This is a genomic window from Pseudomonas sp. 8209 (genome assembly GCF_028682105.1).
Lineage (GTDB): Bacteria > Pseudomonadota > Gammaproteobacteria > Pseudomonadales > Pseudomonadaceae > Aquipseudomonas > Aquipseudomonas palmensis.
Genome location: NZ_JANIAH010000009.1, coordinates 1 through 114,557 on the forward strand (window position 1 = coordinate 1; position 114,557 = coordinate 114,557).

General features: G+C 63.4%; 103 protein-coding genes, 13 tRNA genes and 2 pseudogenes (1 of these 118 running past the window's edge). 29 read left to right on the forward strand and 89 right to left on the reverse strand.

Annotated elements, in window-relative coordinates:
- Positions 1–153: type VI secretion system tube protein TssD (gene tssD, locus NP552_RS19435; protein ID WP_274097110.1), on the reverse strand; the 153-nt coding region annotated here is incomplete at its 3' end.
- A gap of 468 nt (positions 154–621) precedes the next feature.
- Here tssD and NP552_RS19440 point away from each other — a divergent pair.
- Positions 622–1,002: a RidA family protein gene (locus tag NP552_RS19440; protein WP_043862834.1), complete on the forward strand. Its 381-nt coding sequence runs from the start codon at positions 622–624 to the stop codon at positions 1,000–1,002.
- Positions 1,003–1,027: 25 nt separating this feature from the next.
- Here the strand turns inward: NP552_RS19440 and NP552_RS19445 are convergent, their stop codons facing one another.
- Both NP552_RS19445 and NP552_RS19450 read right to left on the reverse strand, forming a co-directional pair.
- Entirely contained in the window at positions 1,028–2,080 is a 1,053-nt protein-coding gene (locus NP552_RS19445; protein WP_274097056.1) for a hypothetical protein, read from the reverse strand.
- A gap of 17 nt (positions 2,081–2,097) precedes the next feature.
- Positions 2,098–3,234: a hypothetical protein gene (locus tag NP552_RS19450; protein ID WP_274097057.1), complete on the reverse strand. Its 1,137-nt coding sequence runs from the start codon at positions 3,232–3,234 to the stop codon at positions 2,098–2,100.
- 188 nt (positions 3,235–3,422) lie between these two features.
- On the opposite strand from NP552_RS19450, the gene NP552_RS19455 reads away from it, so the two are divergent.
- Positions 3,423–4,544: a carbon-nitrogen hydrolase family protein gene (locus tag NP552_RS19455; RefSeq protein WP_274097058.1), complete on the forward strand. Its 1,122-nt coding sequence runs from the start codon at positions 3,423–3,425 to the stop codon at positions 4,542–4,544.
- A 3-nt stretch (positions 4,545–4,547) separates the two neighbouring features.
- On the forward strand, positions 4,548–5,588 hold the full coding sequence (locus NP552_RS19460; RefSeq protein ID WP_274097059.1) for an AraC family transcriptional regulator: 1,041 nt from the start codon (positions 4,548–4,550) through the stop codon (positions 5,586–5,588).
- Between the two features lie 287 nt (positions 5,589–5,875).
- On the opposite strand, the gene NP552_RS19465 is transcribed toward NP552_RS19460, so the two are convergent.
- Positions 5,876–6,754 (reverse strand): DUF2242 domain-containing protein, encoded by an 879-nt coding sequence (locus tag NP552_RS19465; protein ID WP_058541085.1) that lies wholly within the window; start codon positions 6,752–6,754, stop codon positions 5,876–5,878.
- A 363-nt stretch (positions 6,755–7,117) separates the two neighbouring features.
- Here NP552_RS19465 and NP552_RS26125 point away from each other — a divergent pair.
- Positions 7,118–8,077, forward strand: a pseudogene (locus NP552_RS26125) (methyl-accepting chemotaxis protein); the annotation flags it as partial.
- A gap of 27 nt (positions 8,078–8,104) precedes the next feature.
- Positions 8,105–8,935: a methyl-accepting chemotaxis protein gene (locus tag NP552_RS26130; RefSeq protein WP_370409650.1), complete on the forward strand. Its 831-nt coding sequence runs from the start codon at positions 8,105–8,107 to the stop codon at positions 8,933–8,935.
- Between the two features lie 158 nt (positions 8,936–9,093).
- On the opposite strand, the gene NP552_RS19475 is transcribed toward NP552_RS26130, so the two are convergent.
- The 19 genes from NP552_RS19475 to leuC all read right to left on the reverse strand — a co-directional run bounded on the left by NP552_RS19475 (position 9,094) and on the right by leuC (position 28,049).
- Positions 9,094–9,170: transfer RNA gene (locus NP552_RS19475), tRNA-Asp, on the reverse strand.
- A 95-nt stretch (positions 9,171–9,265) separates the two neighbouring features.
- Positions 9,266–9,342: transfer RNA gene (locus NP552_RS19480), tRNA-Asp, on the reverse strand.
- Between the two features lie 77 nt (positions 9,343–9,419).
- A tRNA-Val gene (locus NP552_RS19485) sits at positions 9,420–9,495 on the reverse strand.
- 181 nt (positions 9,496–9,676) lie between these two features.
- Complete coding sequence (locus NP552_RS19490) at positions 9,677–10,435, reverse strand: SDR family oxidoreductase (protein ID WP_167400232.1); 759 nt, start codon at positions 10,433–10,435, stop codon at positions 9,677–9,679.
- Positions 10,436–10,446: 11 nt separating this feature from the next.
- Positions 10,447–11,658 (reverse strand): O-succinylhomoserine sulfhydrylase, encoded by a 1,212-nt coding sequence (locus tag NP552_RS19495; protein WP_043862841.1) that lies wholly within the window; start codon positions 11,656–11,658, stop codon positions 10,447–10,449.
- Positions 11,659–11,674: 16 nt separating this feature from the next.
- Complete coding sequence (gene purF, locus NP552_RS19500) at positions 11,675–13,180, reverse strand: amidophosphoribosyltransferase (RefSeq protein ID WP_043862842.1); 1,506 nt, start codon at positions 13,178–13,180, stop codon at positions 11,675–11,677.
- Between the two features lie 41 nt (positions 13,181–13,221).
- Positions 13,222–13,776, reverse strand: coding sequence for a CvpA family protein (locus NP552_RS19505; RefSeq protein ID WP_043862843.1), 555 nt, complete (start codon positions 13,774–13,776; stop codon positions 13,222–13,224).
- Between the two features lie 100 nt (positions 13,777–13,876).
- Positions 13,877–14,521 (reverse strand): SPOR domain-containing protein, encoded by a 645-nt coding sequence (locus tag NP552_RS19510; protein WP_274097061.1) that lies wholly within the window; start codon positions 14,519–14,521, stop codon positions 13,877–13,879.
- Entirely contained in the window at positions 14,505–15,812 is a 1,308-nt protein-coding gene (gene folC / locus NP552_RS19515) for a bifunctional tetrahydrofolate synthase/dihydrofolate synthase (RefSeq protein ID WP_274097062.1), read from the reverse strand. Before folC ends, NP552_RS19510 begins: the two co-directional genes overlap by 17 nt.
- Positions 15,809–16,729, reverse strand: coding sequence for an acetyl-CoA carboxylase, carboxyltransferase subunit beta (accD, locus tag NP552_RS19520; RefSeq protein WP_043862846.1), 921 nt, complete (start codon positions 16,727–16,729; stop codon positions 15,809–15,811). Before accD ends, folC begins: the two co-directional genes overlap by 4 nt.
- A 283-nt stretch (positions 16,730–17,012) precedes the next feature.
- Positions 17,013–17,633 (reverse strand): phosphoribosylanthranilate isomerase, encoded by a 621-nt coding sequence (locus NP552_RS19525; RefSeq protein WP_274097063.1) that lies wholly within the window; start codon positions 17,631–17,633, stop codon positions 17,013–17,015.
- A gap of 38 nt (positions 17,634–17,671) precedes the next feature.
- The gene (gene truA / locus NP552_RS19530) at positions 17,672–18,517 is read right to left on the reverse strand and encodes a tRNA pseudouridine(38-40) synthase TruA (protein WP_054916657.1); all 846 of its coding nucleotides are present in this window, start codon (positions 18,515–18,517) and stop codon (positions 17,672–17,674) included.
- Positions 18,518–18,636: 119 nt separating this feature from the next.
- Complete coding sequence (locus NP552_RS19535; RefSeq protein WP_274097064.1) at positions 18,637–21,513, reverse strand: FimV/HubP family polar landmark protein; 2,877 nt, start codon at positions 21,511–21,513, stop codon at positions 18,637–18,639.
- A 175-nt stretch (positions 21,514–21,688) separates the two neighbouring features.
- On the reverse strand, positions 21,689–22,699 hold the full coding sequence (locus tag NP552_RS19540; RefSeq protein ID WP_043862849.1) for an aspartate-semialdehyde dehydrogenase: 1,011 nt from the start codon (positions 22,697–22,699) through the stop codon (positions 21,689–21,691).
- Positions 22,700–22,847: 148 nt separating this feature from the next.
- Positions 22,848–23,960 carry an aspartate-semialdehyde dehydrogenase gene (gene asd, locus NP552_RS19545; RefSeq protein WP_043862850.1) on the reverse strand — a complete coding sequence of 371 codons (1,113 nt, stop codon included), beginning with the start codon at positions 23,958–23,960 and terminating at the stop codon, positions 22,848–22,850.
- Between the two features lie 64 nt (positions 23,961–24,024).
- Positions 24,025–25,107: a 3-isopropylmalate dehydrogenase gene (gene leuB / locus NP552_RS19550; protein WP_043862851.1), complete on the reverse strand. Its 1,083-nt coding sequence runs from the start codon at positions 25,105–25,107 to the stop codon at positions 24,025–24,027.
- Positions 25,108–25,162: 55 nt separating this feature from the next.
- Complete coding sequence (locus NP552_RS19555; RefSeq protein ID WP_043862852.1) at positions 25,163–25,930, reverse strand: class I SAM-dependent methyltransferase; 768 nt, start codon at positions 25,928–25,930, stop codon at positions 25,163–25,165.
- A 44-nt stretch (positions 25,931–25,974) separates the two neighbouring features.
- Positions 25,975–26,619 (reverse strand): 3-isopropylmalate dehydratase small subunit, encoded by a 645-nt coding sequence (gene leuD, locus NP552_RS19560; RefSeq protein WP_043862853.1) that lies wholly within the window; start codon positions 26,617–26,619, stop codon positions 25,975–25,977.
- On the reverse strand, positions 26,616–28,049 hold the full coding sequence (gene leuC, locus NP552_RS19565) for a 3-isopropylmalate dehydratase large subunit (RefSeq protein ID WP_043862854.1): 1,434 nt from the start codon (positions 28,047–28,049) through the stop codon (positions 26,616–26,618). The genes leuD and leuC overlap by 4 nt, the downstream gene beginning before the upstream one ends.
- A 142-nt stretch (positions 28,050–28,191) precedes the next feature.
- Here leuC and NP552_RS19570 point away from each other — a divergent pair, with 142 nt between their 5' ends.
- Positions 28,192–29,070, forward strand: a complete 879-nt coding sequence (locus NP552_RS19570) for a LysR family transcriptional regulator (RefSeq protein ID WP_043862855.1) — start codon at positions 28,192–28,194, stop codon at positions 29,068–29,070.
- A 62-nt stretch (positions 29,071–29,132) separates the two neighbouring features.
- The gene (locus NP552_RS19575; protein WP_054916654.1) at positions 29,133–32,429 is read left to right on the forward strand and encodes a PAS domain S-box protein; all 3,297 of its coding nucleotides are present in this window, start codon (positions 29,133–29,135) and stop codon (positions 32,427–32,429) included.
- Between the two features lie 109 nt (positions 32,430–32,538).
- Here NP552_RS19575 and NP552_RS19580 read toward each other — a convergent pair whose 3' ends face one another.
- From NP552_RS19580 to gltX, 10 genes are all read right to left on the reverse strand, one after another.
- Positions 32,539–32,982: an Hsp20 family protein gene (locus NP552_RS19580; protein ID WP_043862857.1), complete on the reverse strand. Its 444-nt coding sequence runs from the start codon at positions 32,980–32,982 to the stop codon at positions 32,539–32,541.
- A 115-nt stretch (positions 32,983–33,097) separates the two neighbouring features.
- Positions 33,098–34,057 (reverse strand): tRNA dihydrouridine synthase, encoded by a 960-nt coding sequence (locus tag NP552_RS19585; RefSeq protein WP_054916655.1) that lies wholly within the window; start codon positions 34,055–34,057, stop codon positions 33,098–33,100.
- Between the two features lie 49 nt (positions 34,058–34,106).
- Positions 34,107–34,544, reverse strand: coding sequence for an acyl-CoA thioesterase (locus NP552_RS19590; RefSeq protein WP_043862859.1), 438 nt, complete (start codon positions 34,542–34,544; stop codon positions 34,107–34,109).
- Between the two features lie 44 nt (positions 34,545–34,588).
- Positions 34,589–35,422: an alpha/beta fold hydrolase gene (locus NP552_RS19595; protein WP_043862860.1), complete on the reverse strand. Its 834-nt coding sequence runs from the start codon at positions 35,420–35,422 to the stop codon at positions 34,589–34,591.
- Between the two features lie 14 nt (positions 35,423–35,436).
- Positions 35,437–35,976 (reverse strand): TetR/AcrR family transcriptional regulator, encoded by a 540-nt coding sequence (locus tag NP552_RS19600; protein WP_078479730.1) that lies wholly within the window; start codon positions 35,974–35,976, stop codon positions 35,437–35,439.
- 161 nt (positions 35,977–36,137) lie between these two features.
- Positions 36,138–36,213: transfer RNA gene (locus NP552_RS19605), tRNA-Glu, on the reverse strand.
- A 44-nt stretch (positions 36,214–36,257) separates the two neighbouring features.
- Positions 36,258–36,333: transfer RNA gene (locus tag NP552_RS19610), tRNA-Ala, on the reverse strand.
- Positions 36,334–36,386: 53 nt separating this feature from the next.
- Positions 36,387–36,462, reverse strand: a tRNA-Glu gene (locus tag NP552_RS19615).
- A 78-nt stretch (positions 36,463–36,540) separates the two neighbouring features.
- A tRNA-Ala gene (locus tag NP552_RS19620) sits at positions 36,541–36,616 on the reverse strand.
- Between the two features lie 297 nt (positions 36,617–36,913).
- Positions 36,914–38,395 (reverse strand): glutamate--tRNA ligase, encoded by a 1,482-nt coding sequence (gltX, locus tag NP552_RS19625; protein WP_043862862.1) that lies wholly within the window; start codon positions 38,393–38,395, stop codon positions 36,914–36,916.
- A gap of 143 nt (positions 38,396–38,538) precedes the next feature.
- On the opposite strand from gltX, the gene NP552_RS19630 reads away from it, so the two are divergent.
- Both NP552_RS19630 and NP552_RS19635 read left to right on the forward strand, forming a co-directional pair.
- Positions 38,539–39,579 carry an HlyD family secretion protein gene (locus tag NP552_RS19630; protein WP_043862863.1) on the forward strand — a complete coding sequence of 347 codons (1,041 nt, stop codon included), beginning with the start codon at positions 38,539–38,541 and terminating at the stop codon, positions 39,577–39,579.
- A 49-nt stretch (positions 39,580–39,628) separates the two neighbouring features.
- On the forward strand, positions 39,629–41,119 hold the full coding sequence (locus NP552_RS19635) for an MDR family MFS transporter (protein WP_173925078.1): 1,491 nt from the start codon (positions 39,629–39,631) through the stop codon (positions 41,117–41,119).
- Between the two features lie 103 nt (positions 41,120–41,222).
- Here the strand turns inward: NP552_RS19635 and uvrB are convergent, their stop codons facing one another.
- Positions 41,223–43,238 (reverse strand): excinuclease ABC subunit UvrB, encoded by a 2,016-nt coding sequence (gene uvrB, locus NP552_RS19640; protein ID WP_043862865.1) that lies wholly within the window; start codon positions 43,236–43,238, stop codon positions 41,223–41,225.
- A gap of 294 nt (positions 43,239–43,532) precedes the next feature.
- Here uvrB and NP552_RS19645 point away from each other — a divergent pair, with 294 nt between their 5' ends.
- Both NP552_RS19645 and NP552_RS19650 read left to right on the forward strand, forming a co-directional pair.
- Positions 43,533–44,729, forward strand: a complete 1,197-nt coding sequence (locus NP552_RS19645; RefSeq protein ID WP_043862866.1) for an amino acid aminotransferase — start codon at positions 43,533–43,535, stop codon at positions 44,727–44,729.
- Between the two features lie 61 nt (positions 44,730–44,790).
- A tRNA-Asn gene (locus tag NP552_RS19650) sits at positions 44,791–44,866 on the forward strand.
- A gap of 124 nt (positions 44,867–44,990) precedes the next feature.
- Here the strand turns inward: NP552_RS19650 and NP552_RS19655 are convergent.
- The 16 genes from NP552_RS19655 to NP552_RS19730 form a co-directional block, all read right to left on the reverse strand.
- Positions 44,991–45,551 carry a DUF1285 domain-containing protein gene (locus NP552_RS19655; RefSeq protein WP_043862867.1) on the reverse strand — a complete coding sequence of 187 codons (561 nt, stop codon included), beginning with the start codon at positions 45,549–45,551 and terminating at the stop codon, positions 44,991–44,993.
- A gap of 10 nt (positions 45,552–45,561) precedes the next feature.
- Positions 45,562–46,164: a DUF4823 domain-containing protein gene (locus NP552_RS19660; RefSeq protein ID WP_043862868.1), complete on the reverse strand. Its 603-nt coding sequence runs from the start codon at positions 46,162–46,164 to the stop codon at positions 45,562–45,564.
- Between the two features lie 78 nt (positions 46,165–46,242).
- Positions 46,243–47,211: a GTP 3',8-cyclase MoaA gene (locus NP552_RS19665; protein ID WP_274097065.1), complete on the reverse strand. Its 969-nt coding sequence runs from the start codon at positions 47,209–47,211 to the stop codon at positions 46,243–46,245.
- A 105-nt stretch (positions 47,212–47,316) separates the two neighbouring features.
- On the reverse strand, positions 47,317–47,955 hold the full coding sequence (locus tag NP552_RS19670) for a TetR/AcrR family transcriptional regulator (RefSeq protein ID WP_054915804.1): 639 nt from the start codon (positions 47,953–47,955) through the stop codon (positions 47,317–47,319).
- Between the two features lie 434 nt (positions 47,956–48,389).
- Entirely contained in the window at positions 48,390–49,178 is a 789-nt protein-coding gene (locus NP552_RS19675) for a TatD family hydrolase (RefSeq protein ID WP_054915805.1), read from the reverse strand.
- Positions 49,179–49,221: 43 nt separating this feature from the next.
- A complete protein-coding gene (locus NP552_RS19680; RefSeq protein ID WP_274097066.1) occupies positions 49,222–50,208 on the reverse strand; it encodes a DNA polymerase III subunit delta' in 987 nt (328 codons plus the stop codon).
- Positions 50,201–50,833, reverse strand: a complete 633-nt coding sequence (tmk, locus tag NP552_RS19685; RefSeq protein ID WP_054915807.1) for a dTMP kinase — start codon at positions 50,831–50,833, stop codon at positions 50,201–50,203. The genes NP552_RS19680 and tmk overlap by 8 nt, the downstream gene beginning before the upstream one ends.
- A gap of 19 nt (positions 50,834–50,852) precedes the next feature.
- Positions 50,853–52,004, reverse strand: a complete 1,152-nt coding sequence (gene mltG / locus NP552_RS19690; protein ID WP_078479734.1) for an endolytic transglycosylase MltG — start codon at positions 52,002–52,004, stop codon at positions 50,853–50,855.
- A gap of 3 nt (positions 52,005–52,007) precedes the next feature.
- Positions 52,008–52,823: an aminodeoxychorismate lyase gene (pabC, locus tag NP552_RS19695; RefSeq protein ID WP_058541074.1), complete on the reverse strand. Its 816-nt coding sequence runs from the start codon at positions 52,821–52,823 to the stop codon at positions 52,008–52,010.
- Positions 52,823–54,067: a beta-ketoacyl-ACP synthase II gene (gene fabF / locus NP552_RS19700; RefSeq protein ID WP_274097067.1), complete on the reverse strand. Its 1,245-nt coding sequence runs from the start codon at positions 54,065–54,067 to the stop codon at positions 52,823–52,825. Before fabF ends, pabC begins: the two co-directional genes overlap by 1 nt.
- A gap of 104 nt (positions 54,068–54,171) precedes the next feature.
- Complete coding sequence (gene acpP / locus NP552_RS19705) at positions 54,172–54,408, reverse strand: acyl carrier protein (RefSeq protein WP_003175607.1); 237 nt, start codon at positions 54,406–54,408, stop codon at positions 54,172–54,174.
- A gap of 195 nt (positions 54,409–54,603) precedes the next feature.
- Positions 54,604–55,344 carry a 3-oxoacyl-ACP reductase FabG gene (gene fabG / locus NP552_RS19710; RefSeq protein WP_043862877.1) on the reverse strand — a complete coding sequence of 247 codons (741 nt, stop codon included), beginning with the start codon at positions 55,342–55,344 and terminating at the stop codon, positions 54,604–54,606.
- Positions 55,345–55,360: 16 nt separating this feature from the next.
- Complete coding sequence (fabD, locus tag NP552_RS19715) at positions 55,361–56,299, reverse strand: ACP S-malonyltransferase (protein ID WP_274097068.1); 939 nt, start codon at positions 56,297–56,299, stop codon at positions 55,361–55,363.
- A gap of 126 nt (positions 56,300–56,425) precedes the next feature.
- On the reverse strand, positions 56,426–57,433 hold the full coding sequence (gene plsX, locus NP552_RS19720) for a phosphate acyltransferase PlsX (RefSeq protein WP_078479736.1): 1,008 nt from the start codon (positions 57,431–57,433) through the stop codon (positions 56,426–56,428).
- A gap of 3 nt (positions 57,434–57,436) precedes the next feature.
- A complete protein-coding gene (gene rpmF / locus NP552_RS19725; protein ID WP_010223221.1) occupies positions 57,437–57,619 on the reverse strand; it encodes a 50S ribosomal protein L32 in 183 nt (60 codons plus the stop codon).
- 13 nt (positions 57,620–57,632) lie between these two features.
- Positions 57,633–58,160: a YceD family protein gene (locus tag NP552_RS19730; RefSeq protein ID WP_054915811.1), complete on the reverse strand. Its 528-nt coding sequence runs from the start codon at positions 58,158–58,160 to the stop codon at positions 57,633–57,635.
- A gap of 95 nt (positions 58,161–58,255) precedes the next feature.
- Here NP552_RS19730 and NP552_RS19735 point away from each other — a divergent pair, with 95 nt between their 5' ends.
- Positions 58,256–58,834: a Maf family protein gene (locus NP552_RS19735; RefSeq protein ID WP_043862881.1), complete on the forward strand. Its 579-nt coding sequence runs from the start codon at positions 58,256–58,258 to the stop codon at positions 58,832–58,834.
- A 63-nt stretch (positions 58,835–58,897) separates the two neighbouring features.
- On the opposite strand, the gene sppA is transcribed toward NP552_RS19735, so the two are convergent.
- Genes sppA through rluC form a run of 3 tightly spaced genes read right to left on the reverse strand, consistent with a single transcriptional unit; the run spans position 58,898 to position 61,511 of the window.
- Positions 58,898–59,881, reverse strand: coding sequence for a signal peptide peptidase SppA (sppA, locus tag NP552_RS19740; RefSeq protein WP_274097069.1), 984 nt, complete (start codon positions 59,879–59,881; stop codon positions 58,898–58,900).
- A 6-nt stretch (positions 59,882–59,887) separates the two neighbouring features.
- On the reverse strand, positions 59,888–60,565 hold the full coding sequence (locus NP552_RS19745; protein ID WP_274097070.1) for an HAD-IA family hydrolase: 678 nt from the start codon (positions 60,563–60,565) through the stop codon (positions 59,888–59,890).
- Positions 60,555–61,511 carry a 23S rRNA pseudouridine(955/2504/2580) synthase RluC gene (rluC, locus tag NP552_RS19750; RefSeq protein WP_043862884.1) on the reverse strand — a complete coding sequence of 319 codons (957 nt, stop codon included), beginning with the start codon at positions 61,509–61,511 and terminating at the stop codon, positions 60,555–60,557. The genes NP552_RS19745 and rluC overlap by 11 nt, the downstream gene beginning before the upstream one ends.
- 743 nt (positions 61,512–62,254) lie before the next feature.
- On the opposite strand from rluC, the gene rne reads away from it, so the two are divergent.
- Positions 62,255–65,467: a ribonuclease E gene (gene rne, locus NP552_RS19755; protein ID WP_043862885.1), complete on the forward strand. Its 3,213-nt coding sequence runs from the start codon at positions 62,255–62,257 to the stop codon at positions 65,465–65,467.
- A gap of 127 nt (positions 65,468–65,594) precedes the next feature.
- Here the strand turns inward: rne and murB are convergent, their stop codons facing one another.
- The 8 genes from murB to NP552_RS19795 all read right to left on the reverse strand — a co-directional run bounded on the left by murB (position 65,595) and on the right by NP552_RS19795 (position 72,417).
- Positions 65,595–66,614: a UDP-N-acetylmuramate dehydrogenase gene (murB, locus tag NP552_RS19760; protein WP_043862886.1), complete on the reverse strand. Its 1,020-nt coding sequence runs from the start codon at positions 66,612–66,614 to the stop codon at positions 65,595–65,597.
- Positions 66,611–67,075 carry a low molecular weight protein-tyrosine-phosphatase gene (locus NP552_RS19765; RefSeq protein ID WP_054915815.1) on the reverse strand — a complete coding sequence of 155 codons (465 nt, stop codon included), beginning with the start codon at positions 67,073–67,075 and terminating at the stop codon, positions 66,611–66,613. Before NP552_RS19765 ends, murB begins: the two co-directional genes overlap by 4 nt.
- The gene (gene kdsB / locus NP552_RS19770; protein ID WP_043862888.1) at positions 67,075–67,839 is read right to left on the reverse strand and encodes a 3-deoxy-manno-octulosonate cytidylyltransferase; all 765 of its coding nucleotides are present in this window, start codon (positions 67,837–67,839) and stop codon (positions 67,075–67,077) included. Before kdsB ends, NP552_RS19765 begins: the two co-directional genes overlap by 1 nt.
- Entirely contained in the window at positions 67,836–68,021 is a 186-nt protein-coding gene (locus NP552_RS19775; protein ID WP_003247142.1) for a Trm112 family protein, read from the reverse strand. Before NP552_RS19775 ends, kdsB begins: the two co-directional genes overlap by 4 nt.
- A gap of 37 nt (positions 68,022–68,058) precedes the next feature.
- Complete coding sequence (lpxK, locus tag NP552_RS19780) at positions 68,059–69,069, reverse strand: tetraacyldisaccharide 4'-kinase (protein WP_043862889.1); 1,011 nt, start codon at positions 69,067–69,069, stop codon at positions 68,059–68,061.
- Entirely contained in the window at positions 69,069–69,500 is a 432-nt protein-coding gene (locus NP552_RS19785; RefSeq protein WP_054915817.1) for an ExbD/TolR family protein, read from the reverse strand. The genes lpxK and NP552_RS19785 overlap by 1 nt, the downstream gene beginning before the upstream one ends.
- Positions 69,497–70,132, reverse strand: a complete 636-nt coding sequence (locus tag NP552_RS19790) for a MotA/TolQ/ExbB proton channel family protein (protein WP_162484877.1) — start codon at positions 70,130–70,132, stop codon at positions 69,497–69,499. Before NP552_RS19790 ends, NP552_RS19785 begins: the two co-directional genes overlap by 4 nt.
- A gap of 62 nt (positions 70,133–70,194) precedes the next feature.
- Entirely contained in the window at positions 70,195–72,417 is a 2,223-nt protein-coding gene (locus NP552_RS19795) for a DNA internalization-related competence protein ComEC/Rec2 (RefSeq protein ID WP_185061887.1), read from the reverse strand.
- A 140-nt stretch (positions 72,418–72,557) separates the two neighbouring features.
- Between NP552_RS19795 and NP552_RS19800 the strand changes: the two genes are divergently transcribed.
- Positions 72,558–73,097, forward strand: a complete 540-nt coding sequence (locus NP552_RS19800; protein WP_274097071.1) for a DUF2062 domain-containing protein — start codon at positions 72,558–72,560, stop codon at positions 73,095–73,097.
- On the opposite strand, the gene NP552_RS19805 is transcribed toward NP552_RS19800, so the two are convergent.
- The 3 genes from NP552_RS19805 to NP552_RS19815 all read right to left on the reverse strand — a co-directional run bounded on the left by NP552_RS19805 (position 73,065) and on the right by NP552_RS19815 (position 75,541).
- Positions 73,065–73,844, reverse strand: coding sequence for an ABC transporter permease (locus tag NP552_RS19805; RefSeq protein WP_058541067.1), 780 nt, complete (start codon positions 73,842–73,844; stop codon positions 73,065–73,067). The two genes, NP552_RS19800 and NP552_RS19805, sit on opposite strands and share 33 nt — an antisense overlap.
- Entirely contained in the window at positions 73,841–74,773 is a 933-nt protein-coding gene (locus tag NP552_RS19810; RefSeq protein ID WP_043862894.1) for an ABC transporter ATP-binding protein, read from the reverse strand. Before NP552_RS19810 ends, NP552_RS19805 begins: the two co-directional genes overlap by 4 nt.
- 144 nt (positions 74,774–74,917) lie before the next feature.
- Positions 74,918–75,541, reverse strand: a complete 624-nt coding sequence (locus NP552_RS19815) for a glutathione S-transferase (protein WP_100634415.1) — start codon at positions 75,539–75,541, stop codon at positions 74,918–74,920.
- 187 nt (positions 75,542–75,728) lie between these two features.
- Here NP552_RS19815 and NP552_RS19820 point away from each other — a divergent pair, with 187 nt between their 5' ends.
- Positions 75,729–78,176: an acyl-CoA dehydrogenase gene (locus NP552_RS19820; protein WP_274097072.1), complete on the forward strand. Its 2,448-nt coding sequence runs from the start codon at positions 75,729–75,731 to the stop codon at positions 78,174–78,176.
- A gap of 76 nt (positions 78,177–78,252) precedes the next feature.
- Entirely contained in the window at positions 78,253–78,666 is a 414-nt protein-coding gene (locus NP552_RS19825) for a PA2817 family protein (RefSeq protein ID WP_043862897.1), read from the forward strand.
- A 193-nt stretch (positions 78,667–78,859) separates the two neighbouring features.
- On the opposite strand, the gene NP552_RS19830 is transcribed toward NP552_RS19825, so the two are convergent.
- From NP552_RS19830 to NP552_RS19880, 11 genes are all read right to left on the reverse strand, one after another.
- Positions 78,860–80,857, reverse strand: a complete 1,998-nt coding sequence (locus NP552_RS19830) for a polysaccharide biosynthesis protein (RefSeq protein ID WP_274097111.1) — start codon at positions 80,855–80,857, stop codon at positions 78,860–78,862.
- A gap of 103 nt (positions 80,858–80,960) precedes the next feature.
- On the reverse strand, positions 80,961–82,259 hold the full coding sequence (locus NP552_RS19835) for a hypothetical protein (RefSeq protein WP_274097073.1): 1,299 nt from the start codon (positions 82,257–82,259) through the stop codon (positions 80,961–80,963).
- A 152-nt stretch (positions 82,260–82,411) separates the two neighbouring features.
- Complete coding sequence (locus NP552_RS19840) at positions 82,412–83,407, reverse strand: hypothetical protein (protein ID WP_043862898.1); 996 nt, start codon at positions 83,405–83,407, stop codon at positions 82,412–82,414.
- Between the two features lie 10 nt (positions 83,408–83,417).
- Positions 83,418–85,172, reverse strand: coding sequence for an asparagine synthase (glutamine-hydrolyzing) (asnB, locus tag NP552_RS19845; RefSeq protein ID WP_043862899.1), 1,755 nt, complete (start codon positions 85,170–85,172; stop codon positions 83,418–83,420).
- Between the two features lies 1 nt (position 85,173).
- Positions 85,174–85,728: a sugar transferase gene (locus NP552_RS19850; protein WP_258659480.1), complete on the reverse strand. Its 555-nt coding sequence runs from the start codon at positions 85,726–85,728 to the stop codon at positions 85,174–85,176.
- A gap of 1 nt (position 85,729) precedes the next feature.
- The gene (locus NP552_RS19855; protein ID WP_258659481.1) at positions 85,730–87,253 is read right to left on the reverse strand and encodes a lipid II flippase MurJ; all 1,524 of its coding nucleotides are present in this window, start codon (positions 87,251–87,253) and stop codon (positions 85,730–85,732) included.
- Entirely contained in the window at positions 87,254–88,087 is an 834-nt protein-coding gene (locus NP552_RS19860) for an aldolase/citrate lyase family protein (protein ID WP_274097074.1), read from the reverse strand.
- A 349-nt stretch (positions 88,088–88,436) separates the two neighbouring features.
- Positions 88,437–88,512 (reverse strand) — tRNA-Gly (locus NP552_RS19865).
- Between the two features lie 3 nt (positions 88,513–88,515).
- Positions 88,516–88,591, reverse strand: a tRNA-Glu gene (locus NP552_RS19870).
- A gap of 102 nt (positions 88,592–88,693) precedes the next feature.
- Positions 88,694–88,769 (reverse strand) — tRNA-Gly (locus tag NP552_RS19875).
- Positions 88,770–88,771: 2 nt separating this feature from the next.
- Positions 88,772–88,847 (reverse strand) — tRNA-Glu (locus NP552_RS19880).
- Between the two features lie 333 nt (positions 88,848–89,180).
- Between NP552_RS19880 and NP552_RS19885 the strand changes: the two genes are divergently transcribed.
- Positions 89,181–89,948 carry a hypothetical protein gene (locus tag NP552_RS19885; RefSeq protein WP_043862749.1) on the forward strand — a complete coding sequence of 256 codons (768 nt, stop codon included), beginning with the start codon at positions 89,181–89,183 and terminating at the stop codon, positions 89,946–89,948.
- Positions 89,949–90,023: 75 nt separating this feature from the next.
- Here the strand turns inward: NP552_RS19885 and NP552_RS19890 are convergent, their stop codons facing one another.
- Entirely contained in the window at positions 90,024–90,506 is a 483-nt protein-coding gene (locus tag NP552_RS19890) for a GAF domain-containing protein (protein WP_054915824.1), read from the reverse strand.
- Entirely contained in the window at positions 90,506–91,393 is an 888-nt protein-coding gene (locus NP552_RS19895; protein WP_058541064.1) for an ATP-binding protein, read from the reverse strand. Before NP552_RS19895 ends, NP552_RS19890 begins: the two co-directional genes overlap by 1 nt.
- Before the next feature lie 76 nt (positions 91,394–91,469).
- Between NP552_RS19895 and NP552_RS19900 the strand changes: the two genes are divergently transcribed.
- A complete protein-coding gene (locus tag NP552_RS19900; protein WP_253087189.1) occupies positions 91,470–93,836 on the forward strand; it encodes a response regulator in 2,367 nt (788 codons plus the stop codon).
- On the opposite strand, the gene NP552_RS19905 is transcribed toward NP552_RS19900, so the two are convergent.
- Together NP552_RS19905 and msrB are read right to left on the reverse strand one after the other, a co-directional pair.
- Positions 93,833–94,321: a glutathione peroxidase gene (locus NP552_RS19905; protein WP_043862745.1), complete on the reverse strand. Its 489-nt coding sequence runs from the start codon at positions 94,319–94,321 to the stop codon at positions 93,833–93,835. The two genes, NP552_RS19900 and NP552_RS19905, sit on opposite strands and share 4 nt — an antisense overlap.
- A gap of 26 nt (positions 94,322–94,347) precedes the next feature.
- Positions 94,348–94,743, reverse strand: a complete 396-nt coding sequence (gene msrB, locus NP552_RS19910) for a peptide-methionine (R)-S-oxide reductase MsrB (protein WP_043862744.1) — start codon at positions 94,741–94,743, stop codon at positions 94,348–94,350.
- A gap of 165 nt (positions 94,744–94,908) precedes the next feature.
- On the opposite strand from msrB, the gene NP552_RS19915 reads away from it, so the two are divergent.
- Positions 94,909–96,120: a pyridoxal phosphate-dependent aminotransferase gene (locus tag NP552_RS19915; RefSeq protein WP_043862743.1), complete on the forward strand. Its 1,212-nt coding sequence runs from the start codon at positions 94,909–94,911 to the stop codon at positions 96,118–96,120.
- A 203-nt stretch (positions 96,121–96,323) separates the two neighbouring features.
- On the forward strand, positions 96,324–97,211 hold the full coding sequence (gene htpX / locus NP552_RS19920; protein WP_043862742.1) for a protease HtpX: 888 nt from the start codon (positions 96,324–96,326) through the stop codon (positions 97,209–97,211).
- Between the two features lie 51 nt (positions 97,212–97,262).
- Here htpX and NP552_RS19925 read toward each other — a convergent pair whose 3' ends face one another.
- Entirely contained in the window at positions 97,263–97,916 is a 654-nt protein-coding gene (locus NP552_RS19925) for a thiopurine S-methyltransferase (protein WP_274097075.1), read from the reverse strand.
- A gap of 104 nt (positions 97,917–98,020) precedes the next feature.
- Between NP552_RS19925 and NP552_RS19930 the strand changes: the two genes are divergently transcribed.
- Positions 98,021–98,788, forward strand: coding sequence for a DODA-type extradiol aromatic ring-opening family dioxygenase (locus NP552_RS19930; protein WP_104572091.1), 768 nt, complete (start codon positions 98,021–98,023; stop codon positions 98,786–98,788).
- Positions 98,789–98,893: 105 nt separating this feature from the next.
- Here NP552_RS19930 and NP552_RS19935 read toward each other — a convergent pair.
- Both NP552_RS19935 and NP552_RS19940 read right to left on the reverse strand, forming a co-directional pair.
- Positions 98,894–100,595 (reverse strand): annotated as a pseudogene (locus tag NP552_RS19935) (DEAD/DEAH box helicase).
- A 322-nt stretch (positions 100,596–100,917) separates the two neighbouring features.
- Positions 100,918–101,673, reverse strand: coding sequence for a spermidine synthase (locus tag NP552_RS19940; RefSeq protein WP_043862738.1), 756 nt, complete (start codon positions 101,671–101,673; stop codon positions 100,918–100,920).
- A gap of 128 nt (positions 101,674–101,801) precedes the next feature.
- Between NP552_RS19940 and NP552_RS19945 the strand changes: the two genes are divergently transcribed.
- Positions 101,802–103,148, forward strand: coding sequence for a class II 3-deoxy-7-phosphoheptulonate synthase (locus NP552_RS19945; RefSeq protein WP_054915827.1), 1,347 nt, complete (start codon positions 101,802–101,804; stop codon positions 103,146–103,148).
- A gap of 48 nt (positions 103,149–103,196) precedes the next feature.
- Here the strand turns inward: NP552_RS19945 and NP552_RS19950 are convergent, their stop codons facing one another.
- Positions 103,197–103,946, reverse strand: a complete 750-nt coding sequence (locus tag NP552_RS19950; protein ID WP_043862736.1) for a sulfite exporter TauE/SafE family protein — start codon at positions 103,944–103,946, stop codon at positions 103,197–103,199.
- Positions 103,947–104,051: 105 nt separating this feature from the next.
- Between NP552_RS19950 and NP552_RS19955 the strand changes: the two genes are divergently transcribed.
- Positions 104,052–105,008: a LysR family transcriptional regulator gene (locus NP552_RS19955; protein WP_054915829.1), complete on the forward strand. Its 957-nt coding sequence runs from the start codon at positions 104,052–104,054 to the stop codon at positions 105,006–105,008.
- Positions 105,009–105,059: 51 nt separating this feature from the next.
- Positions 105,060–105,518, forward strand: a complete 459-nt coding sequence (locus NP552_RS19960; protein WP_043862734.1) for a MarR family winged helix-turn-helix transcriptional regulator — start codon at positions 105,060–105,062, stop codon at positions 105,516–105,518.
- A 78-nt stretch (positions 105,519–105,596) separates the two neighbouring features.
- Here the strand turns inward: NP552_RS19960 and NP552_RS19965 are convergent, their stop codons facing one another.
- Together NP552_RS19965 and earP are read right to left on the reverse strand one after the other, a co-directional pair.
- Complete coding sequence (locus tag NP552_RS19965; protein ID WP_043862733.1) at positions 105,597–106,169, reverse strand: elongation factor P; 573 nt, start codon at positions 106,167–106,169, stop codon at positions 105,597–105,599.
- 48 nt (positions 106,170–106,217) lie between these two features.
- Positions 106,218–107,351, reverse strand: coding sequence for an elongation factor P maturation arginine rhamnosyltransferase EarP (earP, locus tag NP552_RS19970; RefSeq protein WP_043862732.1), 1,134 nt, complete (start codon positions 107,349–107,351; stop codon positions 106,218–106,220).
- Positions 107,352–107,488: 137 nt separating this feature from the next.
- On the opposite strand from earP, the gene NP552_RS19975 reads away from it, so the two are divergent.
- On the forward strand, positions 107,489–107,881 hold the full coding sequence (locus NP552_RS19975) for a hypothetical protein (RefSeq protein ID WP_058541059.1): 393 nt from the start codon (positions 107,489–107,491) through the stop codon (positions 107,879–107,881).
- Position 107,882: 1 nt separating this feature from the next.
- Positions 107,883–108,365, forward strand: a complete 483-nt coding sequence (locus NP552_RS19980) for a GreA/GreB family elongation factor (protein ID WP_043862730.1) — start codon at positions 107,883–107,885, stop codon at positions 108,363–108,365.
- A 38-nt stretch (positions 108,366–108,403) separates the two neighbouring features.
- Here the strand turns inward: NP552_RS19980 and NP552_RS19985 are convergent, their stop codons facing one another.
- Entirely contained in the window at positions 108,404–109,291 is an 888-nt protein-coding gene (locus tag NP552_RS19985) for a LysR family transcriptional regulator (protein ID WP_100634507.1), read from the reverse strand.
- A gap of 106 nt (positions 109,292–109,397) precedes the next feature.
- On the opposite strand from NP552_RS19985, the gene NP552_RS19990 reads away from it, so the two are divergent.
- Together NP552_RS19990 and NP552_RS19995 are read left to right on the forward strand one after the other, a co-directional pair.
- Entirely contained in the window at positions 109,398–110,588 is a 1,191-nt protein-coding gene (locus tag NP552_RS19990) for an MFS transporter (protein WP_043862728.1), read from the forward strand.
- A gap of 103 nt (positions 110,589–110,691) precedes the next feature.
- On the forward strand, positions 110,692–112,851 hold the full coding sequence (locus tag NP552_RS19995) for a TonB-dependent siderophore receptor (RefSeq protein ID WP_274097076.1): 2,160 nt from the start codon (positions 110,692–110,694) through the stop codon (positions 112,849–112,851).
- An 88-nt stretch (positions 112,852–112,939) separates the two neighbouring features.
- On the opposite strand, the gene NP552_RS20000 is transcribed toward NP552_RS19995, so the two are convergent.
- The 3 genes from NP552_RS20000 to NP552_RS20010 all read right to left on the reverse strand — a co-directional run bounded on the left by NP552_RS20000 (position 112,940) and on the right by NP552_RS20010 (position 113,816).
- A complete protein-coding gene (locus tag NP552_RS20000) occupies positions 112,940–113,455 on the reverse strand; it encodes a DUF6630 family protein (protein ID WP_043862726.1) in 516 nt (171 codons plus the stop codon).
- Between the two features lie 78 nt (positions 113,456–113,533).
- Positions 113,534–113,623, reverse strand: a tRNA-Ser gene (locus NP552_RS20005).
- On the reverse strand, positions 113,619–113,816 hold the full coding sequence (locus tag NP552_RS20010; protein ID WP_143516616.1) for a hypothetical protein: 198 nt from the start codon (positions 113,814–113,816) through the stop codon (positions 113,619–113,621). The genes NP552_RS20005 and NP552_RS20010 overlap by 5 nt, the downstream gene beginning before the upstream one ends.
- 75 nt (positions 113,817–113,891) lie before the next feature.
- Between NP552_RS20010 and NP552_RS20015 the strand changes: the two genes are divergently transcribed.
- Positions 113,892–114,557, forward strand: the 5' portion of a protein-coding gene (locus NP552_RS20015; RefSeq protein WP_274097077.1) for a crotonase/enoyl-CoA hydratase family protein. It continues 24 nt past the right edge of the window; 666 of the gene's 690 nt are visible here — the first part of the coding sequence; the start codon lies at positions 113,892–113,894; its stop codon lies beyond the right edge, outside the window.

A 114,557-nucleotide genomic window follows, 5' to 3' on the forward strand; every position in this document is an offset into this window, starting at 1 on the left:
TGGGATGATCACTTCGTGGTTGAAGCCCTGGACCATGACCTGGTCTTCGTGGCCTTCCTGGTAGGTGTTGCCGACCGAATCGGCGGTGAAGGCTCCGGCGGTGATCAGGCCTTGTTTGGTGCCGGTGACGGACATGTAGGCAGGTGTTGCCATGGGGGTTTGCTCCTTGCAAAAAGTGAAGCCGAACAGGCGAAAAATGCCGTGCGACTGCAAGGAGACAATTCAAGACGCGTGCCAATTGAAATTTAGTTGTTGTTAATCAGTAGCTTGTGTTTTTACTGTACGTTTTCTGAGCACTTTTACGCGAGAAAACCCGAAAAAGTGCGCAACTTCTTGCGCAGTACTGTGCAAGAAGTTGCGCAGTTGGCTGCAGGCCACGTTGAGTATAGCCTGCAGCAATGTATGCACAGGGTTATCCACATTTGAGTGCGCAAGAAGTTGCGCAGTTGGGGAAATCGGCCGCGAGCATTTCAAGAGGCAAAACGAGCGTCGACTGACCGATCGATCGTCGCCGACAGGCACCCACTCACTGACGACTGAATGCGCTCGTCATCGCACCTCATGTGCCATGACCCTGTAAACTGTCGGCCAACTTGTTCCCCCCTCAAACGAGAGCTGCCCATGGCCAACCACGACCTCACCTTCGTTCCCGATCTCGATGCCGACTCCATCTCCTCCGACGTTGTCGGTTTCGGCGGCGTGCTGGTCTCCACCCAGATCCCGACCCGGGCAGACGGCAGCCTGGAACTGGGCGATATCACCCTGCAGAGCGAATGCACCCTGCAAGCCCTGAAGGTGGCACTGGAGCGCGCCGGCAGCTCGATGGACAGGGTCATGCACCTGACCATCTACCTCACCGACATGGCCGACCGCGCCGCCTTCAATGCAGTGTACCAGCGCTTTTTCGCCAAACCATGGCCAGTGCGGGCCGCAGTTGGCGTGGCCGCCCTTGCGGTCGAAGGCATGCGCGTGGAAGTGACGGCCATGGCGGCCAAGGGCTGAGACCAGCCGTAGGCGGTCACCTGGCTCAGGACCGCGGCAGGCAGGCCAGCATCTGACGAATACGCTGCTGGGTATAGCCGGCTCGCGCAGCCGCCTCATCGATCGACTGCCGAGTCACCGTCTGCTCGATCAACCCGCCTTTGCGGGAAAATCCGGCCTGGCCAAGCACGACGAAATCGACTGGCTCGCTGATACCGTTGTAGGCACGGATATCGCTGGCGCTGCTGGCTGCTCGCCCTTTCCGGCAGCCGTCACCCGGTTTGTCCGGGGAGGACCGAAAAGGGGGCGTCAGGCCTGACTCGACAGCGCTGCAGCGCTGCCCCACAGGGATAGGGCCGGATGCCTGTGCGGTGATTGCATTGGTGTGCAACAACTGGTGCAGCGCGATTGAGCCTTCGCCAAAAGCCGGCCCGCTTTCGCCCACAAGCGCGAACGTGTCGTGCAGGCCCTTGCCTGCGACCCAGACGATCGATCCCAGCATGCTCGCCTTGGCGGCCACCGCTATGGGCAGTGTCTCGGAGTCCAGAGGTTGCACCTGGCCATCCACCTTGTGGCGCAATGAGGTGGTGGAAACATAGCTCTGCACCGTGGCGCCGCTCACGGTGTCAAGCAGCGGCCCCTTGCGCAGGCGACCCTTGCCATTTCCGATGAGGTAGCGCCCATTGCCGCAGGATGTTCTGGCCTGCCCTGGCGCAAAGGGCTCGACTTCCATGGCATACACGCAGAACTCGGGCGTGTGCTCGGCAAACCCTTTGAGTTCCGCCTTCAGAAAAGCGTTTCGGCAATCAAGGTCGCATCGATAGCGGACACCTTTGCGCATGATCGAAAGGCCGTTGGCGATATAGGTGAACCCATGATCGCCAACGGTGTAGGCGCCCTTGCCACCATCCGGATTCACTGCCAGCCGCGCACGCACGGCGATCGAGCCATCCTTGAACACTCGCGTCACCAACACTCGGGAATCACCCTTGCTGCTGGTCAGTGTGCCAGGCGTACCGCAATCCTCGGCGCCTGAAGCCATTGACGCGGCGAGCAGAAAGCCCGCAGCAAGCCCGGACAGTACCGTTGGGCCAGACATTCTCGATCCCCCCCAGCTCAAGGACCAGCCGCAGGAGCGGCGGAGATACTGATATAGAAGTCGATGGTGACTTCGCCCTTCTGGCTATCCGTCAGATAGGCCTTCAGCGGTTTCTGGGTCTGCCTGAGCGCCTTGACCTCCACCCAGTAGCTTCTGTTTTCAGTAATCACCCTGATTTCGGCAGCGCCCTGATCGGCTGAGTCCTGGGTTGCGTAGGTGATGCGCAGGTCGCCGGAGGAGTTCAGGATCAGAAAGCGCTCCTGCCCGCCTGCCACCATGTCCAGTGTGGATCCGGATGGCAGCCCTTTGATCGAGGGCACTTGCCCCTGAAACGGGTTGCAACCGGGAGCATCACTGTCAAAGCCCGGTACAGTGGTGTAGATGCGCGCAATCCATTCATTGGCCTCATCGGCCAGCAAGGCCGCCTGGAGCTGCTGCTGGGCATTGAAACGTCCATTGATGGAAATAGGCGCCAGGCCGGCTGACCACGCGTTCTTCGTGCCGTCCGGCGGGGGAACCGGCCGTGACCCGATCGCGTCGGAGATGATCCGGTACGTCACCTCAGGGGCAGGCTGCAATGCAGCCAGGTAGTTATTGAGCGCCGCGACGATTTCGACCAGTTTCTCCTTGTACACCCTGTCGAATGCCTTCGCCCTGGAAATCGCGCCATACAACGAGTAGGCATTGGTAATCGACACGGCTCCAGAGCCAGCCTTCAGCTGGGCGATGCGCCTTATCAGCTCGTTACCCTCCTCGAGGCTGGCCCGCTCGTATATCGACTCGACACACATCACCGCTTGCACGCCACGGTGATAAAGCTGCTCTCTGGTGGGTTTGTACTGCGCAGCGGAAAAACCATAGAGCGATGCACTGCCAGCCGCAAGCGCTGCCACCTGGTGACCGTTGCCTGCAGTGACGGCCTTGTAGCCCCCAAGACCCAGCGCACCTGCCAGCGCCAATGACGATCCCGACTGCCAGTAGGCCAATCCGTTGGTCTTGCCCTGGAGCTCCATGCGGATCTTGCTGGCCAGTTGCGAGCCAGTGGCAGTCTTTGTTTCAGGCGCGATACTCTGCACATAAGGGTTGAACAGCGCACAGGATGCGAGCAGCGCGGCCCCGCCCATGACCAGCAGTCTGACCAGCCGTATCGTCATGATGCCAATCCTTTGGAAGGCTGTAACAACGACGATAGATCCGCCATGGCAAATAGCAAGTGCGCCAGTATTTAAGACGCCTGCAGCAGTCCTATGCTTCGACTCAGGGCCCAGTGCGAGCAGGATATGTTTCACCAACCCCCTGTTTCCAGTACCCTCGACGCAACTGCGGACATACATCTGATTCCATGCGAAAACTTCTGCTTGGCGCCCTGGCGCTTGTTCTGACTGCCATGCTCCTGGGCTATGGCCTGTGGACCGAACAACGCCCGGCCGGCCACTACCTGTCCGACCTTCGCGTTGAAGTGGCGCTGAACCAGGGCGTGCCCGCCGACAAGGGCAATCTGCTGGGCATCGAGCCACTGCTGTATCCGGGCGACTACCAGAACCTGGCCCTGCTGCACCGCAAGCTCGCCGCCTACCTTGAACACGCTCGCACCCAGGGCCTGGTCGGCCCGCGCACGATCGTGGTCCTGCCCGAGCATATCGGCACCTGGCTGTGGGCCCGCGGCGAAAAGAAAGAGCTGTACCAGGTCACCCGCCTGCAGGAGGCCTGGCAATGGCTGGAGCTGAGCAACCCGCTGCGCTACGGGCTGGCGATGTTCAACGCCGAGGGCGACGACCGCCGCGCCGATGCGCACCTGCGCATGAAGGCCACGCAGATGGCAGCCGACTACCAGCAACTGTTCGGCGGCCTGGCCAGGGAGTTCGGCGTGACCCTGGTGGCCGGTTCCATCGTGCTGCCCACGCCGTATGCAGAGCAAGGCATCCTTCACAGCGGCAGCGGCGCGCTGTACAACAACGGCGTGGTATTCGCCAGCGACGGCAAGGTGATCGGCCAGCCGCAACGCCAGCAATACCCCGACAGTGAAGTGCGCCGCTTCATCCGCAGCGGCGATGCCTATCCGCTGCAAGTATTCGATACACCCGCAGGCCGCCTCGGCGTATTGGTGGGCAGCGACAGCTGGTACCCGGCCAACTACCAGCAACTGGCCGCGCAGTCGGCACAACTGATCGCGGTACCCGCCTTCATCAGCGGCCGAGACAGCTGGACCGCCCCCTGGCGCGGCAACCGCCACCAGCCGATGGCCGTGAGCCTGCCGCTCAAGGCCGGCCAGGTCGAGGAAGGCCAGGCCTGGCAGCGCCTGATCGGCCACGGCCAAAGCGCCGATACCGCCCTGCTGAGCGTGTTCCTGCGCGGCCAGTTCTGGGAAATTGCCGGCGACGGCCTGGGCTTCACCTGCCGCGACGGGCACTACGTCAGTGCCAGCAGTCATCCCGGCGCGCGCCTGCTCAACCTCTGGCTGTAACCGATGAACCGACCACGGGTACGCCTGGGGGATCTGTCGGTGGGATTCATCCAGAGCCTTGCGCAGGCGCTGCAGCAACTGGGGCATGATCCGGCCCCCCTTCTGCAACGCTACGGGCTTGCGCCTGCACGGCTGGCCGAAGCCGGTGCGCGCCTGTCGATTCCGCGCTACATGCACCTGGGGCATGCCGCCATTGCACTCAGCAACGAACCGGCGCTGGGCTTGCACATGGGCCGCCTGAGCCGCCTGAACCAGGCCGGCCTGGCCGGTGTAGCCGCCGCCCAGGCCCCTACCCTGGGCGAGGCCGCGCGTACGCTGGTGCGTTTCGAGCCGCTGTACGCCGCCAACTACCGTGGCCAGTCCAGCCTCCATGAGGACAATCAGGGCGCCTGGCTGCGCTTCTATTCGATCAGCCCGTACAACGACTACAACCGCTTCGTGGTCGACTCGGTACTGGCCGGCTGGCTGGCACAACTGTCGGGGCTGGTGGGGGTGGCAGTGCAGGCGGAGCGCATGGAGATCGAGTTTTGCGCGCCCGCCTATGCCGACCGTTACCAGAGCCTGTGCAGCAGCCCGGTGCAGTTCGGGGCCACACATAATCAGTTGCGCCTGGACCGCGCCAGCCTGGCGCTGCGCAACCCGGCCCATTGCCCCAGCACCTGGCAGCACCTGTTGCAGCTATGCGAGCAGGAACTGGCGGAGCGCACGCGCATGCGCAGCCTGGCTGAGCGTATCGCCCATCTGCTGGGGCCATTGCTCAACGGCGGACGTGAACCGGACCTGGGTGAAGTGGCGGCGCAGTTGCAACTGCCCACGTGGACCTTACGGCGCAAGCTGGCCGAGGAAGGCACGCAGTTTCGGGCGATTCTGAACGACACGCGCCGCGATCTGGCTGTGACCTACATCCGCGACACGGAGCTGGCCTTTGGCGAAATAGCCTACCTGCTGGGGTTTGCGTCGGCAGAGGCCTTCCAGCGCGCATTCAAGCGCTGGAACGGCGTGACGCCGGGGGACTTTCGCCGCAGCCAGCGGCGGGGCGCATGAGCCCGATCAGAGCTCGGTAGCGTCTTCGGCCGGCTCTGGCGGGTCGAGTTCGAATGCGCGGTGTTCCAGCAGTTCTTCTTGATAGTCGTCCATTGCCTGCTCCTTGATTTTCTCGATCATGTCATTGAGTCGTGCTTCACCCTAAAGTGCCCAGGTGAAGAAAAAATGACCGTGACGTGACAGGCTGGCGCAAGGTGGCTCGCCCTTCGCTGGCAAGCCAGCGAAAATTACAAGCGCTCAGCCCATTGAGATAAACGTAGCAGGCAATCGATGATTTATCCGATGCGTCACAGTGGCGCAGGCGCGTCGGGCGTCGGGGCCGCTGGAGGCTGCGCCGGTGCGGCGGCAGGCTCGGTGGGCGGTGCAGTCTGTTCGACCGTGATCGGCGCCGCATCCTGGGGCGGCGCCACAGGCTGCGAGCTCTTGCTGTCGTCGACCAGCGGTGCAGCCGGCGCTTGCGCTGCCGGTACCGCCACCACCGGCGCTGCGACCTCGGCAGGTGCCGCAGGGGCCGGAGCCTGCGCCGGCGCGGCCTCGACGGCCGGAGCGCTTGGCGCAGCAGGCGCAGGTTCGGGCACTCCCAGGTCGAGAGCCGGCTTGGCGGGTTCGGCCTTGGGCTCGACCTTGGCCTTCTTGCTCGGCTTGGGCAGGAAACTCTCGACCAACGCAAAGTAGCGCTCGTAGAACTTGGGCGAGGTCACCGTTTCGCTGGCCACTTTGACCATGGAGTCGTCCGACGAGCCGATCGGCATCGACACCGACCCCAGCACACCCACCCCGAGGCTGGCCGAAGTGTTGGATTTTTTCAGCGCATAACGGTCCTGCAGGGCATTGGCGAACATGGTCGAGCGCTGACCGGAACCGGTGTCGTTGGCACAGACCACGTTGAAGCTGATCTGCAGGTGCGAGTCGCCCGTCTGCTGGAAGCTCTTGTTGCCATTGACCTGGCCCGGTTCGCTGGTGGTGATGATGTAGCCCTGGCTGAGCAGCGCGCGCCGGGCAGCCTCGCAGGTACCTGCTTCGCTGACCGGAAAGCTGCGCGAGAAGGTGCCCGAGTCGTCGAAGTTCTCGTGTTCGTAGATGGCGGCTTTCTTCGAGGAACAGCCGGCAACGCCCGCCAGCACAAGGGCCAGCCCGAGCGCAGTGAAGACGGTTGACTTTGACATTGAAAATCCTGCGAAAAACGGTCGGCGCCTATTGTGCATCACATCCGCAGATGACTGAAACCGCAACCGGGCGATCCGGCACTAAATTTCACCTGCACAGCGGCTGGCCTGCACTACACAGCCGTCCTGAACCATTGGTCGCGATTTTTTTCGCTCACTATTTAACCAGCTTTCCCACGTCATACCGGGAAATGTCTGACTCCCCGCTACACCTTGAGCCCATCGATACTGGCCCGGCATGCGACAGAAAATGGCAATACGCCACTACGTCAGCCACTGACCATCGACCCAGGAGCATTCAAGGTGAAAAACATATCGGTGAAAGTGAAGCTGGCCCTCGGTTTCGCGAGTATCGTGCTGCTGATGGCGCTCCTCGCCGTGATCGGCATTCGCAGCCTCAACACCCTGACCACCCGTGCCGATCGGCTGGTGTCGGTCAATCACGTGCTCGACCACACCAATGACATTCGCGCCGCGCGCCTGTCGTATGAACACCACGGCGATGAAAACCTTGCGGCGCAATTGAACACCTCTTACAGCACCCTGGTGGCGCTGATCGAGGAGAACCTCCAGCGCCTGGACGACGCAGTGTCCAGGCAGCAGTTGCAACACGTGCTGGAAAACATGCAGGGCTACATGCAGCAGTTTCGCCAGCTGCAAACCGCCCAGCAGGACATAGGCCGCATCCAGGCCGATTCCGAGCGCCTGGGCAGCAGCCTGCAGAACGATGTCCGTACACTGACCCAGGCGCTGTACCAGGACGACGCCGGCAACGTCCGTCGCGACCTTGCCACCCTCAACGACGCCCTGAGCGACCTGCGCCAGAACAGCCTGGCCATGATGCGCGAGGGCAGCACCAAACGCCTGGACACGGTGCGTGAGGCCCACACACGCGCCAATGACAGCGTGAAGCGCCTGGGCAGCGGCCACCCGCAACTGGGTAGACTGCCCTCCGACCTGGACCAGTACCTGCAACTGGCCGAGCGCTTTGCCCGCGATGTCGAGCAGCAGGCCCGCAGCCGTACGGTGCTGGTGAGCAATATCGAAACCAGCCTGGAAGCGATCAATACGCTGATCGCACGCCAGAATCAGCTCAGCGTCGACGAGTCCAGCCACAGCCGTGCGCTGATGCTCGGGCTGCTGGTTGGCGCCATGCTGCTGGGCGGTGCGATCGGCTGGGTGATCATCCGCCAGATCACCCAGCCGCTGCAGCAGGCCGTAGTGATCGCGCGTCGTATCGGTGCCGGCGACTTGAGGGATAACAGCAGCGAGCTGCGCCGTGACGAGTTTGGCCAGTTGCTCCTAGCCCTCTCCCAAAGCGGCGACAACCTGCGCGGTGTGCTGGGCCAGGTGGGCACCGTTACCGCTCAGTTGTCAGCGGCGGCCGAGCAGCTCTCGGCCATCACCGAACAGACCCGTGCCGGCGTCGACAGCCAGAAACTGGAGACCGACCAGGTCGCCACGGCCATGAGCGAAATGGTAGCCACGGTGCAGGAAGTGGCGCGCAATGCCGAGCAGGCCAGTACCGCCACCCGCCAGGCCAACAGCCAGGCCAGCCAGGGCAATCTGGTGGTACAGCGCGCACTGACCCAGATCGACCAGTTGGCCGACGACATCGGCACCTCCGCCGACGCCGTCGGCAGGTTGTCCGAAGAGAGCGAACGCATCGGCAGTGTGATGACGGTGATCAATGCCATCGCCGAGCAGACCAACCTGCTGGCGCTCAACGCCGCCATCGAGGCGGCACGTGCCGGCGAGGCCGGGCGTGGCTTCGCCGTGGTGGCCGATGAGGTGCGCGGGCTGGCCCAACGCACCCAGCAGTCCACCGCAGAGATCGAGACATTGATCGGGTCATTGCAGCAGGGTGCGCAGAGGGCTGCAGAACGCATGCACACCAGCCAGGGCATGGTCGGTACGACAGTCGGGCTGGCCAATGAGGCAGGCGTGGAGCTGCAGGCCATCACACACACGGTCACGCACATCCAGGCCATGAACGTGCAGATCGCGACCGCCGCCGAACAGCAGAGCGCGGTAGCCGAAGAGATCGGTCGCAGCGTGATCAGTGTGCGTGATGTGGCCGAACAGACGTCCACCGCCTCGGCGCACACTGCCACCTCGGCGGCAGAGCTGGCGCGCCTGGGCACTGAGCTGCAAGGGCTGCTTTCGCGCTTCAAGGTCTGAGGGGCATATTCTTTCGCCAGCAAGGCCGGCACCTGCAGGCAGTACGTCGCCAGCAGGTGCCAGCCTTGGCGGCCAGGCTTTTCTGCAGGCACAAAAAAAGCGACCCTAAGGTCGCTTTTTTTGTTGCTTCGAGGAGTTCAAGGGCCTCGAGGCGGATATGGCGCAGCGGACGGGACTCGAACCCGCGACCCCCGGCGTGACAGGCCGGTATTCTAACCGACTGAACTACCGCTGCGTATCGCACAGGCTTTCACCTGTTTGAAACTGGGATCTGGCCTGAAGCCTTGGCTTCGGACCTCAAACCGGTTGTTGAACCGATCTGGAGAAAAGTGGCGCAGCGGACGGGACTCGAACCCGCGACCCCCGGCGTGACAGGCCGGTATTCTAACCGACTGAACTACCGCTGCGCATAGTGGACTTGCGTCCTGTTCCTCTCTGGTAACACCGTCTTTCGAAAGTGTCGGGCCAGGAACATCTCAGGAAGTGGTGGGTGATGACGGGATCGAACCGCCGACCCTCTGCTTGTAAGGCAGATGCTCTCCCGGCTGAGCTAATCACCCGTGTGCTTCGCTGAGGTGGTGAAATTTACGCAGGTATCGAACCTAAGTCAATACCAGTGTTGAAGTTTTTTTCACTTTCGTAAAAAAACAGCTGCAGGCTTCAAGCAACAAGCTGCAAGTAAAAGCAGAATCAAAAGCCGATTGCACAGGTTCTTGCAACGTGCCGCGTGAAGCCTGCCGCTTACGTGTAAATCATCTTCTTGGTCATGCCACCGTCCACCACGAACTCCTGGCCGGTGACAAAACCCGCGTTGCGCGACAACAGCCATGCCACCATCGCCGCCACATCTTCTACGGTCCCTACCCTGCCCGCCGGGTGCTGCGCATGGTCGGCCTCGCTCAAGGGCTCAGCACGGCGCAGCGAAGGGTCCCGCGCATCGATCCAGCCAGGGCTGACAGCGTTGACGCGGATCTCCGGGCCCAGGCTCATGGCCAGTGCGTGGGTCAGGGCCAGCAGCCCGCCCTTGCTCGCAGCATAGGCCTCGGTATCGGGTTCGGACTGTGCCGCACGGGTGGACACCAGGTTGACGATGGCGCCGCAATGCGCGCGCAGGTAAGGCGCACAGTGCTTGGCCAGCAGCATCGGGCCACCCAGGTTGACCGCCAGCACGCGGTTCCAGTGGTTCAGGCTGAGGCTTTCGAGGGTGGTATTGTGCGGGTCGGCAATCGCCGCGTTGCACACCAGCGCATCCAGGCGTCCGAACTGCCCCAGCACCTCGGCCACGCCCACCGTCACCTGGGCCTCGTCGGCCACGTCCATGCCGACGAACCAGGCGTTGTCACCGAGCACCTTGGCCACCTTCGCGCCACGGGCCCGATCCAGGTCGGTGAGCACCACTTGCCAGCCCTCGCTGATCAGCCAGGCCGCGATGCCCAGGCCGATCCCGCGTGCAGCGCCGGTTACCAGCGCCACACGCCCGTTGTGGCTGCTCTCGCTCACCGACCAGTCGATCACAGCGCCGCCAGACCGCGCGCCAGGTCGGCCTGCAGGTCGCCCACGTCTTCCAGGCCCACGGCAACCCTGATCAGGCTGTCGCGAATCCCGGCGGCCTCACGCTCCTGCGGCGCCAGACGGCCGTGGGAGGTGGTGGCCGGGTGGGTGATGGTGGTCTTGCTGTCACCCAGGTTGGCGGTGATCGAAATCAGCCGCGTGGCGTCGATGAAGCGCCATGCGCCCTCCTTGCCACCCTTGACCTCGAAGCTCACCACCGCACCGAAGCCGCGCATCTGGCGCTTGGCCAGCTCGTGCTGCGGGTGGCTTGGCAGGCCGGCGTAATGCACCTTCTCGACACCGTCCTGCTGCTCCAGCCACTCGGCCAGGGCCTGGGCATTGGCGCAGTGGGCGCGCATGCGCAGGTTCAGCGTTTCCAGGCCCTTGAGGAACACCCAGGCGTTGAACGGGCTCAGCGTCGGCCCCGCAGTACGCAGAAAGCCCACCACTTCCTTCATGTGCTCATTGCGTCCGGCGACCACGCCGCCCATGCAGCGGCCCTGGCCGTCGATGAACTTGGTCGCCGAATGCATGACGATGTCTGCGCCCAGCTTCAATGGCTGTTGCAGGGCCGGAGTGCTGAAGCAATTGTCCACCACCAGCAGCGCGCCCCGGGCATGGGCGATCTCGGCCAGCGCGCCGATGTCCACCAGCTCGGCCAGCGGATTGGACGGCGACTCGACGAACAGCAGCCTGGTATTGGGCTTGATCGCCTGTTCCCAGCCAGCCAGGTTGGCCAGCGGCACGTAGTCGACCTGCACGCCGAAGCGCTTGAAGTACTTCTCGAACAGGCTGATGGTCGAACCGAACACGCTCTGCGAGACCAGCACGTGGTCGCCAGCGCTGCACAAGGCCATCACCAGCGACAGGATCGCGGACATGCCTGTGGAGGTGGCGACCGCCTGCTCGGCGCCTTCCAGGGCGGCGATGCGCTCCTCGAAGGCCCTTACGGTCGGGTTGGTGTAGCGCGAATAGACGTTGCCTGGAACCTCGCCGGCGAACCGCGCAGCGGCATCGGCCGCCGTACGGAACACGTAGCTGGAAGTGAAGAACAGCGGGTCGCTGTGCTCACCTTCCGGCGTGCGATGCTGGCCGGCGCGTACCGCCAGCGTATCGAAAGCGACCCCGTCGAGGTCGCTGTCCAGGCGCCCGGCATCCCATTGCTGTGTCATGCCGTTGCTCCCCTTGTCAGTTGTTGTAAAGGTCGATGATCGCGCTGACCGCCTGGTTCTTGACCTTGGAGGCGTCGTTGCGCGCCTGCTCGATCTTGTCCAGGTAGGCGGCGTCGATGTCGCCAGTCACGTACTGGCCATCGAATACCGCGCAATCGAAATGCTCGATCTTGATCTTGCCACCACCTACAGCCTCGATCAGGTCCGGCAGGTCCTGGTAGACCAGCCAGTCGGCGCCGATCAGTTCGGCCACGTCCTGGGTGCTGCGGTTGTGCGCGATCAGTTCATGAGCGCTCGGCATGTCGATGCCGTAGACGTTGGGGAAACGCACCGCTGGCGCGGCGGAGCAGAAGTAAACGTTCTTCGCGCCGGCTTCGCGGGCCATCTGGATGATCTGCTTGCAGGTGGTGCCGCGCACGATCGAGTCGTCGACCAGCATCACGTTCTTGCCGCGGAACTCCAGCTCGATGGCATTGAGCTTCTGGCGTACCGACTTCTTGCGCGCGGCCTGGCCGGGCATGATGAAGGTACGGCCGATGTAGCGGTTCTTGACGAAGCCTTCACGGAACTTCACGCCCAGGTGGTTGGCCAGTTCCAGCGCCGCGGTACGGCTGGTGTCGGGAATCGGGATGACCACGTCGATGTCGTGCTCGGGACGCTCGCGCAGGATCTTCTCGGCAAGCTTCTCGCCCATGCGCAGGCGCGCCTTGTACACCGACACACCGTCGATGATCGAATCCGGGCGGGCCAGGTAAACGTGCTCGAAGATGCAGGGGGAAAGCTTGGGCGCGATGGCGCACTGGCGGGTGTGCAGCTTGCCTTCTTCGGTGATGTACACCGCTTCGCCCGGCGCCAGGTCGCGGATCAGGGTGAAGCCGAGCACGTCCAGCGAGACGCTTTCGGAGGCGATCATGTATTCGACGCCTTCGTCGGTGTGACGCTGGCCGAACACGATCGGGCGGATGCCGTTCGGATCGCGGAAGCCGACGATGCCGTAGCCGGTGATCATCGCCACCACCGCGTAGCCACCCACGCAACGGTTGTGCACGTCGGTCACGGCGGCGAACACGTCTTCCTCGGTCGGTTGCAGCTTGCCGCGCACCGCCAGCTCATGGGCGAATACGTTGAGCAGCACTTCGGAGTCGGAGTTGGTGTTGACGTGGCGCAGGTCGGACTCGTAGATCTCCTTGGCCAGTTGCTCCACATTGGTCAGGTTGCCGTTGTGCGCCAGGGTGATGCCATACGGCGAGTTGACGTAGAACGGCTGGGCCTCGGCCGAGGTCGAGCTGCCCGCAGTCGGGTAGCGCACATGACCGATGCCCATGTGGCCCACCAGACGCTGCATGTGACGCTGCTGGAACACGTCACGTACCAGGCCGTTGTCCTTGCGCAGGAATAGTCGGCCATCATGGCTTGTAACGATACCGGCAGCATCCTGGCCGCGGTGCTGGAGCACGGTTAGCGCGTCATACAGCGCCTGATTGACGTTCGACTTACCGACGATACCGACGATGCCACACATGCGACGCAACCCCTACATTATGAAACTTGACGGATCAGCACTCAGGGCGCTTTGGGCCCAAGCAACTGTTCTTGAAACGGGAGATCAGCCGGTGCGCTGATTCCGCTGGCTAGCCACTGGCTGGTCAGCCCCAGAATGAGGTTTTTCGACCAGTCAGCCACCAATAGAAATTGTGGCAGCAGGCGAGACTCCTGCCACCACGGGTCCTGTTGTACCGGCCCCAGGCTCAGCAGCCCGACCGCCACCACGACGAGCAGGGCCCCGCGAGCGGCGCCGAACGCCATGCCCAGGAAGCGATCGGTCCCGGACAACCCGGTGACGCGAATCAGCTCGCCGATCAGAAAATTGATCATTGCCCCCACCAGCAAGGTGGCGACGAAAAGAATGGCACATCCGGCTATCACCCGCGCCGATGGCGTCTGGATGTAGCCTTCAAGGTACTGCGAGATACCGCCACCGAACATCCAGGCGACCGCACCGGCGATGATCCAGGTAAGCAGCGACAAGGCTTCCTTGACGAAACCGCGCTTGAGACTGATCAGCGAAGAAACGGCGATGATCGCGAGAATCGCCCAGTCGACCCAGGTAAATGCCACAGTGCTGCCTGCAAACGGATAAGGCGGCGCATTTTACCAGAGCGGTGGGCTATCGGTAAGCGGTGATTTGCCGTCCGGCGGCGGCCGGACGGCGGGGGGGTCAGCTACGTTCGGGCTGGAAGCGCACCACAAAACCCTTGAGGTTCTGCTGGCGGTTGATCACATCGCGCAGGCGCTCGGCTTCGGCACGCTCGATCAGCGGCCCGACGAACACCCGGTTGGTACCTTCGGCCGAGCGAATATAGGCGTTGTAGCCCTGGCTACGCAGGGTTTTCTGCAGGTTCTCGGCATTGGCGCGGTTGGACAGGCTGGCCAGTTGCACCGACCAGCTCACCGGCAGGCCATTGCCATCGACCTTGGCAGGTGCACTGGCAACCGGCTTGGCCGGGGCCGCCGCAGGCTTGCTGACCGGCGCAGGCGTGGCCGGCTTGGCCTCCGCCACCGGCGCGGCGGGCGCTGGGGTGGGTGCAGTCACCACCGGTGCCGGGGCAATGGGCGTGCTCGGTGCGCTGGGTTCCTGGGCGGTGAGCGCCTCATCCTGGATCACCTGCGGCTCGGGCACCTCCACCGGCTCCACATGCACCTGCGGCAAGGCCGGCACAGACGGGGCGGCGGGCGCCTCGACATGCACCTGGCGCAGCTCGTCCTCACGGGTGAACAGCATCGGAAGGAAGATCACCGCCAGTGCCACCAGCACCAGCGCGCCCACCATCCGCTGCTTGACGACTTTATCCAGCAACGCCATTTGCCCCGTCCTCCATGGTCTGCCGGCTCAGCCACTGCAGGGCCTCGCCGACACAGAAAAATGATCCGAACAACAGGATCTGGTCGTCTGCCGTCGCTTGCGCGCACTGCCCGTCAAGGGCGTCGGCGACGCTTGCATACGACTTCAAGTCGGCGCCAAGGTTCTGCAACGCGGCCTGCAACTCGCTTGCAGGCCGGCTGCGGGCGGTGTCCAGTGGCGCAACCGCCCAGTGGGCCACTTGCGCATGCAGAGGTTCGATCACCCCGGCCAGGTCCTTGTCAGCCAGCAGGCCGAACACCGCCAGGCGCCTGCCGGCCACCGGGCGCGAAGCCAGGCGCTGAGCGAGGTACTGGGCCGCATGTGGATTATGGCCGACGTCGAGCAGAATGCTCAGGTGCTTGCCCTGCCAGATGAACTGGCGACGGTCGAGACGCCCGACGATACGGGTGTCGCGCAGTGCCTGGGCGATCTGCGCGGCATTCCAGGGCAGGCCGGTCAGCAGGTAGGTCTGCAACGCTAGCGCCGCGTTTTCCATGGGCAGATCGAGCAACGGCAGGTCGTGCAGCTCGACAGCATTGCCGTGCGCATCCACGCCCCGCCACTGCCAGTACTGGTCGGTGCTGGACAGGTCGAAGTCGCGTCCGCGCAGCAGGAACCGGCAGCCTAGTTCGCGTGCCTTGTCCAGCAGCGGCTGCGGCGGGTCGAGGTCGCCACACAGCGCCGGCTTGCCGGCACGGAAAATCCCGGCCTTCTCGAAGGCCACCGACTCACGGGTATCGCCAAGGAAATCGCAATGGTCGACACCGATACTGGTGACCACGGCAAGGTCGGCGTCCACCAGGTTGACGGTGTCGAGCCGCCCGCCCAGGCCAACTTCAAGCACCACGGCGTCCAGCGCCGACTGCTGGAACAGCCAGAACGCCGCCAGGGTACCGGCCTCGAAGTAGGTCAGGGAGGTCTCGCCACGCGCCGCTTCGACGGCGGCGAATGCCTGGCACAGCTGCGCATCGCTGGCTTGCTGGCCGTCGATCTGCACCCGCTCGTTGTAGCGCAGCAGGTGCGGCGAGCTGTAGACCCCGACCTTCAGGCCCTGGGCCTGCAGCAGGCTGGCCACGAAGGCACAGGTAGAGCCCTTGCCATTGGTGCCGGTAACGGTAATCACCCGAGGCGCGGGCTGGCCCAGCCCGAGGCGCGTTGCGACCTGCCGCGAACGCTCCAGGCCCATGTCGATTGTCGACGGGTGCAACTGCTCGAGGTAGGCGAGCCACTCGCCCAGGGTGCGCTGGGTCATACGTTGGCAGGCACCGGTGGTACCACGATCGGCTCGATCACGGGGGCGACGAACTTCGGCGTCGGCAGGCCCATCATCTGTGCCAGCAGATTGCCGAGGCGCGGGCGCAGTTCGGATCGGGCGATGATCATGTCGATGGCACCATGCTCCAGCAGGAACTCGCTGCGCTGGAAGCCTTCAGGCAGTTTTTCGCGCACGGTCTGTTCGATAACCCGTGGGCCGGCAAAGCCGATCAGCGCCTTGGGCTCGCCCACGATCACGTCGCCGAGCATTGCCAGGCTGGCCGAAACGCCGCCGTAAACAGGGTCGGTGAGAACCGAGATGAACGGAATGCCTTCTTCGCGCAGGCGCGCCAGCACGGCGGAGGTCTTGGCCATCTGCATCAGCGAGATCAGCGCTTCCTGCATGCGCGCGCCGCCCGAGGCCGAGAAGCAGACCATCGGACAACGGTTTTCCAGGGCATAGTTGGCGGCACGCACGAAACGCTCGCCGACGATGGCACCCATCGAACCGCCCATGAAGGAGAACTCGAACGCACTGACCACCACCGGCATGCCCAGCAGGGTACCGCTCATGGAAACCAGGGCGTCCTTTTCGCCGGTCTGCTTCTGCGCAGCAACCAGGCGGTCCTTGTACTTCTTGCCGTCGCGGAACTTCAGGCGGTCGACCGGCTCCAGGTCGGCACCCAGCTCATTGCGGCCTTCGGCGTCGAGGAAGATGTCGATGCGTGCACGTGCGCCGATGCGCATGTGGTGATTGCACTTGGGGCACACATCCAGGGTCTTTTCCAGCTCCGGACGATACAGCACGGCCTCGCAGGACGGGCACTTGTGCCACAGCCCTTCGGGTACCGAGCTCTTCTTCACCTCGGAACGCATGATCGAAGGGATCAGTTTGTCTACCAACCAGTTGCTCATGCTTTCTTTCTCCAGTAGCGGCGACCGGCAGGCAAAAGTTGCCGGGTCACGCGTATGCCCTTGAGCTCAATTCGTGTATGACGCGATGATGAACCGTGGCCGGCGGTGCGCGTTCAGCGCGGTACCACCCTGCCCCAGCTTCATCGTCAACCTGTAAAGGCGACGCCGGTGGCGTCACCCGGTAATTTCGATCGACCCGTGGGCGCGATCCGGCAGCAACGGGCTGCGAAAGCTATGGACGATGGCGCACCGCCAGCCGTCACATCGAGCATTCGCCCGCCCCTCACGCCTGGCGCACCGCGCGCATGAACGCCTCGATGCGGGCCGGATCCTTGATGCCCTTGGCCTGCTCCACCCCACCACTGACGTCCACTGCATAAGGATGCACCTGGGCGATGGCCGCCCCGACATTGTCGGCCGAGAGGCCGCCAGCCAGGATGATCGGCTTGCTCAGGTGCTCGGGTATCAGGGACCAGTCGAACGCCTCGCCGGTTCCGCCCGGAACGCCGGCCACGAAAGTGTCGAGGAGGATGCCGCTGGCCTTGGCGTACTGCTGGCAGCCGGCCTCCAGGTCATCCCCGTGGCGAACCCGCAGGGCCTTGATCCAGGGACGGTGGTAGCCGTCGCAGTCGGCCGGAGTTTCGTCGCCATGAAACTGCAGCAGGTCCAGCGGCACGGCGTCGAGGATCTCGTTTAGCTCACAGCGGCTGGCGTTGACGAACAGGCCCACGGTGGTGACGAAGGGCGGCAGTGCAGCGATGATCGCCCGCGCCTGCTGCACGTTCACCGCCCGCGGACTTCTGGCGTAGAACACCAGCCCGATGGCGTCGGCGCCCGCCTCGGCCGCGGCCAGCGCATCCTCGATGCGGGTAATCCCGCAGATCTTGCTGCGAACGGCGGACATGGCCTGTGAACCTCAGCTGAACCGGAAAGCTCCGGATGTTAGCAAATGCCTTGCGGGCCGTCAGCCGTCAACGACTCGTAACCCGTAAGGAAATGTGGCCCGATGAAACGCTCGGGCAGTTCGAACTCGTCATGGTATTCCACCTGCACCAGGTACAGCCCGAACGGGTGCGCGGTCACCCCGCCGGTACGACGCACGCGGCTTTCGAGCACTTCCCTGGCCCACTCGGGCGGACGCTCGCCGGCGCCGATGGTCATCAGCACGCCGGCAATGTTGCGCACCATGTGGTGCAGGAAGGCGCTGGCACGGATATCCAGCACGATCATGCGCCCATGCCGGCTCACCCGCAGGTGATGGATCTGCTTGATCGGCGACTTGGCCTGGCACTGGCCGGCGCGGTAGGCGCTGAAGTCATGGGTGCCCACCAGGTAGGCTGCGGCTTCGGCCATGCGCCCGGCATCGAGTGGGCGGTGATTCCAGGTGACCTGGTCGCCCAGGTGCGCCGGGCGGATCTGGTCGTTGTAGATCACGTAGCGGTAGCGCCGGGCAATGGCCTTGAAGCGCGCGTGAAAGTGCGCCGGCATCTGCCTGGCCCACGACACGCTGACGTCATGCGGCAGGTTGATGTTGGCGCCCATGGTCCAGGCCTTCATGCTGCGCACCGCCCGCGTGTCGAAATGCACCACCTGGCCGCTGGCATGCACGCCGGCATCGGTACGCCCGGCGCACTGCAGCGACACTGGCGAGTCGGCGACCTTCGACAGCGCCTCCTCGAGGGTCTGCTGCACGCTCGGCACGCCACTGGCCTGGCGTTGCCAGCCACGGTAGCGGGTGCCTTTGTATTCCACGCCCAGCGCGATTCTGAAAAAGCCTTCGGCGGCCATTTCGGCTGCGGCGTTATCGATGATTTCCAAGGGGATACAGCCTGTCGGTTTACGCAATGGCGCGGATTATAACGACAACGGCAGCCACGAGGGCTGCCGTTGGCCTTTCAGGTGGGCGTTCAGCTCATCTGCGAACGCAGTTCGATGGCTTCCTTGCGCTGGGTCTCGGTACCTTCCTTCATCACTTCGTCGAGTATCTCGCGGGCGCCGTCGTTGTCGCCCATGTCGATGTAGGCACGTGCCAGATCGAGCTTGGTGGCGGCTTCGTCGGTACCGGAGAGGTAGTCGAACTCCGGCTCGTCGAGCATCAGGTCGGAGGCGTCTTCGGCGGTGAAGTGCGGCGCGATGGAAGGCTGTTCGAGGTTCTGCGAGAGCTTGTCGAGCTCGGCATTGACGTCGTCCAGCTCGGCGGCAAAGCTGGCGTCCAGCGGGTCCGGCTCGTCGGCCAGGGACAGGTCGAAATCATCGGCCAGGTCCGGGAAGCTGTCGTCCAGCCCCAGTGAGTCATCGAACGCCGCCAACTGGGCCTCGATATCCAGTGGCGCTTCAGGCGTAGCGGCGGGTGCAGCTTCAGGCGCCGGTGGCGCAAGGTCGGCGCCCATGTCGAGGTCGAAGTCGGACAGGTCATCCAGGATTGGCTCAGGCTCGACCGGTGCAGGTTCGGGCATCGGCTCGGCAGGCACCTCGGCGGGTGTCTCGGCCGGCACTTCAGTCACTGCCTGCTCCTGCACGTCGGGCACGTGCGGCGCTGGCGTCTCGGCCTGGGCCTGGGCCTGGGTCTGCTCTTGCAGCAGGGTATCGAAATCGAGGTCGTCGAGCGCCGCGATATCGGCAGGCGGCGTGGCCTGCGGGGCCTGCGGATCATCGATCTGAAGGTCTGCCAGGCCCTCGAGACCTTCGAGGTCTTCAAGGCCTTCCAACCCCTCCAGGTCATCCAGGCTCAGGTCGAAGGCGCTGTCCAGGTCGTCTTCGCCCGGCAACTCGATTGCCGGCTCGGGCTGCGGGTCGTCCTGCAGCAGGTCCTGCACATACTGGGCATCCAGCTCGGCGGCCAGGGCCGCAGCGCTGACGCCCGCTGCGGCCACGCCGAGCATGGCCGGGTAACGCTGCTTGAGCGATTCGACATCGGCGTGGTTCTGACCATTGGCAACCAGTTGGCGCTCGTGGCCGACAAAGGCGTCACGGTCGCCCTGGCGGGCATAGACTTCCATCAGCTTCAGGCGCAGGTCGGCGCGCTCGGGGGCCTGCTCCACCGCAGGCTCCAGCAGCTCGGCGGCATGGTTCAGACGACCGCGGGCAATGCTCAGGTCGACTTCCGCCAGCAGGGCATCATCATTTGGCGCGGGGGCGTCCTCGGCCGGTGCCTGCATGGCAGGCGCGATGACGGCCGGTGCCACCACCGCAGCCGGGGCCGGAGACGGAACCTCTACCGGCTCGGGCGCGGGCTGGACCACGGGGACCGGCTTGGGCTCGAATTCCGGCTCCAGCTCCAGTTCGGACTCCGGGTCCAGCCTGTCATAGGTGGGTGCTACCTCGGCAGCCGCAGCCGCTGCAGCGGAGGCCGCCACCACACCCGGCGCCAGGGTCACGCTCGGCGCGGAGACCTCCAGGCCCTCGAAACTGCTTTGCGGCAGGTCCATGTCCGGCCCCAGGCCCAGGTCGCTTTCCTCGGCCAGGGCTCGCGCCATGCGCATGTGCTTTTCAGCCTCCTGCTGGGCACGACGCTTGCGCGCCAACAGCAGCAGAAGCAACAACAGCACCAACAAGGCTGAACCTGCGATCAGCGCCAGCAGCCAGCTGTTGCCCAGCAGGTCGTCGAGCATCTTGTCCGAATCGCTCGGGGTAACGGCAGCCGGCGGCGTTTCGGCCACCGGCGCGGTATCCACGGCAGCCGGCGCCGGGGACACCACCGCTTCGCTCGGTACCGCCTGCTGCAACTGGGCATCGATCGCCGGCTGCTCGGGCGCAGGCACGCTCGCCGGCGCGGCGCTCTGGGCTTCCAGGCGCGCCAGCTGGTCGTTCTTCAGTTCGATCAGGCGCTGCAGCTTGTCCAGCTGGCTCTGCAGATCCGCCACACGGCTTTTCAGCTCGGCGTTGTCACGCCGGGTGGTGTCGAGGCTCTCTTCGGCCATCGCCAGCTTGTCGGCCAGGGCCTTGCTGTCGCCAGCCGCACCTTTGCCGCCGGGTGCCACCAGCTTGAGGTTGTCCTGCTGGGCGATACGCGCCGGGGCGGCGCCGGCCGCGTCACGCCGGGTGGCGTCGAGCTGGCGCGCACGCGGGCCCAGACGGCGCCCCTCACGCCAGGCCGCATACTGCTCGGCCACTTCCTTGACGGCCTGGCCCTGGGGGATGGCGGCGATCTGCTGCTGGTCGGGCAGACGCAGTACCTGGCCAACCTTGAGCTGGTTGATGTTGCCGTTGTAGAAGGCATCGGGGTTGAGCGCCTGGATCGCCAGCATGGTCTGCTGCACCGATCCACCCTGGCGCGCCTTGGCGGCAATCTGCCACAAGGTGTCGCGACGCACGGTGGTGTGGCGGGCGGGCGCGGTCACCGCAGGGGTGACGCCCGAAGCCGCCTGGGCCGCTTCGGGAGAGAATTTGGAGGCGTCGATCAGTACGCTGTAGTCGCGCAGCAGGCGGCCCTGGGGCCACATCACCTGCACCAGGAACTTGACCATAGGGGCCGGCAGCGGCTGACTGGAGGTCACCCGCAGCACGCTCTTGCCACTGGGGTTGATCACCGGGGTGAAGGTCAGGTCGTTGAGGTACGCCTGGCGTTCGACCCCGGCCTTGCTGAACTCTTCGGCCGGCGCCAGGCTGGGCACCACTTCGGCGGGAGTGAGGTCACGCACATCGAGCAATTCGATCTCGGCATCCAGCGGCTGGTTCTGCCCCGACTTGAGGGTCAGCTCGCCCAGCCCCAGCGCATGCGCCATACCCGAGGACAGCGCCGATGCCGCGGCTATTGCTAACACCAGTTTGCGAATTCGAAGCATGACCTCATCCTTTGTATGAACCTTCCCCGGCTACCGAGAAGAAAGTGAAAAACCGCCGTGAGGCATTTGACTGGCATGACCACCGGATCATGTTGGCAAGGTGCCCCGCAAGCGCGTGACGGCCGCTCACTTCCAGTATTTCAGAAACAATGTGCAAATCGTCGCCAAGTATCTTTTACGCAAGGTGTTTTATCAACAACTCCGCCAGCTGTACGGCGTTCAACGCCGCGCCTTTGCGCACGTTGTCGGTGGTCAGCCAGAGATTGAGCTGTTCGGCTTCGTCGACACCGCCACGCACCCGCCCGACATACACCACATCCTGGGCCACCGCATCGCCGACCGGGGTCGGGTAGTCACCCGCCTCCACCAGTTCGACACTGTCGGCGTGCTCCAGCACGGCGTTCACCGCCGCCAGATCGACCGCCTTGCGACTGTGCACGGCCACAGTGTAGCTATCGCCGAAAAACACCGGGACTTGAACACAGGTCACGGAAATCTTCAGCGAAGGCAGGCCAAGCAACTCGCGCAGCTCACTCACCAGGCGACGTTCCAGCGCGCCATGGCCCTCGCTGTCGCTGGTACCCACCTGGGCCAGCAGGTTGAACGCCACCTGGCGATCGAAGAAGCGCGGCTCCAGCGGACGCGCATTGAGCAACTCGGCAGTTTGCCGGGCCAGTTCGCCCACCGCCTCGCGGCCCTGTGCCGACACCGCCATGCACGCCGTCACGTTGACCCGTTCCAGTTCCAGCAGGTGCTTGAGCGGGGCCAGCACCACCGCCAGGGCAACCGCGGCAGCGCTCGGGCTGACCAGTTGCACGGGCAGGCTCTGACTGTCGATAGCCTGTGGATTGGCCTCGGGCACCACTGCTGCCACCTGTTCGGCCGACAGCGCGCCGGACAGATCGATCACCGCACACCCGGCGGCACGCGCCTTGGCGGCGAAACTGCGGGTAACCGCAGGGCCTGCGGCGAAGAACGCCAGCTTGACCTGGCTGAAGTCGAAGGCATCGACTTCGCGCACGCGCAGGTTCTTGCCACGGTAGTTCACCGAGCTGCCCGCCGACTCGTTGCTGGCCAGCAGGTGCAGGGTGCCCAGGGGAAAATCGCGCTCCTCGAGGATTTGCACCAGGGTCTCGCCGACGGTGCCGGTGGCGCCGATCACGGCGATATCGTAGGTCTGAGTCATGGACAGTGCCTCTGGCAGAACGGGGGGAGCGGCACTTTACTCGGATTGCCGCAGCGAGACCACCCGGTGCCGGCAAAGGCATCAGGCCACCACAAAAAAGCCCCCTGCGTCGCAAGACGAGGGGGCCTGTTCTACCGCGCAGCAGCGATCAACGTTCCAGCAGGATCCGCAGCATGCGACGCAGCGGCTCGGCCGCGCCCCACAGCAGCTGGTCGCCCACGGTGAAGGCGCCCAGGTACTGCGACCCCATGTTCAGCTTGCGCAGACGCCCTACCGGGATGTTCAGCGTGCCGGTGACGTTGGTCGGGCTCAGCTCCTGCATGCTGATCTCGCGCTGGTTCGGCACCAGCTTCACCCAGGGGTTGTGCTGGCTGATCATGCCTTCGATGTCGGCGATCGGCACGTCCTTGTTCAGCTTGATGGTCAGCGCCTGGCTGTGGCAACGCATGGCGCCGATGCGCACGCAGATGCCGTCGACCGGGATCGGGTTCTTGAAACGACCCAGGATCTTGTTGGTCTCGGCCTGGGCCTTCCACTCTTCACGGCTCTGTCCGTTGGGCAGTTCCTTGTCGATCCACGGGATCAGGCTGCCGGCCAGCGGCACGCCGAAGTTCTCGGTCGGGTAGGCGTCGCTGCGCATGGCCTCGGCAACCTTGCGGTCGATGTCGAGGATGGCCGCCGCCGGGTTGGCCAGGTCATCGGCAACCGCCGCATGGGTAGCGCCCATCTGCTTGATCAGCTCGCGCATGTTCTGCGCGCCAGCGCCGGAGGCCGCCTGGTAGGTCATGGCGCTCATCCATTCGACCAGACCGGCTTCGAACAGGCCGCCCAGGCCCATCAGCATCAGGCTGACGGTGCAGTTGCCACCGATGTAGTTCTTGGTGCCGGCGTCCAGCTGCTGGTCGATGACCTTGCGGTTGACCGGGTCCAGCACGATGACCGCGTCATCCTGCATGCGCAGGCTGGAAGCGGCATCGATCCAGTAACCCTGCCAGCCGGCTTCGCGCAGCTTGGGGAACACCTCGTTGGTGTAGTCGCCACCCTGGCAGGTCAGGATCACATCGAGGGTCTTGAGCTCTTCAATGCTGTACGCATCCTTGAGCGGAGCAATGTCCTTGCCCACGGATGGCCCCTGGCCCCCGACATTGGAGGTAGTGAAGAACACCGGCTCGATCAGATCGAAATCCTGCTCTTCGAGCATCCGCTGCATGAGCACGGAACCGACCATACCGCGCCAACCGATCAGACCTACACGTTTCATCGCAACTACACCTTCGCTAAAAGTGGGCCGCCGCCTGGAAGAAACCAGCGGCGGGCCCGAGAGATTACAGATTCCGCAGCGCTGCGACTACTGCGTCGCCCATTTCCTGCGTACCTACCTTGCTGCAGCCCGCCGACCAGATGTCGCCGGTGCGCAGGCCCTGATCCAGCACCAGGCTCACGGCCTGTTCGATGGCCTCGGCCGCCGCCTGCTGGTTGAAGCTGTAACGCAGCATCATCGATACCGACAGGATGGTCGCCAGCGGGTTGGCGATGCCTTGCCCGGCGATGTCCGGGGCCGAACCGTGGCACGGCTCGTACATGCCCTTGTTGTTGGCATCCAGTGACGCCGACGGCAGCATGCCGATGGAACCGGTGAGCATGGAAGCCTCATCCGACAGGATGTCGCCGAACATGTTGTCGGTGACCATCACGTCGAACTGCTTGGGCGCGCGCACCAGTTGCATGGCGGCGTTGTCGACGTACATGTGGCTGAGCTCGACATCCGCGTAGTCCTTGGCCACGTCCTCGACGATTTCACGCCACAGCTGGCTGGAGGCGAGCACGTTGGCCTTGTCCACCGAGCACAGCTTCTTGCCGCGCACGCGGGCCATGTCGAAACCGACACGGGCGATGCGGCGGATTTCGCTCTCGCTGTACGGCAGGGTGTCGTAGGCCTGGCGCTCGCCGCCTTCCAGTTCGCGGGTGCCGCGCGGCGCGCCGAAGTAGATGCCGCCGGTCAGCTCGCGCACGATCAGGATATCCAGGCCGGCGACGATTTCTGGCTTGAGCGAGGACGCATCGGCCAGCTGCGGGTAGAGAATGGCCGGACGCAGGTTGGCGAACAGGCCCAGTTGCGAACGGATTTTCAGCAGGCCGCGCTCAGGGCGGATATCACGCTCGATCTTGTCCCACTTCGGCCCGCCCACCGCGCCCAGCAGCACGGCGTCGGCCTGGCGCGCACGTTCCAGGGTCTCGTCGGCCAGCGGCACGCCGTGCTTGTCGATGGCCGCGCCACCGATCACATCGTGCGCCAGGCTGAAGCCGAGCTGGAACTTGTCGTTGGCCAGTTCCAGCACCTTGACCGCCTCGGCCATGATTTCCGGGCCAATGCCATCACCTGGGAGAATCAGAATCTGCTTGCTCATGGGTTCCTCATCATTCAATTCAAGCGGTGCGCCGCACTGGCGTACCGGGGAAAACTCAGCGTTGGGCCCAGAGCACGATCACGTCGGTGCTGAAGGAGCCATCGGCTTCTATCTGGTAATGCTGGCGAACTTCGTCGCCCATCGCCTGCTGCAACTGGCGAATCGCCGCACGCATCGGCTCGGGGGTGCGCATGCGCTCCACCCACGAGGTGTATTCCAGGCGCAGGCGCTGGCGCGTGTGGCTGCGGGTGCACAGGCCGGCTTCGCTGACCTGTTGCAGCCACTCGCCGGCAGAATAATCGCGCACGTGGCTGGTGTCGCGCAGTACTTCGACGCTTTGCAGGTAGGTGTCGAGCAGCGGGCTGCCCGGCGACATGACGTCGACGAACGCGGCCACGCCGCCGGGCTTGAGCACCCGGCGCACCTCGCGCAGGGCCAGGCCCAGGTCGCTCCAGTGGTGCGCCGAGTAGCGGCTGAAGACGAAATCGAACGAGGCGTCGGCGAACGGCAGGCGCTCGGCGGCGCCACGCTCGGTGACGATGTTGTTCAAGCCGCGCTCGATGGCGGCGGCGCCGACCACGTCGAGCATCTGCTGCGACAGGTCATAGGCGACCACTTCGGCCACCAGCGGGGCGACATGGAAGCTCACGTGACCGGCACCGCAGCCAAGGTCCAGCAGGCGGGCGTCGGCGTGCCCGGCAAGCTCGGCCTGCAGCAGGGCGAATTCGCTACCCTGGGCATGCACGGCGCTGCTCAGGTAGGCAGAGGCTTGTTCGCCGAACTGGCGCTGGACGACTTCGGTGTGGGCGGTGCTGCGGGTCATCATGGATCTCCTGGGGCGGCTTGGCCGGCACATCACTGCATCATTCAGGCGTCGCGAAACAACCAGGGCTGGCTAGCACGGTGCCTGGCTTCAAACGCTGCAATCGCATCGCCATCCTGCAAGGTCAGGCCGATGTCATCCAGGCCGTTGAGCAGGCAATGCTTGCGGAACGCGTCGATCTCGAAGTGGAGCACCTTGCCGTCCGGCCGCGTCACGGTCTGCGCCTGCAGGTCGATGGTCAGCTGGTAGCCCGGGTCCGCCTCAACCTGCTTGAACAGCTCGTCGACTTCCTCGTCGCCGAGGATGATCGGCAGCAAGCCGTTCTTGAAGCTGTTGTTGAAGAAGATGTCGGCGTAGCTGGGCGCAATGATGCTGCGAAAGCCGTACTCTTCCAGCGCCCAAGGCGCATGCTCGCGGCTCGAACCGCAACCGAAGTTCTCCCGCGCCAGCAACACGCTGGCCCCCTGGTAACGCGCATGGTTGAGCACGAAATCCTGGTTCAGCGGGCGCTTGCTGTTGTCCTGGTAGGGCTGACCCACGTCCAGGTAACGCCATTCGTCGAACAGGTTCGGGCCGAACCCGGTGCGCTTGATCGACTTCAAGAACTGCTTGGGGATGATCTGGTCGGTGTCGACGTTGGCACGGTCCAACGGGGCGACCAGGCCGGTGTGCTGGGTAAAGGCTTTCATGCTGCGCTCCCTTGGATCAACTCGCGTACATCGACAAAACGACCGGTTACTGCGGCAGCCGCCGCCATTGCCGGGCTCACCAGGTGGGTACGCCCACCGGCGCCCTGGCGCCCCTCGAAGTTGCGGTTGGAGGTGGAGGCGCAATGCTCGCCACTTTCGAGGCGGTCCGGGTTCATCGCCAGGCACATCGAGCAGCCCGGCTCACGCCATTCGAAACCGGCCTCGAGGAAGATCTTGTCCAGGCCTTCCTGCTCGGCCTGCGCCTTGACCAGGCCCGAGCCCGGCACCACGATGGCCTGCTTGATGGTCGAGGCCACCTTGCGGCCCTTGGCGATCACGGCCGCGGCGCGCAGGTCTTCGATGCGCGAGTTGGTGCACGAACCGATGAACACGCGGTCGAGCTGAATGTCGGTGATCGCCTGGTTGGCGTTCAGGCCCATGTACTTGAGCGCGCGTTCGATGGAACCGCGCTTGACCAGGTCGGCCTCGGCCGCCGGGTCCGGCACGCGCTGGTCGACCGCCAGCACCATCTCGGGCGAGGTGCCCCAGCTGACCTGCGGTTTGATCTGCGCCGCGTCCAGCTCGACCACGGTGTCGAACACCGCGTCGCTGTCGGACACCAGGTCTTTCCAGGCTTCGACGGCCAGGTCCCACTGCTCGCCCTTGGGCGCATACGGACGACCCTTGACGTAGGCAACGGTCTTCTCGTCGGTGGCCACCAGGCCCACCCGCGCACCGGCCTCGATGGACATGTTGCAGATGGTCATGCGGCCTTCGACCGACAACTCGCGAATGGCGCTGCCGGCAAACTCGATGGCATGCCCGTTGCCGCCGGCGGTCCCGATCTTGCCGATCACGGCCAGCACGATGTCCTTGGCAGTGACGCCGAACGGCAATTGCCCTTCGACGCGCACCAGCATGTTTTTCATCTTCTTGGCCACCAGGCACTGGGTAGCGAGCACGTGCTCGACCTCGGAGGTGCCGATGCCGTGGGCCAGGGCGCCGAACGCGCCGTGGGTGGAGGTGTGCGAGTCGCCGCAGACCACGGTCATGCCGGGCAAGGTGGCACCCTGCTCCGGGCCGATGACGTGGACGATGCCCTGGCGCACATCGTTCATCTTGAATTCGGTGATGCCGTATTCGTCACAGTTTTCGTCGAGGGTCTGCACCTGCAGGCGCGACACCTGGTCGGCGATGGCCTCGATGCCGCCCTTGCGCTCTGGCGTGGTGGGCACGTTGTGGTCGGGGGTGGCGATGTTGGCATCGATGCGCCAGGGTTTGCGGTTGGCCAGGCGCAGCCCCTCGAAGGCCTGCGGCGACGTCACTTCGTGAATGATGTGACGGTCGATATAGATCAGCGCCGAACCGTCGTCGCGCTGCTTGACCAAGTGCGAATCCCAGAGCTTGTCGTAGAGCGTTTTGCCAGCCATCAGACTTTCCTCATCAGTCTTTCTATGCCAATAACCCCTTGGCTTGTACGGACGATGCTATGGGGTTAGATTGAATAACTCAAATTCATATTTTTTATGCTTTGGATAACTTTCAGGAATCCAAACCCGAGGAACTCATTCCGTGGACCTGGCCAACCTTAGTGCCTTCATCGCCATCGCTGAAACCGGGAGCTTTTCCGGTGCCGGCGAGCGCCTGCACCTGACCCAGCCGGCCATCAGCAAGCGCATTGCCGGGCTGGAGCAGCAGCTGGATGTGCGCCTGTTCGACCGCCTTGGCCGCGAGGTGAGCCTGACCGAAGCCGGCCGTGCCCTGCTGCCGCGCGCCTACCAGATCCTCAACGTGCTGGACGACACCCGGCGGGCCCTGACCAACCTCACCGGCGAGGTCAGCGGTCGACTGACCCTGGCCACCAGCCATCACATCGGCCTGCACCGCCTGCCGCCGCTGTTGCGGGCGTTTACCCGTCAGTACCCGGCTGTGGCTCTGGACATCCAGTTTCTGGACTCGGAAGTGGCCTACGAGGAAATTCTGCACGGGCGCGCCGAAATCGCCGTGATCACCCTCGCCCCCGAGCCCCACAGCCTGGTGCGCGCGGTGCCGGTATGGGACGACCCGCTGGATTTCGTGGTCGCCCCCGAGCACCCGCTGGCCTGCAAGGGCGCGGTGGGCCTGGCGGACATTGCCCACCACCCGGCCGTGTTCCCCGGCGGCAACACTTTCACACACCATATTGTGCAGCGTCTGTTCGAGGCCCAGGGCCTGGTCCCCAACATCGCCATGAGCACCAACTACCTGGAAACCATCAAGATGATGGTGTCGATCGGGCTGGCCTGGAGTGTGCTGCCGCGCACAATGCTCGATGAGCAGGTTGCATCCATCGACTTGCCGGGCATACAGCTGTCGCGCCAGCTAGGCTACATTCTGCACACGGAACGAACGTTATCGAATGCGGCCAGAGCCTTCATGGCCCTGCTCGACAGTCACGCAAGCCCGGCGTAGCCCGCCCCTGCCCCGGGCGGCCCGCCACCAAGGACGTATCACCCGCCAAAGGTCTGGTACCGATGCCCAAGTCAGCCAATCGTTTTGCGCGCCTTCCCCGTATCCACGCAGCAGACCCCCAGGAGCTGGAACAGGCCTGGGAAAGTGCGCCGCAGTTGCTCGCGGCGCTCAATGGTGCGCACCTTGGCGCCTGGGTGTGGGATGTGGGCAGCGGGCGCATCAACTGGTCACGAGGCACCCAGGCACTGTTTGGCTTCGATCCGCATCAACCGCTGACCCACGACATCGACTACCTCGACCTGCTGCCGGAAGAGGACCGCGCGCGCATGCGCCAGGCCTTTCATGCAGTGCTCAACGGCGAGCCGGTGGACCAGGCCCTGCGCCATCGCATCCGCTGGCCGGACGGCAGCCTGCACTGGCTGGAAGTGAACGGCAGCCTGGCCACCAACCGCGACGGGCGCCTGCAGATGATCGGGGTGGTGCGCGAGATCACCCGCCAGCGCGAACGCGAAACCGCACTGATCAACTCCGAAAAGCGCTTTGCCACGCTTTTTCACCTGAGCCCGAACGTGGTGCTGCTGACCCGGCGCGCCGACGGGCTGATCCATGAGGTCAACCAGCACTTCGAGAACATTCTTGGCTGGCCCGGCGCCCAGGTCATCGGGCGTACCACGCTGGAACTGGGCCTGTGGGCCAACCCCAGGCAGCGTGACCAGGTGCTGGAGGCCACCAGCGGCAACAACGGTCCGGTGACCCTGGAAGTGCAGTTTCGCGCCAGCAGCGGGCAGGTCCACGATGGCATCCTCAGCACCCAGGCCATCGAACTCGAAGGTGTCACCTACCTGCTCAGTACTTTCGTCGACACCAGCGAGCGCAAACGTGCCGAACAAGCCCTCAAGGACAGCCAGGAGCGCCTGGACCTGGCACTGGACTCTGCCCAGTTGGGTACCTGGGACTGGCACATCCCCAGCGGCATGCTGTACGGCTCGGCCCGCGCGGCACAACTGCACGGCCTGGCGCCGGTGCCGTTCCACGAGTCGTTCGAGGCGTTTTTCGAAGGCGTGCCCGAGCTTGAGCGCAGCGGCATGCGCCAGGCCTATCGCAGCCTGCGCGAAGGCCCCGCGGGCAACTACCAGATCACCTACCGCATCCAGCTGGAAAACGGCGCCTCACGCTACCTGGAGAGTCGCGCACGGCTGTACCGTGACGACCAGGGCAACCCGCTTCGCATGGCCGGCACCCTGCTGGACATCACCGAACAGGTTGAACGCGAACAGCGCCTGACCAGCTCGGAGGAAAAGTTCGCCAGCCTGTTCCAGGTCAGCCCCGACCCCATCTGCGTCACCCGCCAGGACACCGGCCAGTTCATCGAGATCAACCAGGCGTTCACCCAGACCTTCGGCTGGTGCGCCGACCAGGTACTGGGTCGTACCGCCGAACAACTGGGGCTGTGGGCCGAATCGGCCGCCCGCGCACGACGCATCGAGCAGGTGATTCGCGACCAGGCGTTGAACAATGTCGCGGTGGTGGTCAATCACAAGGATGGCCAGCCCCTGACCTGTGTGATTTCCAGCCGCCTGATCAAGGTCGACAACCAGCCCTGCAGCGTCACCACCCTGCGCGACATCACCCAGCAGCAACGCGGCGAAGCCGCACTCAAGGCCAGTGAGGAGAAGTTCGCCAAGGCCTTCCACTCCAGCCCCGACGCCATCACCATCACCGAGCGCGACAGTGGCCGCTACCTGGAGGTGAACGACGGCTTCTGCCGGCTCACCGGCTACAGCGCCGACGAGGTGATCGGCCAGAGCATGGCTCAGATCGGGTTGTGGGCCGACGACAAGCAGCAGACCCTGCTGTTCGGTGAAATGCGTGAGCGCGGGCGGGTGCACCACCGCGAAATGCTGGGGCGCAACAAACGCGGCGAAATCCTCACCGTGGAGGTGTCGATGGAGCCGATCACCCTCAACGAGACAGACTGCCTGCTACTGACTGCCCGCGACGTCAGCCAGCTCAAGAATGCCCAGGCGCAGATCCGTCACCTGGCCTACCACGACCCGCTGACCAACCTGCCCAACCGCGCCCTGCTGATGGATCGCCTGAGCCAGCAGATCGCCCTGCTCAAACGCCAGAACCTGCGCGGCGCCCTGCTGTTCCTCGACCTCGACCACTTCAAGCACATCAACGACTCGCTGGGCCACCCGGTGGGCGATACGGTGCTCAAGATCATCACAGCCCGGCTTGAAGCCAGCGTGCGCCTGGAGGACACCGTGGCGCGCCTGGGGGGTGACGAGTTCGTGGTGCTGCTGAGCGGCCTGGAAGGCAGCCGCGAAGAGGTCACCGACAAGGTTCGCCAACTGGCCGACACCTTGCGCGAACTGCTGGCCGAGCCGATGTCGCTGGACGGCCAGCGCCTGCAGGTAACCCCCAGCATCGGCGTGGCGCTGATCCCCGACCACGGCACCACGCCGGCCGACCTGCTCAAGCGCGCCGACATTGCGCTGTACCGCGCCAAGGATTCGGGTCGCAACACCACGCAACTGTTCCACACCACCATGCAGAAGGCCGCCAGTGAACGCCTGCGCATGGAGAGCGACCTGCGCATGGCCCTGGCCAGGGGCGAACTGGCGCTGCACTTCCAGCCCCAGGTGGATGCCCGTGACAACCGCATCGTCGGGGCCGAGGTGCTGCTGCGCTGGCATCATCCGCTGTTGGGCCAGCAGCCGCCCAGCCAGTTCATCCAGGTGCTGGAGGAAAGCGGGCTGATCCTGGAGGTGGGCAGCTGGATACTAGACGAAGCCTGCGATGCCTGCTCGCGCATGCTGCAGGACGGGCTGATCGATCCGATGGATTTCAGCCTGTGCGTGAACATCAGCCCGCGCCAGTTCCGCCAGAACGATTTCGTCGAGCGGGTGCGGCGCAGCCTGGACGACTACCGCCTGCCCTACCAGATGCTCAAGCTGGAGATCACCGAGGGCATCGTGATCCAGAACCTGGAGGACACCATCAGCAAGATGCGCGAGCTGAAGGCGTTCGGGGTGAGCTTTGCGATGGATGACTTCGGCACCGGCTACTCGTCGCTCACCTACCTCAAGCGCTTGCCGGTGGATGCGCTGAAGATCGATCAGTCGTTCGTGCGCGATGCACCGCTGGACCCCAATGATGCAGAGATCGTCAAGGCCATCGTGGCCATGGCCAGAAGCCTGGACCTGGCAGTGATTGCCGAAGGGGTGGAGCTGTCGGAGCAACTGGAGTTTCTGGAGCGGCTGGGGTGCCATCTGTACCAGGGGTACCTGCACAGCCGGCCATTGCCGCTGAACGAGTTCAGGGCGATGCTGCTGCAGGCACCGGCGGACTACTGACACACCGCAGTACGGCAGTTGCCAGCAAGCTGGCTCCTGCTGTGAAGAGGCGCGCGAACCGGGCACAAAAAAGGGCACCCGAAGGTGCCCTCTTTCACTCAGCCCACACTCAGTTCAGCGCAGGTTTCTCACCGTTGATCGGGATGCGCTTGGCCTTGGCTTCTTCAGGCACAACACGCAGCAGATCGACACTGAGCAGACCGTTGGCCAGGCCCGCCGACTTCACTTCGATGTGGTCAGCCAGGCGGAAGGACAACTTGAAGGCCCGCTGGGCGATGCCCTGGTGCAGGTAGGTGACGCTTTCACCACTGCTGTCACGCTTGCCGCCACTGACGGTCAGAACGCCTTTTTCCACTTGCAGGTCGAGGTCCTCTTCCTGGAAGCCAGCTGCAGCAACGACGATTCGGTAGTGGTCTTCGCCATGTTTTTCAACATTGTAGGGTGGGTAGGTGCTACCCGACTCGCTACGTGCCGCGGATTCGAACAGGTCGTTGAAACGGTCGAAGCCAACGGATTGACGGAACAGTGGAGCCAGAGAAAATGCGGTAGTCATGGTACATCTCCTGAAATATCAGCGAGTTGGTGATTGCGCGACCCGACTTCGGCATCGCGTACTCCCTAGATAAGGACCCGCCCTAACATTTCAAGCATCGACCACAAAAATTTTTTCAGGCCGCCTCGCTGACCGGAATACCCAGCAGCCGCGCCACGCGATCACAGTCGGTCTCGCGGCGCAGTTCGGTAAACAGTGCCGTGGCTTCGGGGTAGGTACGGGTCAGCATCGCCACCCACTGCTTCAGTCGCCCCGGTGCCTGACGCTCGGTCATCTGTTCCCGGGCCTGCACCCAGAAGTCCTGCAGCAGCGGTTGCAGTGCCTGCCAGTCCAGCGGCACGAACTCGATGCCCTGGCGCTCGGCGGCAATCTGCCGGGCCAGGTCCGGGCGCGACACCAGGCCGCGACCGAGCATGATGTCCTCCACGCCGCTGACCTCGCGGCAGCGGCGCCAGTCTTCCAGCGTCCACACCTCGCCGTTGGCGAACACCGGCACCTTCACCACCTCTTGCACCCGCGCCACGTACTCCCAATGCGCCGGCGGCTTGTAGCCGTCGACCTTGGTGCGTGCGTGCACCACCAACTGGTCGGCACCGCCTTCGGCCAGGGCGCGGGCGCAGTCCAGCGCACCGTCCGGGCTGTCGAAGCCCAGGCGCATCTTGGCGGTGACCGGGATATGCGCAGGCACCGCCCGGCGCACTTCGCGCAGGATGGCATGCAGCAGCTCGGGCTCCTTGAGCAGCACCGCGCCGCCGCGGGACTTGTTCACGGTCTTGGCCGGGCAACCGAAATTGAGGTCGATGACGGGGGCGCCCAGCTCGCAGGCCAGCACCGCGTTATCGGCCAGGCATGCCGGGTCGGAGCCCAGCAACTGCACACGCAAAGGCACGCCGGCGGCGGTTTGCGCACCGCGGCCAAGCTCCGGGGCCAGCTTCTCGTACACATGCGCCGGCAGCAACCGGTCGCACACGCGAATGAACTCGGTGACACACCAGTCGATGCCGCCCACCTGGGTCAGTACGTCGCGAAGGATGTTGTCGACCAGCCCCTCCATGGGGGCCAGGGCAATTTGCATGGCGTGGGTCTCGCGCGAAAAAGGCCGGCAGTCTAGCAAAAACCGTGGCTTATCGGGCTCCGGCCATCGCGGCGCCGTAGCCCTCGATGAATTCTGCCGGCATGCGCCTGGGCTTGCCGGTGGACAGCTCGATGCACACGAAGGTGGTCTGCGCCCGCAGCAAGGTGGTGCCATCGCTTGGTCGCACCAGCTGGAAGTGACGGGTCATCTTCAGGCGCTGGTCCCAGTCGACGATCCAGGTGGCCAACTGCAGGATGTCGTCCTCATAGGCGCTGGCCAGGTAATCGATCTCGTGACGCACCACGGCCATGGCGCGGTCCAGGCGCCGGTACTCGGCCAGGTCCAGCCCCAGGCGCTGGGAATGACGCCATGCGCAGCGCTCGAGCCAGGTGACGTACACCGCGTTGTTGGCGTGCCCCAGGCCGTCGATATCCTCGGCACCGACCTGCAGGTCGATGGTAAATGGCGTTGCCCGATCCCAGCTCATGCCCGCTCCCGATCTGTAGTTAACGGGCAGAGTGTAACGGATGCTCAGGCCGATTGGCGCACTGGCCGGGCACTGCGTTGCAGCAGCGCAAGCACGCCGTCGACCAGTTGCGGGTCGGACAGCACACGCATATGCCCGCCCTGGGGCAACAGCAGCAGCTGGCTGTCGAACCACGCCTGATGAATCAGCCGCGCCTCGCTGACGGCGACCAGCGGGTCGTCCTCGGCATGCACGATGAAACCGGGCAGTTCCAGCTGGTAGACGGCCACGTCCAGGCGCGAGATCGGCACCCCGACCTCTCGCTCCACCTGGCGAATGAAGGCTGCCCGCGCCCGCGCCGGCAACCCCAGGTGCCGCGCCATGCCGCGCAGCACCTCGAGCAGGCGCGCTGGCGCGGCGATGCTCACCGCCACCTCGGTACGCAGCCCCCACTGCAGGGCCAGCAGCGTACTGGCACCGCCCATGGAATGGCCGATCACCCCGTGCAATGGGCCCAGCTCACCGGCCGCCTCGAGCAAGGCGTGGGCGAACGACACCACGTTGGCCTTGTTTCCACGCGAGCGGCCGTGGGCCGGCCCTTCGAGCGCCACCGCACAATAGCCGGCGGCCACCAGGGCCTCGATCAGATGGGCGAACTGGGTGGGGCGCCCCTCCCAGCCGTGCATCAGCAGCACCGTGGGGCCTTGCCCCCAGCGCAGCGCACTCAGGCCAAAGCGCAGGGTAATGCGCTCGGCACGCGCCAGCAGCGGCAGCTCCCAGTCGCGTGGCGGCAAGGTGCGCGGGCTCATGAAGGCCTGGCGCATCTGCCCGGCCACCCGATTGGGTGCCAGGCGTCCAACAGTGGCGTTGATACCACGAATCCAGCTCAGGCTGTTCATCACGTCGCTCCAGATCAGATCACCGCGGACTTGGCGGCACGCAACACACGGTCGGACAATTCGCTGGTACCCAGCGCACGCGCCAGGGCCAGGCCGCCGACCATCAGGGCCAGGTCGGCCAGCACCTTGTCGGCGTCTTCGGGGGTGTCGGCCAGGTTGGCCATCATCAACTCGATATGCTCGGTCAGCACCGCGCGAAAGGTCGCCGGCAACTGATTGATCTCGCCCAGAGAGCTGGGCAGCGGGCAGCCGCTGTCGACGGCATCGCGGTGTTTGCGCGACAGGTAGAAGGCCGCCACCAGGGCACGACGCGCCTCCCCGTCCAGCGACGCGTCGACCTGTGCCAGCAAGGCCCGGCGCTCGCCAAGCAACTGGCAAAAGGCTTCGAGCATCAGCGCATCCTTGTTCTCGAAATGCGCATAGAACCCACCCACGGTGAGCCCCGCAGCGCCCATCACCTGCTGCACACTGGGGTCGGCCGGGCCGTTAAGGATCAGCGCACTGCGCGCCGCATCCAAAATGCGCTGGCGGGTCTGGGCTTTTTTGTCGTGCATGGCAGGCCTCCAAATATTATGGAGCTAATATTATGCTCATAATATTTATTGGCAAGCACTTTCTCCTGCGGCCCAAGGGCGAAAGAGATTTTTTCGAGGGAAAAAACAAAAGGCTCATTCAATAATCGAATGAGCCTTGAAATCCCGCAGAGCGGGTAAAATGGCGTCCCCTAGGGGACTCGAACCCCTGTTACCGCCGTGAAAGGGCGGTGTCCTAGGCCACTAGACGAAGGGGACTTGTAACCTTCGTGCAGGCTCGTTTTCACGAACCCTGGCAAAATTGGTGGAGCTAAGCGGGATCGAACCGCTGACCTCCTGCATGCCATGCAGGCGCTCTCCCAGCTGAGCTATAGCCCCAGATTTCTAGCCTCGCGGCCCAGCGATGTCTTGCAACATCACTTGTGTAAAACTGGCGTCCCCTAGGGGACTCGAACCCCTGTTACCGCCGTGAAAGGGCGGTGTCCTAGGCCACTAGACGAAGGGGACGAACCTTCTTACCACACAACCCGGCTGCTGGAACCCGGTTGAACCCTGAGTTGTATGACCAACTCCGGATAGGGAATTTGGTGGAGCTAAGCGGGATCGAACCGCTGACCTCCTGCATGCCATGCAGGCGCTCTCCCAGCTGAGCTATAGCCCCACAATGTCGCTTTGAACTGAATCGCTTGGCTGGGTGCTTCGCGCTTCGTTTCGTTCATCGCTGTGGACGGGGCGCATATTAAGATCGGATTGAAGACCTGTCAAATAAATTTTCAACAAAATCCAAAAGAAATTTCCGAGATAACAAACACTTACCGGCCTGGGTCAGGAGAGCCCCCGCAAACTCGGGGGTCTCGCCCTTGCAGGAGCCGGCCTTGCCGGCGAAACAGGCGCTGCGCAATACCGGGTACCGCAGCGCTTTGTTCGCCGGCAAGGCCGGCTCCTACGGGAAAAATGCTCAGGCAATGGTGCCCAACAGCTTTTCCCATTCCTTGTTTTCTTTCTTCGACACACCACCCAGCAGGTCCAGCGCCTGGCGCAGGCGGTAGCGGGTCAGGTCCGGCCCGAGGATCTCCATGGCATCGAGCACCGACACCGAGCTGGCCTGGCCGGAAATCGCGGCGAACATCAGCGGCATCGCGTCACGCAGCTTGAGCTCCAGCGCCTCGACCACCGCCTGGATGCAGCCGGTGATGCGATCCTTCTCCCACTGGCGCAGCCCCTCGAGCTTCCACAGGATCAGCTGGATCACCTGGCGTACCTGGTCGGCCGACAGTTTCTTGTGCTCGAACAGCTTGGCGTCGAGCTTGAGCGCACCTTCGAAGAAGAACCCACCCAGCGGCGCAATCTGGCTGAAGGTCTCTACCCTGCCCTGCACGTGCGGCGCGATCTTCATCATGTAGTCGCTGTTGAACGCCCATTTCTGCACGCGCGCGGCAAACTCTGCGACAGGCAGCTCACGCAGCCACTGGCCGTTGAGCCACGACAGCTTCTCGATGTCGAAGATCGGGCCGCCCAGCGACACACGCGACAGGTCGAAGTGCTCGACCATTTCGGCCAGCGAGAACTTCTCGCGCTCGTCCGGCATCGACCAGCCCATGCGGCCCAGGTAGTTGAGCATGGCTTCGGGCATGAAGCCCATGCGCTCGTAGAAGGTCACCGAGGTCGGGTTCTTGCGCTTGGACAGCTTGCTCTTGTCGGGGTTGCGCAGCAGCGGCATGTAGCACAGGGTTGGCTGCTCCCAACCGAAGTACTCGTACAGCTTGATCAGCTTGGGCGCCGAAGGCAGCCACTCTTCGCCACGCAATACGTGGGTGATGCCCATCAGGTGGTCATCGACCACGTTGGCCAGGAAGTAGGTCGGCAGGCCATCGGTCTTCATCAGTACCTGCATGTCCATGCGGTCCCACGGAATCTCGACGTCGCCGCGCAGCATGTCCGGTACCACGCACACGCCTTCGGTCGGCACTTTCATGCGGATCACATGGGGCTCGCCGGCGGCCAGGCGACGCTGCACTTCTTCAGGCGAGAGCAGCAAGGCGCGCCCGTCATAGCGCGGGGTTTCGCCGCGGGCCATCTGCTCGGCACGCATCTGGTCCAGTTCTTCGGCAGTGCAGAAGCACGGGAAGGCATGGCCCAGATCGACCAGTTGCTGGGCGTACTGCTTGTAGATCTCGCCGCGTTCGCTCTGGCGGTACGGGCCGTGCGGGCCGCCGACATCCGGGCCTTCGCTCCATTCGATACCCAGCCAGCGCAGGGCATCGAAGATCTGCTGCTCGGACTCGCGGGTGGAGCGCAGCTGATCGGTATCTTCGATACGCAGGATGAATTCGCCACCGTGCTGCTTGGCGAAGCAGTAGTTGAACAGGGCGATGTAGGCGGTGCCGACATGGGGATCGCCAGTCGGCGAAGGCGCGATACGCGTGCGAACGGTGGTCATGAGAGTCTCGAACAAGAGGTGAAACAAAGGCTGGATGTTAACAGCACGGGGCCACCCGGCTCCAGCAATGGGCACGATCGGCGCTTGTGTTTGCCAAGGCAAACCTTGTTAAATTTGCTTACATTTTTGGAACGATCGTACCCATGCCTGCCCAACTCAAGCGTCGCCTGCTGATTTTCCTGACCCTGGTTCTGCTCATCGGCCTGGGCTTTCTGGCCCACTGGTACTTCAAGGGGCGCTTCTACGAGAGCACCGACAACGCCTACGTGCAGGGCGAGATCACCCGGGTTTCCAGCCAGTTGGGCGCGCGCATCGAGCAGGTGCTGGTCGAGGACAACCAGCATGTGGCCAAGGGCGACCTGCTGGTGCGCCTGGAAGGCAACGACTTCCAGTTTGCAGTGGAGCGCGCCCGCGCCACCCTGGCCACCCGCGAGGCCGAGCGCCTGCAAGCCGACAGCCGCCTGACGCAGCAGGCGAGCCTGATCGCCGCCGGCCAGGCACAGGTGTCGGCCAACCAGGCCACGCTTGGGCGTACCCAGCTGGACCTCAACCGTGCACAGGCGCTGCGCAAGCCAGGCTTTGTCTCGGAAGAACGGGTGACCACCCTGTCGGCCGAAAGCAACGTGGCACGCTCCCAGGTGAGCAAGGCCCAGGCCGATCTGCAGGGTCAACGCCAGCAGGTCAACGCACTGGCTGCCGAACTCAAGCGCCTGGACGCCCAGATCGCCACCGCCCGCACCGACCTGGCCCAGGCCGAGCTGAACCTGAGCCGCAGTGAAATTCGCGCGCCGATCAGCGGCATGATCGGCCAGCGCGCGGCACGCAACGGCCAGTACGTGCAGGCCGGCGCCTACCTGCTGTCGATCGTGCCCGATCAGGACATCTGGGTGCAGGCCAACTTCAAGGAAACCCAGATCGGCAAGATGCAGCCCGGCCAGCGTGCCGAGCTGGTGTTCGACAGCTACCCCGACACGCCGATCGAAGGCCGCGTCGACAGCCTGTTCGCCGCTTCCGGCGCGCAGTTCAGCCTGCTGCCACCCGACAACGCCACCGGCAACTTCACCAAGGTCGTGCAGCGCATCCCGGTCAAGCTGACCTTCGCCGCCGACAACCCGCTGCACGGCAAGATCCGCCCGGGCATGTCGGTGACCGCCACCGTCGATATCCGTACCGATGGCCGGTGATCAACTGATCCGTCCCGCCGGCGAACCCAGCCGGCGCGACTGGATCGCGGTGATGAGCGTGATGCTCGGCGCGTTCATGGCAGTGCTCGACATCCAGATCACCAACTCGTCGCTCAAGGACATCCAGGGCGCCCTGTCGGCGACCCTGGAAGAAGGCTCGTGGATCTCCACCTCCTACCTGGTGGCCGAGATCATCATGATCCCGCTGACCGCCTGGCTGGTGCAGCTGCTGTCGGCGCGGCGCCTGGCGGTGTGGGTGTCGGCGGGTTTTCTGGTGTCGTCGCTGCTGTGCTCGATGGCCTGGAACCTGGAAAGCATGATCGTGTTCCGCGCCCTGCAGGGTTTTACCGGCGGCGCCCTGATCCCGCTGGCCTTCACCCTGACCCTGATCAAGCTGCCCGAGCATCACCGCGCCAAGGGCATGGCGATGTTCGCCATGACCGCCACCTTCGCCCCGTCCATCGGCCCTACCCTGGGCGGCTGGCTGACCGAAAACTGGGGCTGGGAATACATCTTCTACATCAACATCCCGCCCGGCCTGATCATGATCGGCGGCTTGCTGTACGGCCTGGAGAAGAAGGAAGCACACTGGGAGCTGCTCAAAAGCACCGACTACACCGGCATCCTGACGCTGGGCGTCGGGCTTGGCTGCCTGCAGGTGTTTCTTGAGGAGGGGCATCGCAAGGACTGGCTCGAGTCGGGGCTGATCGTCACCCTGGGCAGCATTGCCCTGGTCAGCCTCATTACCTTCGTGATCGTGCAGTTCTCGAAACCCAACCCGCTGATCAACCTGCGCATCCTGCAGAACCGCAATTTCGGGTTGTCGAGCATTGCCAGCCTGGGCATGGGCGTGGGGTTGTACGGTTCGATCTACCTGCTGCCGCTGTACCTGGCGCAGATCCAGAACTACAACGCCCTGCAGATCGGCGAAGTGATCATGTGGATGGGGGTGCCGCAGCTGTTCCTGATCCCGCTGGTCCCGCAACTGATGAAGGTGATTTCGCCGAAGATCCTCTGCACCATCGGCTTCGGGCTGTTCGGGCTGGCGAGTTTCAGCTCGGGGGTATTGAACCCGGACTTTGCCGGCACCCAGTTCAACCATATCCAGATCATCCGTGCGCTGGGGCAGCCGATGATCATGGTGACCATCTCGCTGATTGCCACGGCCTATATCCAGCCGCAGGACGCAGGCTCGGCGTCGAGCCTGTTCAACATCCTGCGCAACCTGGGCGGGGCCATCGGCATTGCGCTGCTGGCCACGCTGCTGGATGCGCGCACCAAGGTGTATTTCGACTACCTGCGCGAGGCGGTGGTACCGACCAATGCCGCAGTGGCCGAGCGGCTGACCTTGCTGACCGAGAAGCTGGGCAGCGAAGGGGCAGCACTGGCCAGGCTGAGCGAGATCACCCATCAGCAGGCGATGATCATGGCGTACAACGATGCCTTCCATTTTGTCGGCATCGGGCTGGCAATCAGCATGGTGGCGGTGCTGTTGACGAAGAAGCTGCCGCAGGGGTTGAAGGCGGGCGAGGCGCACTAGACCGCGTTGAAGTCTTCGCTGGCAAGCCCGCTCCCGCAGGTACTCCATTGCCCTTGGCGTCAATGTGATCCTGTGGGAGCGGGCTTGACCCGCGAAAGGCCCGTCAGACCGTGAGCAGTCGCTCACGCAACTGCGCGATCTCGTCGCGCATCTGCGCTGCAGCCTCGAACTCCAGGTCCCGCGCCAGCTGGTACATCTTCTCTTCCAGCGCCTTGATGCGCTTGGCGATCTCGCCAGGCGAACGCAACTCGGCCTCGTAACGCTCGCGCTCCTCGGCGGCCTTGGCCATGCCCTTGCGCTTCTTGCTGCGCGAGCCGGGCACGTTGGCGCCTTCCATGATGTCGGTGATGTCCTTGACCACGCCCTTGGGCACGATGCCGTTGGCCTCGTTGAAGGCCATCTGCTTGTCGCGGCGACGCTCGGTTTCGCCGATCGCCCGCTCCATCGAGCCAGTCATGTTGTCGGCGTACAGGATCGCGCGGCCGTTGAGGTTGCGCGCCGCGCGCCCGATGGTCTGGATCAGCGAGCGCTCCGAACGCAGGAAGCCCTCCTTGTCCGCATCAAGAATCGCCACCAGCGAGACCTCGGGCATGTCCAGGCCCTCTCGCAGCAGGTTGATACCCACCAGCACATCGAAGGTGCCCAGGCGCAGGTCGCGGATGATCTCGACTCGCTCAACGGTATCGATGTCCGAGTGCAGGTAGCGCACCCGCACATCGTGATCGGCCAGGTAGTCGCTGAGGTCTTCGGCCATGCGCTTGGTCAGGGTAGTGACCAGCACCCGCTCCTCCACCGCCACACGCTTGCGAATCTCCGACAGCAGGTCATCCACCTGGGTCGTGGCAGGACGCACCTCCACCTGGGGGTCGACCAGACCGGTCGGGCGCACCACCTGCTCCACCACACGGCCGGCATGCTCGGCCTCGTAGTTGCCCGGCGTGGCCGAGACGAAGATGGTCTGCGGGCTGACCGACTCCCATTCGTCAAAGCGCATGGGCCGGTTGTCCAACGCCGAAGGCAGGCGAAAGCCGTACTCCACCAGGGTTTCCTTGCGCGAGCGGTCCCCCTTGTACATGGCCCCCACCTGCGGAACGCTGACGTGGGATTCGTCGATCACCAGCAACGCATCCGGCGGCAGGTAGTCGTACAGGGTCGGCGGCGGCGCGCCGGCCGGACGCCCGGACAGGTAGCGCGAGTAGTTTTCGATGCCGTTGCAGTAGCCCAGCTCCAGGATCATCTCCAGGTCGAACCGGGTGCGCTGCTCCAGTCGCTGGGCCTCGACCAGCTTGTTGTGCTTGTGCAGGTACTCCAGGCGTTCCTTGAGCTCCGCCTTGATCCCGTCCATGGCCTCCAGCAAGGTTTCGCGCGGGGTCACGTAGTGGCTCTTGGGGTAGAAGGTGAAGCGAGGCAGCTTGCGGATCACCTCGCCGGTCAGCGGGTCGAAGGCCGCGATGTTCTCCACCTCGTCATCGAACAGCTCGATGCGGATGGCCTCCAGGTCCGATTCGGCCGGGAAGATGTCGATCACGTCGCCGCGCACACGGAAGGTGGCGCGGGCAAAGTCCATGTCGTTGCGGGTGTACTGCAGGTCGGCCAGACGGCGCAGCAAGGCCCGCTGGTCGAGCTTGTCGCCACGGTCCACGTGCAGCACCATCTTCAGGTAGGTTTCCGGGCTGCCCAGACCATAGATGCACGACACCGTGGTGACGATGATCGCGTCACGCCGCTCCAGCAGCGCCTTGGTCGCCGACAGGCGCATCTGCTCGATATGGTCGTTGATCGAGGCGTCCTTCTCGATGAAGGTGTCGGAGGACGGCACGTAGGCTTCGGGCTGGTAGTAGTCGTAGTAGGAAACGAAATACTCCACCGCGTTGTTCGGGAAGAATGACTTGAACTCGCCATACAACTGGGCGGCCAGGGTCTTGTTCGGCGCCAGTACCAGAGTCGGGCGCTGCACCTGGGCAATCACGTTGGCGATGCTGAAGGTCTTGCCCGAACCCGTCACCCCGAGCAGGGTCTGGTGCGCCAGCCCGGCCTCGATCCCCTCGACCATCAGGCGAATGGCTTCGGGCTGATCACCCGCCGGCTGGAAACGGGTGACGAGTTGAAACTCGGACATGGTGAACCCCTGGAAATGAACGGATACAGGCAACTGTATTTATAGACAGTACTTATACCCAATTGGTGGTGCCCGGCGCCAGTTTCAAGGCAAACCACGGCCTGTTTCACAGTATTGACCGGCGCAAGCGACTGACGGTCGAAAAATATTCGCGAAAACAGCAGTAAAAGCTGCGACAGACTGTCGCCGTGACCGATGGGTATCACTATACTGACTCCCCGTTTGTGCACCGCTTCAGTGCATTCGGCTGGAGCGTGCGACCTCTATCACTCTCCATTCAGAGCCAAGGTAAAAATGAGCCTGTTTTCCGCTGTCGAGCTGGCACCCCGCGACCCTATCCTGGGCCTCAACGAAGCGTTCAATGCCGATACCCGCACCCACAAGGTGAACCTGGGCGTTGGTGTTTACTGCAACGAAGAAGGGCGTATCCCACTGCTGCGTGCAGTCATCGAAGCCGAAACCCAACGCGCCGCCCAGCACGCCTCCCGCGGCTACCTGCCGATCGACGGCATCGTGGCCTACGACCAGGCCGTGCAGAAGCTGCTCTTCGGTGCCGATTCGCCCCTGCTGGCCGCCGGCCGTGTGGTCACCACCCAGTCCGTCGGTGGTACCGGCGCCTTGAAGATCGGCGCTGACTTCCTCAAGCAGCTGTCGCCCAATGCCACTGTCGCAATCAGCGACCCGAGCTGGGAAAACCACCGCGCCCTGTTCGAAACCGCCGGTTTCCCGGTCAAGAACTACCGCTACTACGACGCCGCCACCCATGACGTCAACCGTGCCGGCATGCTCGAGGACCTGAACGCGCTGCCGTCCGGCTCGATCGTGGTACTGCACGCCTGCTGCCACAACCCGACCGGCGTCGACCTGACCCCGGCCGACTGGAACAACGTGCTCGAGGTGGTCAAGGCCAAGGGTCACATCCCGTTCCTGGACATGGCCTACCAGGGCTTTGGCCAGGGCATCGCCGAAGACGCCGCTGCCGTGCGCCTGTTCGCCGAATCGGGCCTGGACTTCTTCGTCTCCAGCTCGTTCTCCAAGTCGTTCTCGCTGTACGGCGAGCGCGTCGGCGCCCTGTCGATCGTCACCGAGTCCAAGGAAGAGGCCACTCGCGTGCTGTCGCAGGTCAAGCGCGTGATCCGCACCAACTACTCCAACCCGCCGACCCACGGCGCCACCATTGTCGCCACCGTGCTCAACAGCCCCGAGCTGCGCGCAATGTGGGAAGCGGAACTGGCCGAGATGCGCCAGCGCATCCACGGCATGCGCAAGCAGATGGTCGAGCTGCTGGCCCAGTACGGCGCACAGCAGGACTTCAGCTTCGTCGGGCGTCAGTGCGGCATGTTCTCCTACTCGGGCCTGACCGTCGAGCAGGTGGCACGCCTGAAGGACGAGCATGCGATCTATGCTCTGGATACCGGTCGTATCTGCGTCGCCTCGTTGAACCAGAACAACATTCACGTGGTGACCAAGGCGATCGTCGAGGTCCTGTAACACCTGATTGCTCAGGGGGAGCTTGACTTCCCCTTAGCAATCAGTAAGATACGCCCCAGATTCCGCGATAGCTCAGTCGGTAGAGCAAATGACTGTTAATCATTGGGTCCCAGGTTCGAGTCCTGGTCGCGGAGCCAAACACCATTTCAGAGCGTGCTTGCACAGCCTCTGAAATACTCGAAAAACCCGCCTTTTGGCGGGTTTTTTCGTTTTGGTCTTCAGCCCGGACCAGGGCTGCCTGGCGATACAGGCTGCGACAGGCTATTGCTGCCCGATTGGAAAGAACTGCCCCGCACTCCATACGCCCAGCCATGGCTGCCCATCGATGTCGCGCGTTACAGCCAGCTCTACCAGCTGGTAAAACACGCTGCGATGGATCAGCGCCTCGAGGTTGTTGCGCATGTGCACGTAAGGCGAAGGCTCCTGTGTCAGCGGGTCGATCACGAAACGCAGCGGGTGCTCGGGCCCGGCCTCGACCACATCCTCCACATTACTGGTGAAGCGCAGCACCTGCTGCTCACCACTGCCCTGCACGTCCATGAGCACCGCCACGAACGGCGCATCATCGACCTGGATTCCGACCTTTTCCACAGGCGTGACCAGGAAGTAGTCATCCCCGTCGCGACGGATGATGGTGGAGAACAGACGCACCATCGGCTTGCGACCAATCGGGGTGCCCAGGTAGTACCAGGTACCGTCGCGGGCGATTCGCATGTCGATGTCGCCGCAGAAGTCCGGATTCCACAGGTGGACCGGCGCCGGACCTTTGCCGACCTTCGGGAGTTGCGCCAACAGGTCATTGGCCTTGCCGGTATCCACCATCATCTGCTCCTCAGCGGCTCATGCCCAACAAACTGCGAGCGTAATCCTCAAGCGGTGCCGCAATCAAATCCTGCGGCTGATTGTCGTGGAACGTCAGCAAACCGCCACGGCTGCGGATGCTCACGGTATCGATCAGATAGCGGGTACTGGTTTCGATCAGCATCAGCTGAATTCTTCCGGTGTCGACACCCAGGCGGTCCACCGCCTGCTCGTCGTACCACTCGTCACCATTGCCGATACGGTTGTCGGCCTTGGCAAAACGCGCATACAGCAGGTAATGCGCGCCCACGTCGCGCGCCTGGGACAAGGCATCCTCCAGCCCCAGCGGACCCTCGGCACGTCGCACCAGCGGGAAGTACTCGACAAAGGCCTTGAAGGCTTCCTCGGCCACCACGTTGGGCCGCGGATAGGCATTGCCCGGCGGCACGAACACGCCCTGACCGATGAAGACGAACGAGTCGGGCTGCAGGCGCACCGACAACGAACGGCGGGTTTCGCTATGGTCGAGCAGGCCGGCGTCGCTCATGTGGTAGCGCACACCTTCGCCCATATCGCTCACATTCATGCAGCCACCCAGCGCCATCAGCGCCAGCAGCAGAACCAGGCTACGCATCTTTCCTCCAGAAGCCGGTGACGGAAAACCGGCGAACAGCCGCCAGATGCAGGTTTTGCGCCAGCTGGAGGGTATGGCTCAACCGCCGATGATCTTCATCACCGTGGCACCGCCTGAAAATGCCACGGCCTGCTTGTCCCCCAGGGCCTTCATCAACATGCCCTGCAAGGCCGGCAACGCCTGGTGGCGCGGCTTGTCGAGCAGGTCACCGATGAAATGCCGGTTGCTCGACGACAGGCAGCCATGCAGCCACCCGGTAGAAGACAGACGCAGGCGCGAGCAGGTTCGGCAGAACGGCACGCTTTCGTTGGCGATCACGCCGAAGTGGCCTTGCCCCGGCACCCGGTAGCGCAATGCAGTGGCGTCCACTGGCGCATCGGCCTGGGCGTACTCGTGATGCTCGCCGATCAGTTGCAGCAACTGCTCCAGGCTCACGAACTGCTGCAGGAAAGCGTTGTGGTCGCCGGCCAGGTGCCCCATGCGCATCAGTTCGATAAAGCGCAGTTCATAGCCACGGGCCAGGCAGTAGTCGAGCAGCGGCAGCACCTGATCGAGGTTGCGCCCGCGCAGTGGCACCATGTTCACCTTGATCTTCATGCCGGCGTCGCTGGCCTTGTGCATGCCATCGAGCACGCTGGCCAGATCCCCGCCACGGGAGATCCCGCGGAAGGCATCGGCGTCGAGGGTATCAAGGGAGACGTTCAGGCGCCGGATGCCGGCATCCAGCAGCAATGGCAGCTTGCGCGCGAGCAACTGGCCATTGGTGGTCAGGGCGATGTCATCGAGGCCGAGCACCGACACGCCAGCCAGGAAGGCTTCGAGCTTGGGACTGACCAGGGGTTCGCCACCGGTGATACGCAGGCGCTCGATACCGGCAGCTTCGATCAGCCAGGCCACCCCACGCACCATGGCCTGGGCCGAGAGTTCATCCTGCGCTGCGACCAGACGCTTGCCGTCCGGCACGCAATAGGTGCAGGCATAGTTGCACGCCGCGGTGAGGCTGACGCGCAGGTTGCGAAAACGTCTGCCTTGACGGTCGACGATCATGGAGCACTCCGGCAAGTGTGAATCGGGCCTGCAAAACCTGACTCAGAAATCAGTTTTTTGCAAGCCTCTTACCTGAGTATATGCCTGCACGGCGCCAGCGAGCATTCAGCTGCCAGATGGCTCCGGGTCGCGCTTGCGCTTGTTGCCCATGCGCACGCCAATGTCCATGAGGAACTGGAAGAAGCCTTCCTGGTCCTCCAGCACATTGCTCCAGAACGGCGAGTGATACAGTGCCACCGCGCCATGCACCAGGGCCCAGGCTGCGCAGTAGTGGAAATACGGCGGCACGTCCTCGAGCTTGCCCTCGGTGATGCGACCCTTGATCAGCAGGGTCAGGCGCTCGAAGTTGGAGGCACGGATCTTGTGCAGCTCCTCGACCATTTCCGGCACCTGGTTGCCTTTGACCACCTTCTCTTCGAGGCGGTCGAACAGGCGGTAGCGCTGCGGGTCGCGCATGCGGAATTCGAAGTAGGCACGCGACAGGGCCTCCTTGTCGCGATCCACATCGGCAGAGTGCAGCAGTTCGTTCAAATCGCGCTCGTAGTCGAGCATCAGGCGCAGGTAGATCTCCGCCTTGGACTTGAAGTGCTTGTAGATCGTGCCTTTGCCGATACCCACGGCGTCAGCGATCATCTCGACGGTGACACTGTCTTCACCCTGTTCGAGAAACAGCTTGAGCGCGGTATCGAGAATCTCTTGCTCTCGGCGACGAAACTCACGGACCTTACGAGGTTCTTTCTGCATAAGAAGGACTGGATCAAAATCGAAGCCCGTTATTATGCCTAACTTGCGCAAAAATGCACGGATCATCCGCGCATGCCTATGTTTCTTGATGAGTTTGAACAGGCCGGCGACCCGGTTGCCCGAAGCGGACCTCCCCTTCCCCCTGCCCCAGACGTGCAATCCAGGCGGTCAGGCGCACGGCAGAGCAATGCGTGCTCAGCAGGGCCGCACGTATTCCAAATCTGTTTAAAAAACGATCAACCCTTGGTGGAATCGCGGCGAACCTGACCAATACTTGAGGTGTTGGCGCGACGCATCCCCCCAAGTGACGCGCCGATAAGGGTGAACACGGACCGCTCGCCTTTGTTTTACTCCTAATGGTCTTAACCCGGATTCCCCCCCAGAACCCGGGTTTTTTTTGCCCGCGCGACCGCCACGGCGCCCGCGCAGCGGGGTCAGGCCACCCGCACCCGTGCCAGGGGGAACAGACGCCTGAAGTTCTCGGTGGTCTGTTGCGCCAGCTGCTCGTAACGCTCCCCCCGCACCAACGCGATGAACTCCGCCACGTCACGCACATACTCCGGCAAGTTCGGCTTGCCGCGGTGCGGAATCGGCGCCAGGTACGGTGAGTCGGTCTCTACCAGCAAACGATCTGCCGGCACCTGCCGCGCCACATCACGCAACGCGTCGGCATTGCGGAACGTGACAATCCCCGACAACGAAATGTAATACCCCAGGTCCAGCGCTGCCTTGGCCATCTCCCAGTCTTCGGTGAAGCAGTGCAGCACGCCCGCCTGCGGCAATGCCGCCTCGCGCAGCAGGGTCAGGGTATCGGCGCGCGCCGCACGGGTGTGGATGACCACCGGCTTGCCGGTGAGCCTGGCCGCCTCCAGGTGCAGCCGAAACGACGCCTGTTGCAACTGTGCAGCCTCGGGCTCGTAGTGATAGTCCAGCCCGGTCTCACCAATGGCCACCACCTCGGGGTGGTTCAGTTCGCCGAGCAGCCAGTCCAGCGCCGGCGCTTCGCCTGGCGCCAGGTCCAGCGGGTGGATGCCGACCGAGCAGTCCACATCAGGGTAGCGCGCTGCCAGCGCCCTGACCTGGGCCGCATTGTCGGCACTTACGCCGATGCACAGGAAATGCCCGACACCCCGTGCCCGCGCGGCATCCAGCGCGGCATCCAGGGAGCCACCATGGGCGGCGAGGTCGAGACGGTCGAGGTGGCAATGGGAATCTACAAGCATGGGCGTAATGACAACACTGAAAATGGAGGATCGAAAGGCCAGCTCAACGCTGACCCGGCAACAGGGCCCAGGAGGCCAGCAACGCTTCGAGCAACAGCACGCGGTTGAGGTTGGCCTTGTTCAACACCTTCTGGCGCTGCACAAGAATCCAGTCCTGGATATCCAGCACCTTGCCCTGCTGGCTTTTCTGGGCAAGGTACTGCACGACCTTGCGCATGTCGGCCAGCCCCAGGCCCTCTTCGTCCTGGGTCAGCTGATAGCGCAGGATCAGGTTGGACCAGTCGCAGAACCAGTCGAACAGCAACAACAGCGGGATGCTGTTCCAGCCTTCGGCCAACTGGGTCGCGGACTGCTGCTGCTTGAGCAGCTTCTTGACCCCCTCGACCACCTGCGCGCGCTGCTCGCGCACACCCTGGGCCTGCAGGCTGACAGCCAGCAGTGGCGAACCTGCCGCAAGGCTCAGCAGTTCGTGGCGCTCGGCCTCGTCACTGTCGGGTAACGCGGCTGCCAGCCACGCCTCGCTCTGCGCCTGACTTGGCAACGGGCAGGCCTGTTGCTGGCAACGGCTCCTGATGGTCGGCAGCAACCGGCTGGGCTGGTGACTGACCAGCAACAGCACGGTATCGCCCGAAGGCTCTTCGAGGCTCTTGAGCAAGGCGTTGGCAGCGTTGATGTTCATTGCCTCGACCGGCTCGATGAGAATCACCTTGCGTCCACCCATCTGCGCGGTCTGCACCACGAAGCTGACCAGGTCGCGCACCTGGTCGACCTTGATCGGCTTGTCGGCCTCTTCAGGCTCCAGGATGTAGTTGTCCGGGTGACTGCCCGCCTTCAGCAACTGGCACGACTTGCAGTGCCCGCACGCCTCAAGCCCCTCGGGCTGGCGGCACAACAGAAACGCCATCAGGCGCTCGGCCAGCGCCCGCTTGCCGATGCCTTGCGGGCCGTGCAACAGGTACGCATGGGCATGCTGTGTGCGCCCGGCCAGTTGCTGCCAGAGCGTCGCCTGCCACGGGTAGGCCTCAGCCACGGCAACGCTCCAGGATCTGCGGCAGCAACGCATCCAGGGCGAGTTGAACCCGGGCCAGCGGTTGCGCGGCATCGACCAGGTGATAGCGCGCCGGGTCGGCGGCTGCGCGGGCCAGGTAGGCCTGGCGAACGGCCTGGAAAAACGCCTGGCCTTCCTGCTCGAAGCGATCCAGCCGCCCGCGCGCCGCTGCGCGCGAAAGGCCGACCTCCACCGGCAGGTCGAACACCAGGGTCAGGTCGGGGCGCAGGTCGCCCTGGACGAAGGTTTCAAGGGTGGCAATGCGCTCGACCGACAGCCCGCGGCCACCGCCCTGGTAGGCATAGGTGGCATCGGTAAAACGGTCGCACAGGACGATGGCGCCCCGCGCAAGCGCCGGGCGGATCACCTGGGCCAGGTGCTGGGCGCGCGCGGCGAACACCAGCAAAAGCTCGGTGTCGGCATCCATCGTCTCATCGCTGGGGGCCAGCAACAGTTCGCGGATGCGCTCGGCCAGCGGGGTGCCGCCCGGCTCGCGGGTCAGCACCACATCCAGCCCGTGGGCGCGCAGGTGCTCGGCCAGGTACTCGCGATTGGTGCTTTTGCCCGCGCCTTCGGGACCTTCCAGGGTGATAAACAAGCCGCTCACAGGCAGTCCTTAATCAGGGTCATTGCGGGGTAGGTTCGCTGGCCGGGGGAACATCCGGCTGCACCGAGGGCTCGGCAGGCTGCGGTGCAGCCTGGGGCGCCTCGGGCGCAGGAACCTCGTTCGGGGTGTCGCCGGCGCTTGGCGCCGGGCTTGAACGGTAGTCGGCACGCCGCTTGATCTGGTACTCGCGCACGGCAGAATTGTGCGCCCCCAGGTCGTCGGAGAACACATGGCTGCCATCGCCCCGGGCGACGAAGTACAGGCTGCTGCCCGGCTCCGGGTTCAAGGCCGCGTGAATGGCTTCACGCCCGACCATGGCAATCGGCGTCGGCGGCAGGCCGGCGATCACGTAGGTGTTGTAGGGCGTGGGCTCACGCAGGTCGGCGCGGGTGATCTTGCCGTTGTAGCGTTCGCCCATGCCATAGATCACGGTAGGGTCGGTCTGCAGCAGCATGCCGATCTGCAGGCGACGCACGAAGACGCCGGCGATCTGACCACGCTCCTGTGGCACGCCGGTTTCCTTCTCGACCAGCGAGGCCATGATCAGCGCCTGGTAAGGGTCGCGATAGGGCGCAGCCGGGGAGCGCTCGTTCCACTCCTTGGCCAGCACCTCCTCCAGGCGCGCGTACGCCTGCTGCAGGAACTCGACATCGCTCATGCCGCGCACGAACCGATAGGTGTCAGGGAAGAAGCGCCCCTCGGGGAACACGCCCGGGTGCCCGAGCTTGTCCATGACCTCGCTGTCGCTCAGGCCATCCAGGGTCTGGCGGATCTTTTCATGTCTGGCCAGTGCCGAGCGCACCTGGCGGAAATTCCAGCCCTCGACCAGGGTCAGGCTGTACTGCACCACGTCACCACGCCGCCACGCCTCGAACAGGTCGCGCACGTTCATGCCGGGGGTCATGCGGTACTCGCCGGTATGCAAAGCCACGCTCGGCATGTTGAAGCGCCAGTAAAGGCGCAGCCAGAAGGCGTCGCGGATCACGCCGTCCTGCTGCATGCGGTAGAACATGCGGTTGGGCGTGGTGCCGGTAGGAACATCGAGCAACCGCTCGCCGGTCAGGTGCAGCGGCTGCTCCAGCGCCGAGTGCACCTTCCAGGCCGAGAAGCCCAATAGCAGGCCGGCCAGGATCAACCCGGTCTCCAGCAGCACCAACAATTTACGTCTCACGAATCAGGCATCCAGTAGCGTACGGGCAATGGCCTGCAGTTTACGGGTGAGCGGCCCCGGCGACCAGTTCAGCGATGCAAATGCACGCACCGGCCATACGCCATACACGCTGTTGCACAGCAACACTTCGTCGGCCTGCTCGAGATCGGCCAGCGCCAGGTCGACCACACGGGCCGTGATACCGTGGCGCGGCGCCTCGTCCAGCAAGGCAGCGCGCATTACCCCGGCCACGCCGCAACGCGCCAGGTCGGCGGTGTACAGCACGCCATCGCGCACCACGAACAGGTTGCTGTAGACACCTTCGATCACGCGCCCGGATACATCACGCATCAAACCTTCAGCGTACTCGGCGCCCTGCCACTCGGCCCGTGCCAGTACCTGCTCCAGGCGATTGAGGTGCTTGAGCCCGGCAAGCAAGGGTTGCTCGGCCAGGCGGGTCTGGCAGGCAAACAGCCTTACCCCCTGCTCGGCGTTCTGCGGCGGGTAGCTGGCGGCGGGGCTGGCCTGAAGAATGCGACGCGGCGGTGCACCGGCAGCCGGGGCATAGCCGCGCTGACTGTCGCCACGGGTGAGAATGAGCTTGAGCACGCCATCACCCAGCAAGCCGGCATAACGACATACCTCGTCGCGGATGAGTGGGTGATCGGCGTCGATCGCCAGGCGCTGGCAACCCAGCGCCAGGCGGTCGAGGTGATACGTCAGCAGCGAGGGCTGCCCGGCCCGCACGGCGATGGTCTCGAACAGACCATCGCCATAGGCCAGCCCGCGGCTGCCCAACGTCAGGGCGTCAGCCGGCAGGCCATCGACCCAGCTGTGCATCACTCGGAGAACCGGCGGAACACCAGCGAGCCATTGGTACCGCCAAAACCGAAGGAGTTCGACAGCACGACCTCGATCGGCATGTTGCGCGGCTGGTGCGGCACGAAGTCCAGGTCGCAGCCTTCATCCGGCTCATCGAGGTTGATGGTCGGCGGCGCCACTTGCCCATTGATGGACAGCACGCTGAAAATCGCCTCTACCGCGCCGGCAGCCCCCAGCAGGTGACCGGTCATCGACTTGGTCGAGCTCACGGCCAGCTTGTAGGCGTGCTCGCCGAACACCGACTTGATCGCTGCCACTTCGGCCAGGTCGCCGGCAGGCGTCGAGGTACCGTGGGCGTTGATGTAGCCGACTTCGCTGGGGTTCACGCCCGCATCGCGCAAGGCGTTGGCCATGCAGCGGGCCGCACCGGCACCGTTGTCGGGTGGCGAAGTCATGTGGTAGGCGTCGCCGCTCATGCCAAAACCAACCAGTTCGGCATAGATGGTCGCACCCCGCGCCTTGGCGTGCTCGAGCTCTTCGAGCACCAGCGCACCGGCACCGTCGGACAGCACGAAACCGTCACGGCCCTTGTCCCACGGCCGGCTGGCACGGGTTGGCTCGTCGTTGCGCGTCGACAGCGCACGCGAAGCGCCAAAACCGCCCATACCCAGGCCACAGGCCGCCATCTCTGCGCCACCGGCGATCATCACGTCGGCTTCGCCGTAGGCGATATTGCGCGCCGCCATGCCGATGCAGTGCGTGCCCGTGGTGCAGGCAGTGGCAATGGCGTAGTTGGGCCCCTGTACACCCAGGTGGATCGACAGGAAACCGGAAATCATGTTGATGATCGAGCCTGGCACGAAGAACGGCGAAATGCGCCGCGGGCCTTGCTCGTGCAAGGTCCGGCTGGTTTCTTCGATATTGGTCAGGCCGCCGATGCCCGAACCCATGGCCACGCCGATACGCTCACGGTTGGCATCGGTAACTTCCAGCCCGGCATTGCGCACCGCCTGGAACCCGGCCGCCAGGCCGTATTGAATGAACAGATCGAGCTTGCGGGCTTCCTTGACCGACAGGTACTGCTCGACTTCAAAGCCCTTTACCGAGCCGCCAAAACGGGTGGAGTAGGCAGACAGGTCAGTATGCTCGATCAGACCTATGCCACTGCGGCCAGCCAGAATGCCTTGCCAACTGCTTGGCACATCCGTGCCCAGTGGCGACAGCATACCCATACCGGTGACCACGACGCGTCTACGCGACACAGCACTCTCCTTATTCTATGGTCTACATCTCATGCAAAGAAAAAACCGCACGCCAGTAACGGCAGTGCGGTTTTTCCATGACAAGAAGCGACGACTACAAAGTCTTAAGCCTGGTGGCTGGTGACGTAGTCGATGGCTGCTTGAACAGTAGTGATCTTCTCGGCTTCTTCGTCAGGGATTTCGGTCTCGAATTCCTCTTCCAGAGCCATCACCAGCTCAACGGTGTCAAGGGAATCGGCACCCAGATCTTCTACGAAGGAAGCGGTGTTGACCACTTCTTCTTCTTTAACGCCCAGTTGCTCGGCGACGATTTTCTTGACGCGTTCTTCGATGGTGCTCATACCTAGTTTTCACTCCTAATGGATATATGTCAGGCAGCTGGCCGGTGTGTAAGTTTATAGAAAGACGCCCGCTTTTCAAGCGTAATGCATCCCTCGAACTTCACACCCACCTGCCGCCTAGAATTTGGTTGCAGCTTTATAACGGATTTTAGACAGCTCGTATGACATTTTTTTGAAGCAATCCGTCACATTTAACTACATGTACATCCCGCCGTTGACCGGGACAGTAGCACCGGTCACGTAAGCTGCGCCGTCAGAGGCCAGGAACGCAACCACTTTCGCGATTTCGTCGACCTGACCCAGACGACCCAGCGGAATCTGGTTTTGCAGCGCTTCACGCTGTGCCTCTGGCAGTTCGCGGGTCATGTCGGTATCGATGAAACCCGGCGCTACCGAGTTCACGGTGATCGCACGGGAGCCGACTTCACGCGCCAGGGCGCGGCTGAAACCTTCCAGGCCGGCCTTGGCGGCGGCGTAGTTGACCTGGCCGACGTTACCCATGGCCCCAACGACCGAACCGATGCTGATGATACGACCCCAGCGCGCCTTGGTCATGCCGCGCAGCACGCCCTTGGACAGACGGTAGAGGCTGTTGAGGTTGGTATCGATGACGTCGAACCACTCGTCGTCTTTCATGCGCAGCATCAGGTTGTCGCGGGTGATGCCGGCGTTGTTGACCAGGATGGTCGGCGCACCGAACTGCACCTGGATAGAAGCGAGGGTGGCGGTGACCGACTCGTCGCTGGTCACGTTCAGCTCCAGCCCGGTACCGGCGATGCCGTGCTCCTTGAGGGTCGCGGCAATACGCTCGGCGCCGGAGGCGGACGTGGCGGTACCGATGACGGTGGCGCCCAGACGCCCCAGTTCCAGGGCGATCGCCTGGCCAATGCCACGGCTGGCGCCGGTGACCAGTGCAACTTTACCTTGCAGGCTCATGCAAGTTTCTCCTAAATCAGGCCAGCGCCGCACGGGTGGCGGCGAAAGCATCCGGGGTATTGAGGTTGAAGGTGTTCACGCCGTCGGCGCAGCGCTTGTTCAAGCCGGCCAGCACCTTGCCGGGGCCGCACTCGACCAGTTGCACCGCGCCATTGGCGGCCAGGGTCTGCACGCATTCGACCCAGCGTACCGGCTTGTACAGCTGCTCCAGCAGGTCGCGTTTGAGGGTATCGAGATCGCCAGCCACGCCCGCACTGACGTTCTGCACCAGCGGGATCTGCGGGGCCTGCCAGTCGATGGCGTTCACCGATTCGGCAAACCGCTCGGCGGCCGGGCGCATCAGCTCGCAGTGCGACGGCACGCTGACCGGCAGCGGCAGCGCACGTTTGGCGCCGGCGGCCTTGCAGGCTTCCATGGCGCGCTCTACAGCAGCCTTGGCACCGGCAATGACAACCTGGCCCGGGGAGTTGAAGTTGACCGCACTGACCACCTCACCCTGCGCAGCCTGAGCACACAGGTCCACGACCACGGCGTCATCCAGGCCCAGAATCGCAGCCATGGCGCCCTGCCCGGCCGGCACGGCCTCCTGCATGAGCTCGCCGCGACGCTTGACCAGCTTGACCGCCTCACCCAGGCTCAGGCTGCCGGCAGCCACCAGCGCACTGTATTCACCCAGGCTGTGCCCGGAAACGAATCCAGGGCGCGCGCCACCTTCGGCCAGCCACAGGCGCCACAGGGCGATCGAGGCGGTCAGGATGGCCGGCTGGGTTTTGTCCGTCTGGTTGAGTTGTTCTTCCGGGCCCTGCTGGGTCAGTGCCCACAGGTCGTAACCGAGAGCCTCGGAGGCCTCACGGAAGGTATCGATGACCAGCGGGTACTGGGCGCCCAGCTCGGCAAGCATGCCGAGCGACTGCGAACCTTGGCCAGGAAAGACGAATGCGAGGGATGCAGACATTGAACAAGCCCCTAATGATCTTGTCGTCGAAAATAGCGCCCAGCCGGGGCTGAGCGCGAGAAAACTGACAATTGGATGGCAACGAGAACCAAGCGGTCACATTTATGCACGTCGTTGTGCCGATGCCTAAGGCAGCAGATCCTCCAGACGGCCGTGCAAGCGCTGCGGCAGGTTCTCCTGGATCTCGATCAGCGCCCGCTGTATCGCGCTCTGGAAACCCTGCACACCCGCCGAGCCATGACTCTTGATAACGATGCCCTGCAGGCCGAGAAAACTCGCGCCATTGTGGCGCGCCGGCGCAAGGTCGGCCTTCAGGCGACTGAGCAGCGGCATCGCAAGGGCCCCCACCGCCCGCGCCATCAGGCCACGCTTGAACAGCGCCTCGATGCGCCCACCGATCATGGTGGCCAAGCCTTCGCTGGACTTGAGCAGGATATTGCCGACAAAGCCGTCGCACACCACCACATCCGCTTCGCCACGGTACAGGCCATCGCCTTCGACAAAGCCGATGTAGTTGAGGCCGCGGGCATTTTGCAGCAGCGTCGCAGCCAGCTTGACCTGCTGGTTGCCCTTGATGTCTTCGGTACCGATGTTGAGCAGCGCCACGCGCGGCCGGGAAATGCCCAGCGCTTGCGCCGCCACCGAGCCCATCACGGCGAACTGGAACAGGTGCTCGGCGCTGCAGTCGACGTTGGCCCCCAGGTCAAGCAGCTGGCAATAGCCGGTCTGGGTCGGTATGGCCGCCACCATCGCCGGCCGATCGATGCCGGGCAGGGTCTTGAGCACATAGCGCGACAACGCCATCAGCGCGCCGGTGTTGCCGGCGCTCACGCAGGCCTGCACCTTGCCATCACGCAATAATTCGAGGGCCACGCGCATCGACGAGTCGGGCTTGCCACGCAGCGCCTGGGACGGCCGCTCATCCATGCCGATCACTTCGCTGGCCGGCACAATATGCAGGCGCGCGCGATCCGCTGCCGACTGGCCAGCGATCAGATCTTCAAGGAGGGAAGGTTGACCGACGAGGGTCAGGTGCAGCGAGGGAGTAGCCGACAGGCAAGCAATGCTGGCCTGAACAATGCTGCGGGGACCGAAGTCCCCGCCCATTGCGTCAATCGCGATCTGAGCGGACAAGGATTACTCGTCAGCGCCCTTGTCGATCACTTTGCGACCACGGTATACGCCTTCTGGCGATACGTGGTGACGCAGGTGCACTTCACCAGTGGTTTTCTCTACGGACAGAGCGTTTTCCGAGAGAGCGTCGTGCGAACGGCGCATGTCACGGGCAGAGCGGGATTTTTTGTTCTGCTGAACAGCCATAATTGATTAACTCCTAAACGTTTGGGTCACGCTTTAACTGCGCCAATACACTGAACGGGTTGGACCGCGTTACCTCGTCCTTGCTCGGTTCGGGCTCATCGGCGCCCGCCGGCTGCTGGCATTCTTCCGGATGATGAGCAGGCACGATGGGCAAGGCGAGCAGAAGCTCTTCCTCGACCAATGCTTGCAGATCCAAAGGATCTTCGCCCAGTTCCAGCACGTCATAACCTTTCGGTAACGACTGGGTATTCGCACCCTCTTTCACCACAGCATATGTAGATTCGCTGTGGATCGGCAGGGTGACCAGCTCAAGACAACGCTGGCAAACCATCTTGACCTCGACGGTCAGAGCACTGTGGATAACCACGGTTTTCTGTTCGTCTCGCTCAAAATCGAATTTAGCCTGCACCGTACCGACATCGTCGGAAAGCGGGTCGCAGAGTCTCTCCAAATCGGCGAGTAGCAGCGTTCCTTCGAGAGAAACACCACGATCGGCCAATTTGCGCGGGTCAACGTGAGGTGGAATCGGGTCATTCAACATAGGCGCAGCATTCTAGGGATGCCCCCCGCCCCTGTCAAAGGAAATTCGGCCCCGTTCAACATGTTAGAATCGGCGCACCTGCTCAGGAGTTCATCATGCTGCCCTTGTTACTGGCTTCCAGCTCACCCTACCGGCGCGAATTGCTGGCGCGACTGCAACTGCCCTTTGCCTGGGCAGCGCCCGATATCGACGAACAGCGCATCGGCGAAGAGCCCGCCCCAGAGCTGGTCAAGCGCCTGGCCAGGCACAAGGCCGAGGCATTGGCTGCCAGCCATCCGGGGCATCTTATCATCGGCTCCGACCAGGTTGCCGTGCTGGGCGAACAGATTCTGGGCAAGCCACACACCTTCGAAAAGGCCTGCGAGCAATTGCTGGCTGCGAGCGGCAATCACGTCACCTTCCTGACCGGCGTGGCGCTGCTCAATACCCAGAGCGGCCATTGCGAGGTCGATTGCGTGCCATTTACCGTGCACATGCGCGAACTGGACCTGCCACGCATCGAACGCTACCTGCACGCTGAGCAACCCTACGACTGCGCCGGCAGCTTCAAGTGCGAAGGGCTGGGGGTGAGCCTGTTCCAAAGCACCCACGGCTGCGATGCCACCAGCCTGGTGGGACTGCCGCTGATCCGACTGGTCGACATGCTGCTCAAGGAAGGGGTGAGCATACCGTGAGGGCAAGCCAATACCAGCAATAAAAAACCGGCCATCTGGCCGGTTTTTCATTAATCAGCACACTCAGCGCAGTGCCGGCCCCTGAAAGCCCATCCACATGGCAAGGTGCTCGGCGACGCTGGCACCCAGGCGCTTGGAGAAGCGATCAAACGGCGACTCTTCGACGGTGAAATCAACCAGGGTCTTCTCCCCCACCACCTCACGCGCCACATAATCGGCATTGCCCAGGGCGTCCACCAGCCCCAGCTGCACGGCCTGCTCACCCGACCAGATCAGCCCGCTGAACAGCTCGGGATGCTCCTTGTCCTTGAGCCGCTCGCCGCGCCCCTGCTTCACACTGGCAATGAACTGCTTGTGGGTGGTGTCCAGCACACCCTGCCAGAAGGCCGTTTCGTCCGGTTTCTGCGGCTGGAATGGATCAAGGAAGGCCTTGTGCTCACCCGCCGTATAGGTACGACGCTCGACACCCAGCTTCTCCATGGTGCCGACAAAGCCGTAGCCAGCTGCCGTCACACCAATCGAGCCCACCAGGCTGGCCTTGTCGGCATAGATCTGGTCAGCCGCACTGGCGATATAGTAGGCACCCGACGCACCCAGGTCGCTGATGACCGCGTACACCTTGACCGACGGCTTGGCGGCCTGCAGACGACGAATCTCGTCATAGATGTAGCCAGACTGCACCGGGCTGCCGCCCGGGCTGTTGATACGCAGCACTACCGCCTTGGTCTTGGCGTCGTCGAAGGCCGCACGCAGGCTGGCTATCACGTTGTCGGCGCTGGCCAGCTCCTTGTCCGCAATGATCCCGCGCACCTCGATCAGCGCCGTATGGCTCGCGCCACGGGCGGCGGTCTTGTCGATATCCATCAGCGGCGAAAACAGGGCCAGGATGCCGAACAGGTACACGAACGTCAGCAGCTTGAAAAAAATACCCCAGCGCCGGGCCCGACGCTGCTCCTGCACGCCCGCCAGCAAGGTCTTCTCGAGCAGCTTCCAGCTGGTGCGCTCTTCGTTCTTTTCGGCGTCAGGCGCCTTCCACTCGTCAGTCATGCTCACCTACCCTGGAAATTCGATTGCAGCGGTTCGGCCTAGCCACGCCTGCAATTGTGAAAAGTGCTGTATGGACAACTGCGGCTCGTAAACGCTCAATGCCTCGAGCGACAGCGCCCCATGCCCCACCGCCACCGAATGCATGCCGGCATTGCGCGCCATCAGCAGGTCGAACGACGAATCGCCCACCATCAACGCACGGCTCGCCGGCACCTGGCAATGGGCCAGGATCTCCTCGAGCATGCGCGGGTGCGGCTTGCCCATGGTTTCGTCGGCAGCCCGGGTAATGTCGAAGAACGCTTCCCAGCCATTGGCCACCAACACCCGGTCCAGGCCGCGACGCGCCTTGCCGGTAGCGACTGCCAGGCGATAGCCATCGGCCCTGAACGACTCGAGGGCCTCGACCACGCCGGAATACAACGGCGACGGCTGGGTATCCAGGGCCATATAGATGTCGGCGTAATGCTGACGAAACGCCATGACTTCAGGCTGATCCAGATGCGGGTACAGCGTGCTGATCGCCTCGGGCAGCGCCAGGCCGATGATGCCCTTGACCGCCTCGTCCGAGCACAGCGCATAGCCGGCACGCTCGGCCGAGCGATGCATCGCTTCGACGATGCGCCCGATCGAATCGGCCAGCGTGCCGTCCCAATCGAAGATCAGCAGGTCGTAATCACGGCGCACTCAAACGCTCCACGGTCTTGGCCCACATGTCGTCCACCGGCGCCTCCAGCTTCAGCTCGCCGCCATCGGGCAACGGCACGGTCAGCGCATAGGCATGCAGGAACAGGCGCTTGCCGCCCAGCTCGCGGATCTCGCGAGTGAAATCCTCGTCGCCATACTTGCTGTCGCCGGCGATGCAATGCCCGGCATGCAGGGTATGCACGCGAATCTGGTGGGTACGGCCAGTAATCGGGCGTGCCTCGACCATGGTCGCGAAATCGCCGAAACGGCGCAGCACGCGAAACAGGGTGAGCGCCTCCTTGCCTTCGTCGTTGATTTCCACCATCCGCTCGCCGGAACGCAGGTTGCTCTTGAGCAGCGGCGCATTGACCTGCTTCTTGGCCGTGGCCCAGTGACCACGCACCAGCGCCATGTAGCGCTTGTCGACGCCGTCACCGCGCAACGCGGCATGCAGATGGCGCAACATGCTGCGCTTCTTGGCGATCATCAGCAGACCGGAGGTATCGCGATCGAGCCGATGCACCAGCTCCAGCTCCTTGGTATCCGGGCGCAACTGACGAAAGGCTTCGATCACACCGTAGTTCAGCCCGCTGCCGCCGTGCACGGCGATGCCAGCAGGCTTGTTGAGCACGATGAGGGCCTTGTCTTCGTACACGATGGCCGCTTCGAGTCGCTGAAGCAGGCCCTGTGCCAGCGGCACCGGCTCGTCACGCTCAGGCAGACGAACGGGCGGCACGCGCACGATATCGCCGGCCTGCAATTTGTACTCGGGCTTGATCCGCCCCTTGTTCACCCGCACTTCGCCTTTGCGCAAAATGCGATAAATCAAGGTCTTGGGAACACCCTTGAGTGCAGTGATCAGGAAGTTGTCGATCCGTTGGCCGGCAAGTTCCGGCGCGACCTCGATCAGCTGGACGCCGGAGGTCGGAGGGGTAGTAGTCGTCATTTGCGAATCATAACAATTTTTTATGGATTTGAAGCACTTAATGATTGCTGCTATAGTCGCGAACGCCGCCAAAAGCGGCTGGCCAGCGGACCAATGGCTTTGAGCCGGCCCTGACCTACGCAATTCTCGAGGACGCGAGGCCGTCCGACGGGGCTTTCGCCAGTTTACAGAAGTGCCTGGAATCGCTACCAGCGCCGATGAGAGAAGACCGATAAAAAACAACAAGAGCGGTGTTTGACCCTCCTGCACGTTTTTTTCGATGCCCACTCCTTCAGTGCAGTCGCTTTCACGCAGTCACGGCGAATGCTTCGGAAATACCAGCCTTAGCCATAGAAAGCGCGGGCTCCCGTATGGAGCTGGCGATAACTGCAACCCGTTGCGGATTCAGCGCGCGGCAGCACCCGAATTATCAGGGATACGTGTAGGGTGGAGATGCACAACCGTCGGACCGTGTAGCACTGCGTCCAGTCCACAGGCCCTCTGGCCCGCGACCGGACCCGGTCTTGATCAAGATGCCCCAGGGTGTCCACGGCCGAAGGCTGATTCCTCCTCCTGACTGAGTGCATTTGACACCACAGCTAGCAGGACGCGTCGTCGCGACTTCGGCAGCACTGGGCGACCAGTCCGACCGCAAGCCGCTGGACACGGGATGGTCCGCCACCCCTGACGCACCCTGACACCGACCGTGAGAAGTCGTGTGTGCCGAACGCCGTTTCCGGCAGCCCGGAAACCGACGGTACTACATGAAAAGAATGCTGATTAACGCGACTCAACCCGAAGAGTTGCGTGTTGCTCTGGTAGACGGCCAGCGCCTCTACGATCTGGACATCGAGTCCGGTGCACGCGAGCAGAAAAAAGCCAACATCTACAAGGGCAAGATCACCCGCATCGAGCCCAGCCTTGAAGCCGCCTTCGTCGATTTCGGCTCCGAGCGCCACGGCTTTCTGCCCCTCAAGGAAATCTCCCGCGAATACTTCAAGAAGTCGCCCGAAGGCCGGGTGAACATCAAGGAAGTGCTGAGCGAAGGCCAGGAAGTCATCGTCCAGGTCGAGAAGGAAGAGCGCGGCAACAAGGGCGCCGCCCTGACCACCTTCATCAGCCTGGCCGGTCGTTACCTGGTCCTGATGCCTAACAACCCGCGTGCCGGCGGCATCTCCCGTCGCATCGAAGGCGAAGAGCGCAACGAACTGCGCGAAGCGCTCAACGGCCTGGTTGCCCCTGCCGACATGGGCCTGATCGTTCGCACTGCCGGCCTGGGCCGCAGCAGCGAAGAGATGCAGTGGGACCTGGACTACCTGCTGCAACTGTGGACCGCCATCAAGGAAGCGTCCCTCGACCGCGCAGCGCCGTTCCTGATCTACCAGGAAAGCAACGTCATCATCCGCGCCATCCGCGACTACCTGCGCCAGGACATCGGCGAAGTGCTGATCGACAGCGTCGATGCCCAGGAAGAAGCCCTGACCTTCATCCGCCAGGTGATGCCGCAGTACGCCAGCAAGATCAAGCTGTACGAAGACAGCGTGCCGCTGTTCAACCGCTTCCAGATCGAAAGCCAGATCGAGACCGCCTTCCAGCGCGTCGTCGACCTGCCATCGGGCGGCTCGATCGTGATCGACCCGACCGAAGCACTGGTGTCCATCGACATCAACTCGGCGCGCGCCACCAAAGGCAGCGACATCGAGGAAACCGCCCTGCAGACCAACCTGGAAGCGGCCGAGGAAATCGCCCGCCAACTGCGTCTGCGTGACATCGGCGGCCTGATCGTCATCGACTTCATCGACATGACCCCGGCCAAGAACCAGCGCGCCGTCGAAGAAAAGGTGCGCGAGTGCCTGGAAGCCGACCGTGCCCGCGTACAGGTCGGCCGAATTTCGCGCTTCGGCCTGCTGGAAATGTCCCGCCAGCGCCTGCGCCCTTCCCTGGGCGAAAGCAGCGGCATCGTCTGCCCGCGCTGCAGCGGCACCGGCATCATCCGTGACGTCGAATCGCTGTCGCTGGCAATCCTGCGCCTGATCGAGGAAGAAGCCCTGAAGGATCGCACTGCCGAGGTGCGTGCCCAGGTGCCGATCCCGGTCGCCGCGTTCCTGCTCAACGAAAAACGCAACTCGATCACCAAGATCGAACTGCGCACCCGGGCGCGTATCGTCATTCTGCCGAACGACCACCTGGAAACCCCGCATTTCGAAGTGCAGCGCCTGCGCGACGACAGCCCGGAAGCCCTGAACAACCAGTCCAGCTACGAAATCGCTGCGACCGAAACCGAAGAAGTGCAACCGGCTGCCGCCACCCGCACCCTGGTTCGCCAGGAAGCCGCGGTCAAGACTGCACCGGCCCGCGCCAATGCTCCGGTACCGGCTCCGGAAGCCCCTGCTGCCCCAGCCGCCCCGGTACACGCCCTGCCAGAGCCAAGCCTGTTCAAGGGCCTGGTCAAGTCGCTGGTCAGCCTGTTCGCCGGCAAGGAAGAACCTGTGGCCGCCGCACCGGTGGTAACCGAAAAGCCCGCCACCGAGCGTCCTCAGCGCAACGAGGAGCGTCGCAACGGTCGCCAGCAGAGCCGCAACCGCAACGGTCGTCGCGATGAAGAGCGCAAGCCACGCGAAGAGCGTGCCGAGCGCGCGCCACGTGAGCCGCGTGAAGAACGCCAGCCTCGCGAAGCCCGTGAAGAGACCTCGACCCGCGAGGAACGCGCACCACGCGCCCCGCGTGAAGAACGTCAGCCTCGTGCCCCACGCGAAGACCGTCGCCCACGCGAAGATCGCCCGGTACGCGAACTGCGTGAGCCTCTGGATGCCACCCCGGCCCCGGCCGTCCGCGAAGAACGTCCTGAGCGCGCCCCGCGCGAAGAGCGTCAGCCACGTGAAGAGCGTGCACCGCGTGAAGAGCGCGCACCACGTGAAGAACGTGCCCCTCGCGAGGAGCGCGCACCGCGTCCGCCACGCGAAGAGCGTCAGCCACGCCCGGCCGAGCCGGTCGAGGATGCGGCCGAAGAGCAACTGCCAAACGAAGAGCTGCTGCAGGATGACAACCAGGAAGGCGCCGAAGGCGATCGTCCACGTCGTCGCTCGCGCGGTCAGCGTCGTCGCAGCAACCGTCGTGAGCGTCAGCGTGATGCCAACGGCAATGTGGTCGAAGGCAGCGAAGACGGCACCGAAGAAGGCGCCGAACAAGCTGGCGAACAACCTGCTGCTGCGGAAAAACGCAGCGAAGGCAATGCGCAGCCTTCGGGCGTGGAACTGGCTGCCGGCCTGGCCGTGACTGCCGCCGTTGCCACCAGCAACATCAGTGCCGACGCCGAGGCCCAGGCCAACGCTCAGGCCGAGCGTGCAACTGCTGCTGTCGATGACACCCCAGCCGTCGTGGCCGAAACGCCTTTCGAGGCCGGCACCGTCGAACCAGTGGTTGTCGAAACCAGCACCGAGTCGAACGAAACAGCTCGACAGCCCGCTGCCGAAGAAGCTGTTGCTGAACAAGCGGCCATCGCCCCTGTGATCGAACAACCGTTCGAAGCACCGGTGCAGGCAGTCGAGTCGAGCATCGAGCCTGTCGTCGAAGTTGCTCCGCAACCAGTCGAGGCCCAGATCGAGGCCGAGGCCAAGGTAGAGGCCCTGGTGGAAGCACCAGCTCAAGCCCCTGAGCAGGCGCCAGCTGTCGAAGCGCCCGTCGAGGCACCTGTAGCTGCCGAGCCGGTCATCGCCCTGCCGAGCGAGCCTGAAGCGCCGGCTGCAGTCGAAGCCGAGCCGGTCATTGCCGCTGAGCCAGCACCGGTCGCCGAGGCACAGGCACCGATCGCCGAGCCTGCCGAGGTTGAGGCACCGGTCGTCACGCTGGCCAACGGCCGTGCACCGAACGACCCGCGTGAAGTGCGTCGCCGCAAGCGCGAAGCTGAAGCCGCAGCGGCCGCCGCTGCTGCCGAGCAGTCGCAGGAAGCTGCAGAAGAGCATAAACCGCTCGTCTGACGGCCATTAAAAAGCCCCGCCAGTGCAAACTGGCGGGGCTTTTTATTGCCTGATGCCTGGTGGTGGATGTGTCACCGACAACGCCGAACCCGCAGGAATCGGCCTTGCCAGCGAACAAGCCGCCCAGTCAATACAAGTTGGGTTCCATCTCCAGCGCGACGCCGAAGCGCGCCAGCACATCAGCCTGAATCCGCTGCGCCAGCGCATGCAACTGCTTGCCACTGGCCTGCCCGTAGTTCACCAGCACCAGCGACTGCAAACGGTGCACCCCGGCATCGCCCTCGCGAAACCCCTTCCAGCCCGCCTGCTCGATCAACCACCCCGCCGCCAGCTTTACCTGACCATCGGCCTGTGGATAACCTACCGCATCCGGATACGCCTCGCGCACGCGCTGCGCCAGCTCGGCGCTCACCACCGGGTTCTTGAAGAAGCTTCCGGCATTGCCCAGCTCGGCCGGGTCTGGCAGTTTTTCGCGACGAATGCTGCAGATGGCATCGCTGACATTCTGTGCGGTCGGCTGACCGATGCCCTGCTCACTCAGCCGCTGGCGTACCGGGCCGTAGTCCAGGTGCAGGTGCTCGGCGCGATTGAGCACGAAGCGAACCCGCAGGATCAGCCAGCGCCCGGGATTACGCTTGAACACACTGTCACGGTAGGCAAAATCACACTGTTCCAGCGCAAACTCGTGCAACTGGCCGGTTTCCCGATCCAGTGCCGTCAGCCCGGCAAACACGTCCTTGATCTCCACGCCATAGGCGCCGATGTTCTGCATCGGCGCCGCCCCGACGGTACCGGGGATCAGGCTGAGGTTTTCCAGCCCCGACAGTCCCTGGGCCAGGGTCCACTGCACGAAGGGATGCCAGGGCTCACCCGCCTCTGCCTCGACCACCACGCGCTGGCCATCATCCGACAGTATCCGCACACCGACACTGGCCATGCGCAGCACCAGCGCCTGGATATCGGCAGTCAGCAGCAGGTTGCTGCCGCCACCGATCACCAGCACCGGCAGGTGCTGTTCGGCTGCGTGCGCCAGCAGCTGGCGCACTTCGTCATCGTTGTGTGCCTGGGCGAAATACTGCGCCTTCACCTCGATTCCGAAGGTGTTGTAAGGCTTGAGTGAAACCTGCGATTGCACCTGCACGCTCATAGCCGGCCCTTCAGCTCGACCACCAGCTTGCTACAAGCCAGCTCAATGAGATCAAGCACCTGTTCGAAGCCCTCTTCGCCGCCGTAGTACGGGTCGGGCACTTCATCCAGCTCACCCTCGTAGCGGCGCAGGAACAGGTCCAGTTCGGCGGTACCGGCAGACGGTTGCAGCGCCTTGAGGTGGCCGAGATTGCTGGTGTCCATTGCCAGGATCAGGTCGTACCGGCTGAAGTCCTGCGCGCTCACCTGCTGTGCACGCTGTGCGGACAGGTCGTAGCCGCGCGCCAGCGCAGCGCGGCGGGTTCGGCTGTCGGGCGGCTTGCCCACATGCCAGTCTCCCGTACCCGCCGAGGCCACTTCGACCTGATCCTCGAGGCCTGCCAGCTTCAACTGATGGCGCAACACGCCCTCGGCCGTCGGCGAGCGGCAGATGTTGCCCAGGCATACGAACAGGACGCGCATCAGGCCTCCAGCAAGCGCCGAACGCGCTCCAGGTCTTCAGGTGTGTCGACGCCCACAGGCGGCGCCTGCAAGGCATCGGCCACGTGGATGCGCACGCCATTCCACAGCGCACGCAACTGCTCCAGCGACTCGGTCTGCTCCAGGCCGCACGGGCCCCAGGCGACGAAGTCCTGCAACAGGCCTGCGCGATAGGCGTACATGCCGATATGCCGGCGATAAGGCACACCCGCCGGCAATTGCTCGCGGCTCTGGGCAAACGCATCACGCGCCCACGGCAAGGGCGCACGGCTGAAGGTCAGGGCCAGGCCGTTGCGGTCGGTGCTCACCTTGACCGCATTGGGGTTGAACAGCACTTCGACGTCTTCGATCGGCTCGGCCAGCGTGGCAATGCCCGCTTCAGGATGCGCCGCCAGGTTGGCCGCCACCTGGTCGATGATCGCCGGGGGAATCAACGGCTCGTCACCCTGCACATTGACCACGATCGCATCTGCCGACAGGCCCAGCTGGGTGGCGACTTCGGCCAGGCGGTCGGTGCCCGACTGGTGGTCCTCACGGGTCAGCAGCACCTCGGCGCCAAACCCCTGGCATGCAGCGACGATGCTCGGGTCATCGGTGGCAATCACCACGCGGGTGGCGCTGCTTCTGCGCGCCTGCTCCCAGACGTGCTGCACCATCGGCTTGCCGGCAATCGACAGCAATGGCTTGCCCGGCAGACGGGTGGAGCGCAGACGTGCTGGAATCACAACGGTGAAATCCAGGCTCATTTGTCCAGGCGCTCGTCATCGGTCAGGGTTCGGGCTTCGCTCTCGAGCATCACCGGGATACCGTCACGAATCGGGTACGCCAGGCCGGCCCCCTTGCTGATCAGCTCGGTCTTGTCGGCGCTGAGCTTGAGCGGGCCTTTGGTGATCGGGCAAGCAAGGATGTCGAGCAATTTGGTGTCCATGGATATTCCTCAGGCCTGTGGCCGGAAAAAGAAAATGTCAGGGCTGGCGAGGCCCGGGCAGCAGACGCGCCAGCTGCGCGTCGAGCCAGGCCACGAAGGCCGGCGAAGGCAGTGCGTCGACCGCAAGATACCACCAGTCATCGGCGGCGAAAGCACGGCATTTCACCGCATCCTTCTCAGTCATGACCAGCGGCAATGACGGGGTGAAGCTCAGGGCCTGGGCGTTGTACGCCGCATGGTCGGCAAACGCATGCGGCACAGGCTGCCAGCCCAGCCCCTGCAGGGTGTTGAAAAATCGCTGAGGGTTGCCGATGCCGGCCACCGCGTGCAATGCCTGTCCCGGCGCAAAATGCTCCAGGCCTCGTCGCTCGCCGCTGCGCAGGTTGACCAGTGCCGTAGGGGCCAGGGTGAAGGCAAAGCCATCATCACGGTCGCTGAGGGCGCCGTTGTAGAGTACGGCGTCCACTTCATCCAGGCGCTCCACCGGCTCACGCAACGGCCCGGCAGGCAGGCAGCGGCGATTGCCGAGGCCTCGGGCCGCGTCGATCAGCACCAGCTCGAGATCACGCGCCAGGCGGTAGTGCTGCATGCCGTCGTCGCACAGGATCAGGTCCAGCGGCTCGGCGTCGAGCAAGGCGCGCACGGCCTGGCTGCGATCGGGGTCGATCATCAGCGGCACGCCGGTGCGCTGCACGATCAGCAAGGGTTCGTCACCGGCCTGTTCGGCCGGTTGATCGGCACGCACGCGCCACGGCAGTTGCGGCGCAGTGGCCCCATAGCCTCGGCTGACCACCCCCACGCGCAGGCCGCGCTGGCGACAGTGCTCGATCAGAAACAGGATAAGCGGGGTCTTGCCGGTGCCACCCACGGTGATGTTGCCCACCACCAGCACCGGCACCGGTGCGCGATAGATGTCGCCCTGCCCGGCCAGAAAACGCTCGCGCTTGCCCCGCACCACCCGGCGATACAGGGCCTCGAGCGGGCGCAACAATACCAATGCCGGGTGGCCGGCATACCAGGCATGCAACAGGCGATCGGCAAGCGCCATCAAGGTGTCCCCTGGGCGGCCTCGACCGTGGTCATGCGCAACTGGCTGAAGCCGAGCTTGCCAGCGGCATCCATGGCGGTGACCACGGCCTGGTGCGGAGTCTTGCCGTCAGCGCTGATCGACAGCGGCATCTTGGTGTCGCCCTGTGATTCCTTCTGCAGGGCCTCGGTCAGGGTGCCCAGGTCGCTCTTGGGCAACAGGTGGTTGTTGACCGAGTACACGCCTTCGGCGCTGATGGTGATTTCCAGCTGCTTGGCCTCGGCGTCGGGCGCCGGAGCGCCGCTGACCGCCTCGGGCAGTTCGACACGCAACTGGGTTTCACGGGTGAAGGTGGTGGTCACCACGAAAAACAGCAGCAGGATGAACACCACGTCGATCAGCGAAGCGAGGTTGATGTCCACGGTCTCCCGTGGCTTGCGCCGGAATTTCACGCCTTGCCCTCGCTCAGGTCGACATCACGGTCCCCCTGGACCACTTCCACCAGCTTGATGGCCTCCTGCTCCATGCCCACCACCAGCTCATCGATGCGCCGTTGCAGGAAACGATGGAAGAATACCGCCGGGATACCCACCATCAGGCCGGCTGCGGTGGTGATCAACGCCTTGGAGATCCCCCCCGCCAATACCGAGGCATTGGTGGTCATGCCGGACCCGGTGAAGGCACTGAAGATATCGATCATGCCCAGCACGGTGCCCAGCAGGCCCAGCAGCGGCGCCATGGCCGCGATGGTGCCCAGTGCGTTGATGTAGCGCTCCAGCTCGTGGATGACACGGGCGGCGGCTTCCTCGATGCACTCCTTCATGATTTCGCGACCATGGCGGGAGTTGGCCAGGCCTGCGGCCAGGATCTCGCCCAGCGGCGAGTCGGCGCGCAGGGTCTTGAGCTTCTCGCTGGTGAGCTGTTTGTCCTTGATCCAGCGCCACACCTGGCCGAGCAGGTGCGGCGGGGTGACACGACTGGCGCGCAGGGTCCACAGGCGTTCGGCGACGATAGCCATGGCAGCGATGGAACTCAGAATGATCGGCAGCATCATCCAGCCACCGGACTTGACCAATTCCCACACAGTAGCGACCCCCTCGAAAAAGTCCGCCACTTTACCATAGGGGGCCACGGGGCCGAACAGCGTCATGTCGGCTCCCGCCAGAAGCGCCGCTGGCTGCGTTGCCCGACCGCCTGGCCAAAGCTGCCCAGCACCAGGCGCACCGCCCCGTGCAGGGCGCTGTCGTGCACGGTGATACCCAGCGCCTGGTAACGCGCCATCACCTGTGCGTGCGGATGCCCGAATGCATTGTGGCGCCCTCGCGAAATCAACACGCCCCGTGGCCGGGTTCGCTCGAGAAAGGCCTGGCTCGACGAGGTGCGGCTGCCATGATGGGGCGCCTGCAACCAGTCGACCGGGCCGGCTGTCGACTCGCGCAGCCAGGCGCGCTCGGCCTGGGCATCGATGTCACCGGTAAGCAGCAGGGTTTCCCCGCCGGCATCCACGTGCAACACACAGGAGCGCTGATTGCTGTCGCCGGCCTGCTGCCAGCGCCACAGGCTGAAGAGCACGCCATCCCACTGCCATTGCTCGCCACTGGCGCAGGCCTGGGCCTGCAGTTGCCCGGGCAGCTCATCCGGGTCGCCGCCCACCACACGCACCAGCGGCACGCTGCGCTGCACCGCCAGGGCGCCGCCGGCATGGTCGGCATGGGCATGGCTGATCAGCGCCAGGTCCAGCTCGCGCACCCCCAGCTTGCGCAGAGTCGGCACGACCACCCGCTCACCCAGGTCGCTGCCACGGGTGGCCGGGCCTGCGTCATACAGCATCGCATGGTGACGGGTACGCAGCACCAACGCCTGGCCCTGGCCGACATCCAGCTGCCACACCTCCAGTTGCCCATGGGCGATCTCGTTGCGAGGCGCACAGCCGGCCAGCAGCAGCAAGGGCCAGCCCAGCACCCGCATCGGCAGCCCGCCCGGCAACAGCAGCAGTACCGCGCCACCGCCCACCATCAACCATGCCCATATCGGCAAGGCGACCGGTGTCCAGGCCGGTTGCCAATGTGCCACCTGTGCCAGTGTCCAGAACAAGGCTGCCAGCGAACCTCCAGCCAGCCACAACAGGGCCTCCCCCAGCAACGGGAGCCCCTGCAGCAGTGTGCCGGCCAGCGCCAGGGGCAACACCGCGATACTGACCCAGGGCACCGCAACCAGATTGGCCAGCGGTGCCGAGAGACTGATCGGCAGCCCCAGCGCCAGCAGCACCGGCAACAGGCCGATCGCGATCAGCCATTGGGCCCGGCACCATGCCAGCCAGGGGTTCCAGGCCCCCAGCCGGCCGCCGAACACATACACCAGCACCGCCACCGCTGCGAACGACAGCCAGAACCCCGGCTGCAGGCTGGCCAATGGCTCCACCAGCAATACACCGTTGAGGGCAAGCAGCAAGGGAATCCAGGCCCCAAGGTGGCGAAAACGCAGGCGCCACAACAGCACCACCGCCAGCATGATGCAGGCGCGTCGTACCGGTACCTGAAAGCCCGCCATCAAGCCGTACGCCAGGGCCGCCGCAAACGCCAGGCCGCACGCCCAGGGTAGCCAGGGCAGCGCCCTGGGCCATGCCCCCACACGTGCCAACCCGGCCACCAGGCCGTACACCAGACCGGCCAGCAAGCCGATGTGCTGACCGGAAATCACCAGCAGGTGCACCGTGCCGGTTGCCTGGAGCACCTGCCAGTCCTCCTGTGCCAGCGCCCCGCCGTCACCCAGCACCAGCGCCGCCAGCGCGCCTTCGCGCCCATGGGCCTGAGCCCCGAGCAGGCGTTGGCGCACCGAATCACGCCACGCATGGCTGGCCGGGGCCAGTCGTTCACCTGCCCTTACACGGCCGGTGGCACCGATTCGCCGGGCCAGCATGGCGGCTTCCTGGTCAGGCCCATGGGGGTTGAGCAGGCCGGAGGGGCGCTGCAGCTGTACCGCCAGGCGCCAACGCTCGCCACTGTTGACCGGCGGCCCGCCAAACCAGCTCAGGCTCAGCCGCTGCGGCAACTGGGCGCGGCGTGAGGAGGCTTCGGCCAGCTCGAAACGCACCGAATGTGGGCCCTGCTGCGCCAGGCCCACTACCCGACCTTCCAGCCACAGGGTGCGCCCCTCCAGCTCGGGCCGGAGTCGATCGTCCAGCGCCCATTGCGCCGAGCAACAGGCCCAGGCAAAACCAAGCAAGAACAGACCGGGCACTGCCCATCGACACACCAGGCATAACATTCCCGTCATGCCGATGCCCCAGAGCCAGCCGACCGACGGCAAGGCAGGTAGCACGTTGAGCGCCAACAGCCCCAAGGCCAGCGCCAACATCCTTGTGCGCATGGGTAAAGCTCCTGAGCAGATCTCACCCCAGAGGCTTAGATCACCCAGGCCCGCACCTTGCTTATTAATTGTCACAAAGTCTGAATTGGCGCTGTTTACAATCCGTGCATACTGGCCACTTCAGAACGCCGAGAGCCCACATGCCGCGTCGACTTTTCAAACGCTACATGCCAGATCCGACGAGCATTCGGGAACATAAATCCTTACGCTTTCTCGGCCGGCTGCTGCACGACCCCAACCTCTGGCACCTGAATCGCCATTCGGTGGCACGGGCCATGGCCGTAGGCCTTTTCGCAGCCTTCATCCCTATCCCGATGCAGATGCTGCTGGCCGCCAGCCTGGCGGTTCTGTTGCGCGGCAACATGCCCATCGCCGTCAGCCTGGTGTGGCTGACCAACCCCATCACCATGCCGCCGGTGTTCTACTGCACCTACCAGGTGGGGGCATGGCTGATGCAGATACCGCCACGCACGCTGCCCGAGGAACTCACCTTCGAATGGATCACCGACCAGTTGTCGACGCTGTGGCAGCCCTTTCTGCTGGGCTCGGTGGTGTGCGGCGTGCTGCTGGGGGCGCTGGCCTACTGCCTGACCATGCTCTACTGGCGCTGGTGGGTGGGCAGGCAGTGGCGCAGGCGCAAGCAGAAATCAGCTGCGCATTCCTCGCCCGCTGACCAGTAGGCGCACGCAGCCGATGTACAGCACCGCGGTGGCCACCAGCATGAAGGTGATGGCCACGCCGATGCGGATGTCCGAGACGCCCAGGATGCCGTAGCGGAACGAGTTGACCATGTGCAGCACCGGGTTGGCCAGCGACACGGTCTGCCAGAATGGCGGCAGCAGGGTGATGGAGTAGAACACCCCACCCAGGTACGTCAGCGGCGTGAGCACGAAGGTCGGGATGATCGAGATGTCATCGAAGTTGCGCGCAAACACTGCGTTGATGAAGCCCAGCAGCGAGAAGATCGTCGCGGTCAGCACCACCACCAGCACCGTCACGCCCAGGTGATGCACCTGCAGATGGGTGAAGAACAGCGACAGCAGGGTCACGATCACTCCCACCGCCAACCCGCGCAGCACGCCGCCCAGGGTGTAGCCGATGAGGATGGTGTGCGGCGACACCGGCGACACCATCAGCTCCTCGATCGAACGCTGAAACTTGCTGCCGAAGAAACTCGACACCACGTTGCCGTAGGAGTTGGTGATCACCGACATCATGATCAGGCCCGGCACGATGTACTCCATATAGGTGAAGCCACCCATGTCGCCGATCTGCCGGCCGATGAGGTTCCCGAAGATCACGAAGTACAGCACCATGGTGATCGCCGGGGGCAGCAGGGTCTGCGGCCAGATCCGCGTGAACCGCCGCACTTCTCGATAGACGATGGTATTGAGGGCAACCAGGTTGGCGCGCAGTTCCGAACTCATACCGCCACCTTCGCCAGGTTTTTTTCCACCAGGGACACGAACAGCTCCTCGAGACGATTGGTCTTGTTGCGCAGGCTCAGCACCTCGATGTTCTGCAGGGCCAACTGGCCGAACAGCGCGGTGATGCCCACGTCCTTGTCCACCTGCACTTCCAGGGTGTGCGGGGTGATCAGCCGGCACGGGTAGCCGGCCAGTTGCGGCGCCTGGGCCAGGTCATGCTTGAGGTCGAGCAGGAAGGTCTCCACATGCAACGTGCCCAGCAACTGACGCATGCTGGTGTTCTGCACGATGGTGCCGTGGTCGATGATGCCGATGTTGCGGCACAGCTGCTCGGCCTCTTCCAGGTAGTGGGTGGTCAGGATGATGGTGATGCCCTTCTGGTTGAGCTCGGTCAGAAAGCTCCACATCGAACGGCGCAGCTCGATGTCGACGCCAGCGGTAGGCTCGTCGAGGATCAGCAGGCGCGGTTCGTGGATCAGCGCGCGGGCAATCATCAGGCGGCGCTTCATGCCGCCGGACAGCGAGCGCGATGGCACGTCACGCTTGTCCCACAGGCCCAGCTGGGTCAGGTACTGCTCGGCGCGCTCCCTGGCCACCTTCATCGGGATGCCGTAGTAACCCGCCTGGGTCACGACGATATCGAAGGTCTTTTCGAACTGATTGAAGTTGAACTCCTGGGGCACCACGCCGATGCAGCGCTTGAGCGCGGCTGGCTCTCGGTCCAGGTCATGGCCGAACACATTCACCGTGCCGCTGGTCTTGTTGACCAAGGTCGAGAGAATGCCGATGGTGGTGGATTTGCCGGCGCCATTGGGGCCGAGCAAGGCGAAGAAATCACCTTCGGCGACATCCAGGTCGATGCCCTTGAGGGCCTGGAAGCCATTGCCGTAGGTCTTGGTTAGCTGCCGAATGGACAGAGCAGAACTCATAGCAGGTCTACACACCAGGTTGAAGGGTTCACAAGGCAGGCGGTCAGACAGGGCCGACCGCGACGAATGTGGCCATGGTGCTTGCCCAGGCCACGCAAGTACAGTGAAGTGTATCGATATTGACTATCAGGGTAATCGACAGGTTCAGGTCAGCGCGGTCATTACCGCCGCCTGGTAGGCCGGCCGTTGCCTGAGGCGCTCGTACCACGCACGCAGGTGCTTCATTTCCGGACGCTCGATGGGCATCTCGAACCAGGCATACACGAAGCAGCCCAGCGGGATGTCGCCCATGCCGATCGCTTCCCCCGACAGGTAGGGTTGCGTGGCCAGGGCCTGATCGGCGATCGACAGCAGTTCGGCGCATTGCTTGTGCGCGGCGTTGATCTGCACCCAGTCCTGCTGGTCAGACGGGGTACGCAGGATGCCCCAGAACAACGGGCGAAATGGCGTAGCCAGCGATGACGTGGTCCAGTCCATCCACTTGTCTGCGCTGGCCCGGGCCGCCGGGTCGGCGGGGTACCAGTCAGTGTTTGGGGCATACCGGCCACACAGGTAGCGCACGATGGTATTGGATTCCCACAGCACCAGCTCGCCATCCTCGATCATCGGCACCCGGCCGTTGGGGTTGAGGGCACGGTAGTGCGGCTCGTCGACCACGCCGAACTCGCCACCGGCATCGATCGACTGGTAGTCCAGGCCCAGCTCCTGGGCGCACCACAGCGCCTTCCTGACGTTTGACGAGTTCTTGCGTCCCCAGATCTTCAGCATGACGACTCCTGACATAGGCGGTGGGCACTCAGTCTACCCGAGCTGGCGAGGCTGACAATCGCTGGCCCGCGGCCCGAAAACGCGAACTTCCACAGGTCACGTCCTGTCACTGTTCTGACGGGTTGTTTGGCACAGGCGGTCTAAGCTCTGTCGGATAGCTATTTCTGGAGCTCACGGAGGAAAGCATATGTTGCTGTTGTGGTTAGTGGTGCTGGTGGTCGGTATTGCCTACCTGGCGCACCGGCGGGTTGCCCCCCTGCCCGCACTGGGCGTGGTTGCCGTCTACCTGGTGGCGATGGGCGCATTCAGCCATGCCCCCGGCTGGCTGTTGACGATCTTCTGGCTGCTGCTGGTGGCCACTGCCGTGCCCCTGGTGCTGCCCGATCTGCGCCGCAAATGGCTGACTGCCCCGCTGTTCGGCTGGTTTCGCAAAACCTTGCCGCCGATGTCGCAGACCGAGCGCGAGGCCATCGATGCCGGCACGGTCTGGTGGGACGGCGAGCTCTTCAGTGGCCGCCCCGACTGGAACACCCTGCTGGCCTATCCCAAGGTGCAACTGAGCGCAGAAGAGCAAGCCTTCATCGACGGGCCCACCGAGGAGCTCTGCGCCATGGTCAGCGACTGGCAGATCGGCCAGGACATGGACCTTCCCGCCGAAGCCTGGGCGCACATCAAGACCCATGGCTTCTTTGCCCTGATCATTCCCAAGGAATACGGTGGCAAGGGCTTTTCCGCCTTCGCTCATTCACAGGTCGCGATGAAACTGGCCACCCGCAGCGGCGACCTGGCCTCCACCGTGATGGTGCCCAACTCGCTCGGCCCGGCCGAACTGCTGCTGCACTACGGCACCGACGAGCAACGCAACCATTACCTGCCCCGCCTGGCCCGCGGTGACGACATCCCGTGCTTCGCCCTCACCGGTCCGCTGGCCGGCTCCGACGCCGGCGCCATGCCCGACACCGGGGTCATCTGCAAGGGCCAGTGGCAGGGCGAGGAAGTACTGGGCCTGCGCCTGAACTGGGAGAAGCGCTATATCACCCTGGGCCCGGTGGCGACGCTGCTGGGTCTAGCGTTCAAGGCCTACGACCCCGATCACCTGCTGGGTGACAAGGAGGAGCTGGGTATCAGCCTGGCTCTCATCCCGACCGACACCCCAGGTGTCGAGATCGGTCAGCGCCATCTGCCGCTGGGCGCCGCGTTCATGAACGGCCCCAACAGCGGCAAGGACGTGTTCGTCCCGCTGAGTTTTCTGATTGGCGGGCAGGAGATGCTCGGCAAGGGCTGGATGATGCTGATGAACTGCCTGTCGGTGGGACGCTCGATCTCCTTGCCGGCAGTCGGTACCGGTGCCGCCAAGTACACCAGCCTGGTAACGGGCCAGTACGCACAGGTGCGCGAGCAGTTCAACGTACCGCTGGCCGCGTTCGAGGGCATTCAGGAGGCTCTGGCCCGCATCGGCGGCAATGCCTGGCTGATGGACAGCGCACGCATGCTCACCGCCAACGCGGTGGACCTGGGTGAAAAACCCTCGGTGCTGTCGGCGATCCTCAAGTACCACCTCACCGAACGGGGGCGCGAATGCATCCAGCACGCCATGGACGTGCACGGGGGCAAGGGCATCATCATGGGCCCGAACAACTACCTGGGTCGCAGCTGGCAGGGGGCACCGATCTTCATCACCGTCGAGGGCGCCAACATCCTCTCGCGCAACCTGATGATCTTTGGCCAGGGGGCGATTCGCTGCCACCCGTTCGTGCTCAAGGAGATGGCCCTGGCAGCACGTGAAGACCACGACCAGGCGCTCAAGGAGTTCGACGCCCTGCTGCTCAGGCATGTGGGCTTCGCGGTGGGTAACGCGGCCAGCACGCTGGTCCTTGGGTTGGGCCTGGGGCGCTTTGAAAAGTCACCCGGCGATGCATTGAGCCAGGGATACTTTCGCGCACTCGATCGCCAGGCGGCGGCCTTCGCCCTGCTGGCCGACCTGTGCATGATGCTGCTCGGTGGCGAGCTGAAACGCCGTGAGCGCCTGTCGGCGCGCCTTGGCGACGTATTGAGCAACCTGTACCTGGGTTCGGCAGCCCTCAAGCGCTACCACGATCTCGATTCGCCCGAGTACCTGCGGCCGCTGTTGCGCTGGGCCATGGAAGAAAGCCTGGGCCAGGCCGAAAAAGCCCTGGACCGCCTGCTCGACAACTTCCCCAATCGGTTCCTCGGTGGCGCGCTGCGCCTGGTGGTGTTCCCGTTCGGGCCCCGTCATACCGGCCCGTCGGACGAACTGGATGCCGAGGTTGCTGCGCTGCTGGGTCGCGCCAAGGGTGATCCGGCACTCGAACAACTGCTGGCTGGCTGCTATCGCCCCACCGATGCAAGCGACCCGGTGGGCGCGTTGCAACAGGCCAGCGACCTGCTAAGGGCCAGCGCCCCGCTGCACAAGAAGCTGCACCAGGCCCACAAGGGCGGCCAATTGGCGCCGGCTCCCGGCGAATCGCTGATCGACGCAGCCTTGCACGCCAACACCTTGCAGGCCGGCGAAGCTCAAAGCCTGCACGAGGCCGAAGCCGCACGGCGCCGTGTGATCGACGTGGATGCGTTCAGCAAGGACGAGCTGCTGCCCACCGAGGGCAAGGTGCGCTGAGCATCACTCCAACGGGACATCGGGCGCGGGGAGCCTTATACTCCCGCGCCCGATTTTGCTCTAGAGGATCGCCCGCATGGCCAACGCCACTGCTCAACTGGAATACCACCTCGCCCTGCTCACCCACCTGCGCACCATCCTTGCAGCCCTGGGTGAGGCCGAACAGGTACCGGAAGAAAGCCACGCGCTGTTTCTGGAGCGTTTCGACGACCTGATGCAACAGTTGCCGGTCGACCCGGAGAGCACCTACCTGGGTCAGGACCTCATCTGCCAGGTTATCCAGCGCTACCCGCAGATCGCGCACCTTATCCCCCGCGACCTGCTGTGGTTCTTTGGCGGCGATTGCCTGCACTACATGCCGGAAGAAGAACTGGCCATGTACCAGGAGCTGGAAGAACGCCGCTACGAAGCCGAGCAGAACGACGAACCGTTCGACTGGAACCAGGAGAAGCAGTTGTTGAGCATGTCGGGCGACGACAGCAAGCACTGACACATTTGCTACGCATGGCCTGCTACCCATCCTCAAGCGCAGCAAAAGTGCGACATGTCTGCGCTGATAGGCTGGCCATTTCCCAGGCAAGACATAAGGGGAGAGCTGCCAGATTGACGGCCTTGCAACAGCAAATTTTTATCGAAACAAAAAACGCCGTTCACATGAACGGCGTTTTTTCAGCTGGAAGGCGTCAATGAAGTGATTCGCCACCTCCACAGCGCTGCTGATAGATCCAATCGACTATGTCGTCGTCAGGCGTGTATCCACTGACCATTTCCAGCAACAAGGCTCGAATGCGCGGATAGTCATCGGCATCAACCGCGGCGTTCATCTTGGCAAGTATCGCCTTGAGCGCCTCCCAGGTGAGGTGTTCCTCATTGGCACACATGATCATGGGATGCTCGGTGGAGTTGACGTTCTCACCGATCAGTAACTCTTCGTACAGCTTTTCACCGGGGCGCAATCCGGTGAATTCCAGTGCAATATCCCCAGTCGGATTCTTGTGACTACGCACGCTCATACCAGAGAGATGGATCATCTTTTGCGCCAGATCAGCGATAAGCACCGGCTGGCCCATGTCCAGCACAAACACATCTCCACCCTGTCCCATCGAGCCCGCCTGAATCACCAACTGCGCGGCTTCCGGAATAGTCATGAAATAGCGAGTAATCTTGGGATGCGTCACGGTAACCGGGCCACCCGTGCGGATCTGTTCATGGAAACGTGGAATTACCGAGCCGGAAGAACCCAGCACATTTCCAAAGCGCACCATTGTGAAGCGTGTCTTATTGACGTGATGCACAGCCTCATCATCCCCAAAAAGCACCGGTGCCTGCTCGTGGCTGAGAGCCTGCAAGATCATTTCCGCTACACGCTTGGTACTCCCCATCACATTGGTCGGGCGCACAGCCTTGTCAGTGGAAATCAGCACGAAATTGGCCACCCCTGCCTTCACCGCCGCCTGGGCCGTATGCAGCGTACCGAAAATATTGTTCAGCACTCCCTCGGAGACGTTGTGCTCCACCATCGGCACATGCTTGTAGGCAGCCGCATGATAGATCGTCTCCACACCCCAGGTGTGCAGAACATCGAGCATGCGGGACGGGTTTCGAATCGACCCCAGGATAGGAATCAGTCTGGTAGGCAGTGACTCGCTGGAGATGCGTCGCTCCAGCTCCATGTGCACCGCGTACAGATTGAACTCGCTGTGTTCAAACAGCAACAATACGCGCGGCTGGCTGAACAGGATCTGCCGACACAGCTCCGAACCGATCGAACCTCCCGCCCCGGTTACCATCACCACCTTGTCACGAATACATTGCTGGAACAGGGCCTGCAGTGGCGGAACCGATTCTCGCCCGAGCAGGTCGCTGATATCCACCTCCTGGATATCCTCCACCTTGACCCGCCCGCTGGCCAGATCCATGAAACCGGGCACGCTGCGCACGTGCAGCGGGAAAGACTCGAGCGCCAACAGAACCTCACGTCGACGCGCCCGGGTCGCCGAAGGGATCGCCAGCAAGATCTGGTGTGCACCGGTTTCGTCCAGCATCTGCTGAATATGCTTGGCTGAATACACCCGCAACCCGGCAATTGCACGATTGTACAAGCTGGGGTCATCATCGATGAATGCCACCGGGCGTATAACCCGACCTAACCGCAGGGCAGCGACCAGCTGATTGCCCGCCGCACCTGCGCCATATACCGCGACCTTGGGCAGACAAGCGTCCCTGTTTCTCAAGCGCAAGGGGGAGCCTGGGGAAAACCATTCACCGATAAAGTACTGGCGCAACCCAAGGCGTACGCCACCGATCAGAAAAATGCTCAGCCACCAGTAGTTGAACACCATCGAACGGGGCAATGGCTTGGGTGCGTCAACGTGCCAATAGATGGACAGCGCCAGAAGCAATGCAGAAATGGACACAGCCTTGACGATGGCGATCAGCGCATCGTTCCCCATGTAGCGCATCACCACCCGATACAGGCCAAAGCACCCGAACAGCGGAATGGCAAACAGCGGAGCGAGGGCAAACAACCAGGCATGTTTGCCAAACACATCGATTTCGTCCGCATCGCCAAGGCGCACCACAAAAGCCAGCCACAACGAGACCCACACAAGTACGACATCCGCCAGTACAAGAATGATCCGTTTCTGCTTACGGGGCAGATCAATCAAGCGACGCCGCATCTGTTCAGCAAGCCTCAACACCACAACACTCCTTTTCTTCAATTGATCGACCCAGGGGTACTCCCCCGCGACCTGCTTGGTATCCTCCAAGCCATGACCCGTCTTACGAGAGGGGAGAAACCGTGCCTTCTGACCCTAGCAGCGATTCGGCTAGCTCGACGATGTTATGCGTAGCGCTGGCCATCAAGGGGCCAGCCGAAACCATCGACGGGCGCTGCTCAGACTTGAGCTGGACGCGGCTCAGCGCTGCGCCCAGCCCTTCAAGTGAGCTCACTTCGGTGGCAATGCCCATTTTCCCGTAGGGCGCATCCTGATTGAAAACAGATCCACCCATAGAAAGAACACAACGCCCGGCCAGATGCGCTTCGAGGCCCACCGTGGAACTGGTCACGACCACGATATCGAGAGCATGCAGCAAGGTTGCAAGATCTTCACTGGGTGGACTGAGCTCGACACGCTCCTGGCCTGAGTGGAATTGGGCACTTTCACTGGGGTGATAACGCAACACCAAGCGATAATTTGCATGAGTGCTGACAAACTCCCGCAGGACTGCCTCGATCTTGCGCGGCAATGTCGGATCGCCGATTCGCCCATCGAAAGGATGGCGCTCGGGTTCAACTTGCGAAGCCCACAGAATGACGGTTTCGTCCTTGCCCCAACCTTTGGCAGCACGCATTGCACGTCCCGCTTCCTGTACCTGAGGCTGCTGCAACCGATCGAACGCCGGGTTGCCAGTGACAACTATCGTGTCGGGGTGACAGCCTTTTTCCACGAACATATCCCGTACCTGCTGATTCAGTACGCAGATTCGACTCGCATAACCGGGGCGGTTGACCCACTGGATTTCCTGCAGACCAAAAAGATCCACGGCACAGATCGAAGCAATGCCCAGAGCGCTGGCGGCTTCGAGTACGGCTCGCTCGCTACGCGGAGCACTGGTTGCTATCACCAGCGACGGGCGCAGCTCGGCCAGCCACCGCTTGAACAGACCGATCGGACAGAACACTCGGCGTCCCTTCTCGGCGAACAATTGTGCCGCACCTTCCAGACCATGTTCTGCCACCAGTTCGCGATAATTCAGCCCCATGTAGGCGACCGATTCGACCAGCTCAATACTGCCACCGGACGGTAGTTCGCTGGTCAGCTTGCGCCCCCATGCAACGACATCAGCCTGGTCAGCACCCGGCAGGTGCCGGTAGCCAATAAATGGAATGCCAGCTCGTTCCAGATACCCGGCAGCGGTAGTCAAAGCAAGAACCAACACCGGATGTCCCTTGGCGATAAGGCTACGTGCCACCGGCGTCAGCATGGCAACGTGTCCGCCGCCATAGGTAACTATCAAAATCGGGCCTTTCTCTGCAACAGGCAAATCGGCAACAGCTACAACGTCATCACTTGTCATCTAGGGTGCTCATAATACGATCGGCCTGCCCTAGTGCAATGCACGGGTACAGGACTCCTCAATCAAACAGTTGCAATCACTCACGCTGTGCTACCCATGAATACTGCATGCAATCAGGCAAACACCTTAAAAGGGTATGGGATCCCTTGCAATCAATCAGTCACATTCAAACCACGGGCACCGACCACTGGAGCAACAGGTTGGCGCCGCAGTCCGAGAAACCTCAATACTCGTCGCATGGCGCTGCCGGCTTCACAGAGCAAGAGCGGTATGGCAAGAGTAAGCACGGTAAAACCGAACAGCCCACCCGCCATTGAGATGATCAACAGCTTGCGTACAGGGCGTATGCGAGGGCCGAAAAAGAAAATCAGAGCTCCAAGGGCACCGATCGGTAGGGCTAACAGCAACAGGATCAGACCCAGACCGCCGCCTGCAAAGAAGATCTTGCCCATCCCATGCTTGAGCATGAGCATCAGGCCCTGTATACCGCCTCCATAGAAGTCCAGGTTCTTCTCGATCGCCACAATGAAGTAGGACAAGAACACATAGCCGCAGAGCATCAGCAGAATCAACGCCACCAGCCCGCTGAAGTTCCTGAGCTTGACGCCGCCTGCTTTCCAGCGCTCGAGAAAGAAAAGGAAGATGGCGAACAGCACGATGACGAATACACCTGTACTGACGGTCCCCAGGAAACAGGCAACGGCACCTCGCAAGACCGGCCATTTTATAGGAACCTGCGCCCGACTCATGTCAATGCACAACGAGACGCCCAAAAGCCAGGCGCTCCAGGCGATCACACCGCGCCCGTTCATGAACATGTGGACCAGGAAAAACAATCCCCAGATCAAGTAGGACGGGCTGACCTGGTGAGTCTTGCGCACGATGGCCGACCACACCGATGCATTGAGCAACATGAAAAGGCAGCAGTACAGTGAGAATCCAAGCCCCGGATAGTCCCGCTCGAGCATCAACCCCGGATAGGCGACCATGTACCGGAAAAGATGCGGGTGCCCGGTGAGAGTCGCCGGAGTTGCCCGCTGCAGCCACAGGTCCACGACCTGCGGCCACGCTGAAAACTCCTTCACACCGGACAACGTAATGCCCAACAGCAGCAACAGAATCACGAGCGTTGAGATACGTACTTTCATGCTTCGGGTCCTAGCAGTTCTTCTGCCAATGGCTCAAAGCAATAAGCGCACGAATTTCCCGCGTCCTGTTCTCCTCACCTGAAATATGCGCCTCGTTCATGCGGGACATCGCTGCCTGGTCAAACACTCCGACAGGCATGTTTTCACGACAGTAATCCGCTTTGGTGGTCTTGAACCACTCGCCGACTGGCACCGTGAACATCTGCTTCTTGCGGTAGGCCAGGTTATCGCCGATCAGCGGCGCGACCGCTTTTTTGTACAGATACTTTGTGATGCCGTCCTTGAGCTTGAGCGAACCCGGCATGCGGAAGGCGAACTCCATCATGCGGTAGTCCAGGAAAGGCGTACGCGCTTCGAGCGACACGGCCATGCCCATTCGGTCGGGCTTGACTAGATTATTGCCCGAAAGCAGCAATTGCATGTCCAGATACAAGGCCTGGTTGATTCGGTCCTGGTGCGCCACCGCCTTGAAGTAAGGCGCTGCTACGTCGAAGGAATCGATTGCTTCTAACCGCGCCGCGCGCTCCGGCGTGTACAAGGCCTGTTTACCGTGGTGGGTAAACAGCGAAATACTGTCGAAATAGTTGCGTTGAAACTCTTCGTCGGACCAGGTGGCCGCTTCAGGACGCGCGAAGAAATCTCGATGTTTATCATAACCGGCAAACAGTTCGTCGCCGCCATCACCGGTCAGCACTACCTTCACATGTTTGGCGGCCAACGCTGAAACGCGATAGGTGGGCAGGAATGAAACATCCCCGTGGGGCTGGTCGCAGTGATAGGTAGCCATTGGCCACAGATCAAGCATGTCAGGCTCTACTCGCTCCATGACGTGCTCGGCCCCAAAACGCTCGGCAGCTTCCTGCGCGTAGGCTGACTCATCGTAGCGCGGGTCGTCGAAACCGATACAAAAGGTCTTCACCGGATCGGTCATGTGTCGAGCCATCAAGCCAACGACGGTGCTCGAATCAACGCCGCCGGAAAGAAACGCACCGAACGGCACATCGCAACGCAGCCGCAAGCGCACGGCGTCGTCCAAAATGGCGTTGAATTCTTCGATCCATTCCTCCTCGCTGCGTCCGTGAACGGGCTGGACCGCCGCAAGGTCCCACCAGCACGACACCTCGACACCCTGCGAGGTGATCTTCATCAGGTGACCCGGCATCAAATGACGCACACCCTGATACAAAGTGAACGGCGCCGGCACGTAGTTGAACGTGAGGTAGTGGTGCAAAGCCTCTTCGTCCATTGGCGGATGTGGCATGCCAGCCTTGAGCACCGACTTGATCTCCGACGCAAAGGTGATCTGCTCGCCATCATCGTGTACATACAGGGGCTTTACCCCGATGCGATCACGCACCAGGTACAGCGCCTGCTCGCGGGCATCGTAGATGGCGATGGCGAACATCCCATTGAGTTTCTCGACAAAGGCAATACCTTCACGCTCGTAAAGGCGCAGCAGCACCTCGGTGTCCGAATGCGTGCGACAAGCGTAAGGGGTGCCTTCCAGCTCCTGCGCCAGCTCAAGGTGATTGAATATTTCACCATTCTGTACAACGACGATGTTCTGGTCATCGGAAATGAACGGCTGATGCCCACCAGCCAGGTCGATGATGGACAGGCGCTGATTGCCCAGTGCCACACCCGGAGCACTGAATACACCCTGATCATCTGGTCCGCGATGACGAATCGACTCTCCCATCGACCGCACCGTGTCAGGGGCCAGCGACTTGCCCCGGCGATTAAAATATCCAAAAATTCCGCACATTTCAGTTGCCGCCTTTTCCGAAAACCTGTTTGAACGTCAGCATGATGATTTCAAGGTCCTTCATCAGCGACGCCTCTTGGGCATATTGCAGATCCAATTGCTTGCGCTGCTGCTCGGTTGCAGCCGAACGCAATGTCGCCTGCGCAAGCCCGGTGATACCTGGTCGCACACTATGTCGCAGGCGCCACTCTTCTTCCGTGTATAGCGGGCGCTGCGCGGGCACATCCGGACGTGGCCCGACCACGCTCATGTCACCCAGCAATACATTGAACAACTGCGGCAGTTCATCAAGGCTTGTACGCCGAATGAACCGACCGACCCGGGTGATCCGCGGATCGCCTTCTGCAGTGGAGAACCCGCCGAGACTCTCGGCGTTGAGCACCATGCTTCGGAACTTGTAGATGAAAAACTCACGCCCTGCACGCCCGACCCTTCGCTGCTTGAACAGCACTGGTCCGAAGTCGGAGAAATAGATGACTGCCGCGACCCCGAGTAAAATCGGCGACAACACCACGATAGCCCCACCAGCACAGAACAAGTCAAAAAGCCTTTTCACGTTATCTCCCACGCCTGTCTGCAAAGCGCAACACCAATAGACCCGCAGCCACTGCGCCAGCAAAGACCCCACCCGCGAGCAGCACGCGCCAAATATCAAGGGAACCGGGCAACAGCACGGCAAATGGTTTCACTACCAGAACGTCAGTGAGCCAGCCGACGACAGCGACACCGCCGATGGCGAACAAACAGCTCAAAACTCTATACAACTGCGCACCAGCAGACCGCACGCCTTCGCGGCCCAAGGCCTGCATAAGGCTGATCGCCAGGATGCAATGAAACACCGGCAGTGCCCCCATCAGCGCGATGGGGTCGGCCATCAGCAACCCTGGCAGGCACAACAATGGGAACACCAGCATGATCAGGGCAGTTCGGCGCAGCACCTGCGCCGGCAGCCTGCGCGCGTTGAGTGCCGCTGCCGCCAGGCTGGCAATGCCCACCCACGGTACACTCAGCAGGGCGATCTGGGTCAGACTGGTGATGTGCGCCAGCCCATCGACACCGACACGCCCCGCACCAAAGAGTATCGCCACCACCGCATCGACAAACGGTATTCCGCACAGCACAACGGCGAAAGACAACACCAGCGCGCGCTGCAGGCCCGACTTCAGGATACCGTCGAAGGCCGTCGCGTCGTTGTGATCGTGAGCCTCACTCAGGCGTGGAAATGCCACGGTGGCCAAGGTGGTGATCAGGATGCCCAGCGGCAACTCGACCAGCTTTATTGCATAGTTGAACGCCGCCAGTTCCCCCTTGCCCAGCCAACTGGCCCCTGCACGCAAAGCCACCGGCACCAGAATCAGCAACGATGCCGAAGCCAGCCCGGCGACAAAGCCCTGTATCAGACGACGGTCAAGCAGCAGACCATGATGTGCCTGCATTACCCGTGGTGCGCCTCCACGCAGCGCAATCCACTGACTGACCCAGCGCAGCAGCGCTCCTGCCAGGATGCCCGCGCAGAGCAACGACAGGTAACTTCTGGACCAGAACATGGCCATCAGTAACGCGGCAATGATGCTCAGATTAAAGAATAGCGTGCCGCACCCGGCCACGAAGAAACGGTCACGGGCGTTGAGTGCTGCTGTGCTGACGCCAGAGAGCGCGGCAAGCGGGATCGCCAGCGCAATGGCATAGATCATCCAGCTGTCCAGCCATTGCGTGGGCGCTTGCAAGCCTGGCGCGAACAGCCAAAACCACAATCCCGGCAGCAACGCAAAACACAGGCCGAACACTGCGAACAAGGCGCCAAATGCCAGCGAAGCCTGCCTGAAAAGGGCCGCAGCCTGTGCCGGGCTTGCCGCGCGCAGCGCCGGGACCAGAGCCACACCGATGCCACCGGAAAGCAGGAGGTTTACCAGCAGATCAGGCACCGTCAACAGCACGATGGCGATATCGGCCTGCTCGGACAATCCCAATGATGATGCCAGCAACACCTCGCGCCCGAAGCCAGCCAGACGCCCAGCCATCAATGCCAGACTCAGGAACAGCCCTGCGCTCAACAAACTACGCTGTCCTGGCGACGTCATTCAACCATTCACCCGACGAGCCCGGATCGCGGCGACAATCGCCTGCACACCCGTCTGCACGCTAGCATGAGCGGCTTGCAACTGCTCCGGTGCTGCGTATCGATAGTGCTCATAGACGTCGCGTAACTTCTGCACTTCGCCTGCAAAATCCATCTCGGCCCGGATCTGTTCCACCGAGGAGGCATTGCGATGGAAGGCTCTGGACAGAATTGCCGCGCTGGAGCCAAGCCGTGCATGTTCCGCCACCAGCAATTCGGCCGGCAGCATGCCGTCACCCACCCGCGCAAGACCACCGATACCGAACGGCAGGCCGGCATCGCGCAGTACCGCCGCCAGACCATCTACCGTGCCGTTGGCTACCAGCTCGAACATGAAGTCCAGCCCCTGTTCGAGGTGAAGGTCGTTCAGACCGATATGCACCTCGTCCACGCCCGGCACCCGCACACATTCTGCCAGCGTTGCAGCAGCACCCACTGTCTCGACCAGCAGACTGCAGCGCACCCTGCCCCGTACCGCCTGAGTGAACGTGCGAACTTCGTCAGGCCCCCTGAACATGGGAAGCATCAGGATATCGGCCCCTGCATCAATAGCCTGATCGATCTCGGCCTGGCTGCCTTCGTGGACAGGATTTATGCGCACAAGCAAACGACCTGACGGCACGGCGGGCCTGACGCGCCGCACGTCATCGAGGGTGTGCTTGCTGATAACTGTGTTCAGGTGGCCCTGACGTGCCTCTTTGCCAGTGATTTCCGTGTCCACGAAAATGCGGTCTACACCATTCTCGACAGCGAAGCCTGCCATCTGCGGGCAGTTGGTGATCATGAGAAGCTTCATTAAGGCTCCCTTGTGCCAGTAATGGGTTTAGCCTGATCTATATGAAAATAGAGGCCACGATTTTCGACGCTATGATTAAGTCCATTAATCTTTCGAGTGAACAAACAGGCGCAGGACAAGCAGCGGGCACCTGTCGGGGTGATCGGCTTCACCTGCATCGAGGGGGCTGAGAATCAACCAGAGCAAGTTCGCACGACCGACAAATAAGAGCGGCATTCTACCTCAATCCGAAGTGTCGGACAGCCCCGCACCACCTGCATCGGAGCACCTTCCTACAGAGTTGCGAAAAAAGAACTTTAATCGAGACAAAAAAAAACGCCGTTCATACGAACGGCGTTTTCTTTGAATTTGGAGCGGGAAACGAGACTCGAACTCGCGACCCCGACCTTGGCAAGGTCGTGCTCTACCAACTGAGCTATTCCCGCAAATGGCGTCCCCTAGGGGACTCGAACCCCTGTTACCGCCGTGAAAGGGCGGTGTCCTAGGCCACTAGACGAAGGGGACACTGCCTGAAACACCATGGTATAGTGTTTCAGTTCCAGAAATACACCCGAAGATGCTTTCTGGTTTCACTCAGCCCTGCCCTGAAGCAAAGCTGCTTAAAATTGGAGCGGGAAACGAGACTCGAACTCGCGACCCCGACCTTGGCAAGGTCGTGCTCTACCAACTGAGCTATTCCCGCAATGGCGTCCCCTAGGGGACTCGAACCCCTGTTACCGCCGTGAAAGGGCGGTGTCCTAGGCCACTAGACGAAGGGGACACACTACAACATTCACTCCCTGCCGCGTTTCGCTGTGTGCTTTACGCTGCAAGTGGCGCGCATTCTAGGGGTGCTTTGAGAAGTCGTCAACCCCTAGATATAAATTTATTTAAATCAATGACTTCGCCCTGCTTTACGCTGCCACGGAGGCCGCAGCGCGCCTGAGCCTTGACGATTATTTTCTGACGCACATACGCGACGCGGCCCAGTGCTGGCGGCACCTTAAGGCAAAATGCCAGCAATCCGCCCTGCTCAACTGCCAAACAGCTCTATCCGGGCAAAAGCGAAGCCACTACACTCAAACGGCAAACCTTCCTGTATGAGGCGTTAACGGTGACACCACTTCTGATCACCCTGCTTATAGTAGCGGGTATCGCACTCTTGATCGTGATTGGCTACCTGAACAATGTAGTCGAGAGCAACAAGCTGGAACGAGCCCGTCTCAAGATCGAGCTGGCCGACCGCTTGCGTCGTTGTGGCGAAATCACCGAAACCTTCCCCGGCCAGTTGATGACCCCGGCACTCAAGCTGCTGCTGACCCGCCTCGAACTGAACCTGAACCAGCGCCGCCTGGCCCTGGACAAGCACAACCGTGAAATCCAGGCACGCATCAGCGAGCTCCAGGGCCTGATTGCCCTGGGCGATGGCATACCGGTGAACAACCCTCCCGGCCCGATCCAGACCGAAGCCCGTGCCAAGGATGTACGCTTTCTGCTCGAAGCCCTGCACAGCCAGGTGGTGCGCGCCTCCCAGGAAGGCTTCCTGCCGACCAACGAAGCCAAGTACTGGGTAAAGGAAATTCGCCATATCCTGGTGCTGCTGCACATCGAGTTCTTCAACAACCTAGGGCAGCATGCGCTGCAGCAGAACCAGCCGGGGCAGGCCCGCCTGGCGTTCGAACGGGGCGTGCAGTACCTGCGCAAGCAACCTGATCCGGTGCTCTACCGCGAGCAGCTCGACTATATGGACAAACTGCTGGCACGCGCCAACGCCATGGTACTGAGCCAGAACCAGCCAACCGAAGACGAGGTCAACCCACTGACCGAAGGGCTGAAGTCCGACACCGAAGAAGACTGGAAGAAGAAAGTCATCTACGACTGATTGCAACACAACCCATTCGCCAGCAGCTCCCGACAGGAGCCTTGCTGGCGAATGGGCGCAACGCCTCTACCCGCCTCAGCAGTCCGTCGAATCCAGGAAAATCCGCGCCAGACGCTCCAGCCCGGCCTGATCCTGCTCACCAAAGCGTGCAAGTACAGGGCTGTCCAGGTCCAGCACGCCGATCAGCGCACCGTCCTTGACCAGAGGGATCACCAACTCGCTGTTGGAGGCGCTGTCACAGGCAATATGCCCCGGGAAGGCATGCACATCCTCCACACGCTGGGTCTGGCGTGTAGCCGCCGCAGCCCCGCACACCCCGCGCCCGAACGGGATGCGTACACACGCAACCTGCCCCTGAAACGGCCCCAGCACCAGCTCTTCACCGCGCGCCAGGTAGAAACCTGCCCAGTTCAGGTCTTCGACCTGGCTGTACAGAAAGGCGGAAAGCTGCGCAGCGTTGGCAATGAAATCCCGCTCCCCGTCCAGTAGTGCCTCCAGCTGCGCCGCCAGCAGGTCATAGCCGCACTGGCCGCCCCCCACTGCATTCAAATCGATCATTACTGTTGCTCCAGCAGTTTCAGGCCCACCCAATAGCGGGCAAATTGATAGGCGCAGCGGCCATTGCGATTGCCGCGGCCGGTTGCCCAGCGGATCGCGGCCTTGTCCAGCTCTTCATCCCGCGCCCAGACCAGACCTGGCGCCAGCGCCAACTGGGTGATCCAGTGCTCGACCACATCAAGGAAGTGCTCTTGGGTGAACGGGTAGAACGACAGCCACAGACCAAAGCGGTCCGACAGGGCAATCTTGTCCTCGACGGCCTCGCTGGGGTGCAGCTCGCCGTCGACCATCTTCCAGTTCTCGTTGTCGCTCTGCTTTTCCGGCACCAGGTGCCGACGGTTGGAGGTGGCATACAGCAGAACGTTGTCCGGCGCCTGCTCGAGAGAGCCGTCCAGCACGCTCTTGAGCACGCGGTAGTCGCCCTCCCCGGCCTCGAACGACAGGTCATCGCAGAACAGCACGAAACGCTGTGGCAGTTTGTGCAGTTGTTCCACCACCCGCGGCAGGTCCGCCAGGTGGTCACGCTCGATCTCGATCAGGCGCAGCCCCTGTGGGGCGTACTCTGCCAGCAAGGCACGCACCAGCGACGACTTGCCGGTGCCGCGCGAGCCCCACAGCAGCGCGTGATTGGCCGGCATGCCGTCGATGAACTGGCGGGTATTGCGGCCCAGTTGTTCACGCTGCCTGTCGACACCGATCAGGTCGGTCAGGCGCATGTCCAGGCTGACCTCGAGCGGCAGCAGAAAACCGCTGCGCCCTTCGCGCTGCCAACGGGCAGCCAGGCACTGGGTCCAATCGATGCTGGGGCGCAATGCCGGCAGCAGCGGCTCCAGACGCGCCAATACCGATTCGGCGCGCTCCAGGAAAGCATTCAAGCGAGAGTCCACGTTATGTCCTCGACACAGATTCTTGGGGAAGCCTGAATGTGCGACAGTACCTGCCAGCTACCGGGGGTGATCGGCTATGCTTGCGCAGCGCACGGAAAGTGGAACTGGCTCGGGATACATGGATATCAAGTTCACCAATCGCCTGTCTTACAAGCAAGCCCGGCTGACGGTCCTGGTCGGTTTCATCCTGGGAACATTGCTCAGTCTCATCCAGATCGGCATCGATTATGCCAGCGAAGACGCCTCTATCAATCGCGAGATGCAGGCACTGCTGCAAATCAGCCACAACCCTGCCTCGCGCATTGCCTACAACCTCGATGCGGAACTGGCCAACGAACTGACCCTGGGCCTGCTCAAATCCCCCGCCATCACCCGTGCGCGCCTGATCGACAACACCGACAGCGTGTTGTCCGATGTGCAGCGCCCGCGCGAACAAAGCAGCTATCGGGTATTGAGTGATTTTCTCTTCGGCCAGAGCCGGCAGTTCCAGGATCGCCTGATGCTCGACCAGATGCCCAGCGAATACCTCGGCACCCTGTATCTTGAAGTCGACACCTTCGCCTTCGGCAGCCGCTTTCTGAAGCGGGCCGAAGTAACGCTGCTCAACGGGTTCGTGCGCAGCCTGGTGCTGACCGGCATCCTGCTGGCACTGTTCTATTTCATGTTGACCAAGCCGCTGGTGCGGGTGATCAGCGCCCTGAGCAACAGCAATGCGCGCGCGCCCAACCAGAACAAGCTGGCCTTCCCGCCCGGTCACGAACAGGACGAGATCGGCGTGCTGGTCAAGGTCGCCAACCAGCAGTTCGTGAGCATGGCCACCGAGATCCAGCAGCGGCGCAACGCCGAAAACCGCCTGACCGACTACCTCAACGAGCTGGAAAACATCGTTTCGGCCCGTACCAACGAACTCAAGTCCAGCAACACCCGCCTGAGCCAGTCCAACGAGGAACTGGAGCAGGCGCGACGCCGAGCACTGGACATGGCCCAGGCCCGTGCCGCATTCCTGGCCAACATGAGCCACGAGATCCGCACCCCGCTCAATGGCCTGCTGGGCATGATCGCGCTGTCGCTGGACAGCCCGCTCAACGCCGAACAACGCCAGCAGCTGTCCATCGCCCACGACTCGGGCAAGGTACTGGTGGAACTGCTCAACGATATTCTCGACCTGTCCAAGTTCGACGCCGGCCAGCTGGAGCTGGAGCGCATCCCCTTCGACCTCGGCGCCCTGGTGGAAGACACCGCCAACCTGCTGTCGCAGAACGCGGCGCCCAGCGTGGAGCTGACCTGCCTGATCGATCCGCAGTTTCCCAGCAGCGTGCTGGGTGACCCCACGCGGGTGCGCCAGATCGTCAGCAACCTGCTGTCCAATGCGCTCAAGTTCACCCGTTTCGGGCGTGTCGACGTTCGCCTGGGCACCTACCCCGGCGGCGTGCGCCTGGAAGTCTGCGACACGGGCATCGGCATCCCGCTGGAAGCCCAGGTCAGGATCTTTCAGCCTTTCACCCAGGCCGGTGCCGGTATTACCCGCCAGTATGGCGGCACCGGCCTGGGCCTGGCGCTGACCCGCAACCTTTGCGAAGCCATGCAGGGGCGCCTGAGCATCAGTTCGGAAGCTGGCTTCGGCAGCCAGTTCAGTGTCGAGCTGCCGCTGGCCTCCCACACCCCGGCGATTGCACCCGCTCCCCTGCGCGGTAAGGTGGTGGCGATCAGCAGCGCCAGCAGCGGCCTTGCCGAACTGCTGCAGAGCCTGCTGCCACGTTGGGGGCTGACGTACTCGCGCCATGACAGTATCGACAGCCTGGTCGACCTGGAGCCCGACCTGCTGGTCACCGACAACCTGGATGGCCTGTTCGGCCTGCGTCCGTCACTCAAGGCGCCAATCCTGCTGGTGACCGCCTATGGCAACTTCCTGCCGGGGGAAGAAGCCGCCCAGCTGGCGCCGCTGCAGCAGCAGGCCCGCCCGCTGGCCCGCAACGCCCTGTACCAGACCTTGCAGCGCATTCTGCAGGGCAGTGACGATGCAGGCCCGATCGCCCAGGCGGGCACCCCGACCAGCGAGCGACGTGCCCGCATCCTGCTGGTGGAAGACAACCCGGTGAACCAGCTGGTCGCCAAGGGCATGCTGGGCAAGCTGGGCTGCGAGGTGATCGTGGCCGCCCACGGCGGGGAGGCCCTGGAGCAGTTGGAGCAAGCCGCCTTCGACCTGGTGCTGATGGACTGCAACATGCCGGTGATGGACGGCTACGAGGCCAGCCGGCGCATACGCCAGAGCGGACGCTGGCCCGACCTGCCCATCGTGGCACTTACCGCCAACGCCATGCCCGAGGAGCGCGAACGCTGCCGGGCGGCAGGCATGAACGACTACCTGGCCAAACCCTTTCGCCGCGAAGAGTTGCTGGCGCTGATCGATCACTGGGTGCCGCCAACAGCCCCTGAAACCTAGCGCAGCAGCTTTTCGATATCGCCCGCCAGCGCCTCGGGCTTGGTGCTGGGCGCATAACGGCTCACGGCACCCGACTGCGGATCGACCAGGAACTTGGTGAAATTCCACTTGATCGCCTGCGAACCGAACAGGCCGGGAGCCCTCTGCTTGAGCGCGGCGAACAGGGGATGCGCGCCCGCCCCATTGACCTCGACCTTTCTGAACAGGGGAAAGCTCACGCCAAAGTTGGCTTCACAGAACTGCGATATCGCCAGCTCATCGCCCGGCTCCTGCTTGCCGAACTGGTTGCAGGGAAAGCCCAACACCACCAGGCCGCGCTCGCGATAGCGCTGCCATAGCGACTCCAGGCCCTTGTACTGTGGCGTGAACCCGCACTGGCTGGCGGTATTGACCACCAGCACCGCCCTTGCCGGGTAATCCGCCAGGGTTTTCTGCTCGCCCCGCAGGGTGGTGCAGGGAATATTGAGCAAACTGTTGTCGGCCATGACCGCGTCTCCTGCGTTCGGGTGGGTTACTGTCGCGGCACCAGGTCAAGGCACACCGAGTTGATGCAGTAGCGCAGACCGGTGGGCGGCGGGCCGTCGGGAAACACATGGCCCAGGTGGGCATCGCAAGTGGCGCAGGTGACTTCGGTGCGAATCATGCCATGTGAGGTATCGCGGATCTCGACCATCGCGTTGTCGGCGATAGGCTCGTAGAAGCTGGGCCAGCCGCAGCCGGAGTCGAACTTGGCTCTGGAATCGAACAGCGGCTTGTTGCAGCAGATGCAATGGTAGACGCCATCGGTGCGGGTGCTGTTGTACTTGCCGCTGAACGGGCGCTCGGTGCCCTTCAGGCGACACACGTTGTACTGCTCGGGGTCGAGCATCGCACGCCATTCTTCCAGGGTTTTCTCGATCTTTTCCATCACCAGGCCTCGCTGAATTAAAAACCCCGCACTGCGTCTTTTCGACAACGCGGGTGGCACGTATTATTGCGCCTCATCAGACGTCAGTCTGGCACCCGCGTTACACGCATTTCAAACGTTTTCACAGCGCAATGCGCGGCGATCTTTTCTAATCGGGATCACATCATGCAGGTCAGCAAATCGAACAAGCTCGCCAATGTCTGCTACGACATTCGCGGCCCGGTGCTCAAGCACGCCAAACGCCTGGAGGAGGAAGGCCACCGCATCCTCAAGCTGAACATCGGCAACCCGGCGCCCTTTGGTTTCGAGGCGCCCGACGAGATCCTCCAGGATGTGATCCGCAACCTGCCCACCGCCCAGGGCTACAGCGACTCCAAGGGCCTGTTCAGCGCGCGCAAGGCGGTGATGCAGTACTACCAGCAGAAGCAGGTCGAAGGTGTCGGCATCGAGGACATCTACCTGGGCAACGGCGTGTCCGAGCTGATCGTGATGTCGATGCAGGCCCTGCTCAACAACGGCGACGAGGTGCTGATCCCGGCCCCGGACTACCCGCTGTGGACCGCTGCGGTGAGCCTGGCCGGCGGCAACCCGGTGCACTACCTGTGCGACGAGCAGGCCGACTGGTTCCCCGACCTTGCCGACATCAAGGCCAAGATCACCCCCAACACCAAGGCCATGGTGATCATCAACCCGAACAACCCCACTGGCGCGGTGTACTCGCGCGAGCTGCTGCTGGGCATGCTGGAAATCGCCCGCCAACACAACCTGGTGGTGTTCTCCGACGAGATCTACGACAAGATCCTGTACGACGATGCCGTGCACATCTGCACCGCCTCGCTGGCCCCCGACCTGCTCTGCCTGACCTTCAACGGCCTGTCCAAGTCGTACCGGGTGGCGGGCTTCCGCTCCGGCTGGCTGGCGTTGTCCGGGCCCAAGCAGCACGCCCAGAGCTATATCGAAGGCATCGACATGCTGGCCAACATGCGCCTGTGCGCCAACGTGCCGAGCCAGCACGCCATCCAGACCGCACTGGGCGGCTACCAGAGCATCAATGACCTGGTGCTGCCGCCAGGTCGCCTGCTGGAGCAGCGCAACCGCACCTGGGAGCTGCTCAACGACATTCCAGGGGTCAGCTGCGTCAAGCCGATGGGCGCCCTGTATGCCTTCCCGCGCATCGACCCGAAGGTCTGCCCGATCTTCAACGACGAAAAGTTCGCCCTCGACCTGCTGCTGTCGGAAAAACTGCTGATCGTGCAAGGCACCGCCTTCAACTGGCCGTGGCCCGACCACTTCCGCGTCGTGACCCTGCCACGTGTCGATGACCTGGAGCAGGCGATCGGTCGCATCGGCAATTTCCTCAAGACCTACCAGCAGTAAGCCCGAATGCCTGCCTGCGCCAGCCCTGGCGCAGGCCACGGGCCAACCTCAAGCCTGCCGCTCTGGCTCGCGCACCTGGCATTCTCCGCGCCTGCCCGCACAAGTACACAGTTTGAAATAGTCGCCCGGTTGAATACACGGAGCGCGCACCTTATATACCCCGCATACGCAAGCTTTCTATCCGTCAGGAGAACGTAACAACCATGATGCGCATTTTGCTGTTTGTGGCCACCAACCTTGCGGTCGTGCTGATTGCCAGCATCACCCTGAGCCTGTTCGGCTTCAACGGGTTCATGGCGGCAAACGGGGTTGACCTCAAGCTCGACCAGTTGCTGATTTTCTGCGCTGTGTTCGGCTTTGCCGGCTCGCTGATCTCGCTGTTCATCTCCAAGTGGATGGCGAAGATGAGCACCGGTACCCAGATCATCACCCAGCCGCGCACCCACCATGAGCAATGGCTGCTGCAGACCGTCGAAGAGCTTTCCCGCCAGGCAGGCATCAAGATGCCCGAGGTGGGTGTCTTCCCGGCCTACGAGGCCAACGCCTTCGCTACCGGCTGGAATCGCAACGATGCGCTGGTCGCGGTCAGCCAGGGCCTGCTCGAGCGTTTCTCGCGTGATGAAGTACGCGCCGTGCTGGCCCACGAGATCGGCCACGTCGCCAACGGCGACATGGTGACCCTCGCGCTGGTACAGGGTGTGGTCAACACCTTCGTGATGTTCTTCGCACGCATCATCGGCAACTTCGTCGACAAGGTGATCTTCAAGAACGAAGAAGGCCAGGGCATTGCCTACTATATCGCGACCATCGTTGCCGAACTGGTCCTGGGTATCCTGGCCAGCATCATCGTCATGTGGTTCTCGCGCAAACGCGAGTTCCGCGCCGACGAAGCCGGCGCCCGCCTGGCCGGCACCAACGCGATGATCGGCGCGCTGCAGCGCCTGCGTTCTGAACAGGGCGTGCCTGTGCACATGCCTGACACCCTGAATGCCTTCGGCATCAATGGTGGCCTGAAGCAGGGCCTGGCAGGGCTGCTGATGAGCCACCCGCCGCTGGAAGATCGTATCGAAGCCCTGCGTCGTCGCGGCTAAGCGAGCACCAGGCAAACAGGAAGGGCGACCCACGGGTCGCCCTTTTTCATTTCAGCGTTGCAGACGGTACACCCGCTCCAGCAGCCGATCAGCACCCGCCTTGATGAACCTGGGGCTCTGCGCCAACACGTCGTCCTGCGCGGCGATCGCCAACTGCCAATGCTCGCCGAACAGGCGCTCGACCTCTTCATCGGGCACGGCAAAAGGCGGACCGTCAGTAACCGCCTGATCGTAGTCCAGAGTGATCAACAGGCCCTTGCAAGGCGACGGCAGGAGCTGCTGCAGATGCGCCACATACCGCTCGCGCATGGCAGGCGGCAAGGCGATGATCGCGGCACGGTCGTAAAGGCCCGTACAGCCCCGCGTGTCACCCGCGGTCAGTGCGAAGAAATCGCCACACCACAACTCGATGCCCTCGCTGCGGTAGACCGTGAAGGCCCCCTGCTGCGAAACCTGCGGCTCCCGCTCATGCTCGGAAAAAAAGTCCTTCACCGCCCGCTCGGACAACTCCACCCCCAGCACGTCGTGGCCTTGCGCGGCCAGCCACGCCATGTCCAGGCTCTTGCCGCACAGCGGCACCAGTACACGGGCACCAGGCGCAATGCCCAGTGCGGGCCAATGCTGCTGCAGATACGGGTTGACCTGCTGCTGGTGAAAGCCGATCAGATCGTTCTCCCAGCGGTTGTGCCAGAACGCGGGCTGCATAACCTTACCTCGATAATTCGATTAAATACCGCAAAAACTTATATTAGATTTAGATCAATGATCTGCCTGAAGATGGCTGCATATTAACCTTCAGGACCACCCCGATGCTGCCCAGCCTGTTTATCTCCCATGGCTCTCCCATGCTGGCACTGGAACCGGGTGCCAGCGGCCCGGCACTTGCGCGCCTGGCGGCGCAACTGCCGCGCCCCAGAGCGATCGTCGTGATGTCTGCGCACTGGGAAACCACCGAACTGCGCGTGACAAGCAACCCGCACCCACCCACCTGGCACGACTTCGGCGGCTTTCCGGCCGCATTGTATGCCGTGCAGTACCCAGCCCCCGGCGACCCACAGCTCGCCGAACAGGTAAGGCAACGGCTCAATGAAGCCGGGCTGCCCACAACACTCGACGCCAAGCGGCCTTTCGACCATGGCGCGTGGGTGCCCCTGTCGCTGATGTACCCGGCGGCGGACATACCGGTGGTGCAGGTATCACTGCCCAGCCAGCACGGCCCGGCGTACCAGCAACAGGTAGGCCAGGCACTGGCGGCCCTGCGCGAGGAAGGCGTGCTGCTGATCGGCTCCGGCAGCATTACCCACAACCTGCGCGAACTCGACTGGCATGCCGGCCCCGAGAGCGTAGAGCCCTGGGCACTGGCGTTTCGCGACTGGATGATCGACAAGCTGGCTGCGGGCGACATGTCGGCCCTGCATGACTATCGCCGGCAGGCGCCGTTTGCGGTGCGCAACCACCCGAGCGACGAGCACCTGCTGCCGCTGTACTTTGCCCGCGGCGCGGGCGAGCGGTTCGCGATCGAGCACCAGGGCTTTACCCTGGGAGCACTGGGAATGGATATCTATCGGTTCGACTGAGGCGGCAGCCCTTTCCCCGGCAAGGCCGGCCCCTACAGGCGAAACAGGCCGCCCAGGCAAAAAAAATCCCCGAACCAGTCGGGGATTTTTCATTTCACTCGAAGATCAATCTTCGCGATAACGACGCAGCTTCAGCTGCTTGCCGGCAACGCGAGTGTCCTTGAGCTTGGTCAGCAGCTTCTCGAGGCCATCTTCCGGCAGCTCGACCAGGCTGAAGCTGTCGCGCACCTGGATGCGACCGATCGCTTCGCGGGCCAGGCCGCCTTCGTTGAGGATCGCACCCAGCAGGTTCTTGGCCGCGATACCGTCACGCGCACCCAGCGCGGTACGGCAGCGTGCACGACCTTCACCCAGTGGCATCGGCGCGCGACGCTCACGCTCGCCACGCTCGGAGCGCTCACCGGCAGGACGATCACCACGCGGGGCCGAAGTCGGCACCAGCGGCTGCTCTTTCTCGACGGCTTCCAGGGTCAGCGCCTGGCCATTGGTGGCCTTGCGCAGCAGGGCCGCGGCCAGGGCACGCGGGCTGCAACCGATGTCGGCAGTCAGGCGGTCGAGCAGATCACCGTGGGTAGCTTCTGCATCGGCAACCAGCGGCGCGAGGCTGTTGGTGAGCTTCTTGATGCGCGCGTCCAGTACGGCCTGGGCGTTGGGCAGACGAACTTCGGCAACCTTCTGGCCGGTCACACGCTCGATCACCTGCAGCATGCGGCGCTCACGCGGGGTGACCAGCAGCAGTGCACGACCTTCGCGACCGGCACGGCCGGTACGGCCGATACGGTGAACGTAGGACTCCGGATCGTACGGCATGTCGACGTTGAACACGTGGGTGATGCGCGGTACGTCCAGACCACGGGCAGCGACGTCGGTAGCGACGACGATGTCCAGGCGACCATCCTTGAGCGAGTCGATGACGCGCTCACGCTGGTTCTGGGCGATGTCACCGTTGAGCGCGGCAGCCTTGTAGCCTTTGGCTTCCAGGGCGCTGGCCAGGTCCAGGGTGGCTTGCTTGGTACGTACGAAGGCGATCAGTGCATCGAACTCTTCGACTTCCAGCAGGCGCAGTACCGCCGAGACCTTCTGGTCGGCGTGGACCATCAGGTGTGCCTGCTCGATGGCAGTCACGGTCTGGGTCTTGGTCTGGATCTTGACGTGTTTCGGGTCACGCAGGTGACGCTCGGCGATCGCACGGATCGACTGCGGCAGGGTGGCCGAGAACAGTACGGTCTGGCGGGTTTCCGGCATGGCCTTGAAGATGACTTCCAGGTCGTCCATGAAGCCCAGCTTGAGCATTTCGTCAGCTTCGTCGAGCACCAGGTGATTGACGGTAGCCAGCACCTTCTCGTCGCGACGCAGGTGGTCGCACAGACGGCCAGGGGTAGCGACGACGATCTGCGCGCCGTTACGGATTGCTTTGAGTTGTGGGCCCATCGGGGCACCACCGTATACCGCTACCACGGTAACGCCCGGCATCTGCTTGGCGTAGGTTTCGAATGCGGTAGCTACTTGCAGCGCCAACTCACGGGTTGGCGCCAGGATCAGGGCTTGCGGCTCGCGCTTGCTCGGGTCGATGCGGTGCAGGATTGGCAGAGCGAAGGCAGCGGTTTTACCGGTACCTGTCTGCGCCTGACCGATCATGTCATGACCGGCAAGAATAATCGGGATCGATTGCTGCTGAATGGCCGATGGCTCTTCGTAGCCAGTGGCGATAACGGCGGCAACAATACTTGGATGAAGATCGAGAGCGGCGAAGCCGCCGGTTTCCTGGGTCATGGGTCTGCCTCTAAGTGCATCCGCAAAGACCCATGCTCCAAAGCTGCACATGCCTTGTAAGACCCGAAGGTCACCCTGGCAGCTTTGTCGGCGGGGATTTGCGAAAACGATTGAAGAAAAAAAGGAACGTCAAGGCAGAGTCCGCGGTGCGGACGCGCAGCCGAAGCTGGCTTCGGGGAATTGCACTACCTGAACGAGGTCCGGTAAAAGACCGGCGCGTACTATACCCGATTTCCTGCATCGCGTGAGACTTTTTTACAGGGAAGAGAAGCCCAGAGGCCTCGAATCGACAGCCCTTGCCGATGATCGAGGCCCACGCGTCTGTTGGCGGCGCGGCCGGAGCTGAAACGTTTTATTCAAGATGCCGGTCGGATCACCTCGATCAGGCGCTGCAGGGAGTAGCCCAGGCGCGGTTCAAGAGCCCGGGCGCGCGCGGTGAGCGCCTCCCGGTCGAGGGTCTGGTCGAGGTCGGCGGGCACCAGCAGGATGACGTTGCCCTCCTTCACCGGCAGCTCCCAGTAATGGCGGTGATACAGCCCGCGCAACAGCGCAGCGCCCAACGGCTTGCCGTCATCGGTGGCCCACTGGTTGATGACCAGCCAGCCGCCGGGGTTAAGGCGCTTCTGGCAGTCTTCGAGAAACTTCCAGGCCAGGTGGCCGACGCCGGGCCCGTGGTCGGTGTAGAGGTCGACGAAGATCAGGTCGGCAGGCTCGGCCGTCTCCAGCAGCTCGACCGCATCACCCACGCGGATGTACAGGCGCGGATCATCGTCCAGCCCCAGGTACTCGATGGCCAGGCGCGGCACCTCGGGACGCAGCTCGATGGCCTCCACGTCCTCCAGGGGCAGGAACTTCAGGCAGGCCTGGGTCAGGGTACCGGCACCCAGGCCGAGAAACAGCGCACTTTCAGGCTCGCAGTGGCACAGCGCGCCCACCAGCATGGCGCGGGTATAGTCGTACTCCAGCCAGCTCGGGTCGGCAGTGAATACGCAGCTCTGCTCGATGGCCTCGCCAAACTCGAGAAAGCGGTAGTCCTCGACTTCCAGCACGCTGATGGTGCCGAACTCGTCGTGCACCTGCGCCAGCAGCCGCTCTACCCGTTCCTCTGTCATGCTCTCTCCCGACACCTGCATGTGCCCAAGCAAAAACGACCATTGTCCGTCAATACAGGCGATGCAACAAGGCAGGGTCCAGGTGTTAGCATGTTCACAGCCCTTTTCCGATAGAAACCGAGCCTGTGATGAGCCAACCCTGGAGTCCCGATAGCTGGCGTGCCCTGCCGATCCAGCAGCAACCGCACTACCCCGATGCAGCGCACCTGCTCAAGGTCGAGCAGACCCTGGCCAGCTACCCGCCGCTGGTGTTCGCCGGCGAGGCGCGCGAGCTGCGCCGCCAGTTCGCCGAAGTGACCGAAGGCCGTGCCTTCCTGCTGCAGGGCGGCGATTGCGCCGAAAGCTTTGCCGAGTTCTCGGCAGCGAAAATCCGCGACACCTTCAAGGTGCTGCTGCAGATGGCCATCGTCATGACCTTTGCCGCCGGCTGCCCGGTGGTCAAGGTGGGGCGCATGGCCGGGCAGTTCGCCAAGCCGCGCTCGTCCAATGACGAAACCATCGGCGAGGTGACCCTGCCGGCCTACCGGGGCGACATCGTCAACGGCATCGGCTTCGACCCTGCCAGCCGCGTGCCCGACCCGGAGCGCCTGCTGCAGGCCTATCACCAGTCCACCGCCAGCCTCAACCTGCTGCGCGCCTTCGCCCAGGGTGGTTTCGCCGACCTGCACCAGGTGCACAAGTGGAACCTGGACTTCATCGCCAACTCGGCGCTGGCCGAAAAGTACAGCCAGCTGGCCGACCGCATCGACGAGACCCTGGCCTTCATGCGCGCCTGCGGCATGGACAGCTCGCCGCAACTGCGCGAAACCAGCTTTTTCACCGCGCACGAGGCGCTGCTGCTCAACTACGAGGAAGCCTTCGTGCGGCGCGACAGCCTGACCGGCGACTACTTCGACTGCTCGGCGCACATGCTCTGGATCGGTGATCGCACCCGTCAGCTGGACGGCGCCCACGTGGAGTTCCTGCGCGGGGTGAACAACCCGATCGGGGTCAAGGTGGGCCCGAGCATGAACACCGAGGAGCTGATCCGCCTGATCGACATCCTCAACCCGGCCAACGACCCGGGCCGGCTCAACCTGATCGTGCGCATGGGGGCCAACAAGGTCGGCGAGCACCTGCCGGGGCTGATCCGCAGCGTCGAGCGCGAGGGGCGCAAGGTGCTGTGGAGCTCCGACCCGATGCACGGCAATACCATCAAGGCCAGCAGCGGCTACAAGACCCGCGATTTCGCGCAGATCCTGGGCGAGGTCAAGCAGTTTTTCCAGGTGCACCAGGCCGAAGGCAGCCATGCCGGTGGCATTCACATCGAGATGACCGGTCAGAACGTCACCGAATGCATCGGCGGCGCCCGGCCGATCACCGAAGACGCGCTGTCGGACCGTTACCACACCCACTGCGACCCGCGCATGAACGCCGACCAGTCGCTGGAGCTGGCGTTCCTGATCGCCGAAACGCTCAAGCAGGTACGGCGCTGACACCTGCACGGCCCTCGACGGCCGTGCCGGCTCGACCCGCGGCGGGCTTCAGACCCTGAAGCCCAGCATCAACGCGCACACCACCAGAAACACACAGAACAACGAGCGCAGGACCTTTTCCGGCAGCGCATGGGCCAGCTTCACTCCCCAGCTGATACTCAGCAAGCCGCCCAGTGCCAGCGCGATGCCCATGTTCCAGTCCACATGCTGGTGCAGCCCGTAGGTCAGCAGCGTGACCGAGGTACTGGGCGCCGCCAGTGCCAGCGACAGGCCCTGGGCAACCACCTGGGTGGTGCCGAACACACTGGTCAGCACCGGTGTGGCGACCACCGCGCCCCCTACCCCGAACAGCCCGCCGACCACACCGGCACCCCCGCCCAGCACACCCAGCCAGGGCCAGGGCTGGCGCAACTCGGTCGAAGGCGGCGCGTTGCGAGTGAACATGCGCACCAGGTTCCACACCGTCAGCGCCACCAGAAACACCACGAAGCCGACGCGCATGGCCTGTGCATCCAACCCCACTGCCCAGATCGAGCCGAGCCAGGCGAACACGAAGCCGGCCAGCGACAAGGGCAATGCATGACGCAGCTCGATGCGATTGCGCTGGTGATAGCGCCACAGCGCCAGCAACACGTTCGGCACCACCATCACCAGCGCGGTGCCCTGGGCCAGTTGCTGGTCAAGGCCGAACAGCACGCCCAGCACGGGGATCGCGATCAGGCCGCCGCCGATCCCGAACAGCCCGCCCAAGGTACCCAGCCCTGCTCCCAATACGATGTACATCAACCACTCGACCATGTTCGCCTCTCTGCTCTGCAATAGCGCCATGCTACCGATGGCGGGCTAGCGGGGAAACGCACAGCAACGCACAATGGCTGTGCCCAATTCGCACAAGCAATCACCATGACCCCGGACGCCCTCACCCAACACCTGAGCCTGTTTCTCGATGTGCTCGAAAGCGGCAGCTTTTCTGCCGCGGCGCGGCGCCACCCGCTGACCCCTTCGGCGGTGGCCCGACGCATCGATACCCTGGAGGCCGCCGTGGGCAGCCGCCTGTTCGTGCGCAGCACCCATGCGGTACGCCCCACGCCCGCCGGCAATGCATTCGCCGAACGCGCCCGGCGTATCGTCGAAGAACTGCGTCTGGCCCGCGCCGAGGCCGTGTCGCTGAGCAATGCACCGGAGGGCCTGATCCGCATCGATGCGCCTTCGGCGTTCGGCCGCCGCCACCTGGCACCGGCCATCGCCGATTTTCTGGTGGCGTACCCGGGCCTGGATGTACAACTGCGCCTGATCGACAGCTTCGTCGACCTGCAGGGCGCGCACCTGGGCGAAGTCGACCTGGTGCTGCGTGCAGGCCCTCTGGCCGATACCCGGCTGGTGGCAACACCGCTGGCGTACATGGTGCGCATTGCCTGCGCCAGCCCCGCCTACCTGCAGGCCCGCGGCGTGCCTGCCAGCCCCTGCGACCTGCCAGAGCACGACGGGCTGGACTGGGATGGCCTGGCCCCACCCTTCGCCTGGCGCTTCGCGGTGGACGGGCAGATGCGTCTGCTGCGCCCCTCGCGCATGCGCATGAGCGCCAACAACGCCGAGACCCTGCTGTTCGGCGCCCTGGCGGGCCTGGGCATCGCGCACCTGCCCACCTGGCTGATCAGCGAGTACCTGCTGCGCGGCGACCTGCTGCCGCTGTTCTGCGAGAACGGGCTGCCCCCGGCCGAAACCAGCGGTGTCTATGCATTGCGCCTTGAACATGAAACGAACTCTCGCAGCCGTTTGCTGCTCGAATTCCTCAAGAGCCGCTTCAGCCCCATCCCTCCCTGGGACCTGGCACTGCAGAGCGAGCTGCGCTGGCAATAGCGCGCATAGCATGCGCGCCACCATTTCATGGACCAGATAGAAAGGAGCCGCATGAACGCCACCTCCAAAGCGCCCGTTTACGATGAGCTGCTGCTCGACAATCAGGTGTGCTTCGCCCTGCACTCCACGTCACTGCTCATGACCAAGGTGTACAAGCCACTGCTGCAGGCACTGGGCCTGACCTACCCGCAGTACCTGGCCATGCTGGTGCTATGGGAGCAGGACGGGCTGACCGTCGGCGAAATCAGCCATCGCCTGCTGACCGACCCCGGCTCGCTCACGCCCTTGCTCAAGCGCCTGGAAGCCGAGGGCCTGCTCAAGCGCACCCGCAGCCGCGAGGACGAGCGCGTGGTGATCGTGCAACTGACTGCCCAGGGGCGTGCCCTGCAAGCGCAGGCACGCTCGATACCGCCGTGCATCCTGGGCGCCAGCGGCCACTCGCTGGAGCGCCTGCAACGCTTGCAGGCCGAGCTGCTGGCGCTGCGCGACAACCTGCAGAACAGCCTCTGACGGCGCCGCAGCCGCGCACGCAGGGCATAAAAAAACCCGGCCTTGGCCGGGTTTTCGTGTTCGCGCAGATCGCCAGGTTTAAACCTTGGCGCGGCCCTTGTAGGAGCCACCTTCGCGGGTGTCGATCTCGATCCAGTCACCGATCTCGATGAAGTCGGCAACCGACAGCTCGGTACCGTTCTTCAGTTTGGCAGGCTTCATGACCTTGCCGGAGGTATCGCCACGGGCGGAACCTTCGGTGTAGTCGACCTGACGCACGATGGTGGTCGGCAGCTCTACGGAAACCAGGCGGTCTTCGAAGAATACGGCTTCGCATACATCGGTCATGCCTTCTTCAACGAAAGGCAGAACGCTTTCGATGTCTTCGGCGTTCAGCTCGTACATGGTGTAGTCGGTGGTGTCCATGAACGTGTAGGTGTCGCCGCTGATGAAGGACAGGGTCGCTTCTTTGCGGTCGAGGATCACGTCGTCCAGCTTGTCGTCGGCGCTGTAGACGGTTTCGGTCTTGTAGCCGGTCAGCAGGTTTTTCAGCTTGGTCTTCATGATCGCGCTGTTACGGCCCGATTTGGTGAATTCAGCTTTCTGAACCAGCCAAGGGTCGTTGTCGATACGGATCACGGTACCGGGTTTCAGCTCTTTACCAGTTTTCATTGCGAGATATCCGAATTTGGATGGATTTACAAAAATCGAGGCCGCATATCATAGCGAATTTCGACAAAACTGTACCAGCGCCGTGGCAAGGTCCGGCTGAGCGGCCTGCGCGGCGCACCAGCGCTCGGCGTGGGCGCTCAGTTCCGGCCAGTGCGCCAGCAGCTCGCGCCACGCCTGGCCCATGTCGCGATCCATGTTCCAGGCCCGCCACAGCGCCACCAGCGCGGCGGCTGCCGGGGCCGACAGGCCCTGGGTGTAATGGTCCAGAAAGGCCTCGAGCTTTTCCCAGTGGGCGTACTCTTCCTGCACATAGATATGCCACAGCAGTGGCCGCCCGGCCCACTGAGCACGCACGAACGAGTCCTCGCCGCGCACCGCATTGAACTCGCAGCACCACAGCAGCCGATCATAGTCATCCTGGCTGACGAAGGGCAGGATCTGCACCGTCAGCGCCCCACGCTGCGTCACACTGCCCACCCCCAGCCCGCTCTCGCCCAGCCAGGCCTGCACATCCCCCAGGATGCGCCCCTCGGGCACCAGCAGGTGACTGGGGCGGGTGTCGGCGGCCAGCACATCGAGCCAACTGGCCAGGCCCGGGTTCTCATAGGCGAACAACGAGATCAGCCGTGCACCCTCATGCACCCTCACGCCCAGGCCGCGCAGGAATGCCTGACGGGCCTGCGGGTCGTCTTCGAACGCCTTGCGCCGCGTCAGCAACGTGGCTTCGCGCAGCAACCCGCCGGTACCGGGCGTGAACCCCGGAAAGAAGAACACCTTGCGCAGGCCATTGGCCTGGGGCGACGGCAGGCCGTGGCAGCCTTCCACCCAGCCCTCGGCGCTCAGGTACTCCAGGTTCAGCCACACTGCCGGCACGGTGCGGTCCTGCATGGCCTGGACATAGGCCGCTGGCAAGTGGCAGCCGAAGGCGCCGATCACCACGTCCGGCACTGCCGTCGGCTGCCAGTCGGCCGGCCACAGGCACACCTCGACGCCTTGCTGCCATTGCTGCCGGGCCTGGGCGTCCGCCTCGGGGCACAGGCGCACGAAGGCCGCCAGTTCATCCACCCACAGGCGCACCGCCACGTCGTGTTCGGCCACCAGTTGCCGGGCCAGGCGCCAGGTGACGCCGATGTCGCCATAGTTGTCGACGACGCAACAGAAGATATCCCAGGTCGGTTTCATGGCAGGCACCTCGCGTTGAGCCGGAAACAAAAAGCGCCGATTGTCCGGGTTAATCATTGCAGACAACAGTAGCGAGGCTGAATAAAACCCGCGCTGCATGCGACAATCGCCGCCATTGTCCTGGCCAGGAGGCTGCCATGTCGTACCGTGCGCGTCGCCGTGAACTGAAAATTTCGCAAAACCCGCTGCAACTGATCCTGTGCGTGGCCATCGGCCTGTGGCTGGGCTTCGTTGCCATCATGCTGACCCTGTGGCTGGGCTGGCAGTACCTGCCCGACCTGCGCCAGCCCCTGCACGAGGTGATCGCCCCGCCCGCGCCGGCCCTGGCGCCGCAGCAGTCGCCGGAGCAGAACCGCATGTTCGAGCAGTACAAGCAGATCCTGCACGATCAGGCGGTGCAGCAGGCCGAGGAGCAGGCCCAGGGCAGCCCGCGCAACCTGTCCAACCCCAGATGCCAGTTCTGGCTGCAACAGAACCGTACCGCCCCCACCGAGAAAAGCCGCGCCAATGTCCTTGAGTTCTGCAACTGAGATGAACAAGACCGACCTGCTGGCGCGCATCATCGAGCGCCTGGGCGTCGACCTCGACGTGGCACAACGTGCTGCGCAGACCGCGTATGAGGCGGCCACTGCCGAGGAGAACATCGCCGAGAACAAGTACGACACCCTCGGCCTGGAAGCCTCGTACCTGGCCACCGGGCAGGCCCGGCGCATGGAGGAGATTCGCCAGGCACGGCTGGCGTACCAGCAACTGACCCTGCGCGACTACGACCCCGAGGCCGGCGTGCAACTGAGCAACCTGGTGCTGCTGGCCGACGAACAGGATCGCCAGCAGCGCGTGTTCCTGGGGCCGGAAGCGGCAGGGCTGAAAATCGGCGAAGGGCAGGCGCTGATCACGGTGATCACCCCGCGCTCACCTTTGGGGCAAAGCCTGATGGGCAAGCTCGAGGGCGACGAGGTGGTGCTGGTACTGGGCAATGGGCGCCAGGTCTACGAACTGGTGGAAGTGCTCTGAAGCACTTCGCTGGCTTGCCAGCAAAGAGGCTGCCACGGCTAATGGCTTGCCCTTGCCGCCAGGTTCTGCTCCAGCAACTGGACGAAGGCCCGCGCCGCCGGCGTCGGGGTGGTCGACCAGATCGCGTACAGGTGGCGCACCGGGGCATAGCACACCGGTACTGCGGCAATGCCCTTGAAGCCTGCGGCGATCCTTGCCGGTACCAGCCCCAGGGCCAGGCCACGCTGCACGAACTTCTCGATCAGGCCGATACTGCCCACCTCGAACTGCACCCGATGACGCACCCCTGCGGCGGCAAATGCCTCGTCGGTCTGTCGACGCGCGCCGCTGCCAGCCTGGAAGTCCACCAGGGGCTGGTCTTCCAGTTGCTCCAGCGCCAGACGCCCGATGCCTGCCAGGGGGTGCTGCAGCGGCAGCACCGCCACCAGTTCCTCGGCCGCCAGCAGGCGCGACGCCACCCCCGCCAGCGGTTCCCCCGGCCAGACGCCGATGAACGCCACATCCAGGCGCCGTTCGCGCACATCGGCAATCAGCAGCTCGCTCTTGCCGATCAGCCAGCGAATGTCCACCTGCGGGTACTGCCCGTGAAAACCGGCCAGCAGGTCCACCAGGTCCAGCTCGGTCAGCGAGCTGATCTCGCCGATGGACAAGCGCCCGCGCACTTCGCCACAGGCTGCGGCCACGTCCTCGGCGATGCGCCGGGTGGCCTCCAGCGCCGTGCGTGCGCTGAGCACGAAGGCTTCGCCGGCAGGTGTAAGGCGCACCCGGCGCGAGCTGCGCTCGAACAGCAAGGTGCCCAGTTGCGACTCCAGGCGCGCCACCTGATGACTCAAAGCCGACTGCACCACATGACAACGTTCGGCCGCACGGGTGAAACTACCGGTATCGGCCACCGCCAGCGCGTATTCGATCTGCTTGAGGTTCATCTTTCCATCTGCATAAGAGATTGATGGGATCTAAACGATTCATTGGCGTCATGCTAGCGCATTTTCGATAATGCACTCCCCTTCCCCCCTGACAACGAGACGGTCCATGGCCCCCGCCACAACTCACCTGAGCCGCGCCCTGATTCTGCTGATGGCCACCGCCACCGGCCTGGCCGTGGCCAGCAACTACTATGCGCAGCCCTTGCTGCACAGCATCGCTCAGCATTTCGGCCTGACCACCGCCACCGCCGGCAGCATCGTGATTGCTGCCCAGCTGAGCTACGGCGCCGGCCTGTTGCTGCTCGCGCCGCTGGGTGACCTGTTCGAACAACGCCGCCTGATCGTCAGCATGATCGCCATCGCCACGGTCGGCCTGCTGATCAGCGCCTTCGCCCCCAGCCTGATGTGGCTGCTGATCGGCACCACCCTGACCGGGCTGTTCTCGGTGGTGGCGCAGGTACTGGTGCCGATGGCCGCCGGCCTGAGCGACCCGTCCGAGCGCGGGCGAGTGGTCGGCACGCTGATGAGCGGTCTGCTGCTGGGCATTCTGCTGGCGCGCACCGCTGCCGGGTTCATGGCGACCCTGGGTGACTGGCGCAGCATCTACCTGCTGGCCGCTGCGCTCATGGCCCTGAGCGCCATCGCCCTGGCCAGGGCCCTGCCCGAGCGCCACCAGCACGCCGGGCTCAAGTACCCCGCACTGATCGGTTCGGTGTTCCGCCTGTTCGTGGATGAGCCGGTGCTGCGCCTGCGCTCGTTGCTGGGGCTGCTGTCGTTCTGCCTGTTCGCGCTGTTCTGGACACCCCTGGCGTTTCTGCTGGCAGCCGAGCCTTACCACTACTCCGATGCGGTGATCGGGCTGTTCGGCCTGGCCGGTGCTGCCGGCGCGCTGGCCGCCAACTGGGCCGGGCGCCTGGCCGACCGCGGCAAGGGCTCGCTGGGCACCACCGTGGGGCTGCTGGCCCTGGTGCTGGCCTGGGTACCGCTGGCCTTCGCCCAGGTGTCGCTCGCCGCCCTGCTGATTGGCGTGCTGGTGCTCGACCTGGCGGTACAGCTGGTGCACGTGAGCAACCAGAACGCGGTGATCGCCCTGCGCCCCGAGGCGCGCAACCGACTCAATGCCGGGTACATCACCTGCTACTTCATCGGTGGCGCACTGGGCTCGCTGTTGGGTACGCAGTTGTTCCAGGCCCACGGCTGGAACGGCATCGTGGTGGCGGGGCTGGTGATCGGCGGCGTGGCGCTGGTGGTGTGGCTGTGGGTGGAGCGCCGCTCGGCTCAGGTGAAGGCCGCGTAACGGCGTTCGCCAGCAAGGCTGGCTCCTACCCGCAGGCCCCCTTCAGGTAACATGGCGCCCCGCCTGCCGGCGCGCCTGTTGCTGGCCCTCAAGGAACCTGCGCATGACCCTGCACCACCCTCGCCTGCCCCTGGGGCTGCTGAGCCTCGGCCTGGCCCTGAGCTCGTCCACCACCCTGGCCGACAGCGGCATCACCCTCGCGCCCCTGAACGTGTCCGATGTGCTCGAGGACGGCTACCAGCCGCGCCAGGCCTCGGTGGCCGGCTTTGGCGCGGCGCCGCTGCTCGACACCCCCGCCTCGGTGTCGGTGTTCACCGAACAGTTGCTGCAGGACCGCCAGGTGCGCCTGCTCAGCGAGGTGCTGCAAAGCGATGCCTCGGTCGGCGAGAGCTATGCGCCCATCGGCTACTACGAGAACTTCAACGTGCGCGGCTTCGAACTGGACGCCGCCCACAGCTACACCATCAACGGCCAGACCATCGCCGGCGAGCAGAACGTGGCGCTCGAGAACAAGCAGCAGGTCGAGTTGCTCAAGGGGCTGTCGGGCCTGCAAAGCGGAGTAGCCGAACCCGGCGGGCTGATCAACTATGTGACCAAGCGCCCGCAGGATATCCGTTCGCTCACGGTATCGAGCACGGCCCTGGGCGAGCGCTACATCGCCACCGACCTGGGCGGCTGGTTTGGCAGCGAACGCCAGTTCGGCCTGCGCGCAAACCTGGCCCATGAAGATATCCGCTCCTACGTCGACCATGCCGACGGCCAGCGCGACTTCGCTTCGCTGGCCTTCGACTGGCAAGTGAACCCGGATGCGCTGCTGCAACTGGATGTCGAGTACCAGCAGCGCGAGCAGCGCTCGGTGCCCGGCTACCAGTTGCTCGGCGGCAACCGCCTGCCCCACGGCATCGACCCCGACGATCGCCTGGCCTATCAGCACTGGGCCAAGCCGGTGCAGATCGACTCGCTGAACCTGGGCGGTCGCTTCGAATACCGCTTCAGCGACACCTGGACCGGCAGCGTGAGCGCTTCGCGCAGCCGCGTGGTGATCGACGACTACAGCGCGTTCGCCTGGGGTTGCTACGGCGCCGCCAGCTGCGCAGGCTCGAAGGTGCCGAACTACTTCAGCCCCGAGGGCGACTACGACATCTACGACTACCGCAGCCCGGACGATACCCGGCGCACCGACGAGGCACAGGTCACCCTCAACGGCCAGTTTGCCCTGGCGGGCCTGGAGCACGAGCTGACGGTCGGCAGCAGCGCGCAACGGCGCACTGTCGACCAGCGACCGACGTTCAACGAGTGGATCGGCAGCGGCAACATCTACCAGCCTACGCCGGCACTGGAGCCCTTCGACGGCAGCCCGGGCCACCGCGAACGCCGCCTCGACAGCCGCCAGTACGGCCTGTTCGCCAGCGACCGGATCAGCTTCGACGAACACTGGCAGACGGTACTCGGTGCGCGCGTTGTACGCCTGGACGAGCAGGCCTTTGGTGAAGATGGGAACCTGCGCCGGCATACCCGGCAATATGAACTGCTGCCCAACGCCGCGCTGATCTACAAGCCGCGCGCGGACATTTCGCTGTACGCCAGCTACAGCAAGGGGCTGTCGTCGGGCAATGCCGCGCCGTGGTTCGCGCTCAACAGCCAGGACATCCTGGCCCCCACCACGTCACGCCAGCTCGAACTGGGTATCAAGCGTGAATGGCAGCGCATGAGCCTGAGCGCGGCGCTGTTCCAGCTGCGCCAGGGGTATCAGTATGCCCAGCCGGATGGCAGCGGTGACTTCACCTACGTGCAGCAGGGGCAGCAGAAGAACACCGGCCTGGAGCTGGCGGCCAGCGGCTGGGTAACGTCGAACCTGCAGATCAACGCCAGTGCCGCGGCCATTCGTGCACGGGTCGGCGGCAGCGGCACGCGGGCGTACGACGACCATCAGGCGCTGAATGTGCCGAACCTGCGCGCGGCGCTGCAGGCCGACTACAGCCTCCCGGGAGTACCGGGGTTGGCGCTGCTGGGTGGGGCGCGCTACAGCGCGAGCAAGTATGCCAACCAGGCAGGTACGGTGGCGGTGGGTGGCTATGCGGTGTTCGACATTGGCAGCCGCTATCGCACGCGCATCGGCGGGTATGACACGGTGCTGCGCCTGACAGTGGATAACGTGTTCGATCGGCGCTACTGGAGGGACGCGGGGGAATATCTGGGCGACGGCTACCTGTTTCAGGGCGCGCCGCGAACTGCGCGGGTGTCGGCTGCTGTGAGCTTCTGAGAATGCGTTCGCCGGCAAGGCCGGCTCCTGCACAGGCGTTCGCGTTGCCTGCAGAAGCCAGCCTGGCTGGCGAACAGCGCGCCGCCGATCAGAACGGCTCGCTGCCCTCGCGGAACTGCACTTCCAGTATCCCGGCGATTTCGCTCAGGTCGGCCGCCGCGGCCGGAGTGGTGATGAAGCCGCTGTAGCAGTCCTCCAGCGTCGACCAGTTCCACAGCACCAGGCCCTGCTTCTGAAGCTCGGCATGGGCCAGCACCATCAGTTGCGACACGCTGTGGTTTTCCAGGAAGTCTTCATCTTCCGGGTCATCCACGCCAAAGGTCACCTGGGCGTCACGTGCTTCTGCCAGTTGCTGGACGCTTTGCACGAACGACTCGGTGTCCTTCCAGTCGACGTAGAACACCGACTCCCAGTCGGCGATGTCCTTGACCATCCACATCAGTTGCTTGGGATCGTCCTCGAACTCTTCGATGTCATCCTCGTCCAGCTCCAGCTCGCGAAACGCCTGAAGATGCTCGGCGGCCATTTCGGGCGTGGGGCTGACAAGAGCAATCAATTGCTCGGCGGCAAGAATCTGCTGTTCGGAAAAGCACTCTGCAAGCATCTGAAACTTCCTTTTCAATGGCCCAACAAAAAGCCCCCGGACTCTTTCAAGTTCGGGGGCTCTTCGCGTATCTGAATATGGCGGTGAAGAAGGGATTCGAACCCTTGATACAGTTTCCTGTATACACACTTTCCAGGCGTGCTCCTTCAGCCACTCGGACACTTCACCGGTTCTCGCCAAGCTGTTCAGCCTGTCGAGGCGCGCTAATGTAGTCGAAAGCACTTTGAATGGCAAAGGTTTTTTTCAGAATATTCATGCGCTTAAGCCAGCAGTGGCAAAGCTGCCAATCTCTGGCGTGGTTCGGCTGTGGTCCATGCACGAAGCCCGTGGTGCCTGGGCCGGCGTGCTGCGCCTGACTCATCGGTCAGCCTTGGTGCTTTACCTGACCGCGGCAGCTGGGTAACGTCAGCCCCACTCCACCTAAAGGAACTCTGTCATGAGTGAGCTGGTTACCTACCAACTGGAAGACGGCATCGCGACGCTGACCCTGAACAACGGCAAGGTCAACGCCATTTCACCGGACGTGATCGCAGCCTTCAACGATGCACTGGACCGTGCCGTGCAGGATCGCGCCGTCGTCATCCTCACCGGCCAGCCGGGCATCCTCTCCGGTGGCTACGACCTCAAGGTGATGACCTCTGGGCCACAGGCCTCCATCGCGCTGGTGACCGCCGGCTCGACGCTCTCCCGGCGCCTGCTGTCGCATCCGTTCCCGGTGATCGTCGCCTGCCCTGGCCACGCCGTGGCCAAGGGTGCATTCCTGCTGCTGTCGGCCGACTACCGCATCGGCGTCGAAGGCCCGTTCCGCATCGGCCTGAATGAAGTGCAGATCGGCATGACCATGCACCACGCCGGCATCGAGCTGGCGCGTGATCGCCTGCGTCGCTCGGCCTTCCACCGCTCGGTCATCAATGCCGAGATGTTCGACCCGGCCAGTGCCGTGGATGCCGGCTTCCTCGACAAGGTGGTGCCGGGGGAGCAGTTGCACGCAACCGCCCTGGCAGCGGCGCAGCAACTCAAGACCATCAACATGAACGCGCACAAGAAGACCAAGCTCAAGGTGCGCAAGGCGCTGCTGGACCTGCTGGACGACGCGATCATT

Coding starts and splice junctions, on each gene's coding strand:
- NP552_RS19965 (WP_043862733.1), bottom strand. CDS start 106,169: ATGAAAACTGGTAAAGAGCTGAAACCCGGTACCGTGATCCGTATCGAC.
- NP552_RS19900 (WP_253087189.1), top strand. CDS start 91,470: ATGCTTGCGCAGCGCACGGAAAGTGGAACTGGCTCGGGATACATGGAT.
- accD (WP_043862846.1), bottom strand. CDS start 16,729: ATGAGCAACTGGTTGGTAGACAAACTGATCCCTTCGATCATGCGTTCC.
- NP552_RS19585 (WP_054916655.1), bottom strand. CDS start 34,057: ATGCAAATTGCCCTGGCCCCCATGGAGGGGCTGGTCGACAACATCCTT.
- NP552_RS19655 (WP_043862867.1), bottom strand. CDS start 45,551: ATGGTGGATACCGGCAAGGCCAATGACCTGTTGGCGCAACTCCCGAAG.
- NP552_RS19815 (WP_100634415.1), bottom strand. CDS start 75,541: ATGCTGAAGATCTGGGGACGCAAGAACTCGTCAAACGTCAGGAAGGCG.
- NP552_RS19820 (WP_274097072.1), top strand. CDS start 75,729: ATGTTGCTGTTGTGGTTAGTGGTGCTGGTGGTCGGTATTGCCTACCTG.
- NP552_RS19645 (WP_043862866.1), top strand. CDS start 43,533: ATGAGCCTGTTTTCCGCTGTCGAGCTGGCACCCCGCGACCCTATCCTG.
- murB (WP_043862886.1), bottom strand. CDS start 66,614: ATGAGCGTGCAGGTGCAATCGCAGGTTTCACTCAAGCCTTACAACACC.
- NP552_RS19995 (WP_274097076.1), top strand. CDS start 110,692: ATGACCCTGCACCACCCTCGCCTGCCCCTGGGGCTGCTGAGCCTCGGC.
- rpmF (WP_010223221.1), bottom strand. CDS start 57,619: ATGGCTGTTCAGCAGAACAAAAAATCCCGCTCTGCCCGTGACATGCGC.
- NP552_RS19465 (WP_058541085.1), bottom strand. CDS start 6,754: ATGTCAAAGTCAACCGTCTTCACTGCGCTCGGGCTGGCCCTTGTGCTG.
- NP552_RS19975 (WP_058541059.1), top strand. CDS start 107,489: ATGTCGTACCGTGCGCGTCGCCGTGAACTGAAAATTTCGCAAAACCCG.
- NP552_RS19525 (WP_274097063.1), bottom strand. CDS start 17,633: ATGTCCGCCGTTCGCAGCAAGATCTGCGGGATTACCCGCATCGAGGAT.
- truA (WP_054916657.1), bottom strand. CDS start 18,517: ATGGCCGCCGAAGGCTTTTTCAGAATCGCGCTGGGCGTGGAATACAAA.
- purF (WP_043862842.1), bottom strand. CDS start 13,180: ATGTGTGGCATCGTCGGTATCGTCGGTAAGTCGAACGTCAATCAGGCG.
- NP552_RS19810 (WP_043862894.1), bottom strand. CDS start 74,773: ATGAGTTCTGCTCTGTCCATTCGGCAGCTAACCAAGACCTACGGCAAT.
- NP552_RS19800 (WP_274097071.1), top strand. CDS start 72,558: ATGCCGCGTCGACTTTTCAAACGCTACATGCCAGATCCGACGAGCATT.
- NP552_RS19575 (WP_054916654.1), top strand. CDS start 29,133: ATGCCCAAGTCAGCCAATCGTTTTGCGCGCCTTCCCCGTATCCACGCA.
- NP552_RS19540 (WP_043862849.1), bottom strand. CDS start 22,699: ATGACTCAGACCTACGATATCGCCGTGATCGGCGCCACCGGCACCGTC.
- NP552_RS19660 (WP_043862868.1), bottom strand. CDS start 46,164: ATGCGTAGCCTGGTTCTGCTGCTGGCGCTGATGGCGCTGGGTGGCTGC.
- NP552_RS19840 (WP_043862898.1), bottom strand. CDS start 83,407: ATGAAAGTACGTATCTCAACGCTCGTGATTCTGTTGCTGCTGTTGGGC.
- kdsB (WP_043862888.1), bottom strand. CDS start 67,839: ATGAGCCTGGATTTCACCGTTGTGATTCCAGCACGTCTGCGCTCCACC.
- NP552_RS19460 (WP_274097059.1), top strand. CDS start 4,548: ATGAACCGACCACGGGTACGCCTGGGGGATCTGTCGGTGGGATTCATC.
- NP552_RS20010 (WP_143516616.1), bottom strand. CDS start 113,816: ATGAGTCAGGCGCAGCACGCCGGCCCAGGCACCACGGGCTTCGTGCAT.
- NP552_RS19905 (WP_043862745.1), bottom strand. CDS start 94,321: ATGGCCGACAACAGTTTGCTCAATATTCCCTGCACCACCCTGCGGGGC.
- NP552_RS19805 (WP_058541067.1), bottom strand. CDS start 73,844: ATGAGTTCGGAACTGCGCGCCAACCTGGTTGCCCTCAATACCATCGTC.
- pabC (WP_058541074.1), bottom strand. CDS start 52,823: ATGCACAGCTGGGTCGATGGCCTGCCGGCTGACGCCCTGACGTTGGGC.
- NP552_RS19765 (WP_054915815.1), bottom strand. CDS start 67,075: ATGCGCGTCCTGTTCGTATGCCTGGGCAACATCTGCCGCTCGCCGACG.
- acpP (WP_003175607.1), bottom strand. CDS start 54,408: ATGAGCACCATCGAAGAACGCGTCAAGAAAATCGTCGCCGAGCAACTG.
- asd (WP_043862850.1), bottom strand. CDS start 23,960: ATGAAACGTGTAGGTCTGATCGGTTGGCGCGGTATGGTCGGTTCCGTG.
- gltX (WP_043862862.1), bottom strand. CDS start 38,395: ATGACCACCGTTCGCACGCGTATCGCGCCTTCGCCGACTGGCGATCCC.
- leuC (WP_043862854.1), bottom strand. CDS start 28,049: ATGGCTGGCAAAACGCTCTACGACAAGCTCTGGGATTCGCACTTGGTC.
- NP552_RS20000 (WP_043862726.1), bottom strand. CDS start 113,455: ATGCTTGCAGAGTGCTTTTCCGAACAGCAGATTCTTGCCGCCGAGCAA.
- NP552_RS19980 (WP_043862730.1), top strand. CDS start 107,883: ATGAACAAGACCGACCTGCTGGCGCGCATCATCGAGCGCCTGGGCGTC.
- NP552_RS19925 (WP_274097075.1), bottom strand. CDS start 97,916: ATGCAGCCCGCGTTCTGGCACAACCGCTGGGAGAACGATCTGATCGGC.
- NP552_RS19990 (WP_043862728.1), top strand. CDS start 109,398: ATGGCCCCCGCCACAACTCACCTGAGCCGCGCCCTGATTCTGCTGATG.
- NP552_RS19795 (WP_185061887.1), bottom strand. CDS start 72,417: ATGCGCACAAGGATGTTGGCGCTGGCCTTGGGGCTGTTGGCGCTCAAC.
- NP552_RS19580 (WP_043862857.1), bottom strand. CDS start 32,982: ATGACTACCGCATTTTCTCTGGCTCCACTGTTCCGTCAATCCGTTGGC.
- NP552_RS19600 (WP_078479730.1), bottom strand. CDS start 35,976: ATGCACGACAAAAAAGCCCAGACCCGCCAGCGCATTTTGGATGCGGCG.
- NP552_RS19960 (WP_043862734.1), top strand. CDS start 105,060: ATGAACGCCACCTCCAAAGCGCCCGTTTACGATGAGCTGCTGCTCGAC.
- uvrB (WP_043862865.1), bottom strand. CDS start 43,238: ATGTCCGAGTTTCAACTCGTCACCCGTTTCCAGCCGGCGGGTGATCAG.
- NP552_RS19950 (WP_043862736.1), bottom strand. CDS start 103,946: ATGGTCGAGTGGTTGATGTACATCGTATTGGGAGCAGGGCTGGGTACC.
- NP552_RS19630 (WP_043862863.1), top strand. CDS start 38,539: ATGCCTGCCCAACTCAAGCGTCGCCTGCTGATTTTCCTGACCCTGGTT.
- NP552_RS19670 (WP_054915804.1), bottom strand. CDS start 47,955: ATGCAGAAAGAACCTCGTAAGGTCCGTGAGTTTCGTCGCCGAGAGCAA.
- asnB (WP_043862899.1), bottom strand. CDS start 85,172: ATGTGCGGAATTTTTGGATATTTTAATCGCCGGGGCAAGTCGCTGGCC.
- NP552_RS19440 (WP_043862834.1), top strand. CDS start 622: ATGGCCAACCACGACCTCACCTTCGTTCCCGATCTCGATGCCGACTCC.
- leuD (WP_043862853.1), bottom strand. CDS start 26,619: ATGAAAGCCTTTACCCAGCACACCGGCCTGGTCGCCCCGTTGGACCGT.
- NP552_RS19775 (WP_003247142.1), bottom strand. CDS start 68,021: ATGGACACCAAATTGCTCGACATCCTTGCTTGCCCGATCACCAAAGGC.
- folC (WP_274097062.1), bottom strand. CDS start 15,812: ATGACCCAGCGCACCCTGGGCGAGTGGCTCGCCTACCTCGAGCAGTTG.
- NP552_RS19510 (WP_274097061.1), bottom strand. CDS start 14,521: ATGGCGTTGCTGGATAAAGTCGTCAAGCAGCGGATGGTGGGCGCGCTG.
- NP552_RS19665 (WP_274097065.1), bottom strand. CDS start 47,211: ATGATCGTCGACCGTCAAGGCAGACGTTTTCGCAACCTGCGCGTCAGC.
- NP552_RS19455 (WP_274097058.1), top strand. CDS start 3,423: ATGCGAAAACTTCTGCTTGGCGCCCTGGCGCTTGTTCTGACTGCCATG.
- NP552_RS19825 (WP_043862897.1), top strand. CDS start 78,253: ATGGCCAACGCCACTGCTCAACTGGAATACCACCTCGCCCTGCTCACC.
- NP552_RS19985 (WP_100634507.1), bottom strand. CDS start 109,291: ATGAACCTCAAGCAGATCGAATACGCGCTGGCGGTGGCCGATACCGGT.
- NP552_RS19915 (WP_043862743.1), top strand. CDS start 94,909: ATGCAGGTCAGCAAATCGAACAAGCTCGCCAATGTCTGCTACGACATT.
- fabG (WP_043862877.1), bottom strand. CDS start 55,344: ATGAGCCTGCAAGGTAAAGTTGCACTGGTCACCGGCGCCAGCCGTGGC.
- NP552_RS19495 (WP_043862841.1), bottom strand. CDS start 11,658: ATGACACAGCAATGGGATGCCGGGCGCCTGGACAGCGACCTCGACGGG.
- rluC (WP_043862884.1), bottom strand. CDS start 61,511: ATGACGACTACTACCCCTCCGACCTCCGGCGTCCAGCTGATCGAGGTC.
- sppA (WP_274097069.1), bottom strand. CDS start 59,881: ATGACTGACGAGTGGAAGGCGCCTGACGCCGAAAAGAACGAAGAGCGC.
- rne (WP_043862885.1), top strand. CDS start 62,255: ATGAAAAGAATGCTGATTAACGCGACTCAACCCGAAGAGTTGCGTGTT.
- NP552_RS19855 (WP_258659481.1), bottom strand. CDS start 87,253: ATGACGTCGCCAGGACAGCGTAGTTTGTTGAGCGCAGGGCTGTTCCTG.
- NP552_RS19930 (WP_104572091.1), top strand. CDS start 98,021: ATGCTGCCCAGCCTGTTTATCTCCCATGGCTCTCCCATGCTGGCACTG.
- NP552_RS19860 (WP_274097074.1), bottom strand. CDS start 88,087: ATGAAGCTTCTCATGATCACCAACTGCCCGCAGATGGCAGGCTTCGCT.
- NP552_RS19730 (WP_054915811.1), bottom strand. CDS start 58,160: ATGTTGAATGACCCGATTCCACCTCACGTTGACCCGCGCAAATTGGCC.
- NP552_RS19555 (WP_043862852.1), bottom strand. CDS start 25,930: ATGACCCGCAGCACCGCCCACACCGAAGTCGTCCAGCGCCAGTTCGGC.
- NP552_RS19735 (WP_043862881.1), top strand. CDS start 58,256: ATGCTGCCCTTGTTACTGGCTTCCAGCTCACCCTACCGGCGCGAATTG.
- NP552_RS19940 (WP_043862738.1), bottom strand. CDS start 101,673: ATGACAGAGGAACGGGTAGAGCGGCTGCTGGCGCAGGTGCACGACGAG.
- fabD (WP_274097068.1), bottom strand. CDS start 56,299: ATGTCTGCATCCCTCGCATTCGTCTTTCCTGGCCAAGGTTCGCAGTCG.
- NP552_RS19535 (WP_274097064.1), bottom strand. CDS start 21,513: ATGCTTCGAATTCGCAAACTGGTGTTAGCAATAGCCGCGGCATCGGCG.
- msrB (WP_043862744.1), bottom strand. CDS start 94,743: ATGGAAAAGATCGAGAAAACCCTGGAAGAATGGCGTGCGATGCTCGAC.
- NP552_RS19675 (WP_054915805.1), bottom strand. CDS start 49,178: ATGCTTGTAGATTCCCATTGCCACCTCGACCGTCTCGACCTCGCCGCC.
- leuB (WP_043862851.1), bottom strand. CDS start 25,107: ATGAGCAAGCAGATTCTGATTCTCCCAGGTGATGGCATTGGCCCGGAA.
- NP552_RS19590 (WP_043862859.1), bottom strand. CDS start 34,544: ATGAGCTGGGATCGGGCAACGCCATTTACCATCGACCTGCAGGTCGGT.
- lpxK (WP_043862889.1), bottom strand. CDS start 69,069: ATGGCGCTTGCCGATCGCCTGTTGCATGCCTGGTATGCCGGCCACCCG.
- NP552_RS19830 (WP_274097111.1), bottom strand. CDS start 80,857: ATGCGGCGTCGCTTGATTGATCTGCCCCGTAAGCAGAAACGGATCATT.
- NP552_RS19450 (WP_274097057.1), bottom strand. CDS start 3,234: ATGACGATACGGCTGGTCAGACTGCTGGTCATGGGCGGGGCCGCGCTG.
- NP552_RS19890 (WP_054915824.1), bottom strand. CDS start 90,506: ATGATCGATTTGAATGCAGTGGGGGGCGGCCAGTGCGGCTATGACCTG.
- htpX (WP_043862742.1), top strand. CDS start 96,324: ATGATGCGCATTTTGCTGTTTGTGGCCACCAACCTTGCGGTCGTGCTG.
- earP (WP_043862732.1), bottom strand. CDS start 107,351: ATGAAACCGACCTGGGATATCTTCTGTTGCGTCGTCGACAACTATGGC.
- NP552_RS19955 (WP_054915829.1), top strand. CDS start 104,052: ATGACCCCGGACGCCCTCACCCAACACCTGAGCCTGTTTCTCGATGTG.
- NP552_RS19595 (WP_043862860.1), bottom strand. CDS start 35,422: ATGAACAGCCTGAGCTGGATTCGTGGTATCAACGCCACTGTTGGACGC.
- NP552_RS19445 (WP_274097056.1), bottom strand. CDS start 2,080: ATGTCTGGCCCAACGGTACTGTCCGGGCTTGCTGCGGGCTTTCTGCTC.
- NP552_RS19945 (WP_054915827.1), top strand. CDS start 101,802: ATGAGCCAACCCTGGAGTCCCGATAGCTGGCGTGCCCTGCCGATCCAG.
- NP552_RS19835 (WP_274097073.1), bottom strand. CDS start 82,259: ATGACAAGTGATGACGTTGTAGCTGTTGCCGATTTGCCTGTTGCAGAG.